Origin of the sequence: Nonomuraea sp. NPDC049421 (assembly GCF_040677005.1) — a bacterium.
Lineage (GTDB): Bacteria > Actinomycetota > Actinomycetes > Streptosporangiales > Streptosporangiaceae > Nonomuraea > Nonomuraea salmonea.
Genome location: NZ_JBFAQA010000017.1, coordinates 55,769 through 170,114, shown reverse-complemented (window position 1 = coordinate 170,114; position 114,346 = coordinate 55,769). Strand labels below are relative to the sequence as shown.

100 protein-coding genes and 1 tRNA gene (2 of these 101 cut by a window edge) are annotated in these 114,346 nt (G+C 70.8%); 40 read left to right on the top strand and 61 right to left on the bottom strand.

Annotated elements, in window-relative coordinates:
- Nucleotides 1-43 carry the end of a hypothetical protein gene (locus tag AB0K18_RS27795; RefSeq protein ID WP_364919625.1) on the top strand. 188 nt of this gene lie to the left of the window's left edge, so only the last 43 of its 231 coding nucleotides appear in the window; its start codon lies off the left edge, out of view; the stop codon is at nt 41-43.
- A 269-nt stretch (nt 44-312) separates the two neighbouring features.
- Here AB0K18_RS27795 and AB0K18_RS27790 read toward each other — a convergent pair whose 3' ends face one another.
- Nucleotides 313-1,014: a GNAT family N-acetyltransferase gene (locus AB0K18_RS27790; RefSeq protein ID WP_364919622.1), complete on the bottom strand. Its 702-nt coding sequence runs from the start codon at nt 1,012-1,014 to the stop codon at nt 313-315.
- A gap of 65 nt (nt 1,015-1,079) precedes the next feature.
- On the opposite strand from AB0K18_RS27790, the gene AB0K18_RS27785 reads away from it, so the two are divergent.
- On the top strand, nt 1,080-1,814 hold the full coding sequence (locus AB0K18_RS27785; protein WP_364919619.1) for a peroxide stress protein YaaA: 735 nt from the start codon (nt 1,080-1,082) through the stop codon (nt 1,812-1,814).
- A 120-nt stretch (nt 1,815-1,934) separates the two neighbouring features.
- Here the strand turns inward: AB0K18_RS27785 and AB0K18_RS27780 are convergent, their stop codons facing one another.
- The 3 genes from AB0K18_RS27780 to AB0K18_RS27770 form a co-directional block, all read right to left on the bottom strand.
- On the bottom strand, nt 1,935-3,581 hold the full coding sequence (locus tag AB0K18_RS27780) for an RNA polymerase sigma factor (protein ID WP_364919616.1): 1,647 nt from the start codon (nt 3,579-3,581) through the stop codon (nt 1,935-1,937).
- Nucleotides 3,582-3,823: 242 nt separating this feature from the next.
- Nucleotides 3,824-5,917 carry a SpoIIE family protein phosphatase gene (locus tag AB0K18_RS27775; protein WP_364919613.1) on the bottom strand — a complete coding sequence of 698 codons (2,094 nt, stop codon included), beginning with the start codon at nt 5,915-5,917 and terminating at the stop codon, nt 3,824-3,826.
- Nucleotides 5,918-6,171: 254 nt separating this feature from the next.
- The gene (locus AB0K18_RS27770; RefSeq protein ID WP_364919610.1) at nt 6,172-6,741 is read right to left on the bottom strand and encodes an HhH-GPD-type base excision DNA repair protein; all 570 of its coding nucleotides are present in this window, start codon (nt 6,739-6,741) and stop codon (nt 6,172-6,174) included.
- 154 nt (nt 6,742-6,895) lie between these two features.
- On the opposite strand from AB0K18_RS27770, the gene AB0K18_RS27765 reads away from it, so the two are divergent.
- From AB0K18_RS27765 to AB0K18_RS27740, 6 genes are all read left to right on the top strand, one after another.
- Entirely contained in the window at nt 6,896-7,120 is a 225-nt protein-coding gene (locus AB0K18_RS27765) for a hypothetical protein (RefSeq protein WP_106250249.1), read from the top strand.
- A gap of 226 nt (nt 7,121-7,346) precedes the next feature.
- Complete coding sequence (locus tag AB0K18_RS27760; RefSeq protein WP_364919720.1) at nt 7,347-8,837, top strand: hypothetical protein; 1,491 nt, start codon at nt 7,347-7,349, stop codon at nt 8,835-8,837.
- Nucleotides 8,838-8,848: 11 nt separating this feature from the next.
- Nucleotides 8,849-9,625, top strand: a complete 777-nt coding sequence (locus tag AB0K18_RS27755) for a thioesterase family protein (RefSeq protein ID WP_364919608.1) — start codon at nt 8,849-8,851, stop codon at nt 9,623-9,625.
- Nucleotides 9,626-9,648: 23 nt separating this feature from the next.
- A complete protein-coding gene (locus tag AB0K18_RS27750; RefSeq protein WP_364557327.1) occupies nt 9,649-10,404 on the top strand; it encodes a 5-oxoprolinase subunit PxpA in 756 nt (251 codons plus the stop codon).
- The gene (locus AB0K18_RS27745; RefSeq protein ID WP_364919605.1) at nt 10,401-11,018 is read left to right on the top strand and encodes an allophanate hydrolase subunit 1; all 618 of its coding nucleotides are present in this window, start codon (nt 10,401-10,403) and stop codon (nt 11,016-11,018) included. The genes AB0K18_RS27750 and AB0K18_RS27745 overlap by 4 nt, the downstream gene beginning before the upstream one ends.
- A complete protein-coding gene (locus AB0K18_RS27740) occupies nt 11,015-11,893 on the top strand; it encodes a biotin-dependent carboxyltransferase family protein (RefSeq protein ID WP_364919602.1) in 879 nt (292 codons plus the stop codon). The genes AB0K18_RS27745 and AB0K18_RS27740 overlap by 4 nt, the downstream gene beginning before the upstream one ends.
- 13 nt (nt 11,894-11,906) lie before the next feature.
- Here the strand turns inward: AB0K18_RS27740 and AB0K18_RS27735 are convergent, their stop codons facing one another.
- Nucleotides 11,907-12,737, bottom strand: a complete 831-nt coding sequence (locus AB0K18_RS27735) for a PhzF family phenazine biosynthesis protein (protein ID WP_364919600.1) — start codon at nt 12,735-12,737, stop codon at nt 11,907-11,909.
- A gap of 61 nt (nt 12,738-12,798) precedes the next feature.
- Between AB0K18_RS27735 and sthA the strand changes: the two genes are divergently transcribed.
- Complete coding sequence (gene sthA / locus AB0K18_RS27730; protein ID WP_364919598.1) at nt 12,799-14,208, top strand: Si-specific NAD(P)(+) transhydrogenase; 1,410 nt, start codon at nt 12,799-12,801, stop codon at nt 14,206-14,208.
- A 155-nt stretch (nt 14,209-14,363) separates the two neighbouring features.
- Here the strand turns inward: sthA and AB0K18_RS27725 are convergent, their stop codons facing one another.
- Entirely contained in the window at nt 14,364-15,035 is a 672-nt protein-coding gene (locus AB0K18_RS27725; protein WP_364919595.1) for a DoxX family protein, read from the bottom strand.
- Nucleotides 15,036-15,070: 35 nt separating this feature from the next.
- Nucleotides 15,071-16,600, bottom strand: coding sequence for an MFS transporter (locus AB0K18_RS27720; RefSeq protein ID WP_364919592.1), 1,530 nt, complete (start codon nt 16,598-16,600; stop codon nt 15,071-15,073).
- A gap of 311 nt (nt 16,601-16,911) precedes the next feature.
- Here AB0K18_RS27720 and AB0K18_RS27715 point away from each other — a divergent pair, with 311 nt between their 5' ends.
- The 7 genes from AB0K18_RS27715 (at nt 16,912) to AB0K18_RS27685 (ending at nt 27,690) form a co-directional block, all read left to right on the top strand.
- Nucleotides 16,912-18,573: a hypothetical protein gene (locus AB0K18_RS27715; RefSeq protein WP_364919589.1), complete on the top strand. Its 1,662-nt coding sequence runs from the start codon at nt 16,912-16,914 to the stop codon at nt 18,571-18,573.
- 15 nt (nt 18,574-18,588) lie between these two features.
- Nucleotides 18,589-19,485 (top strand): haloalkane dehalogenase, encoded by an 897-nt coding sequence (locus AB0K18_RS27710; RefSeq protein ID WP_364919587.1) that lies wholly within the window; start codon nt 18,589-18,591, stop codon nt 19,483-19,485.
- A 64-nt stretch (nt 19,486-19,549) separates the two neighbouring features.
- Nucleotides 19,550-21,907 carry an AAA family ATPase gene (locus tag AB0K18_RS27705; RefSeq protein WP_364919584.1) on the top strand — a complete coding sequence of 786 codons (2,358 nt, stop codon included), beginning with the start codon at nt 19,550-19,552 and terminating at the stop codon, nt 21,905-21,907.
- A 139-nt stretch (nt 21,908-22,046) separates the two neighbouring features.
- The gene (locus tag AB0K18_RS27700; protein ID WP_364919581.1) at nt 22,047-23,033 is read left to right on the top strand and encodes an ABC transporter permease; all 987 of its coding nucleotides are present in this window, start codon (nt 22,047-22,049) and stop codon (nt 23,031-23,033) included.
- Nucleotides 23,030-23,941 (top strand): ABC transporter permease, encoded by a 912-nt coding sequence (locus AB0K18_RS27695; RefSeq protein ID WP_355413087.1) that lies wholly within the window; start codon nt 23,030-23,032, stop codon nt 23,939-23,941. The genes AB0K18_RS27700 and AB0K18_RS27695 overlap by 4 nt, the downstream gene beginning before the upstream one ends.
- The gene (locus tag AB0K18_RS27690; RefSeq protein WP_364919576.1) at nt 23,938-25,962 is read left to right on the top strand and encodes an ABC transporter ATP-binding protein; all 2,025 of its coding nucleotides are present in this window, start codon (nt 23,938-23,940) and stop codon (nt 25,960-25,962) included. The genes AB0K18_RS27695 and AB0K18_RS27690 overlap by 4 nt, the downstream gene beginning before the upstream one ends.
- Nucleotides 25,963-25,992: 30 nt before the next feature.
- Entirely contained in the window at nt 25,993-27,690 is a 1,698-nt protein-coding gene (locus tag AB0K18_RS27685; protein WP_364919573.1) for an ABC transporter family substrate-binding protein, read from the top strand.
- Between the two features lie 58 nt (nt 27,691-27,748).
- Here the strand turns inward: AB0K18_RS27685 and AB0K18_RS27680 are convergent, their stop codons facing one another.
- Nucleotides 27,749-28,000 (bottom strand): hypothetical protein, encoded by a 252-nt coding sequence (locus AB0K18_RS27680; RefSeq protein ID WP_355413081.1) that lies wholly within the window; start codon nt 27,998-28,000, stop codon nt 27,749-27,751.
- Nucleotides 28,001-28,184: 184 nt separating this feature from the next.
- Between AB0K18_RS27680 and AB0K18_RS27675 the strand changes: the two genes are divergently transcribed.
- Both AB0K18_RS27675 and AB0K18_RS27670 read left to right on the top strand, forming a co-directional pair.
- Entirely contained in the window at nt 28,185-28,634 is a 450-nt protein-coding gene (locus tag AB0K18_RS27675) for a hypothetical protein (protein ID WP_364919571.1), read from the top strand.
- Between the two features lie 436 nt (nt 28,635-29,070).
- On the top strand, nt 29,071-29,241 hold the full coding sequence (locus AB0K18_RS27670) for a hypothetical protein (RefSeq protein WP_364919568.1): 171 nt from the start codon (nt 29,071-29,073) through the stop codon (nt 29,239-29,241).
- A gap of 44 nt (nt 29,242-29,285) precedes the next feature.
- Here AB0K18_RS27670 and AB0K18_RS27665 read toward each other — a convergent pair whose 3' ends face one another.
- Entirely contained in the window at nt 29,286-29,906 is a 621-nt protein-coding gene (locus AB0K18_RS27665) for a pyridoxamine 5'-phosphate oxidase family protein (RefSeq protein WP_364919565.1), read from the bottom strand.
- Nucleotides 29,875-30,462 carry a helix-turn-helix domain-containing protein gene (locus AB0K18_RS27660; protein WP_364919563.1) on the bottom strand — a complete coding sequence of 196 codons (588 nt, stop codon included), beginning with the start codon at nt 30,460-30,462 and terminating at the stop codon, nt 29,875-29,877. The genes AB0K18_RS27665 and AB0K18_RS27660 overlap by 32 nt, the downstream gene beginning before the upstream one ends.
- Before the next feature lie 45 nt (nt 30,463-30,507).
- On the opposite strand from AB0K18_RS27660, the gene AB0K18_RS27655 reads away from it, so the two are divergent.
- Nucleotides 30,508-31,854, top strand: a complete 1,347-nt coding sequence (locus tag AB0K18_RS27655) for an MFS transporter (RefSeq protein WP_364919562.1) — start codon at nt 30,508-30,510, stop codon at nt 31,852-31,854.
- 3 nt (nt 31,855-31,857) lie between these two features.
- Here the strand turns inward: AB0K18_RS27655 and AB0K18_RS27650 are convergent, their stop codons facing one another.
- Together AB0K18_RS27650 and AB0K18_RS27645 are read right to left on the bottom strand one after the other, a co-directional pair.
- Nucleotides 31,858-32,943 carry a PrsW family intramembrane metalloprotease gene (locus AB0K18_RS27650; RefSeq protein WP_364919559.1) on the bottom strand — a complete coding sequence of 362 codons (1,086 nt, stop codon included), beginning with the start codon at nt 32,941-32,943 and terminating at the stop codon, nt 31,858-31,860.
- Nucleotides 32,944-33,002: 59 nt separating this feature from the next.
- Complete coding sequence (locus tag AB0K18_RS27645) at nt 33,003-34,214, bottom strand: amidohydrolase (protein ID WP_364919557.1); 1,212 nt, start codon at nt 34,212-34,214, stop codon at nt 33,003-33,005.
- A 37-nt stretch (nt 34,215-34,251) separates the two neighbouring features.
- Between AB0K18_RS27645 and AB0K18_RS27640 the strand changes: the two genes are divergently transcribed.
- The 3 genes from AB0K18_RS27640 (at nt 34,252) to AB0K18_RS27630 (ending at nt 36,231) form a co-directional block, all read left to right on the top strand.
- Complete coding sequence (locus AB0K18_RS27640; protein WP_364919556.1) at nt 34,252-34,650, top strand: ester cyclase; 399 nt, start codon at nt 34,252-34,254, stop codon at nt 34,648-34,650.
- Nucleotides 34,651-34,682: 32 nt separating this feature from the next.
- Nucleotides 34,683-35,150 carry a TIGR03618 family F420-dependent PPOX class oxidoreductase gene (locus tag AB0K18_RS27635; protein WP_364919553.1) on the top strand — a complete coding sequence of 156 codons (468 nt, stop codon included), beginning with the start codon at nt 34,683-34,685 and terminating at the stop codon, nt 35,148-35,150.
- 244 nt (nt 35,151-35,394) lie between these two features.
- A complete protein-coding gene (locus tag AB0K18_RS27630) occupies nt 35,395-36,231 on the top strand; it encodes a glycerophosphodiester phosphodiesterase family protein (RefSeq protein WP_364919550.1) in 837 nt (278 codons plus the stop codon).
- A gap of 547 nt (nt 36,232-36,778) precedes the next feature.
- Here AB0K18_RS27630 and AB0K18_RS27625 read toward each other — a convergent pair.
- The 5 genes from AB0K18_RS27625 to AB0K18_RS27605 form a co-directional block, all read right to left on the bottom strand.
- Entirely contained in the window at nt 36,779-37,195 is a 417-nt protein-coding gene (locus AB0K18_RS27625) for a prevent-host-death protein (protein ID WP_364919548.1), read from the bottom strand.
- 305 nt (nt 37,196-37,500) lie between these two features.
- On the bottom strand, nt 37,501-40,341 hold the full coding sequence (locus AB0K18_RS27620; protein WP_364919546.1) for a vitamin B12-dependent ribonucleotide reductase: 2,841 nt from the start codon (nt 40,339-40,341) through the stop codon (nt 37,501-37,503).
- On the bottom strand, nt 40,338-40,793 hold the full coding sequence (gene nrdR / locus AB0K18_RS27615) for a transcriptional regulator NrdR (RefSeq protein WP_043614619.1): 456 nt from the start codon (nt 40,791-40,793) through the stop codon (nt 40,338-40,340). Before nrdR ends, AB0K18_RS27620 begins: the two co-directional genes overlap by 4 nt.
- A gap of 626 nt (nt 40,794-41,419) precedes the next feature.
- Entirely contained in the window at nt 41,420-41,719 is a 300-nt protein-coding gene (locus tag AB0K18_RS27610; protein ID WP_364919543.1) for a hypothetical protein, read from the bottom strand.
- A gap of 151 nt (nt 41,720-41,870) precedes the next feature.
- On the bottom strand, nt 41,871-42,176 hold the full coding sequence (locus AB0K18_RS27605) for a LysM peptidoglycan-binding domain-containing protein (RefSeq protein ID WP_364919540.1): 306 nt from the start codon (nt 42,174-42,176) through the stop codon (nt 41,871-41,873).
- Nucleotides 42,177-43,431: 1,255 nt separating this feature from the next.
- On the opposite strand from AB0K18_RS27605, the gene AB0K18_RS27600 reads away from it, so the two are divergent.
- Both AB0K18_RS27600 and lexA read left to right on the top strand, forming a co-directional pair.
- Nucleotides 43,432-43,710, top strand: coding sequence for a hypothetical protein (locus tag AB0K18_RS27600; RefSeq protein WP_364919537.1), 279 nt, complete (start codon nt 43,432-43,434; stop codon nt 43,708-43,710).
- 28 nt (nt 43,711-43,738) lie between these two features.
- Nucleotides 43,739-44,446 carry a transcriptional repressor LexA gene (lexA, locus tag AB0K18_RS27595; RefSeq protein ID WP_364919534.1) on the top strand — a complete coding sequence of 236 codons (708 nt, stop codon included), beginning with the start codon at nt 43,739-43,741 and terminating at the stop codon, nt 44,444-44,446.
- A gap of 230 nt (nt 44,447-44,676) precedes the next feature.
- Here the strand turns inward: lexA and AB0K18_RS27590 are convergent, their stop codons facing one another.
- Both AB0K18_RS27590 and AB0K18_RS27585 read right to left on the bottom strand, forming a co-directional pair.
- The gene (locus AB0K18_RS27590; RefSeq protein ID WP_364919532.1) at nt 44,677-46,116 is read right to left on the bottom strand and encodes a family 43 glycosylhydrolase; all 1,440 of its coding nucleotides are present in this window, start codon (nt 46,114-46,116) and stop codon (nt 44,677-44,679) included.
- 99 nt (nt 46,117-46,215) lie between these two features.
- Complete coding sequence (locus AB0K18_RS27585; RefSeq protein WP_364919529.1) at nt 46,216-47,064, bottom strand: aminoglycoside adenylyltransferase domain-containing protein; 849 nt, start codon at nt 47,062-47,064, stop codon at nt 46,216-46,218.
- Between the two features lie 128 nt (nt 47,065-47,192).
- Here AB0K18_RS27585 and AB0K18_RS27580 point away from each other — a divergent pair, with 128 nt between their 5' ends.
- Complete coding sequence (locus AB0K18_RS27580) at nt 47,193-48,236, top strand: aminotransferase class I/II-fold pyridoxal phosphate-dependent enzyme (protein ID WP_364919526.1); 1,044 nt, start codon at nt 47,193-47,195, stop codon at nt 48,234-48,236.
- A gap of 114 nt (nt 48,237-48,350) precedes the next feature.
- Here AB0K18_RS27580 and AB0K18_RS27575 read toward each other — a convergent pair whose 3' ends face one another.
- The gene (locus AB0K18_RS27575) at nt 48,351-51,500 is read right to left on the bottom strand and encodes a PDZ domain-containing protein (protein ID WP_364919523.1); all 3,150 of its coding nucleotides are present in this window, start codon (nt 51,498-51,500) and stop codon (nt 48,351-48,353) included.
- A gap of 148 nt (nt 51,501-51,648) precedes the next feature.
- Here AB0K18_RS27575 and AB0K18_RS27570 point away from each other — a divergent pair, with 148 nt between their 5' ends.
- Nucleotides 51,649-52,077, top strand: a complete 429-nt coding sequence (locus AB0K18_RS27570) for a hypothetical protein (RefSeq protein ID WP_364919520.1) — start codon at nt 51,649-51,651, stop codon at nt 52,075-52,077.
- A gap of 49 nt (nt 52,078-52,126) precedes the next feature.
- The gene (locus AB0K18_RS27565; protein ID WP_364919517.1) at nt 52,127-53,092 is read left to right on the top strand and encodes an LLM class F420-dependent oxidoreductase; all 966 of its coding nucleotides are present in this window, start codon (nt 52,127-52,129) and stop codon (nt 53,090-53,092) included.
- A gap of 3 nt (nt 53,093-53,095) precedes the next feature.
- Here AB0K18_RS27565 and leuS read toward each other — a convergent pair whose 3' ends face one another.
- The gene (gene leuS / locus AB0K18_RS27560; RefSeq protein ID WP_364919514.1) at nt 53,096-55,576 is read right to left on the bottom strand and encodes a leucine--tRNA ligase; all 2,481 of its coding nucleotides are present in this window, start codon (nt 55,574-55,576) and stop codon (nt 53,096-53,098) included.
- Between the two features lie 463 nt (nt 55,577-56,039).
- Here leuS and AB0K18_RS27555 point away from each other — a divergent pair, with 463 nt between their 5' ends.
- The gene (locus tag AB0K18_RS27555) at nt 56,040-57,803 is read left to right on the top strand and encodes a hypothetical protein (RefSeq protein ID WP_364919511.1); all 1,764 of its coding nucleotides are present in this window, start codon (nt 56,040-56,042) and stop codon (nt 57,801-57,803) included.
- Nucleotides 57,804-57,812: 9 nt separating this feature from the next.
- On the opposite strand, the gene AB0K18_RS27550 is transcribed toward AB0K18_RS27555, so the two are convergent.
- The 4 genes from AB0K18_RS27550 to AB0K18_RS27535 all read right to left on the bottom strand — a co-directional run bounded on the left by AB0K18_RS27550 (nt 57,813) and on the right by AB0K18_RS27535 (nt 62,889).
- Nucleotides 57,813-59,054 carry a cytochrome P450 gene (locus tag AB0K18_RS27550; protein ID WP_364919508.1) on the bottom strand — a complete coding sequence of 414 codons (1,242 nt, stop codon included), beginning with the start codon at nt 59,052-59,054 and terminating at the stop codon, nt 57,813-57,815.
- A 110-nt stretch (nt 59,055-59,164) separates the two neighbouring features.
- Nucleotides 59,165-60,004, bottom strand: coding sequence for an alpha/beta hydrolase (locus AB0K18_RS27545; RefSeq protein ID WP_364919505.1), 840 nt, complete (start codon nt 60,002-60,004; stop codon nt 59,165-59,167).
- A 52-nt stretch (nt 60,005-60,056) separates the two neighbouring features.
- The gene (locus tag AB0K18_RS27540) at nt 60,057-61,310 is read right to left on the bottom strand and encodes a cytochrome P450 (protein WP_364919502.1); all 1,254 of its coding nucleotides are present in this window, start codon (nt 61,308-61,310) and stop codon (nt 60,057-60,059) included.
- 31 nt (nt 61,311-61,341) lie between these two features.
- The gene (locus AB0K18_RS27535) at nt 61,342-62,889 is read right to left on the bottom strand and encodes a GMC family oxidoreductase N-terminal domain-containing protein (RefSeq protein ID WP_364919499.1); all 1,548 of its coding nucleotides are present in this window, start codon (nt 62,887-62,889) and stop codon (nt 61,342-61,344) included.
- 147 nt (nt 62,890-63,036) lie between these two features.
- Between AB0K18_RS27535 and AB0K18_RS27530 the strand changes: the two genes are divergently transcribed.
- The 4 genes from AB0K18_RS27530 (at nt 63,037) to AB0K18_RS27515 (ending at nt 67,352) form a co-directional block, all read left to right on the top strand.
- Nucleotides 63,037-64,575, top strand: coding sequence for a long-chain fatty acid--CoA ligase (locus AB0K18_RS27530; protein ID WP_364919496.1), 1,539 nt, complete (start codon nt 63,037-63,039; stop codon nt 64,573-64,575).
- Nucleotides 64,576-64,689: 114 nt separating this feature from the next.
- Entirely contained in the window at nt 64,690-65,625 is a 936-nt protein-coding gene (locus AB0K18_RS27525; protein ID WP_364919493.1) for a phosphotransferase, read from the top strand.
- A 151-nt stretch (nt 65,626-65,776) separates the two neighbouring features.
- Nucleotides 65,777-67,069, top strand: a complete 1,293-nt coding sequence (locus AB0K18_RS27520; protein WP_364919490.1) for a PHB depolymerase family esterase — start codon at nt 65,777-65,779, stop codon at nt 67,067-67,069.
- 118 nt (nt 67,070-67,187) lie between these two features.
- On the top strand, nt 67,188-67,352 hold the full coding sequence (locus AB0K18_RS27515; protein WP_345387796.1) for a hypothetical protein: 165 nt from the start codon (nt 67,188-67,190) through the stop codon (nt 67,350-67,352).
- Between the two features lie 63 nt (nt 67,353-67,415).
- Here the strand turns inward: AB0K18_RS27515 and AB0K18_RS27510 are convergent, their stop codons facing one another.
- The 4 genes from AB0K18_RS27510 to AB0K18_RS27495 form a co-directional block, all read right to left on the bottom strand.
- Nucleotides 67,416-68,675: a cyclopropane-fatty-acyl-phospholipid synthase family protein gene (locus AB0K18_RS27510; protein ID WP_364919487.1), complete on the bottom strand. Its 1,260-nt coding sequence runs from the start codon at nt 68,673-68,675 to the stop codon at nt 67,416-67,418.
- 4 nt (nt 68,676-68,679) lie between these two features.
- Nucleotides 68,680-70,029 (bottom strand): FAD-binding oxidoreductase, encoded by a 1,350-nt coding sequence (locus AB0K18_RS27505; protein ID WP_364557770.1) that lies wholly within the window; start codon nt 70,027-70,029, stop codon nt 68,680-68,682.
- 191 nt (nt 70,030-70,220) lie between these two features.
- The gene (locus tag AB0K18_RS27500) at nt 70,221-71,204 is read right to left on the bottom strand and encodes an NAD(P)-dependent oxidoreductase (protein ID WP_364919484.1); all 984 of its coding nucleotides are present in this window, start codon (nt 71,202-71,204) and stop codon (nt 70,221-70,223) included.
- On the bottom strand, nt 71,201-72,736 hold the full coding sequence (locus tag AB0K18_RS27495; protein ID WP_364919482.1) for a serine/threonine-protein kinase: 1,536 nt from the start codon (nt 72,734-72,736) through the stop codon (nt 71,201-71,203). Before AB0K18_RS27495 ends, AB0K18_RS27500 begins: the two co-directional genes overlap by 4 nt.
- A 189-nt stretch (nt 72,737-72,925) precedes the next feature.
- Between AB0K18_RS27495 and AB0K18_RS27490 the strand changes: the two genes are divergently transcribed.
- Nucleotides 72,926-74,056, top strand: coding sequence for a CaiB/BaiF CoA-transferase family protein (locus AB0K18_RS27490; protein WP_364919479.1), 1,131 nt, complete (start codon nt 72,926-72,928; stop codon nt 74,054-74,056).
- On the opposite strand, the gene AB0K18_RS27485 is transcribed toward AB0K18_RS27490, so the two are convergent.
- The gene (locus AB0K18_RS27485) at nt 74,038-75,261 is read right to left on the bottom strand and encodes an FAD-dependent monooxygenase (RefSeq protein ID WP_364919476.1); all 1,224 of its coding nucleotides are present in this window, start codon (nt 75,259-75,261) and stop codon (nt 74,038-74,040) included. The two genes, AB0K18_RS27490 and AB0K18_RS27485, sit on opposite strands and share 19 nt — an antisense overlap.
- A 73-nt stretch (nt 75,262-75,334) precedes the next feature.
- Between AB0K18_RS27485 and AB0K18_RS27480 the strand changes: the two genes are divergently transcribed.
- Nucleotides 75,335-75,856, top strand: coding sequence for a helix-turn-helix domain-containing protein (locus tag AB0K18_RS27480; protein WP_364919473.1), 522 nt, complete (start codon nt 75,335-75,337; stop codon nt 75,854-75,856).
- Between the two features lie 100 nt (nt 75,857-75,956).
- Here AB0K18_RS27480 and AB0K18_RS27475 read toward each other — a convergent pair whose 3' ends face one another.
- Entirely contained in the window at nt 75,957-76,409 is a 453-nt protein-coding gene (locus AB0K18_RS27475; protein WP_364919470.1) for an effector binding domain-containing protein, read from the bottom strand.
- 96 nt (nt 76,410-76,505) lie between these two features.
- Between AB0K18_RS27475 and AB0K18_RS27470 the strand changes: the two genes are divergently transcribed.
- Nucleotides 76,506-77,945: a GuaB1 family IMP dehydrogenase-related protein gene (locus AB0K18_RS27470; RefSeq protein ID WP_364919467.1), complete on the top strand. Its 1,440-nt coding sequence runs from the start codon at nt 76,506-76,508 to the stop codon at nt 77,943-77,945.
- Between the two features lie 18 nt (nt 77,946-77,963).
- Here the strand turns inward: AB0K18_RS27470 and AB0K18_RS27465 are convergent, their stop codons facing one another.
- Nucleotides 77,964-78,734 carry an SDR family oxidoreductase gene (locus tag AB0K18_RS27465; RefSeq protein ID WP_364919463.1) on the bottom strand — a complete coding sequence of 257 codons (771 nt, stop codon included), beginning with the start codon at nt 78,732-78,734 and terminating at the stop codon, nt 77,964-77,966.
- Between the two features lie 67 nt (nt 78,735-78,801).
- On the opposite strand from AB0K18_RS27465, the gene AB0K18_RS27460 reads away from it, so the two are divergent.
- The 3 genes from AB0K18_RS27460 to AB0K18_RS27450 all read left to right on the top strand — a co-directional run bounded on the left by AB0K18_RS27460 (nt 78,802) and on the right by AB0K18_RS27450 (nt 82,559).
- Nucleotides 78,802-79,176: an FKBP-type peptidyl-prolyl cis-trans isomerase gene (locus tag AB0K18_RS27460; RefSeq protein ID WP_345387806.1), complete on the top strand. Its 375-nt coding sequence runs from the start codon at nt 78,802-78,804 to the stop codon at nt 79,174-79,176.
- 616 nt (nt 79,177-79,792) lie between these two features.
- Nucleotides 79,793-81,316 (top strand): ATP-dependent DNA ligase, encoded by a 1,524-nt coding sequence (locus AB0K18_RS27455; protein WP_364919460.1) that lies wholly within the window; start codon nt 79,793-79,795, stop codon nt 81,314-81,316.
- 526 nt (nt 81,317-81,842) lie between these two features.
- Entirely contained in the window at nt 81,843-82,559 is a 717-nt protein-coding gene (locus AB0K18_RS27450; protein WP_364919457.1) for a septal ring lytic transglycosylase RlpA family protein, read from the top strand.
- Nucleotides 82,560-82,819: 260 nt separating this feature from the next.
- Here AB0K18_RS27450 and AB0K18_RS27445 read toward each other — a convergent pair whose 3' ends face one another.
- Complete coding sequence (locus AB0K18_RS27445) at nt 82,820-83,416, bottom strand: DUF1707 and DUF4870 domain-containing protein (RefSeq protein WP_364919454.1); 597 nt, start codon at nt 83,414-83,416, stop codon at nt 82,820-82,822.
- A 137-nt stretch (nt 83,417-83,553) separates the two neighbouring features.
- On the opposite strand from AB0K18_RS27445, the gene AB0K18_RS27440 reads away from it, so the two are divergent.
- Nucleotides 83,554-83,898, top strand: coding sequence for a hypothetical protein (locus tag AB0K18_RS27440; RefSeq protein ID WP_345387812.1), 345 nt, complete (start codon nt 83,554-83,556; stop codon nt 83,896-83,898).
- Nucleotides 83,899-84,330: 432 nt separating this feature from the next.
- On the opposite strand, the gene AB0K18_RS27435 is transcribed toward AB0K18_RS27440, so the two are convergent.
- The 9 genes from AB0K18_RS27435 to AB0K18_RS27395 form a co-directional block, all read right to left on the bottom strand.
- Nucleotides 84,331-85,353, bottom strand: a complete 1,023-nt coding sequence (locus AB0K18_RS27435; RefSeq protein ID WP_364919717.1) for a DUF4192 domain-containing protein — start codon at nt 85,351-85,353, stop codon at nt 84,331-84,333.
- A 1,087-nt stretch (nt 85,354-86,440) separates the two neighbouring features.
- Nucleotides 86,441-87,211: an EI24 domain-containing protein gene (locus tag AB0K18_RS27430; RefSeq protein ID WP_364919451.1), complete on the bottom strand. Its 771-nt coding sequence runs from the start codon at nt 87,209-87,211 to the stop codon at nt 86,441-86,443.
- Nucleotides 87,212-87,221: 10 nt separating this feature from the next.
- A complete protein-coding gene (locus AB0K18_RS27425; RefSeq protein WP_364919448.1) occupies nt 87,222-87,803 on the bottom strand; it encodes a nucleoside triphosphate pyrophosphatase in 582 nt (193 codons plus the stop codon).
- 74 nt (nt 87,804-87,877) lie between these two features.
- Nucleotides 87,878-88,312 (bottom strand): calmodulin-binding protein, encoded by a 435-nt coding sequence (locus AB0K18_RS27420; RefSeq protein WP_364919446.1) that lies wholly within the window; start codon nt 88,310-88,312, stop codon nt 87,878-87,880.
- 103 nt (nt 88,313-88,415) lie between these two features.
- Nucleotides 88,416-89,015 carry a DUF937 domain-containing protein gene (locus tag AB0K18_RS27415; protein ID WP_364919443.1) on the bottom strand — a complete coding sequence of 200 codons (600 nt, stop codon included), beginning with the start codon at nt 89,013-89,015 and terminating at the stop codon, nt 88,416-88,418.
- 71 nt (nt 89,016-89,086) lie between these two features.
- Nucleotides 89,087-91,075: an ATP-dependent zinc metalloprotease FtsH gene (gene ftsH / locus AB0K18_RS27410; protein ID WP_364919440.1), complete on the bottom strand. Its 1,989-nt coding sequence runs from the start codon at nt 91,073-91,075 to the stop codon at nt 89,087-89,089.
- Nucleotides 91,076-91,112: 37 nt separating this feature from the next.
- Nucleotides 91,113-91,883, bottom strand: coding sequence for a hypothetical protein (locus AB0K18_RS27405; RefSeq protein ID WP_364919438.1), 771 nt, complete (start codon nt 91,881-91,883; stop codon nt 91,113-91,115).
- A gap of 188 nt (nt 91,884-92,071) precedes the next feature.
- Nucleotides 92,072-92,731: a peptidyl-tRNA hydrolase gene (locus AB0K18_RS27400; protein ID WP_364919436.1), complete on the bottom strand. Its 660-nt coding sequence runs from the start codon at nt 92,729-92,731 to the stop codon at nt 92,072-92,074.
- Entirely contained in the window at nt 92,728-93,996 is a 1,269-nt protein-coding gene (locus AB0K18_RS27395; protein WP_364919433.1) for an MFS transporter, read from the bottom strand. Before AB0K18_RS27395 ends, AB0K18_RS27400 begins: the two co-directional genes overlap by 4 nt.
- 71 nt (nt 93,997-94,067) lie before the next feature.
- On the opposite strand from AB0K18_RS27395, the gene AB0K18_RS27390 reads away from it, so the two are divergent.
- Nucleotides 94,068-95,018 carry a helix-turn-helix domain-containing protein gene (locus AB0K18_RS27390; RefSeq protein WP_364919430.1) on the top strand — a complete coding sequence of 317 codons (951 nt, stop codon included), beginning with the start codon at nt 94,068-94,070 and terminating at the stop codon, nt 95,016-95,018.
- Between the two features lie 133 nt (nt 95,019-95,151).
- On the opposite strand, the gene AB0K18_RS27385 is transcribed toward AB0K18_RS27390, so the two are convergent.
- The 19 genes from AB0K18_RS27385 to yjfF all read right to left on the bottom strand — a co-directional run.
- A complete protein-coding gene (locus AB0K18_RS27385) occupies nt 95,152-96,615 on the bottom strand; it encodes an FAD-dependent monooxygenase (protein ID WP_364919427.1) in 1,464 nt (487 codons plus the stop codon).
- A 9-nt stretch (nt 96,616-96,624) separates the two neighbouring features.
- Complete coding sequence (locus tag AB0K18_RS27380) at nt 96,625-97,239, bottom strand: TetR family transcriptional regulator (protein WP_364919424.1); 615 nt, start codon at nt 97,237-97,239, stop codon at nt 96,625-96,627.
- A gap of 115 nt (nt 97,240-97,354) precedes the next feature.
- Nucleotides 97,355-97,427 (bottom strand) — tRNA-Ala (locus AB0K18_RS27375).
- A gap of 87 nt (nt 97,428-97,514) precedes the next feature.
- Complete coding sequence (locus AB0K18_RS27370) at nt 97,515-98,996, bottom strand: von Willebrand factor type A domain-containing protein (protein ID WP_364919421.1); 1,482 nt, start codon at nt 98,994-98,996, stop codon at nt 97,515-97,517.
- Between the two features lie 120 nt (nt 98,997-99,116).
- Nucleotides 99,117-99,662: a TIGR03086 family metal-binding protein gene (locus AB0K18_RS27365; protein ID WP_364919418.1), complete on the bottom strand. Its 546-nt coding sequence runs from the start codon at nt 99,660-99,662 to the stop codon at nt 99,117-99,119.
- Between the two features lie 5 nt (nt 99,663-99,667).
- A complete protein-coding gene (locus AB0K18_RS27360; RefSeq protein WP_364919414.1) occupies nt 99,668-100,171 on the bottom strand; it encodes an isoprenylcysteine carboxylmethyltransferase family protein in 504 nt (167 codons plus the stop codon).
- Entirely contained in the window at nt 100,168-101,187 is a 1,020-nt protein-coding gene (locus AB0K18_RS27355; RefSeq protein ID WP_364919411.1) for a 3-oxoacyl-[acyl-carrier-protein] synthase III C-terminal domain-containing protein, read from the bottom strand. Before AB0K18_RS27355 ends, AB0K18_RS27360 begins: the two co-directional genes overlap by 4 nt.
- A 67-nt stretch (nt 101,188-101,254) precedes the next feature.
- Nucleotides 101,255-102,340, bottom strand: a complete 1,086-nt coding sequence (locus AB0K18_RS27350; protein ID WP_364919408.1) for a class I SAM-dependent methyltransferase — start codon at nt 102,338-102,340, stop codon at nt 101,255-101,257.
- Between the two features lie 51 nt (nt 102,341-102,391).
- The gene (locus AB0K18_RS27345; RefSeq protein WP_364919406.1) at nt 102,392-102,784 is read right to left on the bottom strand and encodes a DUF3224 domain-containing protein; all 393 of its coding nucleotides are present in this window, start codon (nt 102,782-102,784) and stop codon (nt 102,392-102,394) included.
- Between the two features lie 35 nt (nt 102,785-102,819).
- On the bottom strand, nt 102,820-103,614 hold the full coding sequence (locus AB0K18_RS27340) for an LLM class flavin-dependent oxidoreductase (RefSeq protein WP_364919404.1): 795 nt from the start codon (nt 103,612-103,614) through the stop codon (nt 102,820-102,822).
- Nucleotides 103,615-103,704: 90 nt separating this feature from the next.
- A complete protein-coding gene (locus tag AB0K18_RS27335; RefSeq protein ID WP_364919402.1) occupies nt 103,705-104,913 on the bottom strand; it encodes an FAD-binding protein in 1,209 nt (402 codons plus the stop codon).
- 92 nt (nt 104,914-105,005) lie between these two features.
- The gene (gene araA, locus AB0K18_RS27330) at nt 105,006-106,466 is read right to left on the bottom strand and encodes an L-arabinose isomerase (protein WP_364919399.1); all 1,461 of its coding nucleotides are present in this window, start codon (nt 106,464-106,466) and stop codon (nt 105,006-105,008) included.
- Complete coding sequence (locus AB0K18_RS27325) at nt 106,463-107,134, bottom strand: L-ribulose-5-phosphate 4-epimerase (RefSeq protein ID WP_364919396.1); 672 nt, start codon at nt 107,132-107,134, stop codon at nt 106,463-106,465. The genes araA and AB0K18_RS27325 overlap by 4 nt, the downstream gene beginning before the upstream one ends.
- The gene (araB, locus tag AB0K18_RS27320) at nt 107,131-108,768 is read right to left on the bottom strand and encodes a ribulokinase (RefSeq protein ID WP_364919394.1); all 1,638 of its coding nucleotides are present in this window, start codon (nt 108,766-108,768) and stop codon (nt 107,131-107,133) included. The genes AB0K18_RS27325 and araB overlap by 4 nt, the downstream gene beginning before the upstream one ends.
- 38 nt (nt 108,769-108,806) lie before the next feature.
- Entirely contained in the window at nt 108,807-109,820 is a 1,014-nt protein-coding gene (locus AB0K18_RS27315) for a LacI family DNA-binding transcriptional regulator (RefSeq protein WP_355412953.1), read from the bottom strand.
- 80 nt (nt 109,821-109,900) lie between these two features.
- Nucleotides 109,901-111,163 (bottom strand): multiple monosaccharide ABC transporter permease, encoded by a 1,263-nt coding sequence (mmsB, locus tag AB0K18_RS27310; protein ID WP_364919392.1) that lies wholly within the window; start codon nt 111,161-111,163, stop codon nt 109,901-109,903.
- 5 nt (nt 111,164-111,168) lie between these two features.
- On the bottom strand, nt 111,169-112,698 hold the full coding sequence (mmsA, locus tag AB0K18_RS27305) for a multiple monosaccharide ABC transporter ATP-binding protein (RefSeq protein WP_364919390.1): 1,530 nt from the start codon (nt 112,696-112,698) through the stop codon (nt 111,169-111,171).
- A gap of 58 nt (nt 112,699-112,756) precedes the next feature.
- Nucleotides 112,757-113,866: a multiple monosaccharide ABC transporter substrate-binding protein gene (gene chvE / locus AB0K18_RS27300; protein WP_364919387.1), complete on the bottom strand. Its 1,110-nt coding sequence runs from the start codon at nt 113,864-113,866 to the stop codon at nt 112,757-112,759.
- Nucleotides 113,867-114,138: 272 nt separating this feature from the next.
- Nucleotides 114,139-114,346 carry the final stretch of a galactofuranose ABC transporter, permease protein YjfF gene (yjfF, locus tag AB0K18_RS27295; RefSeq protein WP_364919384.1) on the bottom strand. Its footprint extends 788 nt past the window's final position, so only the last 208 of its 996 coding nucleotides appear in the window; its start codon lies off the right edge, out of view — the gene reads right to left on this strand; the stop codon is at nt 114,139-114,141.

Sequence of the window (114,346 nt, the reverse complement as noted above, 5' to 3'; positions counted from 1 at the left end):
GCTCAGCGAAACCCCTGCATCCGCCCCCAGCGATGAGCGCTGATCACAGCATTCATCGTGTGAGATAACCACATATTGCATATTGCGAAACGTACGGCGGCGACTCCGGGTCCACCCGGAGTCGCCGTCGTGCTTTCACCCGCCCGCGATTCTCCGTCCTTCGACGCCCGCTCCGGGCTCCTCCCGCACCCCTACCGCACGCGGATCGTCATGTGACGTCCTCTTCGTGCATGGGGAGCTCAAGGGACGGTGGCCGCCGTGGCGACATGCCGGGGAGCCGGATCGCGGTGACACCGGGGCAGGGGGTGCGGGTCAGAGGGGGGCGGCGCGGTAGTGGTAGCGGCCCGTCGCCGTGAAGCCCTCGCCTCGGTAGAGGGACTGGGCGCCCGTGTTCTGAGCCGTCACCACCAGGTACGCCTCGCCGCCGCCCGCGCGGGCGACCAGTGCCCGCAGCACCGTCCTGGCCAGTCCCCTGCGCCGGGCCTCGGGCAGCGTGGCCATGCAGTAGACGCCGAGCGTGTCGCCCTGCGGGACGGCCCGGCCGACGGCCAGCGCCCGGCCGCCCTCCTCGTACGCCGCGTACAGGGCCGGCACGCCGGTGCAGATCCGCTCGGCCACGGCGAGCCCGTCGGCGTAGCGGCCGTCCACGGCCCACCAGGTCTCCAGCCAGCCCGGCCAGGGGCGCTCCTCCATCCTGACCTCGGGGGCGGGCTCGCCCTTGGGCGTCCCCGACATGACGACCGTGGGATCGACCACCTCGTATCCCCGGCGTCCGAGCTCCTCGTCCAGCCCCGGCATGGTGCCAGGACCCATGGAGAAGAAGCACCGCTGCCCCCGCTCCCGGTAGAAGTCCTCAGCCGCCGAGATCGCCCGGCCGAGGTCGGACGGCCGGGCGAGCGCCAGCACGGAATTGGCTCTCTTGGTGACTCCGCCGGCGTGTCGCAGCAGCCATCCGTCGTACGCCCGCACCTCGAAAGCGGGCCATGCCTCATGAACGAGCAGGTCGACATCCACCCGCGCAGCCTAGCGACCCGAGCCCGGGAAAGGGCCACTGGCCAGGGCCAATAGGGTAGAGGACTGTGCTGATCCTGTTGCCGCCGTCCGAAGGCAAGGCGTCGGAGGGTGACGGCCCGCCCGTGGGCGAGCTGTCCTTCCCCTCCCTCGGCAAGTCCCGCAAGCGGGTGATGACCGCGCTCGTCCGGGCCTCCAGACGCCGCGACGCCCTCGACGTGCTGGGCCTGACGCCGGGCCTCGCGGGTGAGCTGGCCAAGAACACCGCGCTGGCGACCGCGCCCACCCTGCCCGCCGCCGCCCTCTACACCGGCGTCCTGTACGACAACCTCGGCCTGGCGACCCTGGAGGCGGAGGCGCTCGCGCGGGCCGAGGAGTCCGTGCTGATCTTCTCCGGGCTCTGGGGTGTGCTGCGGATCACCGACCGCATCCCGCCCTACCGCCTGTCCATGGGCGTCAACCTGCCGCCGGTCGGGGGTCTGGCGGCCTTCTGGCGTCCGGTGGTCTCCAAGGAGCTCGACCGGCTGCCGGGGCTGGTGGTGGATCTCCGCTCGGCCACGTACGCGGGTGCCTGGCAGCCGGGGTCACGCTCGGTGACGGTACGCGTGTTCCGCGACGGCAAGGTCGTCAGCCACATGGCCAAGGCCACCCGGGGAGAGGTCGCCCGCGCCCTGCTCCACCAGCCGACCCAGCCGGCCACGCCTGAGGAGCTGGTCAAGACCCTCGACTCCCTCGGCTACGCCACTCAGCTCACCGCTCCCATGAACTCCAAGCGCCCCTGGGTCCTGGACATCCACCTCTGAGAAAGTTGGTACTCCAGGAACGTACGAGGCCGCCGAAAAAGCCGAAACGCCCCGCCGGAACTCCGGCGGGGCGTTTCGCACAACGAGGTGAGCCCCGGCGAACCAGGGCCCTGATGCGGGTCAGTCCAGGTAGTCGCGCAGGACCTGGGACCGCGACGGGTGGCGCAGCTTCGACATGGTCTTGGACTCGATCTGGCGGATGCGCTCACGGGTGACCCCGTAAACCTTGCCGATCTCGTCCAGCGTCTTGGGCTGGCCGTCCGTGAGGCCGAAGCGCATGGACACGACGCCCGCCTCCCGCTCCGACAACGTGTCGAGAACGGAGTGCAGCTGCTCCTGCAGCAGCGTGAAGCTGACGGCGTCGGCCGGCACGATGGCCTCGGAGTCCTCGATGAGGTCACCGAACTCGCTGTCGCCCTCCTCGCCCAGCGGGGTGTGGAGGGAGATGGGCTCGCGGCCGTACTTCTGGACCTCGACGACCTTCTCGGGCGTCATGTCCAGCTCGCGGGCCAGCTCTTCCGGCGTGGGCTCGCGGCCGAGGTCCTGCAGCATCTGCCGCTGAACCCGGGCCAGCTTGTTGATCACTTCGACCATGTGGACCGGGATGCGGATGGTCCGCGCCTGGTCGGCCATGGCACGCGTGATCGCCTGCCGGATCCACCACGTGGCGTAGGTGGAGAACTTGTAGCCCTTGGTGTAGTCGAACTTCTCGACGGCCCTGATGAGGCCCAGGTTGCCTTCCTGGATCAGGTCGAGGAACAGCATGCCGCGCCCGGTGTAGCGCTTGGCCAGCGAGACCACGAGCCGGAGGTTGGCCTCCAGCAGGTGGTTCTTGGCACGGCGGCCGTCTTCGGCGATCCACTCAAGCTCGGCCTTGACGTCGACGGGAAGCCCGTCGGTCTCGGCACCGCCCAGCTGCTCCTCGGCGAACAGGCCGGCCTCGATGCGCTTGGCCAGCTCGACCTCCTGCTCGGCGTTGAGCAGGGGGACCTTGCCGATCTGCTTGAGGTAGTCCTTGACCGGGTCGGCGGTGGCGCCGGCGGCGGCCACCTGGGCGACCGGGGCGTCATCGTCGTCGTCGGAGAGGATGAGGACTTCTTCCTCGCTCTTCTCCACGGCGACCTCGGCGGCCTTCGGTTCGTCGTCGGACTCGGTGTCGTCGTCGGAGTCGCCCTCGGAGTCGCCTTCGGCCACGATCTCGTCGTCGTCGACGTCGATGTCCTCGAGCTCGTCGAGCACTACGTCGCCGTCGAGCTCGATGTCCTCGTCGTCGTCGGCGTCACGCGCGGCGTCGGGCCCCTTGGGCTTGGTCTCGGCAGGCCCAGCGTTCTTCGGCTCGGCCTTCTTGGCGGCGGCGGATGCCGCGGCCTTCTTCGCCGCCGGAGCGGCCTTCTTGGCAGGGGCCGCCTTCTTGGCGGCCGGCTCGGCTTCAGCGGTGCCCACGACCGCGGTCACGGTCTCGGGCTGCTGCTCTTTGGCGGCCGCCGCCGTCTTGGTCTTGACGGGGGCGGCGGTGCGGCGCTTTGCTGGACGAGACTTCTTCGGCGCAGCCGAATCCGCGGCGGTCACCACCACGGTCACGCCCTCTTTGCTGAGGTTCCGCAAGAACGCGGCGGCGTGCGACATGGGGATGTCCGCCTCCTCGAAGGCCTGACGGACATCCTCAGACTCGAGGAAACCCTGCGAGCGCCCACGCTCGAGCAGTCGCTGAATGACGGGCTCGTTCAGCTCTTGTGGCTTCGAGCGAGTCGAACTTGCAGGCGACACGAACACCTCTCGAACGAACGCGTGGCGACAATGGACCCAGATGCCCGCTGGGGGGCTGTTGCCTCTCTCGGAGATCGGTGAGGCCGTGCGGACCGCGACGGACCTGCACAGCATTGTGGCACGACCCCGCGATCCATACGGCCACCTCCCGGCGGTTGACCTCCACCCTAGGCCGACCAAGACAGTAGTGCGTACGTAAGCGGGGCACTGATACCCGAAAGCAACCGTTATGACTGTTTCATTCAGTCACTCTTCGTGGCTGGTGGGACGTGGATTGCGAGCGCGGTAACGTCATCATCCTGTTCATATCCAGACAACATCCGGTCAACCAGGAAGTCCAGCAGCATGTGCGGACTACTCACCACCTCAGGCGGCGCTTCGGTCACAACACTGCAAAGCTCTGCGAGCCCGGCATCCAGTCCGCGCTTCCTGTTCTCGACGAGACCGTCGGAGTAGAGCACGGCGGTATGGCCGGGCGGCACCACGAACCTGAACTGCCTCCGGCTGGTCGGCCAGCCTAGCGGAGTGCCGGGCTCTGCGTCGCACAGGATCGCCGTGCCCTGCGGAGAGACCAGGACGGGTGGCGGGTGTCCCGCCATGGCCAGCGTGCCCTCGCCGGTGACGGGCTCGACCACCATGTACGCCAGCGTCGTGACCTGCTCCTCTTCCTCGGTCGCGTCGAAGACGCGGTCGAGACCGGTGAGCACGGCCGCGGGCGGCGGGTTGGTCAGCGCCAGCGCCCGCATGGCGTTGCGGATGCGGCCTATGCCGGCGGCGGCCTTGACGCCCTTGCCCATGACGTCGCCGACGACCGCCGCGACCCGCCCGTCCTGCAGCTCGAACGCGTCGTACCAGTCGCCGCCGACCTGGACGTGGCGGCTGCCCGAACGGAAGCGCTGAGCCAGTACCAGGCCCTTGATCACCGGCAGGCGGTCGGGGAGCAGGCTGCGCTGCAGCGTCTCGGCGGTGCGGTGCTCGCGCTCGAACAGGGTGGCCCGCTCGACGGCGAGCGCGCACTGACCGGCCAGCGCCTCCAGGAAGACGCCGTCCTCCTGAGAGATCTTCTGTGGCCTGGTGAAGGAGAAGCGCAGGGCGCCGAGCGCGCGGCCGGCGGCCAGCAGCGGCAGGCCCACCCAGGCCCGCTCGTCGCCGCGGGCGAGGAACTGCGCCAGCACCTCCTCGTCGCCACCGGCCTCGAGGAGCTGGGCCTTCAGCGACTCGGGCGACTCGGCGAAGACCGGGCGGCGGCTGTTGACCGCCATGGTCATCACGTTGGAGTGGGACAGCGGGATCTCGTCGCCGGTGGCCCCTGACGCCTCCAGAATGCCCTCGCCGTTGATCAGCTTGAGCGCGGCGCGGTCGGTGTCGAGCAGCGCCACGGCGGAGCGGTCGGCGGCCAGCGCGGTGCGGCCCACGTCGATGATGACCTGGACGACCTGCTCGACCGTCAGCGCCTCCGCCAGCATGGCCGTGGCGCCCTGGAGCCGCGCGGTGCGCAGGGCGGCGGCGCCGAGCTGGTCGGTCAGCCTGCCGCGCATCTCCTCTGCCTCGCGCTGCGGCGTGACGTCGGTGTTGGCGCCGACCCACTCCACCACCCTGCCGTGGCGGATGATCGGCACGGCCCGCACCTCGAAGTGGCGGTAGCCGCTCGCCCGGGTGCGCACCCGGTAGTTCCACTCGAACATGGTGCGGCCGCGCAGCGCCTCGCGCCACGCCTCCTCGGTCTGCTGCCGCTCCTCGGGGTGGACGACCTCCAGCCAGCCGTTGGCGAGGTATTCCTCCAGGCCCTGGCCGGTGATGGCGCGCCACTGCGGGGCGTCCTCGACCACGGCGCCGGTGGGCGAGGTGATCCAGACGAGCTGGGACTGCGCCTCGACCAGCGAGCGGTAGCGCTCCTCGCTGCGGCGCAGCGCCTCCTCGGTCTGGCGGCTCTCGGTGACGTCGAGCCCGACCAGGGCGATCGCGCGCAGCTCGCCGGCGTCGTCGTGGACCGGCGAGAACGACAGCGACCAGTGACGCGTGTCGCCCTCAGCGGAGCGCACGCGGACGCGGCCCTCGGTGACCGGCGCGTCACCCTCGATGACCGCCTGCACGGCGTGCGTGATGATCTGGCTGAGGTCGGCGGACAGCACCTCGACCGGCTGCCTGCCGATCATGCGGTCGGCGGGCACGTTGACGACGTCGCTGAAGACGTCGTTGACCCGCTGGATGCGGCTGTCGGCGTCGAAGAACGCGAAGGCGAACTCGGCCTCCGACAACATGCCCTTGAAGAGGGCGGAGTCTGAGATGTCCACATCCGACTCCCGGGGACGGGGAACGGAGGTCTCGGCGCTCATGGTCCGCACCTCCGTCGCGTGCCAGGGTCTCCCACGCGGCACATCTCCATAACTGTGTATCGGCGTAGCGCAGCTCCGGGCGACCGGATTCTGCAGTACATCATCGACGATGGGCATGTACGGACGGAAGCCCCCGCCGCGGCCCTGTCGCCTCTAGGGTCTACGCATCCTGTCAAAGTCGCTCCACATTGCGCAGCAAGATCAGGTTACAGCGCCAGATCGCCGGGGCGGATCCCGCCACGACCTCTGGGCCCCTACTGGCCCTTGGCCGCGCGCTTGGCCTCCTGTTTGGCCGCCCGCACGCGGGCCAGGCTGCCGGCGTCGACCACGTCGGCCACCGACCGGTACGACCCCTCCTCGCCGTAGAGTCCGGCTGCTTCACGCCAGCCTGATGGCTGGACCCCCAACTGCTTGCCCAGCAATGCCAAAAAGATCTGGGCCTTCTGCTTGCCGTATCCCGGCAGGGCCATGAGTCGTTTCACCAATTCTTGACCGTCGGCGGCGTCGGCCCAGATGTTCTCGGGCCGTCCGTCGTAGTGCTCGACGATATAGGCAGCCAGCTGCTGGATGCGGGCCGCCATGGATTTGGGGTAGCGATGCACGGCCGGCTTGTCCGCGAGCAGGGCGGTGAACGCCTCGGGGTCGTAGGAGGCGACCTCCTGCGCGGTCAGGTCGCGCCCGAGCCGCTCGGAGATCGTGTACGGCCCCGTGAACGCCCATTCCATGGGGATCTGCTGGTCGAGCAGCATGCCGACGAGCAGGGCGAACGGACTGCGGCCGAGGAGCTCATTCGCCTCGCTCCGCTGGGCGAGCTGGATGCGCATGGAGACAGCTTTGCATGAAAGCTCACCCGGTGAAGTGAACACAGGCCGTGCGGAGCCTTGACACGCGCCCGAGAAAAGGTGGAATGGGAGCGCAAGTCGCCCTGCAGACATTCCTGGGGGTTTGCCCCTACGGTTCCAGAGGAATCTCACTCCTATGCTCGCTCTGGCCACACGGTTCCTGCGGGAGCCGGTCAGTCTCAGGCTGGCCGAAGAGTTCCTGACCGTGCCCGTGGACACGATCGACCGATGCGTGGCCGACGTGTGCGCGTGCGCGCAGCACCTGGGCATCTCGGCGACACCCGAGATCGTGGAACGCATCGCCCGGGAGCACCTGCTCGCGATCGTCAACTCCGCGCCGCCGCCGCGCGGCATCCGCTGACCCCGGGGCGCCGGCGCACGGCGTCCCGAGACGGCGTGACGAGCGTGAAGTGTCCTGATCGGCGTGTCCGTCTCGTGTCCTTCTCGATCGCCGCCGCCGATAACATCGAGGTCACCGGGCCGTGTTCTCCGCACCGTCCGCGCCCGGAATACGAGAGAGTGAGGGTGTGCGCCGACACCGACGAGATCCCCGGGAGAGCACCCCTCCTGACGACGTGTTCAAGGAGATGGTGCAGGCGGCTCGTGAGTTGCTGGCCGTACGCACTCCCCTCGACGCGGAGCTGATGGTCTCCGACATGATCGGCGCCTGGTGGGGCAGGCGGGTCAGGGGCGGCGACGTCGAGCAGGTGCTCGGCGAAGGGCTGGTCGACTACGCCGCCAAGGCCGGCACCCCGGCCTCGCTCACGCTGCTCATCTGCCTGGCCTACCTCGGCACCGCCCGCCAGGGCGCCAAGGCGGAGGGCGCGGCGCTGGCGATGATGGAGTCGGGGGTGGCGCGCCCCGGCTGGGCCGACCGGGTCGGCGCGGTCAAACCGGCCGGCTGCTACGTCTCCCGCGACGCCTACGGCGACCAGGACACGGTGATCTGCACCTTCGCCTACCGCTGGAACGACAGCGAGCAGCCGATGGACCGCCACGCGCTGGTCCTGGTGGTCGACTACAACATGAGCGGCATGGCCCGCGACGCCTGGGTCTCCTCGCAGGTCGACAAGCTGCTTGAGCAGGCCAGGGCCGAGGCGGCGGACAACCCGCTGCTGCTGTTCGAGGAGATCGAGCCCGACCAGGCCAGGGCGCTGCTGGAGTCGGCGATGAAGGCCACCAGAGAGCCGAAGACGCCGCCGCCGGTGAGTGACAGCTACAGCGCCTACCACGCCTTCGCCAGGGCCAGGCTCAAGGCGCTGCCGCCGGGGCGCAAGCGTCCCGCGCCGCTGCACACCGAGGCCCCCTACAGCAGGGAGCGGCGGGCGATGCTGGCGGCGGAGTTCCTCGCCTCCGACGCGGCCGAGCACCTGTCCGACCCCTCGGCGGCCTCGCGCTGCGCCGACCACATCATCGACTACGGCTGCGACCAGGACTTCAACCGGCCGCTGCGGGTCAGCCCGACCAAGTGCGAGACGTTCCTGCTCGACTGGCTGCCGCGCAAGGTCATGCTGAGCGAGGCGGAGCAGGAGGCGATGCCGCACGTGCTGGCGGCGTGGGTGCGCTTCGCGGCGCGCCGCACGGGGCTGCCCGAGCAGGGGCTCAAGGCCACGCTCGACGCGGTGTGGGAGGCGATCGGGAAGTTCCCCGAGGCCTACCGCGACCCGACGACGTTCGGGCTCGACCGGCCGCTGCTGGAGCGGCTGCTGCCCGACGGCGACCTGTCGGCGCTGGCCAGGCGGGCCTTCGCCTTCCCCTATCTGCAGGGCACCCACAACGGCATCGACCTCGACCGGCTCGACCCGGCCGACGCAGCCGACCGCCGTACGTTACTCGAGATCGACCACGGCACCGTGATCGACCAGGAGCACCTGGCCTGGCACGAGGAGATCGCGAGCCGGCTGTGGGACGGCGACCCGCCGCAGCTGTGGGAGGCCGCGCAGCGGCTGCTCGACCTCGGCCACGACCGCCACGACGTGCTCCACGTGCTGATCGAGATCGTCGAGCGGATCGGCGGCCATCCCGACGAGCTGGCGGCGGCGCTCGACGACATCGCGGACATCCCCGACGAGTTCTAGAGTCTTCTTCCATGGCGATGTACCGGCGACTCACCCGTGCTGATCATGCGGGCCGTTACCTGGCCTCCGAGCACACCCAGGGTCCTTGGGACCCGCGCACGCAGCACATGGGGCCGGTCGCCGCGCTGATCGCGCACGAGCTGGCCCAGACCGCGCCGCGCCCGGGGCTGGAGCCGTCCCGGCTGGTGGCCGACGTGTTCGCGCCGGTGCCGGTGGCCGAGCTGGAGGTCACGACCGACGTCGTACGCGACGGCAAACGGGTGCAGTGCCTGTCGGCGAGCGTGTCGTCGGGCGGCCGCGAATACGTCAGGGCCACGGCCTGGCGCATCCGTACGGAGGAGATGGCCCCGGTGGGCGGCGCCGCCCCGCCCGCTCCCCCGCGCTCCGTCGAGCCCGACGGCTCCTGGCTGGCCACCGACTTCGGCTACGGGCGGGCGATGGAGTGGCGGTTCGTCGCGGGCGGCCCCGGTGAGCCGGGCCCCGCGACCGCGTGGGGCAGGCTGCGCGTGCCGCTGGTCGAGGACGAGGAGCCGACGCCGTTCGAGCGGGTGGCGGTGCTCGCCGACAGCGGCAACGGCATCAGCGCCGCCCTCGGCTTCGGCACGCACGTGTTCGTGAACGTCGATCTGACGATCTCGCTGTTCCGCGCGCCGGCGGGCGAATGGGTCTGCATGGACGCGCAGACCGTCGTCGGACCGTCCGGCCGCGGCCTGACCCGGAGCACCCTGTACGACGAGAGCGGCGAGATCGGCGCGGCCACACAGACGTTGTTCGTCGCGCCGAGGTAGCCCTACCCGCCATGATGGGTGCCATGGTGATCGACCTGAACGCTGACCTGGGCGAGGGTTTCGGCATCTGGCGGCTCGGCGACGACCTCGCGCTGCTCGACATCGTCACGAGCGCCAACGTGGCCTGCGGCTTTCACGCGGGCGACCCGGTGACGATCAGGCGCACGTGCGCGGCGGCCGTGGACCGCGGGGTGTCGATCGGGGCGCAGGTGTCCTATCGCGACCTGGCCCACTTCGGGCGCAGGGAGATGGAGGTCGAGCCGGAGGAGCTGTGCGCCGAGGTGCTCTACCAGCTCGCCGCCGTCGACGGCATCGCCAGGGCGATGGGCGGGCGGGTCTCCTACGTCAAGCCGCACGGCGCGCTCTACAACCGGATCTGCCGCGACGAGGAGCAGGCCACGGCGGTGATCGAGGCGGTCGCCGACTACGACCCCGCGCTGCCGGTGCTGACCCTGCCCGGCTCGGTGGTGCACCGGGTGGCGGCGGCCGAGGGGGTGCCGACGGTGAGCGAGGCGTTCGCCGACCGGGCGTACACGCCGGCGGGCATGCTGGTGCCGCGCCGCGAGCCGGGCTCGGTCATCCACGACCCCGGGGCGGTGGCCGCCCGCGCCCGCCAGATGGCCGTGGAAGGCTCTGTGACGGCCGCTGACGGCAGTTCCGTGCCTCTTTCCGCGCGTTCCATCTGCGTCCACGGAGACACGCCTGACGCGGTCAGGCTGGCGCAGGGGGTGCGCGACGCGCTGCTGGCCGCCGGAGTGGTCCTGCAGGCGTTCGCGTGATCCGCACGGCCGGGGAGCACGGGCTGCTCGTGGAGACGGGCTCGCTGGAGCTGTCGCACCGCGTCGACGCGGCGTTGCGCGCGGCGCGGCCGGCGGGCGTCGTGGAGATCGTGCCGGGGCCCGCGACGGTGCTGGTGGTGGCGCCTGGCGCGGATCAGGGGCGGTTGCGGGCGCGGCTCGAGTCGGTCGTACGCGAGGAGGGCGGCAAGACGGCGACGGACGAAGGCCGCGAACGGCCTGTCGTGACCATCCCCGTCGTCTACGACGGGGCCGACCTGGAGTCCGTGGCCGAGCTGGCCGGGATCTCCGTGGCGGAGGTGATCGACCGGCACACCGGCCGCGAGCTGGTGGTGGGGTGGCTGGGGTTCGCCCCCGGCTTCGCCTACCTGACCGGGCTCGACCCGGTGCTGGAGATGCCCCGGCTGGACACGCCGCGCACGTCGGTGCCCGCCGGGTCCGTGGCCGTCGCGGGGCCCTACTCGGCGGTCTATCCGACGGCGTCGCCGGGCGGGTGGCGGCTGCTCGGGCGGACGTCCGTGCGGGTGTGGGACGTTTCCGCCGACCCACCGTCGCTGTTCAGGCCGGGCACGCGGGTGCGGTTCGAGGTCGCATGATCGACGTCGTGGCGCCGGGTCCTTACGCGACCGTCCAGGATCTCGGGCGGCCGGGGTTCGCGCATCTGGGCGTGCCGTGCTCGGGCGCGGCGGACGCGCCCGCGTTGAAGCTGGCCAACCGGCTGGTCGGCAACGCCGAGTGGGCGGCGGGAGTCGAGCTGACGTTCGGCGGGGCGCGGCTGCGGTTCGCGGACGCGGCCTGGGTGGCGGTCACCGGGGCGCCGCTGGAGGTGCGGGCCGCGGGCGCCTCCGGGGTGCGGCCCGGCATGGGGGCGCCGTTCTGGGTGCCCGCCGGAGCCGAGCTGGTCTTCGGGATGCCCGAGACAGGGCTGCGCACGTACGTGGCGGTGCGCGGCGGCGTCGCGGTCGAGCCGGTGCTCGGCAGCAGGTCGACCGACTCGCTGTCCGGGCTCGGGCCACCGCCGCTGCGGGCCGGCGACACGCTGCCGGTCGGCGCGGCCGGCGGGCTGATCACCGTGGATCAGGCGCCGCTGCCGGGGCCGCGGCCCGCCGCGCTGCGGGTGGTGCCGGGGCCGCGCGACGACTGGTTCGCGGGCGGCGCGCTGGAGGTGCTGTGCGGGCGGCCGTACGAGGTGAGCCAGGACAGCAACCGCGTCGGCGTGCGGCTGCACGGAGCCGAGCTGGCGCGGGCCAGGGAGGGCGAGCTGCCCAGCGAGGGCATGGTGACCGGGGCGGTGCAGGTGCCGCCGAGCGGGCAGCCGATCGTCTTCCTCGCCGACCACCCGCCCACCGGCGGCTACCCGGTGATCGCGGTCGTGCTGGACGCCGACCTGCCGGTCGCCGCCCAGCTGCGACCAGGCGACCAGGTCCGCTTCACGCTCGCGCGGGGCCTCGCCCGCCCGGCCGGCTCGTGACGCGCACGGCGGCTCAGCGGTTGAGTGTGCCCGTGACGCAGGTCGTGACCGCGCCGCCGACCCAGACCCGGCTCTCGGCGTCGGTCGAGACGTGCACGCGGCCCCGCCTGCCGATCACGGTGCCCTGCGAGGCGACGTAGGGGGCGCTCGCCCGGCCGGTGCGCAGCAGCCACTGGGCGAGCGCGGCGTTCAGGCTGCCGGTCACGGGGTCCTCGACGGTGGCGCCGTTCTGCGGGAAGAACGCCCGCACCTCGAACGCGCACTCCGACCCCTCGGGGTAGGGACCCACCACGCCGATGTCCTCCGGCACCGTGCCGGGGCGCAGCGCGAGCACCTGCTCGGCGTCCGCCAGCAGCACCCCGATCCAGTGGGGGCCGTTGGCGGCCCACTCGGCGGCCACGATGTCGGCGCGCGCGATGCCGAGCGCGGCGACGACCCGGCCGAGCAGCTCCTCGTCGACCGGTCCCGAACGGATCAGCGGCGGCGCCTCGAAGGCCAGGCCGTCGCCGGTGACGCGCAGCGGCACGAGCCCGGCCCCGCACTCCTGCACCACCTCGCCCTCCTTGCGCGGCACGCCGCCCGCCTCCAGCCAGGCGTGGCAGGAGCCCAGCGTGGGATGCCCGGCGAAGGGCAGCTCGCGGTCGGGGGTGAAGATGCGCACCCGGTAGTCGGCCTCCCCGCTGGTCGGCGGCAGCAGGAAGGTGGTCTCCGACAGGTTCGTCCATCGGGCGAAGCGCTGCATCTCCTCCGTGCTCAGCCCGTCGGCGTCGATGACGACCGCGAGCGCGTTGCCGAGGTACGGAGTGGCGGCGAAGACGTCGACCTGCGTGAATCTGCGAGACATACCCCGGAGTCTCCCAGAGGGGTCTTTTCCGCCGCACGGGCGACCCCGCAGACTGGACGGCGTGGCGGACTTCGATGTGGTGGTCCTGGGCTCGGGACCGGGCGGGCAGAAGGCGGCGATCGCGGCCGCGAAACTCGGCAGGCGTGTGGCGGTGATCGAGAAACGGAACATGATCGGCGGCGTGTGCATCAACACGGGCACGATCCCGTCGAAGACGCTGCGCGAGGCCGTCCTCTATCTGACGGGGCTCAACCAGCGGGAGCTGTACGGCGCCAGCTACCGCGTCAAGGACGAGATCACGGTCACCGACCTCGGCATGCGCACCCAGCACGTGATCGGCCGCGAGATCCAGGTGATCCGCGCCCAGCTGGCCCGCAACCACGTGACGGTGCTGCAGGGCACCGGCCGCTTCCTCGACCCGTACACGATCGGCATCACCGGCGAGGACCAGGACGAGAAGAAGGTCACCGCTGACAAGATCGTGATCGCGACGGGCACCTCGCCGGCCCGGCCGGCGAGCGTCGAGTTCGACGACAAGACCGTGATCGACTCCGACGCGATCCTGCGGCTCGACCGGGTGCCCGAGACGCTGGTCGTGGTGGGTGCCGGGGTGATCGGCATCGAGTACGCCTCCATGTTCGCCGCGCTCGGCACCAAGGTGACCGTGATCGAGCGGCGCGAGCGCATGCTGGAGTTCTGCGACCTGGAGATCGTCGAGGCGCTGAAGTACCACCTGCGTGACCTCGCGGTCACCTTCCGGTTCGGCGAGAACGTGGCGGCCGTCGAGCGCCGCCCGCGCGGCGCGCTGACCCTGCTGGAGAGCGGCAAGATCATCCCGGCCGACTGCGTCATGTACTCGGCCGGCCGCCATGGCAAGACCGCCGAGCTGTGCCTGGAGGCCGCCGGACTGTCCGCCGACGACCGCGGCCGGATCAAGGTGGACGAGAACTTCGCCACCGAGGTGCCCCACATCTACGCCGTCGGCGACGTGATCGGCTTTCCCGCGCTGGCCGCCACCTCGATGGAGCAGGGCAGGCTGGCCGCGCAGCACGCCTGCGGCGAGCCGTCGGGCGACCTGGCCGAGCTGCCGCCCATCGGCATCTACACCATTCCCGAGATCAGCTTCGTCGGCCGCTCGGAGGACGAGCTGACCCGCGACAAGGTGCCGTTCGAGGTGGGCATCTCCCGCTACCGGGAGCTGGCCAGGGGGCAGATCATCGGCGACTCGTACGGCATGCTCAAGCTGCTGGTGTCCTCCGAGGACCGCCGGCTGCTCGGCGTGCACGTGTTCGGCACGGGCGCCACCGAACTGGTGCACATCGGGCAGACCGTCATGGGGTGCGGCGGCACGGTCGACTACCTGGTCAACGCGGTGTTCAACTATCCGACGCTCGCGGAGTCGTACAAGGTGGCGGCGCTGGACGCGATGAACAAGATGCGCACGGTCGCCCGGCTCACCGCTGACCTGTAGCGCGCGATCGGTACATCGGCTCTGGACGACGTCGATCCTGAACTTCTCGCTCTCGAACGTGCCCTCCCTGCTCGCCAGCACCTTGTCGGGTGGGACGGTCGAGGTGGGTGCGGGGAGTCCAACGCCGCCCGCCCGGAAACCCCAGGGGTGTTCGATCAGTCGGTGGAGGGGCGGCGGTTGCGCGGCGCCGGCTTCTTGCGGCCCGCCACCAGCGTGTCTCCCGCTGCGGTCGTGACCTCCTCGCCGTTGCCCGGCTCCTTGGCCGCGGTACGCGGCTTCGGGTGGGGCGCGGTGTCCTCGGACGAGGAGGGGGTCTCCTCCGTCTTCGGAGCCGGAGCCGGAGCCGGTTCGGCGGGTTTCTCCTCGGGCTCCTTGAGCGCGGCGATCACGCGGTCGGCCTCGGTGTCGGCGGCGAACTCGTCGGCCGCCTGCGACTCCCTGCGCCTGATGACGACCATGTGATCGACCGACACGCGGCCCGCGCCGACGACGGCGAGCAGCAGGCTGGCCGCGCCGAGGAGGATGAGCTCGTTCAGGCTGATGGGATTGAGCGGGGGCGCGACCAGGAAGACGGCCAGCGCCTCGGCGAAGAGGATCAGCCCCGTGATGGAGACCGCGAGCCCGGCGATGAGCAGCGCGCCGCCGATGAGCTCGGCGAGCATGGTGACCGTGGCCCAGGCGCCGGGAGCGGGGGCGCCCTGCTCCAGGAACTTCGCCCCGGTGATCTTCAGGCCGTCTTCGAGCTTGGCCCAGCCGTTGGCGAAGAAGATCCCGCCCACGCCTAACCGGGCGACGAGCGCGGCAAGATCACGTAGCGACTGTTTCACGGGAGTTGTCTGCCCTAATCGGGACATGGCACACCTCAATCACGGCTGAGCAGCATGGCCACCACGACGGCGGTCAGGCTGAGCAGGACGACGCTCACGACCACCGTCGTGTGCAGGGCGTTGACGAAGGCCCACCGGGCGGCGTCGAGCAGCGCGCCGCCGGTCTGGCCGCCGAGCTGGTTCGCGACGTGGGCGGCCGAGGCGAGCGACTGGCGGGCCTCGTCCATGCCGCCCGCGGGCACGCCGGGGACGGACGGGAGCCCGGGGGCGTAGACGATGGCGGTGATCGTGCCGAGCACGGCCACACCGAGTCCGGCGCCCAGCTCGTACGCGGTCTCCTCGATCGCCGCCGCGCCGCCCGCCTGCGACTCGGGGGCGGCGGCCATGATCGTGTCGGACGCGGCGAGCAGCGCCACCTGCACGCCGAAGCCGATGCCCACGAAGCAGCACGCGAGCATCACGGGATGCCCCTCGACGCCCCAGGTCAGCGTGGGGGTCAGGGAGAACGCGACGAGGCCGAGCCCGCCGCTCATCGTGGCCCGCATGCCGATCTTGGGCAGGATGTGGGCGGCGGCGAGACCGCCCGCGATGGCCGAGGCGACCAGGGGCAGCATGCGCAGCGCCGCGCGCACGGGGCTGTCGCCGAGCACGAGCTGCAGGTATTGGGCGAGCATGAGCTGCAGCCCGACCAGCGCGAACACGCCGAGCAGCACGCCGGTGACGCCGGTCGTGAACGAGCGCCGCCGGAACAGGCCGACCTCCAGGAACGGCTCGCGCAGCCGCGTCTGGCGGCGGACGAAGGCCACGAGCAGCCCCACCCCGGTGAAGAACACCAGCACCGAGGCCCACAGCGGCATGAGGCTGCCGGAGCCGGCCTCCTTCAGGCCGAAGGCCAGCGCCAGGATGCCGAGCACCGACAGGATCGCGCTGGCGACGTCCCATGGCCGGTCGGGGCGCTCGCGCGACTCGGGCAGCAGGCGTACGGCGGCGGGCAGCAGCACCAGCAGGATCGGCACGTTGATGAGGAAGACCGCGCCCCACCAGAGACCGACGAGCACGCCGCCGATGAGCGGCCCGACGGCGGCGCCGGCGGCGGCGACCGCGCTCCAGACGCCGAGCGCGATGGCCCGCTCCCGCCGGTCGGTGAAGACCTGGCGGATCAGCGACAGCGTGGCCGGCATGATCATCGCGCCGCCCACACCGAGCAGCGCCCTGGCGAGGATGAGCGTCAGCGGCGTCGGGGCGAACGCGGCCCCGGCCGAGGCCACCCCGAACAGCACGAAACCGCACAGCACCAGCCGCTTGCGGCCGTACTTGTCGCCCAGCGTGCCGAACATGATCAGCAGTGGCGCCACGACCAGCGAGTAGATGTCGATGATCCACAGGAGCTGCACCGCGGAGGGTTCGAGCGCGGCCGTGAGCGCGGGCACCGCGATGTGCAGGACGGTCGCGTCGACCGTGATGAGCAGCAGGCTCAGACAGAGCAGCACCAGGATGGACCAGCGGCGGTCACGAGGATCCCGGTCGGCGACGCGGACGAGGGGTGCGGCCTGTGTGACGGTCATGGGCCTCCTTGCAGGCCGATCCGAATCACAGGGCCCGCACGTGCTGGTGATCGACCGGGGGCGGAAGCGCGGTGGGGTGTCCTGGCTCCGGCGCTCCGGCTTGCGTGGCAGCTTAGGCCATGTCAGGCACTTGTCATAGCGGTATCGGACGATCCACGGTCGGCCCCGACCTCTCTAGAGAGATACAGCCATATGTCGGCATCTATCCATCGATCGGATCGGAGCCGATCATGGTACGTGTGGGGACCGACGGACGTGACACAACCACCCATCCCTCCGACCGGTCCTCCCGCGAATGGTGCGAAGAGGCCGTGACCAGGCTGAACGCCGGCCGCCCCGAGTCCGCACTCGAAGCCGCGAGGAACGCCGCCGACCGCGAGCCGGGCGCCGAGTGGCCGTACCGGCTCATCAGCCTCGCCCACGAGCGGCTCGGCCGCGACGCCGACGCCCTGCCCGCCGCCGAGCGGGCCGTGGAACTCTCGCGCGGCTCGTGGCCCGCCCGGCTGCGCCTGGCCGCGGTGCTGCGCCGGATTCCCGGCCGCTGGCAGGAGGCCGTGGAGCACGCGATCCTGGCCGAGAAGTTCGCGCCCGAGCAGCCGGGGCCCGCGGTGATGCTGGGGGACCTCGCGCTGCTGCGCGGCGAGCACGTACGCGCGGCGCGCTCGTACCGGGCGGCGCTCGCGCTCGACCCCGAAGACCCGCAGGCCCGCGTCAACCTGGGCCTGGCCCTGCTGCGGTGGGATCCGCCCCGCGCGCACCACGACCCGGCCTGGCCGGTCGTGCCGCGCGAGACAGGGCGGGCCAGGCGGGCGCTGGAGGTCTGGTCGCGCCAGGTCAGGCTGCTGCTCGCGGTGGCCACGCCGGCCGTTGCGGCGTGCGCGCTCCTGCTGGACTGGGGCGCGCAGGCGCGGCTCGGCGGGTTCGCAGTGCTGGTGCTGCTGGTGCCGCTCACGGTCAGGCAGGCGCGGCGGGTGGCGGTCTGGTCGTACGCGAGGGCGATGCTGCGCCGGGACCCCTGGCTCGGGGGGTCGGTGGTGTCGGCGGCCCTGGCGGTGCCGGCGTTCGCGGCCTGGCTGCTGCTGGGCGCCGTACCTGCTTTGCCGCGCGCCTTCGACCCCGTGTGGGCGGGGCTGGCCGGTTACGTGGTGCTGAGCTGGCCCGCGCTGGCGGGCGTACGGGCGCTGGCGGAGACGTGGCGGGGGCGTCCGCTGCCGGCGCTGGCCGAGACGCTGCCCGCGCGGGCGGCCGAGCGGGCGGCCAGGCGGAACACCGGCGTACTGCTGTGGATCGTGCTCGGCAGGACGTGGTCGGTGCTGGTGACGCTGGTGGCCGGGGCGCTGGTGGTGGAGCCGCGGGCGGTGGTGGCCGCCGTCGCGGTGCCGTACCCGCTGGTGCGGGGGTATCTGCGGGCGCGGGGGCACGGTGACAGGGCGCTGGCCGTCGCGTCGGCGCTGGTGGTGCTGGGCGCGGTGGCGTGCGCGGCGGGCGGGCTGCTGGGACAGGCGTGGGCGTGGCGCGCCGGGCTCGGCGCGCTGCTCGCGGTGGCGGCGGTGTTCGCGGGGCGCGCGCTGCTCGCCTGGTGGCGCGGCGGTCCCGGGCCGTGGCGCTCCTCGATGCTCATGTGCGACCTGCCGATGGGCGCGGAGCCGTCGGTCCCGCTCGACTCCGACGTCCGCCAGACCTTCTCCTACGCCCGCAGCATCGTCCTGTCGTACGGCGACGCGCTCGGGCCCCGCGTCGCCGGCGCGGTGGCGACCGTCACCTCGGCCGGCGAGCTGCGGCTGATCGCCGAGACCGAGGCGTGGCAGGCCATCGAGGACGACCCGCGGGTGGCGGTGTTCGCCGCGGACCCGTTGCAGCGGCGGTTCTGGGTGGAGGTGCGCGGCGTGGCGCAGGCCGACTCCGACGTGTTGTGGGTGACGCCCAAGCAGGTGCTCGTCGGCGAGTTCCCCGGGCGGCACCAGCGCCGCTGAGTAGAATGTTGTTCTATGCGGATTCTGCGCACCCCTGAAGAGCGCTTCGCCGGACTGCCCGGCTTCCCCTACGAGCCGCACTACGCCGAGGTCGGCGACGGGCTGCGGATGGCGTACGTCGAGGCGGGCCCCGCCGACGGCGAGCCCGTCGTCCTGCTGCACGGCGAGCCGAGCTGGTCCTTCCTCTACCGGCACGTCATTCCCGAGCTGACCGCGGCGGGACTGCGCGCCATCGCGCCCGACCTGATCGGGTTCGGCCGCTCCGACAAGCCCGCCGAGCAGGCCGATCACACCTACGCCAGGCACGTCGAGTGGACCAGGGCCCTGCTGTTCGACGCGCTCGGCCTGACGGGCGTGACGATCGCCGGCCAGGACTGGGGCGGCCTCATCGGGCTGCGCATCGCCGCCGAGCACCCCGGCCGGGTGGCGCGGATCGTCGCGGCCAACACGGGCTTGCCGACGGGTGACATTCCCATGCCCGAGGTGTGGCACCGGTTCAGGGACGCGGTGCGCAAGGCGCCGGTGCTGGACATCGCCCGGCTGATCCAGGCGGGCTGCACGACCAAGCTGGCGCCCGAGGTGCGGGCGGCCTACGACGCGCCGTTTCCCGACGAGTCCTACAAGGCGGGGCCGCGCGCCATGCCCGGTCTCGTGCCCAACACGCCCGACGACCCCGCGGCGCCCGCCAACCGCGCTGCCTGGGAGATCCTGACCACGCTCGACCGGCCGGTGCTGGTGGCCTTCTCCGACGGCGACCCGATCACCGGCGGCATGGCGCCCGTGCTCAAGAAGTCGCTGCGCGGCGCCGCGGGCCTGCGGCATCCCGAGATCGAAGGCGCGGGGCACTTCCTGCAAGAGGACGCGGGCGCCGAGCTCGGCCGCAGGATAGCCCTTTTCGTGACCTCCACCTAGCGTGTCAGGACCGCCCAACTGTCGGCCTGGTGCGGTATAACCGGGGGCGGACCGGGGAGGCGTGATGCGTGAGTCCGGCAGGACCCAGACCGCGGGGAGGGCCGCGGCGCGGGATCTGTTCGAAAAGGTTCGGCTGCGTTATTTCCAGATTCCCCCGGCCGTGCGCCGGGTCCTCTACGCGGTCGTGCTCGTGACCGTCATGGGCGTGGGCGCGGCACTCGGCTGGGACCTTCTCCAGACCTTCCCCCTGGTGCTGCTGCTGCTCGCCTTCGTGGCGCTGACCATGCGCTTTCCCAGGGCCGCCGCGACCATGCTGGTCGTCGCGGGCTGGGTGGTGCTGGCGCTGCCGCTCTTCTCCACACTGTTCGGTCCCGGTGCCGGGGCCGTGCACCTCATGGTCGCGCTGTCCCTGCCCGTCGCCGGCGCGGCCCACCTGATCCGTTGGGTGACGCCGTGGCTGACCACACTGATGGCGCTCGCCCCCGCAGGAGTGCTCGGCGCCCTGGTCGCCTTCGCCTTCTCCTCCATCGCTGCCGCGGTCTGGGTCGCTTACGCCGCCGCCGCGGCCGTGCTCGTACAGCGGTTCCTGGTGGCCCGCCGGGTCAAGGCCGAGGCCGCCGCCGCGGAAGAGCAGCAGGTACGCGTCAGGGTGCGCGAGGGCCGCCCCGAGTCGCCCCAGGACAAGCAGGGCGCCCCGCCGCAGATCTCCGTCGAGGAGGCGCTCGGCGAGCTGGAGAGCATGATCGGCCTGCAGCCGGTCAAAGAGCAGGTGCGCTCGATCGCCGCCTCCATCGAGGCCGGCCGCCTGCGCGCCGAGGCCGGTTACACCACCGGCCGCCCCACCAGGCACTTCGTCTTCGTCGGTCCGCCCGGCACCGGCAAGACCAGCGTCGCCCGCGCACTCGCCAAGATCTTCTACGCGTTCGGCCTGCTGGAGACCCCCTACGTCGTCGAGGCGCAGCGGGCCGATCTGGTGGGCGAGTTCCTGGGCGCGACCGCGATCAAGACCAACGAGCTGGTCGACCGGGCGCTCGGCGGCGTGCTGTTCATCGACGAGGCGTACGGGCTGGTCAACTCCTCCGACGGCCAGCCCGACCGGTTCGGCGCCGAGGCCGTGCAGACCCTGCTCAAGCGGGCCGAGGACGACCGCGACCGGCTGATCATCATCCTGGCCGGCTACGAGCAGGAGATGAGCGCGTTCCTGTCCAGCAACCCGGGGCTGGCCAGCAGGTTCGCCACCCGGGTGCGCTTCCCCGGCTACTCCCCCGCCGAGCTGGTCGAGGTCACCGAGCTGCTGCAGCGCCGCAGGGGCGACACGATGGCGCCCGAGACCCGGCGCGCGCTGCTCGGCCTCTACGAGGACGTCCACCGCCGCGGCCTGGTCGACGAGCTGGGCAACGCCCGCTTCGCGCGCAGCCTGGTCGAGGCCGCCGCGCAGGCCCGCGACGTGCGCGTGGTGGGCGCCGGCGGCACCCCGACCACGCACGACCTCGTCACCACCACCACGCCCGACGTCACCAAGGCGTTCGACGAGCTGACCGCCCGCTTCCGCGGCTACGTCGCCACGCCCACGCTGGAGGAGGCGCTCGCCGACCTCGACAGGATGGCCGGGCTCGCCCCGGTCAAGCGGCAGGTGCACGCCATCGCCGCCCAGCTCCAGGTGGCCAGGATGCGCCAGGAGCGCGGCCTGCCCACGCCGCAGCAGATGCGCCACTTCGTCTTCACCGGCCCGCCAGGCACCGGCAAGACCACGGTGGCCCGCGTGCTCGGCCGCGTCTTCGCCGCGCTCGGCCTGCTGCCCAGGCCCGACGTCGTCGAGGCGCACCGCGCCGACCTGGTCGGCCAGCACCTCGGCTCGACCGCGATCAAGACCAACGAGCTGGTCGACCGGGCGCTCGGCGGCGTGCTGTTCATCGACGAGGCCTACAGCCTGGTCAACCCCGGCTACCAGGGCGGCGACGCGTTCGGCGCCGAGGCCGTGCAGACCCTGCTCAAGCGGGCCGAGGACGACCGCGACCGGCTCGTCATCGTGCTGGCCGGCTACGAGCGCGAGATGGACGCCTTCCTCGCCACCAACCCCGGCCTGGCCAGCCGTTTCAACCAGCGCGTCGCCTTCCCCAGCTACTCACCCGCCGAGCTGTCGCAGATCGCGGTGCTGCTGGCCGAGAAGTCCGGCGACACCTTCGACGACGAGGCGCTGAGCAGGCTCGACGAGGTGTTCGCCTGGGTGTGCGAGGAGCGGCTGATCGACGGGCTGGGCAACGGCCGCTTCGCGCGTTCGCTGTTCGAGCGCGCGGCCATGCGCCGCGACGTGCGGCTGGCCGCCCACGCGGCGCGCGGCGGCTCGGCCAGCGCGGCCGACCTCACCACGATCACCAGTGAGGACGTCCGCACGGCGGTGGACGAGCTGGCCGGGCGCTGACGGCCGGGCGCTGACGGCCGGGCGCTGACTTTCTTTGACGCATGAGGTGCGCCGCGCCCCTAACATCGTGTAGCTATATGACTACGATGGGCCACATTCGGTGGCGTGTCGTATCTGTGGCCGCGTAGGAGGGGGAGCGATGGCGGGGTTCCTGGCCCGCAGGCTGCTCAACTACGCCGTGCTCGTCGTCGTGGCCGCCAGTCTCGCCTACCTGCTGGCGGCCATGGCGCTCGACCCGCGCTCCAACTACGCCGACCGCACGCCCAAGCCGCCGCCCGGCGTCGTGGACGCCCAGCTCACGGCGCTCAACCTCAACGACAAGACGCCGCTGCTGCAGCGCTACGCGACGTGGGCGGGCGGGGTGCTGCGCGGCGACTTCGGCAAGACCGTCGCGGGCTCGCCGGTCAACGAGGATCTCAAGCGCCGCATGGGTGTGACGTTCCGGCTGGTCATCCTGGGCCTGGTGTGCGGCAGCCTGCTCGGCGTGCTCACCGGCGCGCTGGCCGCGGTCCGCCAGTACGGCTGGTTCGACCGGCTGTCCACCGGCGTGTCGTTCCTGGTGCTGGCGATCCCCGTGGTCGTGCTGGCCAACATGCTGATCCTGGTGGCGTCGTGGGCCAACGAGGACCTGTTCGGGCGGCCGGTGCTGCTGGTCAGCGGCGAATACAGCGACGGCCTGACCACCGGCTTCTGGGGGCACGTGGTCGACCGGCTGCAACACCTGATCCTGCCGACGATCTCGCTGTCGGTCGGGCTGATCGCGGTGTTCAGCCGCTACCAGCGCAACATGATGCTCGACGTGCTCGGCGCCGACTTCGTCCGCACCGCCAGGGCCAAGGGGCTGAGCAGGCGCAAGGCGCTGACCCGCCACGCGCTGCGCACGGCGATGATCCCGGTGGTGACCTATTTCGCGTTCACCTTCGGTGCGCTCCTGACCGGGGCCACGTTCACCGAGAAGATCTTCGGCTGGCACGGGCTGGGCGAGCAGCTGATCAACTCGATCTTCAGCAACGACGTCAACACCGTGGCCGCCATCTCGCTGCTGGCCGCCATCGCCGTGCTGTGCGCCTCGCTGGCCGCCGACCTGCTGCACGCCGCGCTCGACCCGAGGGTGCGGGCCGGATGACGCTGTCGGAGGAGGAGCTGGCGGAAGAACTGTCCGACGGCACGCTGACCAGGGCGCCGTCCAGGACGCGGGTGGTCGCCGGCCGGTTCTTCCGCTCCACGCAGGGGCGCGTCGGGTTCGCGGTGCTGGCGCTGATGTTCCTGCTCGCGTTCGTGGGGCCGCTGTTCAGCCCGTGGACCTACACCGACAAGGACTTCACCGCGTTCCTGCAGCCGCCGTCGGCGCGCCACTGGTTCGGAACGCTCCAAACCGGCTCGGACGTCTTCGCCGTCACCCTGCGCGGCATGCAGAAGTCGCTGGTCGTGGGGCTGCTGGCGGCGCTGGTGTCCACGGCGCTGGCGGCGGTCGTGGGCGCGTTCGCCGGCTATTTCCTCGGCTGGACCGACCGGGCGCTGAGCTGGCTGACCGACCTGCTGCTCGTGCTGCCGGCGTTCCTCATCCTGGCGATCCTGTCGCCGCTGTTCGGCTCCGGCCAGTGGCCGCTGTTCGTGATCATGCTGGCGCTGTTCCTGTGGATGGTGACCTCGAAGATCGTGCGCGGGATGTCGATCTCGCTCAAGGAGCGCGAGTTCGTGCAGGCCGCCCGCTACATGGGCGTGCCGCCGGTGCGGATCATCTTCCGCCACATCATCCCCAACCTGTCCTCGCTGCTCATCGTGGACGCCACGCTCAACGTCAGCAGCGCCATCCTCACCGAGACCTCGCTGTCGTACTTCGGGTTCGGCATCCAGCCGCCCGACGTGTCGTTCGGCACGCTCATCGCCGACGGCTCCAAGACGGCGGTCTACGCGCCCTGGACGTTCTGGTTCGTGGCCGGGCTGCTGGTGGTCACGGTGCTGGCGGTCAACCTCGTCGGCGACGCGCTGCGCGACGCCTTCGATCCGTCCTCGTCCCGGGGGGCGCGATGAAACCGGTGCTGGAGGTCGGTGACCTCACCGTGTCGTTCGGCGGCGTGCCCGCCGTACGCGGGGTCAGCTACGCCGTACGTCCTGGCGAGGTGCTCGGCATCGTCGGCGAGTCGGGCTCCGGCAAGTCGCTGACCTGCGCCGCGGTGATGGGCCTGCTGCCGCCCCGCGCCCGGGTCACCGGCTCCGTACGCCTGCACGGCCGCGAGCTGATCGGCGCCCCCGACCGCGCTCTCAACGCCTTCCGCGGCAAGACCATGTCGATGGTCTTCCAGGACCCGTTGTCCGCGCTCACCCCGGTCTACCGGGTGGGCGACCAGATCGCCGAGGCCGTCCGCGTGCACCAGCGGGTCAGCAAGGAGACCGCGCTGGTCAAGGCCGTCGAGCTGCTCGACCTCGTCGGCATCCCGCACCCGTCGGAGCGGGCGCTGGCCTTCCCGCACGAGTTCTCCGGCGGCATGCGGCAGCGAGTGGTGATCGCGATGGCCATCGCCAACGACCCCGACGTGATCATCTGCGACGAGCCGACCACGGCGCTCGACGTCACCGTGCAGGCGCAGGTGCTGGAGGTGCTCAAGCGGGCGCAGGCCAAGACCGGCGCCGCGATCATCATGATCACCCACGACCTGGGGGTGGTGGCCGGGTTCGCCGACCGGGTGCTCGTCATGTACGCCGGCCGGCCCGTCGAGGTGGGCGGCGTGGACGACGTCTTCTATCGGACGCGGATGCCGTACACGGTGGGGCTGCTCGGCTCGATCCCGCGCGTCGACACCGGCGCCAGGCAGCCGCTGACGCCCATCGAGGGCAACCCGCCCTCGCCCGCCGAGCTGCCGCCCGGCTGCCCGTTCGCGCCGCGCTGCCCGATGCGCATCGACGAGTGCGACGCCGCCGAGCCGCCGCTGTACGACGTCGGCGAGGGCCATCGGGCGGCGTGCATCCGCTGGCAGGAGGTGCACCCCAGGCCGCCGGGCAAGCACGCCGCTCCGGAGGAGGGCGTGCGGCTGCGGGCGCGCGGCGAGCGGCCGGTGCTGGAGGTGCGCCACCTCGTCAAGGACTTCCCGCTGCTCAAGGGCGCGGTCTTCAAGCGCCGGGTGGGCACCGTGCACGCGGTGGCCGGCGTCAGCTTCGACATCCGCCAGGGCGAGACGTTCGGCCTGGTCGGCGAGTCGGGCAGCGGCAAGACCACCACGCTGACGCAGATCCTTGAGCTGGCCGCGCCCCAGGAGGGCTCCGTCGTCGTGCTCGGCCACGACACCGCGAAGCTCGGCAGGGCCGAGCGCACCGAGATCCGCCGCGACATGCAGGTCGTCTTCCAGGACCCGCTGGCCTCGCTCGACCCCCGCATGACCGTGCACGACATCCTGGCCGAGCCGCTGCGCACGCACGGCAGGCCCGAGCCGGCCCGCCGGGTCGGCGAGCTGCTCACGCTCGTCGGCCTCGACCCCTCCCACGCCGCCCGCTACCCGCAGGACTTCTCCGGCGGCCAGCGCCAGCGCATCGGCATCGCCAGGGCGCTCGCGCTGGAGCCCCGGCTGCTGGTCCTGGACGAGCCGGTCTCGGCGCTCGACGTGTCGATCCAGGCCGGGGTGATCAACCTGCTCGACTCGCTGCGCACCAGGCTCGGATTGTCCTACCTGTTCGTGGCTCACGACCTCGCCGTCGTGCGGCACATCGCCGACCGGGTGGCGGTGATGTACCTCGGCAGGATCGCCGAGATCGGGCGGGTGGAGGCGGTCTACGGCACGCCGATGCACCCGTACACGCAGGCGCTGCTGTCGGCGATCCCGCTGCCCGACCCCGTACGCGAGCGCTCGCGCGAGCGCATCCTGCTCGAAGGCGACCTGCCGAGCCCCGCCCGTCCCCCCTCCGGCTGCCGCTTCCGCACCCGATGCCCCAAGTTCCGCGCCGAGCTGACCGACGCCGAGCGCCGGCTCTGTGTCGACGCCGAGCCCGAGGTGCGCATGCTGGGCGGCGAGGACCAGGGGGCGGCCTGCCACTACGCAGACAGGCGCGAAGTCGTCTAGACCTCGCTCGATCCGGGAGGGAATCGCTCGATGAAACGATCACGTCGTGTGGTGTCGGCACTGCTGGCGGGCACGCTGCTGCTGCCGGCCGGTTGTGGCAAGGAGCAGGGCGGCGGCACCGGGGCCACCGACAGCGCCGGTGACGAGCGGACGATCAAGGCGTTCGACATCAACCCGCAGCCGCGCGAGAAGGTCAAGGACGGCGGGACGCTGCGCTGGGGCATCAACGAGTTCCCGACCCAGTGGAACAGGAACCACGTCGACGGCAACCTGGCGATGGCCGCGGTGATCAGCAACGCGCTGCTGCCCTCGCCGTTCAGGTCCGACGAGAAGGCGGAGATCTCGCCCGAGACCGACTACGTGCTCGACGCGCAGGTGACGAGCACGAAGCCGAAGCAGGTGGTGACGTACCGGCTGAACCCGAAGGCGAAGTGGTCCGACGGCAAGCCGATCACGTGGGCCGACTACCGCGCGCAGTGGCAGGCGCTCAACGGCCGCGACCCCGACTACCGCATCGTCTCCTCCACCGGTTACCAGGACATCGAGAAGGTCGCGCGGGGCAAGGACGACCATGAGGTGGTGGTGACGTTCGCGCGGCCGTTCGGCGACTGGCAGGCGCTGTTCGGGCCGCTGCTGCCGGCCGCGACCAACCGCGACGCGGAGTCGTTCAACACCGCCTGGCTCAACAAGATCCCGGTGACGGCGGGGCCGTTCAAGTTCGGCGGGTTCGACCAGACGGCCAAGACGATCACGCTGGTACGCGACGACGCGTGGTGGGGCGAGCGGTCCAAGCTCGACCGCATCATCTTCCGCGCCTCCGAGCAGGACTCCCTGATCAGCGCGTTCGGCAACGGCGAGCTCGACATCATCGACATCGGCCCGTCCGCGCCCGACTACGCGCGGGCCAGGTCCACCACCGGCGCCCAGGTGCGCCAGGCCGCCGGTCCCGACTTCCGGCACTTCACCTTCAACGGCTCCAGCCCGCTGCTCACCGACGTGAGGGTCCGCCAGGCCCTCCAGCTCGGCATCAACAGGGAGGCCATCGCGCAGTCCGACCTGCAGGGCCTCGACTGGCCGGTCACCCCGCTGAACAACCACTTCTTCATGAACACCCAGGAGGGCTACCAGGACAACGCGGGCGCGCTCGGCGCCTACAACCCCGACAAGGCCAAGCAGCTGCTCGACGCCGCCGGCTGGAAGCTCAACGGCCAGGTCAGGCAGAAGCAGGGCAGGACGCTCGACCTGCGGTTCGTGGTGCCGTCGGGGGTGCAGATCAGCAAGGCCGAGGGTGAGCTGGCGCAGAGCATGCTCGCCCAGATCGGGGTGAAGCTCTCCATCAAGGCCGTGCCGAGCGACGACTTCTTCACCAAGTACGTCATCCCCGGCAACTTCGACATCACCCCGTTCGCGTACATCGGCACGCCGTTCCCGGTCTCCAGCAGCTACGGCATCTACGCCAACGCAACGAACGGTCAGAACTGGAACGCCAACTTCGGCCGCACCGGGTCGCCCGCCATCGACCAGGCCATGAGCAGGGCCGCGCAGACGCTCGACCCGGCTCAGGCGCGGGCGGCGACGAACGAGGCCGACAAGCTGCTCTGGCCGCTGGTGAACGTGCTGCCGCTCTACCAGCGCCCGCAGCTGGTGGCCGTGCGCGCGTCGCTGGCCAACGTGGGGGCGCGCGGCTTCTTCGACCTCCAGTACGAGGACATCGGCTTCACCGGCTGAGCCCCGCAGGCCGTCCGGCCGCCGCGCCGCTCCTGGCGCGGCGGCCTCTCGCATGCGGTCAGGTGGCGCTGCCGGCCATCACCCGGTCGACGATGCCCTGGCTGCCCTCCTGGCGGGCGCAGTGCGCGCAGCAGTACCAGTGCTCGCCGGACTGCACGCCGTGCCCGATGACCTTGGTGCCGCAGTGCTCGCAGATGGGCGCCATGGCCTCGATCGCGCACTGGAAGCAGTCGAAGGTGTGCGTCACTCCCTGCGCGCGCACCTCGAAGGCCATGTCGTAGTCGTTTCCGCAGGTCTCGCAGACGGCCATGGTGATCCCCTCGTCAGTCGATCCGCCTCGTGGGATACCCCGTTCCGTGGTCCCCTTTCCCCAAGAAACCGCCATATTCCGCCTTTTCGTCACGCTTCTCGACATGACGGGTTTCGCTTGATATTTCGGTCAGAGCACAGTAAAGATCGTCCTTGCTCATGCACACCTCGCAGAAGGGCTCCACGTGCTCACCCGAACGATCGTCGCGGCCGCGCTGGCCGCCGCAGGGATCGCCGCCGTTCCCTCCACCGCGTACGCGGCAACCGCCGCGTACACCCCCGAGCGCGTCTGCGGTAAGGGCTTCCACCGCGTCGAGGACGGCCACCGGGCGATGAAGACCAAGCGCGGCGTCGTCTTCGGCCACGTCTACCTGATGTACAGCAAGCGCAGCGGCAAGAACTGCGTGGCCGCCATCAAGACCGCCTTCACCGGCACCCGTACGACCACCGGCGCCTACATCGAGGTCAAGGGCGGCGGCCGCAGCGAGGACGAGCAGCGCTACCGCTACTACGCCGAGACCGGCCACATCCAGGGGGCCTGGAAGTGCGTGCGGTACGCGGGCTGGACGCGCGACCCGGACAACCGCGTCACGGCGTTCGGCGGCCGCAAGTCGTGGGGCAACTGCAAGGGCTGATGAGGCGGCCAATGAGGTGACCGGTGGGGGGTAGGGTCCGAAAGAGGAGGCCAGGGCGACACAGCCGGCCCCGGCCCTGAGACGAATCATCACTCGCCGAGACCATCGCCCTGCCGTCTTCGTAGAAATGCGTTGAGCGGGCGGGCGGCCCCGATTAGGTTGGCGCGCATGACGGAGGTCAACCGGCCGTCATGACGTCGCCGGCGACACGCGGCGCAGCGTCGTGAAAGGAGAAAGGACGCGCTTCCGAAGGGGGAAACACCATGAAACGCGTCAGAGTCACGAAGTCGGCCAAGCGGCGCCCCCGGCCGGCGCTGGAGCTCGACCTGCGGTCACCGGCAGGTCGTCGGCTTCCCTACTGACTTGCTCCTTACACCGAACTTACGGGGGTATCTGTAGATAACATAGGTAACAGGAATATCACGGGGGGCTCACGATGAAGAGGCTTGTGGTGGTGCCGCCAGCTGTTGCCAGGCACAAGATCCGCGACATCCGGGCGGCCGACCGCCACCGCAAGCCGCCCGCCGACGCCAAGGTCGTCGACCTGCGCGCCTACACCGGCAGAAACGTCATCCGGTTTCCCGGCGGGCCCACTCCCGCCGCCTGAGCCAGAAGGTCCGGGCCGCTCTTTCGGCCCGGACCTGATCATGCTCAGCCGTACAGCCGCTGCTTGTACGACTCCCCGTAATAGCGCTCGAGCTCTTCGACCGTCTCGGTCACCGTCTGCACCTCTTTGATGATCCTCGCGTTGGACGGCAGGACGTCGGGGTTCCAGGTCTCCGGCTTCCACAGCTCCGAGCGCAGGAACGCCTTGGCGCAGTGGTGGAAGATCTGCTCGATCTCGACCACGAGCGCGAGGCGCGGGCGGTGGCCCTTGACGATCATCTCGTCGAAGAACGGGGCCTCGCGGACGAGCCGGGCGCGCCCGTTGATGCGCAGGGTCTCGTTCCGCCCGGGGATGAGAAAGATCAACCCCACATGCGGGTTTTTCAGGACATTTCGGAATCCGTCCGCTCTGCGGTTGCCGGGACGCTCCGGGATCGCGATCGTCGTGTCGTCGATGACGTGCACGAACCCGGCCGGGTCGCCCTTGGGTGAGACGTCGCAGGCACCCGTGTCGTCGGACGTCGCGATCAGGCAGAAGGGCGAGGCCGCCAGCCATTCGCGGTCGCGGGGGTGCAGGCGGGGCCGGTCCTTGGTGGCGGCCCGCGGCATGACCTCCCCCAGCAGCTCGCGCAGCTCAGCCTCCGACTCGATCTCCGTCCACGTCATGTGATCTCCCTTCGGGGGTTTCCACCATCTTGTCAGAGATGGGGGCGAGCATCCGGTGTGGTGTTCGGAGGGCGAGACTGACCGGATCATCCCGTACGACTCCATCGCGCAGACCGGGGCCCGGGCGAAGCTCCACCTCCTCAGGCGCGACGTTCCTGCCACAGGAAGGGCAGAAGGAGACCTGGTCGAGGCGGGTGCCGCAGGTCACGTGGTGGAACAGCCGGCGCGGGCCGTGCTCGGCCAGGTGCCGCTCGCCCCAGGCGGCCAGAGCCAGCACGGGCACCCACAGCTCGCGACCCCTGGGCGTCAGGACGTACTCGTCGCGCGGCGGCGAGTCCTGGTAGCGGCGGCGTTCGAGGATGCTCGCGGCGACCAGCGTGGTCAGCCGCTGCGACAGCACCGCCTTGGGGATGTCGAGATGGGCCTGGAAGTCTCCGAAGCGCCGCACGCCGTAGAGGGCGTCGCGGACGATGAGCAGCGTCCACCGCTCGCCGATCACCTCGAGGGCACTGGCCAGCGAGCAGTTCTGACCTTCGTAGTTCTTCCCGAGCGCCATGGCCCCATGTTAGTTCATTCACCGAACCGTGCTAGCGTGCCCGACATGAGTTCAGTGACCGAACCGATAGTCCTCCTGCGGCGATGGACGCTGCCCGTGGCATCGTCGGCGCCGTTCCTCGTCATGACGAACTTCTCGCTGCCGATGGCGACGCTGCCGCAGACCGCGCGGTCGCTGGGCGCCGGGCCGACCGGGCCGGTGTGGATCCTCGGCTCGATCGCGCTCGGGCTGTCGTCGCTGCTGCTGGTCGCGGGCGGATTCGCCGACGACCACGGGCGCAGGCGGGTGCTCGTGGCGGGTGGCTGGGTGCTCGCCGCCGCGAGCGTGCTGGCCGCCGTGAGCCCCAACGTGGCGGTGTTCGTCCTGGCCAGGCTCGTGCAGGGCGGGGCGAGCGCGGCCGTGCTGGCCGCCAGCCTGGGCATCGTGGGGCACGCGTACCCGGTGGGGGCGGAGCGGGTGCGCGCGACCGGCCGCTACGGCGCCATGATCGGCCTCGGGACGACGGCGGGCCCGCTGCTGTCCGGCCTGGTCGCGACGGCGACGAGCTGGCGGGCGGCCTACTGGCTGATGGCGGCCGGCGCGCTGGCCCTGACCGTGGTGTCGGCGAGGACGCTGGACGAGTCGCGGGCGGCGGTGCCGCGCCGGTTCGACGTGCCCGGGGTCGTGCTGCTCACCCTCGGCGTGGCGGCGCTGGTCGCGGGCGTCACCGAGGGCCGGGCGGGCTGGTCGCGGCCGGTCGTGGTGTGGGCGTTCGCCGCGGCCGTGGTGCTGATCGCGGCCTTCGTCGCGGTCGAGCGGCGCCGGCCTGAGCCGCTGCTGGACCTGGAGCTGTTCAGGCGGCCGCTGTTCCTGGTCGCGACGGGCGGGGCGACCGTCGTGGGGGCGGCGGTGGTCGGGCTGCTCAGCTACCTGCCGACCGTGCTGCAGGAGGCGCACGGGCTGACCGCGCTGGACACGGCGCTGCTGTTCGCGGTCTGGTCGGGGCTGTCGTTCGTGACGTCGCTGCTGTCGCGGCACGTACGCCTGAACGCCGCCGCCCGCCTGGCACTCGGCCTCGGGCTCAGCGCGGCCGGCTACACCGGGCTGCTGAGCCTGGCCGCCACGCTGTCGTTGCCGCTGGTCATCGCCGGGCTGGCGGTGAGCGGCACCGGCTCGGGCCTGATCAACTCCTCCATCACCCACCTGGCGATCGAGAGCGTGCCCGCCCACCGGGTCAGCATGGGCTCGGGGGCCAACAACACCGCCAGGTACATCGGCTCGTCCCTGGGCGCGGCCGGCATCGCGGCCACGATCGCCGCCGCCGGCCTGTCGCAGGGGACGCTGATCTCGGTGGCCGCCGCCATCGTGCTGACCGGGCTCACCGCGGCGGCCGCGCTGCTCGTCAGGGCCTGACCCTCACCAGCGGCGCGACCTCGCCATCGCCGCCAGGTACGCGTCACGCTCGGCCGCGAACCGCGCCGGATCCATGGGCTTGCGCTCGGCCCGCACGTGCAGCATGGTCAGCTCGGTCGCCGCGTGCTGGTAGTCGCTCATGGCCCGGCCCAGACCCACTCCCCTGGCCCACCTGCGGGCCGTCTTGCGCGTGGACAGCGTGGTGAGCATGCGCAGGTCGGCGTCGCTGATCAGCCCCGTCTGCCGGTACGCGGGCAGGTAGTGGGCCATCCTGGCGATGAGGTGGCGGCGCTCGTTCACGGTCACCACGATCAGCGCGATCAGCGCCACCATGATCACCAGGTAGGCGCCGCCGAGGACGTTCAGCGATCCCGTCGTGGCGGCGCCGTTCCACAGGCCGTGCAGGACGACCGCGCCGAGGTAGCCGAGCGGGATGGCGGCGTACCTGCCCGGGGTGCCGCGGGTGAGCGCGTACGCGATGCCGAGCCCGATCATCGAGGTGTAGATCGGGTGGCCGAGCGGGTCTATCAGGCCACGCATCACGAAGAGCTGGACCGCGGCGCCGGGGCCGTCCTCGCCGAAGGCCAGCAGGTAGTAGCCGACGTTCTCGACGGTGGCGAAGCCGAGGCCGGTCATGGAGGCGTACACGATGCCGTCGGTCAGCCCGTCGATCTCGGCGCGCCTGCGCAGGAGCAGCAGCAGGGCCGAGCCCTTGAGCGCCTCCTCGATCACCGGGGCCAGCACGACGGAGCCGACGTCCTTGACGGTCGAGGCGGCATAGCCGGCCCTGCTGAAAAGCTCCTGACCGGCGAGGGTCAGCGCGATGCCCGCCACGATCGCCACCCCCGCGCCCCAGACGAAGGCGAAGGCGAGGTTGAGCTTCGGCTCGGGTTCGAGCCTGTCCAGCGAGAGCACGGCGGCCAGCAGCACGGGAAGGGGGGCGAGGCCCAGCAGCGCGGACAGGCCGAACCCGACGGGGCCGCCCGCGTACAGCATCAGGGCGAGGACGATCAGCGCGATGAGGCCGGAGGCGACGAGCCCGATCAGCAGGGCCTTGCTGGGGCGTTGGGCGAGCAGCGGTGCAGTCATGGTGGTGCCCTCTCTTCCCGTCTCCACGACCGGCTATGCGCCCCGGCCGTCACGCACGCTTAACGGTCGCTCGTTTCCCGGTAATAAGGATCCGCCACCACGGCCTCACCGTCTGTGTACGAATACACGTCCCGGCCCGAGATGAAAACCCTCAGCGCGCGGCTCATCACGTCGAGCGGGTCACCGGACCAGATCACGACGTCACCGTCGAGCCCCGGCCGCAGCGCGCCCACCCGGTCGTCGAGGCCCATGATGCGGGCCGGGTTGACGGTGATCGAGCGCAGCGCGGCGTTCCTGTCGAGGCCCTCCTTGACCGCCAGCGTGGCCTGATGGACGAGGAAGTGGATCGGCACGACGGGGTGGTCGGTGGTGATCGCCACCTCGACGCCGGCCCGGTCGAGGATGCCGGGGTTGCGCAGCGAGCGCTCCCGCAGCTCCACCTTCGACCTGCTGGTGAACAGCGGGCCGATGATGACCGGCACGTCGCGCTCGGCCAGGGTGTCGGCCAGCAGGTGGCCCTCGGTGCCGTGGTTGATCACCAGGCGGTAGCCGAACTCGTCGGCCAACCGGAGGGCGGTGGCGATGTCGTCGGCGCGGTGGGTGTGCTGGCACCAGGGCAGCTCGCCGTCGAGCACGCGTACGAGGGTCTCCAGCGTGCCGTCACGGTCGAACGGCTTGCCCTCGTCCGCCGCCGCGGCCTTCCTCGCCTTGTAGTCCTGGGCCTTCATGAACGCGTCGCGGATCACCGCGGCCACGCCCTGGCGGGTGGAGGGCAGCTTCTTCTGGTCGCCGTAGACGCGCTTGGGGTTCTCGCCGAGCGCGCTCTTGACGCTCACCGGCTCCCTGACCAGCATCTCGTCCACCGACCTGCCCCAGCACTTGATCGCGACGGTCTGGCCGCCGATCGGGTTGCCGGAGCCGGGCTTGATCACGGCGGTGGTCACGCCGCCGGACAGCGCGTCGCCGAAGGCCAGGTCGGCCGGGTTGATGGCGTCGAGTGCGCGAAGGCGGGCGCCGTTGGGGTCGGTCATCTCGTTGGTGTCCTGGCCGGCCCAGCCCTCGGCCTCCTCGTACACGCCGAGGTGGCCGTGGGCCTCCACGAAGCCGGGCAGCACCCAGCTACCGGCGGCGTCCACGACCTCGGTGCCTTCAGGAATGCTGACGTCGCGGCCGACCGCGGTGATCTTGCCGTCCTGGATGAGGACGGTTCCTCCGTCGATGGGGTCGCCGTCGACGGGCACAACGTATCCACTGGTGATGGCGAGATTCATGCGTTGTAACTTACAGCTCGCCGGGTAGGTGGCCTCAATGCTGGCTGACCTTTACCGACGATGGCTGCTGGAGCTGTGGAAGGGCGACTTCGGGCTGGCCGACGAGCTGGTCACCGCCGACTTCGCCGGGCACTGGCCGGGGATGGACGTCTCGGGGCCCGCCGGGCTGGCCGAGGCGCTGCGGCAGGCGCACGAGCCGTTCGCGGACGTGGACGTCACGCTCGACGTGGGGCCGATCGTGGACGGTGATCTGGTGTCGGCGCGGTGGACGTTCGCCGGGACTTATCGGGGCGGACTGCCCGGGGCGACGGCTCCTTCGGGCGCCAGGATCGCCTTCAGCGGGCACGACATTCTGCGGGCGCGTTCCGGGAGGTTCGCCGAGTACTGGGTGATCTCCGACGTCCAGATGTTCAGCCGACAGCTCGGTATAGGGTGATATTTCCCATTATCTAGCCATCAGGTTGGTGCATGTCGGAAACCTACGGTCCCGGTGCCGGGCCCGCGCCTCGCTCCCTGCAGGACCAGCAGCTCTCCGGCCTGCTGGCCTCACAGCGCTTCGGCGCGCTGGCCACCACCAAGAGCAGCGGTCACCCCCACGTGTCCACCGTCCTCTACCACTGGGACCCGGAGCAGCGCGTCGCGCGCATCTCCACCGTCGCCGGCCGGCTCAAGGTGCGCCAGCTCAGCGACGACCCGCGCTGCGCCCTCTACGTCGCCAGCGACGACTTCATGGCCTTCGTGGTCGCCGAGGGACAGGCGGAGCTGTCGCCGGTGAGCAGCGAGCCCGGTGACGAGGTGGGCAGGGAGCTACTGGCCATGGCGCCGCAGGAGCCCGGGGACGAGGAGGCGTTCCTGAAGCAGATGGTGGCCGACCAGCGCCTGGTGATCAGGCTGCGGGCGACCCGCCTCTACGGAACGACGCTCCCCACCGACTGACCCACCTCCACGGAACGACGCTCCCCACGGACTGACCCGGCCTGCGGCCCTCCCGCAGGCCGGCCGCTTGTGCGGACATATCACCTGACGTGCGCATTTGAGGCTCGCCGATCTTCGCATGAAGTGAACCGGTGTCGCGCGTTCTGCTCATCTGCGCGGCACCGCCGAGTTACCCTGCCCTCAACTCGCCGTCACAAGGCCTTGTCACCGTCGAGTCGTCATCTCTTCCCACCAGAGGAGACTCATGTTCCATCGGCTCGCCGTCCTGACCATCACCTCCCTGTCCCTCACCCTCCTCGCGCCCGCCGCTCCCGCGAGCGCCGCCTCCACCGCGCTGGTCACCGCCGTCGCTCACCGGGGCGCGTCGGCGTACGCGCCGGAGAACACCGTCTCCGCCCTCCACCTCGCCGCCGACCAGGGCGCCGACATGTTCGAGGTGGACGTCCAGGAGACCAAGGACCACCACCTGGTCCTGATGCACGACACCACCCTGACCCGCACCACCGACGCGGAGCGCCGCTTCCCCGGCCTGTCCCCCTGGAACGTCGGCGACCTCACCCTCGCCCAGATCCGCGAGCTCGACGCCGGCTCCTGGCTGTCCGGCGAGTACACCGGCGAGCCCGTGCCCACGCTGGCCGAGGCGCTGGAGGAGATGCGCGGCGCGGGCATCGGGCTGCTGCTCGAGGTCAAGTCGCCGCACCTCTACCCCGGCGTCGAGGCCCGCATCGCCGCCGAGCTGCGCCGCCACTCCTGGTGGCTGGGTCCCGGGCGGCTGGTCGTGCAGTCGTTCGACTGGGACTCGATGCGCCGGTTCGGGCGGCTGCTGCCGCAGGTGCCGATCGGGCTGCTGGGCACGCCTTCGACGGGGGAGCTGCGGGGGCTGGCCTCGTTCGCCGACCAGATCAACCCGCCGTACGGGGAGCTCACCGCCGCATACGTGCGCCGCGTCCACCAGCTCGGCATGGACGTCCTCACCTGGACGGTGGACGACCCCGACACGATGCGGCGCATGCTGACGTACCAGGTGGACGGCATCATCAGCAACAAACCCGACGTCCTGCGCGACGTACTCGACTCCTGAGAGCCGCACGGCGACAAACAGGAGCGGGGAACCGGAATCTTCCCGGCTCCCCGCTCCGACCTGCTGGTGCAGCGCTGTGATCCTCGGGCGGTGCACTGATCTGGAGGGTGCGGCATCCCCTCGGATCAGGTGCCGTCTATCCAGTATTTCTGCAGTCTGGCGATGGCCTCGTCCTTGCTCATCGCCGCGACGGCCATCTCGTCGAGACCCACCCTTGAGATCAACATGAAGACAAGATCGGCGGGCAACGCCTCCGAAGGCAGTTCGGGCACTCCTCGATCGGGTTTCACGCCATTCTGAACGCATCCCCAGAACGTCGCCTCATCCACCTGAAGCTGATCACGGAGTATGTGGCTCCAGATACCTGGACCATAGGTGCTGCGATCGACCGGATGAGAGATCCGAGTCCTCAAGATCCTGCCATCAGGAAGATCCAGCTCATAGGTGACGTGGTCGGTGCCCGTTCCACCTCGGGCGTTCCGTACCTGACGCCAGCCCTCAATCCGACAAAAGGAATCCTGATGATCATGAGTGGGCTGTGGCCAGCTCACCGTGCAGCCCCCACCAGCCATTCGCGCAGCTGAGTGTCATCACTGAGGCTGATCAACTGCACGACCCCCCAGTTCTCACGGTGATTGGGAACGTCGAGCAGGCGGTCCTGCCAGTCCTCGGCGTACTCACGTAGCCCTTCGATCATCTCCGCAACAGCCTGATCAAAGGTCGCACCGTCCGCGGAAACAGGTAGCCCTGGGATGAAAACCGACCAACCACCCGCCTCAGAGATCACCTGCGCATGAGAAGGGATGACCTTGGCAAGGTAGTGGCGCAGCCTATCGACGTCCACGAGGGCCGTCACAGCCGACTCACGCCGCACTGTGGCCACGCGCCCCCGCTCCGCCGCGTCCAGCAGCGCCTTGAGATGCGTACGAGCTTCGGTATAGCTGTCGAAGTGAACGGCTGCCATGGCGGCCCCTTCAGAGAGACTCGCTTCATGATGCCACCTCAAGCTAAGTACATCAAGTACTTGATGTACTTGGAGAGATCACTTCTTCGGAGCTTGCAGTGCGCTCCGCTGGGGCATCCGGGGTCGCCTTCCGCTGCGGAGCATCTCAAGCAACGTTGTTGCTCCTGACTGCCAACTCCCCGGCCCGGCTGGGCCGGGGAGGTCCAGGGGCGGCGAGGCAACATACCTCGCCGCCCCTCTTGACCAGCACTATCTTGTTAGGCGCGCAACGCCGAATGTCGTAGCCGCTCCAATTTGGCCTGTTTTCAGCTGCAGCCGCTGGTCGAGCCGCAGCCCTCGCAGACGTAGCAGCTGCCCGCGGGGCGCATCTTCGTGCCGCAGGTCATGCAGAGCGGTGCGTCGGCCGTGAAGCGCTGGTGGCTCTCCAGCGTCAGCTCCTGCTTGACGACCGGCAGCTCCTCCTCCGCCTTCGGCTGAGCGGCCGCGGCCGACTCGATCGGCGCCGACTGGGCCAGCGCCTCGCGGTCGACCGTCTCCTGCAGCGCCGCCGGGTCCTCGCCGCGCTGCTGCGCCGCCCGCTCGGCCGCCGAGAAGATGCCGAGCGCCGCCCGCTCCTCGTAGGGCAGGTGGTCGAGGGCCAGCCGGCGGAAGATGTAGTCCATCACCGAGGTGGCCATGCGGATGTCGGGGTCGTCGGTCATCCCGGCCGGCTCGAACCGCATGTTGACGAACTTGCTCATGTACGTCTCCAGCGGCACGCCGTACTGGAGCCCGATGGAGATCGCCACCGAGAAGGCGTCCATGACGCCCGCCAGCGTCGAGCCCTGCTTGGACATCTTGAGGAAGACCTCGCCGAGCCCGTCGTCCGGGTAGGACGAGGCGGTCATGTAGCCCTTCGCGCCGCCCACCGTGAACCGGGTGGTCATGCTGGGCCGCTGGTTGGGCATGCGCCGCCGGGTCGGCCGGTTGACCTCGATGACCTTGACCTCGGGCTCCGCCGCCTGCTCGGCCTTCTGCTCCTGCTTCTTCGCGCCGTCGCCGGCCGACAGCGGCTGGCCGACCTTGCAGTTGTCGCGGTAGACGGCCAGGGCCTTGAGCCCGAGCCGCCAGCCCTCGAGGTAGACCTGCTCGATGTCGTCGATCGTGGCCGACTCGGGCAGGTTGACCGTCTTGGAGATGGCGCCGGACAGGAACGGCTGCGTGGCCGCCATCATGCGGACGTGGCCCATGGGCGCGATCGCCCGCTCGCCCATCGCGCAGTCGAACACCTCGTAGTGCTCCTGGCGCAGGCCGGGGGCGTCGACGACGTGGCCGTGCTCGGCGATGTACTCGACGATGGCCTCGATCTGCTCCTGCTGGTAGCCGAGCTGCTTGAGCGCCCTCGGGATCGTCTGGTTGACGATCTGCATGGAGCCGCCGCCGACGAGCTTCTTGAACTTGACCAGCGCCAGGTCGGGCTCGATGCCGGTGGTGTCGCAGTCCATCATGAGGCCGATCGTGCCGGTGGGCGCGAGGAGGCTGGCCTGGGCGTTGCGGTAGCCGTTCTTCTCGCCCAGCTTCAGGCACTCCGACCACTGGCGGGACGCCTCGGCGTGGATCTTCGCGTCCATCGTGCCGACCGTGCGCAGGTCGTCGTTGGCCGCCGCGTGCTTGCGCATGACCCGCTTGTGCGGCTCGGCGTTACGGGCGTATCCGTCGTACGGGCCCACGACCCCCGCCAGCTCCGCGCTGCGCCGGTAGGACACACCGGTCATCAGGGACGTGATCGCCCCCGCCACGGCCCGGCCGCCGTCGGAGTCGTACGCGTGGCCGGTCGCCATCAGCAGCGCGCCGAGGTTGGCGTAGCCGATGCCGAGCTGCCGGTAGGCCCGCGTCGTCTCGCCGATCTTCTCCGTCGGGAAGTCGGCGAAGACGATCGAGATGTCCATCGCGGTGATGATCAGCTCGGTCAGCTTGACGAAGTCGGCGACGTTGAAGGAGTTGTCGTCCTTCAGGAACTTCAGCAGGTTGATGCTGGCCAGGTTGCAGGAGGAGTTGTCGAGATGGACGTACTCGCTGCAGGGGTTGCTGGCGGTGATGCGGCCCGTTTCTGGGGTGGTGTGCCAGTCGTTGATCGTGTCGTCGTACTGCAGGCCGGGGTCGGCGCACTCCCAGGCGGCCTTGGCCATCTTGCGGAAGAGGTCCTTGGCGTCGACCTTCTCGATGACCTCGCCGGTCAGGCGGGCCCGCAGCCCGAAGTCGTCGCCCTTCTCCACCGCGCGCATGAACTCGTCGGAGACGCGGACGGAGTTGTTGGCGTTCTGGTATTGGACGGAGACGATGTCCTTGCCGCCCAGGTCCATGTCGAACCCGGCGTCACGCAGCGCGCGGATCTTGTCCTCCTCGCGCGCCTTCGTCTCGATGAACTCCTCGATGTCGGGGTGGTCGACGTCGAGCACGACCATCTTGGCGGCCCGGCGGGTGGCGCCGCCGGACTTGATCGTCCCCGCCGAGGCGTCGGCGCCGCGCATGAACGAGACCGGCCCGCTGGCCGTGCCGCCGCTCGACAGCAGCTCCTTGGAGGAACGGATGCGGGACAGGTTGACCCCCGACCCCGAGCCGCCCTTGAAGATCACGCCCTCTTCCTTGTACCACTCCAGGATCGACTCCATCGTGTCGTCCACGGAGAGGATGAAACAGGCGCTCACCTGCTGCGGCGACTGCGTCCCCACGTTGAACCACACCGGCGAGTTGAACGCGAACACCTGGTGCGCCAGCGCGTGCTTCAACTCGTGGTCGAAGATCTCGGCGTCCTCGTCGCTGGCGAAATAGCCGTGCTCGATGCCCGTCTTCGTGTAGACGCCGACGACCCGGTCGATGAGCTGCTTCAGGCTCCACTCACGCTGCGGCGTGCCCACGGCGCCGCGGAAGTATTTGGTCGTCACGATGTTCGCCGCGTTGACCGACCAGAAGTCGGGGAACTCGACACCCCGCTGCTCAAAGTTGATCGACCCGTCGCGCCAGTTCGTCATGACGACGTCGCGGCGCTCCCACTGAATCTCGTCATACGGGTGCACACCGGGCGTGGTGAAGATCCGCTTCATCTTCAGGCCCTTACGCGGACGCTTGCCCCCGCGCGCCACTGAACCGCTGGCCGTCTCCGTCATGACTCCCCCTTCTCCGCCTTCAACTGTTTGATCTCGGCCTCGAAGTCCGCCAGGCTCTCGAAACCGCGATATACCGATGCGAACCGCAGGTACGCCACCTCGTCCAGCTCCCGCAGCGGCCCCAGGATGGCCAGGCCCACTTCGTTGGACGGGATCTCGGCCGCGCCCTTCGCCCTGATGGCCTCTTCCACCCGCTGCCCCAGCTGCGCCAGCGAATCCTCGCTGACCGGCCTGCCCTGACAGGCCCGCCGCACGCCCGCGACGACCTTGTCACGTGAGAACGGCTCGGTCACTCCGCTGCGCTTGCTCACCATGAGCAGTACGGTCTCCTGCGTGGTGAACCTGCGCCCGCACTCGGGACAGGTCCTGCGACGCCGGATGGCCGCACCGTCGTCCGTCGAGCGACTGTCGATGACCCTGGTGTCAGGGTGGCGACAGAACGGACAGTGCACGCTTTTCGCCTCCAAGACCTGCGGCCACCACACACGGCAGAAACCGCCCTGACGGGACGCTGACGCACGCTCCACGGGAACCCATGGAGCGGTCACGGAAACACAAGGTGTGGTGAACTACATCGGTGTAACTACTAGATGTTGTGGTCCAACCGTAGAAGCGCGCGACCATGAACGCAAGTTGAGTCACCCCTTCCCGCCGAAGTCGCTGATCAGCACCCTCGCCTCATCCGCCCCGGGCGTGTCGGCCCACCGGTGGTGATCTTTACGCAGGTAGAGACGTCACATCGGTTATTCGAGCGGTCGCACGTGAACAACTCTCACACCCCTACCACCGGACAATCCCAGCACTCGCACCCACCGCCCTGACCCCCTGTAACACCCCTCGGCGAAGGCGCCCCCCGCCACCGACTCCCAACGCGAGAACCACGCCCGCACCACCGCCCACCCGGAACGGCACCTCGTACAACCCCATCCACCTGCACTTCCATCCCTTCAGAAGGAACCCAACGCACCCCATGCCCACCCGCCCGCCTGCCGCGGCTGCCTGACCGCCTGGCCGCGTCACCAGGAAAGCCGGGCAGCCCTACCCACCCATCACCCAGGCAAGCCCCCTTGTCGTGAGGTCACCAGGGGACGACGTCGCCGTGTCGGTCCAGGAACCCCAGATCGGGTGCACCCGCCTGCGCTTCGAGAACGTCCACGACGGCCGGGGCGCTCTCCTCAGGCTTGAGAGGCGCCCCCGGCCCGCCGAGCCGGGTCTGGTTGTGCCCGGGGTCGATGAGCAGCGTGGTGTGACCGTCATCGGCGTGTCGGGCGGCGTAGCTGCGCATCAGCTGGTTGAGCGCGGCCTTGCCAGCCCGGTAGAGCTCGTAGCCGCAGAACGAGACCCCTGCCGCCCGAGGCGAGCCGTGCCCAGCCGCCACGGGCAGCGGCACCGCAACGGCGGACCGGCACCCCGGACCCGAGCCACGCCAGGACAGGACCATCGCAGCCCGAAACCATCTCCGACCCGGCCGTCGTGGTCAGCGGCCCCATGACCAGCGGGCACCATGGCCGGTGGTGCCGGGTCGGTCGTCACCGTAAGGCGGCGGTGCCCCCCGGTACGTACAGGCGGCTGCCGGGCCGGATGAAGGAGTCGGGCAGGCCGTTGAGCCGCTTGATCTCCTCCACCAGGACGGCAGGGTCCTCGCCCTCCGCAAGAGCATCAGCGATCTTCCACAACGTGTCCCCCTGGTGCACCTCGACCCACGGCAGCCCGGCGTGGGCCGCCACCACGACCCGCACCTCCGCATGACCGACCGCCCGGGTGCCGAGCCAGAAGCCGCCCAGCGACAGCAGCGCCATCGCGACGACCACCACGATCCGTCCGCGTCGCGTCAACCGCACAGGAGCCGCCTGCCGCCGCGCCCCGGCCCTCCCCAGCCCAGGCACACCGACCCGCTCCCGCCGCCCAACGCTCCCCGCCGGACCCACACTTCCCCGCCCAACTCCGCTTCCGCGCCCGACCGCACCTCGCCGCCCGCCCGGATTCGGCCGCCCCGCCAAGCGTGGCCGCCCGGGCGCGCCGTCCCGTCCGGCCATGCCCGCCCGTCCAGCCATGCCCGCCCCTCCGGCCATGCCCGCCCGTCCTGCGGTGATCCCGCGCCCTAGCGCTTTCTTACGCTTGGCCGCCTTCTCCCGTCCGCTTCCTTTCCTCCGCCCGCTTGCTTCCTCCCTGCTGCTTCCTTTCTCCCGCCCGCTCACGTCCTCCCGGCCGGCGGTCTTCTTTCGCCCGGTGGCCTTCTCCACCATGGTCGTGCGCTCCCCTCGCCGTGCGCGACCTCCGGCCCGGCCCTGTGAGAACGCGCCGCCGCGTTCCGAGGCGATCCACATAGGACGTCGCCCGGCTCCAGCGCTCCTACCCGGCGCGGGCGCATTCGCCTCGCTCTGTATCAGCGTCAGCGGGCCTCGGCTGAGCATGCAGGCGTCGCCCGCGTCGGCCCGCTCCCTCCGGAAGCGCCGGAAACGCCGGAAAGGTGCGATGCCCTGGACGCCCTTCCCGCCCCGGTCGCCACGGCCCCCGTCGCCACGGACACCCCCGTCGCCACGGATACCACCGTTGCTGCGGATGCCCTCACCGCTGCTGGTGCGGGAAGCGACGACACGGCCGAGCGGGGTGTCGTCCCTGGCATCGCGCGAGATTGAGGGAGCGACGTCAGGGCGTGCGGGTGTCAGGCGAGAGCTCAGCGGTGTCACGTCGGGGGGCGGGCCGCTGACCTTGGTGCCACGTCGGCGTGCTTTGCGCGTAGGTGGGACATCGTCGCGCAGCGGGCCCGCGCCGCGTTGCTCCCGGCGAGCCCCGCCCCTGCCCGAGGCCCCGCTCCGCCCCTGTGCGTCGCGCTTCGCTCTACCCCTCCCCGGCGCCCCTTCACTGCCCAGCCCCGCACCGCCCGCCGTCGTGCCACGGCCCGACGGCCTGGCGGCGGCTGCGTTCCCGGGGGTGTCTGCGTCGGGTGGGTTGGCGGGGCGTGGGGGTGGGACGAGGTGCAAATGGGGTCTTCCGCCGTGGCGGGCGCGGGGCCCCAACCTCTTGCCGGAATTCGTGCGAACGCCACCCCCCGCCCGCGTATTGTCTCCCCGTCGATCGTTACTTCGCGTGGCTTCGGCGATCAAGGTGAGCCGGTTGACGTCTTCGCTGGTCGTGTCCGTGTTTGTGGGCCTTCGCATGGATGACCTCCTGCCGTGTGGCCTGAGGAAAAGGCCAAATAAGATCAGCAAATCGAACACGGTGTCGATCGAACTCCCGTACGATGTTGTACACCACACTGGCGACAATTTCGAGGAAGACTCGAACAATTGTTTGAAGATGATCTTCAACAGCGATACGGTCGCTGTGTGCGACATCGGGACCACAGACCGGGAGGTCCGCCGGTGAGGCGGGCAGCCAGGCGAGGAGGAAGAGCATGACCGAGCGGGATGACACCAACGGGGTCAGCGACCTCGCGGTGCGCCGACGAGACTCCCTGGGCCTGACGCCCAGGCAGCGCAAGATCCTCGAAGTGATCCGCGACTCGGTGCAGCAGCGCGGATATCCGCCCTCCATGCGTGAGATCGGCGAGGCGGTGCAGCTGACCAGCACGTCCAGCGTGTCGCACCAGCTCACCGCCCTGCAGCGGAAGGGCTACCTGCGGCGTGACCCGCATCGGCCGCGCGCGCTCGAGGTGCGCCTGCCGGGCGAGCCGGTGCTGTGGGTCGACCCCGACGCCGGTGCCGAGGAGCCCACGGTCAACCGGCCGACGGCCGCCTACGTCCCGCTCGTGGGCCGCATCGCCGCCGGTGGCCCGATCCTCGCCGAGGAGAGCGTCGAAGACGTCTTCGCGCTGCCGAAGCAGCTCGTCGGTGAGGGCACGCTGTTCCTCCTGCAGGTCACCGGTGACTCGATGATCGAGGCCGCGATCGCCGACGGCGACTGGGTGGTCGTACGCCAGCAGCCCGTCGCCGAGAGTGGTGACATCGTGGCGGCGATGATCGACGGCGAGGCCACGGTCAAGACCTTCAAGCGCAAGGACGGCCACGTCTGGCTCGTCCCGCACAACCCCAACTACGAGCCCATCCCCGGCGATGAGGCCAGTGTGCTGGGCAAGGTCGTCGCGGTCCTGCGCCGCCTCTGACCCCTGATCTTCCTCCGACTCCTCGCGGGATGGCGCTCGGGCACACGTCCGAGCGCCAGGCGGGGCGCAGGACGCGTGCGTCCCGTCCCCGGTCCCGCGGATTGATGTGCTCTCCAGGTTCCTGAATGTCGTGGTGAGGGTGGCAGGGCCGGCGGCTCCTCACGTTCTCGGTGTCGCTCACGATGTGTGCTGTGGCGACGCCGGCCCCTGCCCCGGCCGGCGGCCCCTGATCACTCCAGGATGAAGCTGGCGCTGTTGCGGAACGTGGTCGTTCCGTCGTCCCGCTCCACCCACACCGTTCCCGCGCGGTGCCGCAGGTAGTAGCCGGGGAAGTTGATCGACTCGAAGGACACGGTGCCGCTGCCGGCGAGGCCGGTACGCCGGGTGAAGGAGGCGTCGGCGTCGAAGAGGGCCGAGCCGTCCCGCTGGTGGACCCATCCCTCATGGTTGCGGTGGCGCAGGTAGTAGCCAGGGAAGTTGGTCGATTCCAGGGAGACGGTGCCGGTGCCGGACAGCCCGGTCACGAGCCTGAACTGGGAGTCCGCCAGCGGGGTGACGTTGTTCTCCAGACGGGCGCGGAAGTCCCAGTGCCGTACGGCCGAGCCGGCCACGTCGTACGACATGAGCCGCACCGGCGTGACCCCGTCGGCCACCGGGATGCCGAAGTCGGGGGTGCCGTCGGCGCGCCAGTACACCTTCTGTACGCGAGTCCGCCGGTTGGGGTCGTTGAGCGGGTCGCCGGAGATGTCCCGATAGTTGCGATCGTGGTAGACGATGAGGTCGCTCTGCCCGTCCTCGGAGACCGTGAACGAGTTGTGCCCGGGGCCGTACTGACTGGTGGCGGCGTTGCCGGCGAAGACGGGGTTCTGGCTCTTGGTCCACGACGCGGCCTGCAGCGGGTCGGCGGAGGCCGAGGCGGTGAGCAGGCCGACGCAATAGTTGGCGTCGGTGGCACTGGCCGAGTACGTCAGGAAGAGCCGCCCGTTACGCTGCAGCACGGCGGGCCCCTCGGCCACCTTGTAGCCGCGCGTCTCCCACGCCAGCGTGGGCACGGTCAGCCGGGTGACTGACCCGGTGATCGTCCAGGGGTTGGCGCCCATCCGCGCGATGTAGAGGTTGGAGTTGGTCGCGATGCCCGGCTCCTGCTGCGCCCAGAGGAGATAGCGCACGCCGCCCGCGACGAACGTGGTGGCGTCGAGCGAGAAGGTGTCCCAGGGGGTGGTGATGCGGCCGCGCTCGATCCAGGTGCCGGTCAGCGGGTTGGCGGCGGCGTTCTCCAGGACGTACATGCGGATGCGCCACACGTCGTCGGCCCGGCCGGCGGCGAAGTAGACGTACCACTTGCCGTTGATGAAGTGGATCTCGGGGGCCCAGATGTGGGCGCCCATCTCGCCGCTGGTGTGCCGGCGCCAGATGACGGTCTCGGGTGCGGTGGCGAGGCCCTGGATGGTGGTGGCGCGGCGCAGCACGATGCGGTCGTACTCGGGGACGGTGGCGGTGAAGTAGTAGTAGCCGTCGGTGTGCCGGAAGACGTGCGGGTCGGCGCGGCGGGCGGCGATCGGGTTGGTGTACTGCACGGCCGGGGAGGCGTGGGCGGCGCCCGGTGGGAGGATCACGAGCAGCATTGTGGCCATGAGGACGAAGGCCACAGTCCGGCGGAGGGCGGTCATGGGCGTCCTTTCCGGAGGGGAGCCGGTGTTAGCGCTAACATAACGCCAGCCGGCTCCGCGCCGACGGGATCGCATTCGTACCCCGGACCGGCCGCCCGGTCAATCCCCCCGCGCCTGAAACAGCCGGTGCCCGGCCACGATCACGTGGCCGGCGAACTCCAGCACGTCCCTCCGCCGCTCGAACGGCGAGCCGTAGAGCGAGCGCCGAGGCGTGCCGAAGTGCTCGCCGAAGCACGACACCAGCCCGGCGAAGGACGGCTGCGCGGAGTCGTCCTGACGCAGGCGCAGGGCCTCGTTCACCACCCGGTGCCAGCGCTCCGGGAACGTCTCCAGCGCGTGCAGCGCGGCGTCCGTCTTGGACGCGATCTCGCCGGTGGCCAGCGTGTAGTGCAGCCGGGAGACCCCGGTGACCACCCACACCGTGCCGTACGCGCCGAGCGAGGTCACGCCCCACGGGGACAGAAGGCGGGAGGCGCGGTGGACCAGCCGGCGCCAGTAACGGTCGAGGTTGCCGTCGGTCCACGCGGCCAGCGCGGCGGGATCGTTCCAGATCTTCAGCTCTTCCGGCTTCGGCCCCCGGCAGGTCAGGCCGTGGCGGGCGAGGGTGTGCCAGGTGACGGGGTCCGGCTCGCCGCGCCGGTTGAGCCTGGCGCCCTGCGCCTGGGGGCGCTCGCCCAGCTCGGCGGGGTCGTGGCCGAGGTCGTCCCAGGTGAGGTAAATGCCTTCGACGGGGTGGGCGCCGAGCCTGGTGTGGATGCGTTCGAGCACGCCGGGCGCCGGCGGCCCGGTGGTGACGGCCACGAAGTCGATGTCGCTGGTGTCGGGCCGGTAGTCGCCGAGCGCCGCCGAGCCCTCGAGGTAGAGCCCCTCCACCAGCCCTGGGGCCTCCGCGTCCGCCACGGAGAGGTACGTCTCGACGATCGCGTCGATCTTCGGGTGGGGCGTCATGGCCGCCCAGCCTGCCATAACCCGCGCCACCGCCTCATCACATTCAGAAATCCTAGAATGGCCACGTGGAGGACGCATATCCCCCAATAGACCTTAAATCAGTACACGATGGGCTTAAGTGGGCGGCGGTGGACCCAGGCGTCATCCCCGCCTGGGTCGCCGACATGGACCTGCCCACGGCCCCCGCCGTCACCGAAGCCCTGGCCAGGCGGACGGCAGGCGACCTCGGCTACCCCGCCTGGCTGCTCGACCCGAGCGCGGGCCCGCTGGCCGAGGCGTTCGCCGAGCGGATGTCGGCCCGCCACGGCTGGGACCCCGACCCCACCCACGTCCGCCCCTTCAACGACCTCAACCAGGCGCTCCAGGTGCTGCTCCAGATCGGGACGCGGCCCGGCGACGGAGTGGCCCTGCACGTCCCCGCCTACCACCCGTTCCTGACCACGCTGGAGGTCATGGACCGCCCGCTCCATCCGATCAGACTCGAACCGGACGGCGATACCTGGCGCTTCGAGGTGCCCGACCTGTCGGGCTGCCGGGTCCTGCTGCTGGTCAACCCGCACAACCCGACCGGCCGCGTCTTCACCCGCGCCGAGCTGACCGCGCTCGCCGAGTGCGCCGAGCGCCACGACCTGCTGGTCATCGCCGACGAGATCCACGCCGACCTCGTGTACGCACCCCACCACCACATCCCCTTCGCCACGATCCTCCCGGACCGCACCGTCACCCTCACCTCGGCCACGAAGGCGTTCAACCTGGGCGGCATCCGCTGCTCGGTCGCGCACCTCGGCCACGCGGGCGTCCGCGCGGCCTTGGAAGCACAACCCCCCTTCGTGTACGGCTCCCCGAGCGTCTTCGGCGTCGACGCCACGGTCGCGGCCTGGCGGCACGGGGACGCCTGGCTGGCCGAGACCCTGGCCCTGCTCGACCGGAACCGCCGCACGATCGCCGCCCGGCTGCCGGAGACGTTCGGCTACCGGCTGCCGGAGGCGACGTACCTGGCCTGGCTGGAGGCGGGGCGGCCGGGCATGGCGGAGGTGATCGAGCGCGAGGCCAGAGTTCGGCTGAACGACGGTGCCGGCTTCGGCCCCGGCGGCGAGCACTACGTACGGCTCAACTTCGCCACCACCGAGGCCATCCTGGCCGAGATCCTCACCCGGCTGACCGTTCTCTGAGACCGGCCGGGCCGCCACGAGCGGCCCAGCCGATCAGCAGGGCCTATCAGCAGGGCCGATCATCAGAGCCGATCACCAGAGCCGATCAGCAGAGCCGATCATCAGAGCCGATCATCAGGCGGGCAGCGGCGGCAGCTGGGGCGGCGTCGCCGGCGGGTGCTCGTCGAGCGCGGCGAGCGCCAGCTCGATCGCCTTGTCGAGCTGCGGATCCCGCCCGGCGACCCGGTCCTGCGGCGTGATGACGACCTCGACGTCGGGGTCGACGCCGTAGTTCTCGACGCCCCAGCCGGGCCCCTCCAGCCAGAACGAGTACCGCGGCTGGGTCACCACGGTCCCGTCCACCAGCGAGTACCGCTGGTCGATGCCGATGACGCCGCCCCACGTGCGCACGCCGACGAGCGGCCCGATGCCGCGGTTCTTGATGCCCTGGCTGACGATGTCGCCGTCGGACCCGGCGAACTCGTCGGCGACGGCCACGACAGGCCCGCGCGGCGAGTCGTCGGGGTAGCGCATCGGCCGGTAGCCACGGGAGACCGACCAGCCGGTGACCTTGCGCGACAGCTTCTCCAGGACCAGCTCCGACAGGTGCCCGCCGCCGTTCTCCCGCACGTCCACGATGAGCCCGTCGCAGGCGATCTCGGTGCGCAGGTCACGGTGGAACTGCGCCCATCCGGGCGCTCCCATGTCGGGCACGTGCAGGTAGCCGAGCCGGCCGCCGGACGCCTCCTTGACGTGGGCGCGCCGGTCGGCGACCCAGTCGTGGTAGCGCAGCGCGGTCTCGTCGGCGATCGGGCTGACCACGACCCGGCGGACGTCGCCGCCCGACGCGGGCCGCACGGTCAGCTCCACGGGCTGGTTCGCGGTGCCGGCCAGCAGCGCGAGCGGGCCGCGTACCGGATCGACGGGACGACCGCCGACGGCGAGGATGGCGTCGCCCGGACGGACCGCGACGCCGGGGGCGAGCAGCGGTGAGCGGGCGGCGTGGTCGGACGACTCGCCCGGCAGGATGCGGGTGACGCGCCACACGCCGTCGTCGTCCCTGGCCAGGTCGGCGCCGAGCAGGCCCTGGCGGCGGCGCGGGTCGGCGCCGCCGCCGTTGCCGATGGCGTAGGCGTGGGAGGTGCCGAGCTCGCCCTGCGTCTCCCAGAGCAGGTCGATCAGCTCGGAGTGGCAGCCGATGCGCTCGACGAGCGGCTCGTAGCGGTCGAGCACGCCCTGCCAGTCGACGCCGTTCATGTCAGCCCGCCAGAAGTGGTCGCGCATGAGCCGGCCGGCCTCGCGGAAGCCCTGCCGCCACTCGGCGACCGGGTCGATCCGCACGCTGATCCGGTCGAGGTCGATGGTGACGGGGTCGTCGCCCTCGGTCGCGGCGCGGGTCTGCAGGCCGTTCTTGCCGTGGGTGACGAGCCGGGAGCCGTCGCCGCTGACCTCGAACGAGCGCACCTCCCTGGTCAGCTCGGCCTTGGCACGCTTCTTGAGGTCGTAGCGTTCGAGCACGACCTCGTGGTTCTGCTCGGAGCCGTCGCCGAGCCGGCCGGTGACCGGGTGGCGCAGCCAGAGCAGCGCGTCCTTGGCGGCGCGCAGGTTGCCGTAGCGGGCGGCCTGCACGGGCAGAGGCACCGCGCGGTCGAAGAGGCCGTCGGTGTCCACCTCCGTACGCGGCGGCTCGTCGTCCTTCTTGTCGCCCTTGGCGGGCTTGTCGTCCTCGCCGTTGAAGCCGCGGCCCTGGAGGGAGGGGTCGAACGGGGAGGGCGTGGTGGCCTGAAGGGGCACGATGTACGGCTTGCACCCGTACGGGAAGGACAAGTCGAAGACGTGCGTGTCGTAGACGGGATCGAAGGTGCGTACGGACAGGAACGCCAGGTGCTTGCCGTCCTTGGTGAAGACGGGGTCGTAGTCGGCGAACCTGGCAGGGGTGACCTCGATGACCGAGGAACCGTCCACGCGGCCCATCTTGATCTGCGTCAGCCGCTCGTCGTGCGGGAACTCCCAGGCAAGCCAGCCGGAGTCGGGGGAGAACGTGAGCCCGGAGACGTCGCCCTGGTCGGTGCGGTCCAGCTCCCTGACGTGCCCGCTCTCCACGTCCACGACGAGCAGCCGCCCGTCGTGGCAGGCGACGGCCACGTGCTTGCCGTCGGGGGCGGCGGCCAGCTCCAGCACGCGGCCGAGCTGCCCGGCCGCCAGCGTGCTGATCTCACCGCCGGGGGTGCCGAGTTCCAGGGCGTCCTCGCCGGTGGCGTCGGAGACCCACACGGCTCTGCCGTCGGCGTCGAGCACGCGCGGCAGCCGGACGCGGACGCCGGGCTCGGCGCGCAGCACGCCCGCGGGGCCGTCGCGGTGGGTCACCCAGTGGGCGGTGCCGCGGATCTCGACGGTGCTCGCCCGTCCGGTGGCGTCCGGCGCGTACGAGCCCACCCGCAGCGGCGCCGGCCGCCTGGCCCGTCCAGGGCGCGGCCCGCCGAGGCGCACGTCCAGCCGGCGCGGCTCGGCGTCCAGGCTCTCCAGCAGCCACAGGTCACCGGCGTGGGAGTAGATCACCCGGCGGCCGTCACTGGTGGCGTGGCGGGCGTAGAACTCCTCGTGGGAGGTGTGCTTGCGCAGGTCGGAGCCGTCGGGCAGGGCGGAGTAGACGTTGCCGGTGCCGTCGGCGTCGGACAGGAACACCAGGCGGTCACCCACCCAGCTCACCGACCAGTACTGCGCCGTGCTGTCGGCGAACAGCCGAGTGAACTCGCCGGCCCCCTCGGCGTCCACCCAGATCTTGCCGGCGGTGCCGCCCCGGTAGCGCTTCCACTGCGACGGTTCACGCCAGATCGACGACACGGTGGCGACCCGCGGCCCGTCGACGGCCACCTCGCTGATCCACCCGTACGGCAACCGCGTGGCCTGCCCGCCGTCGAGCGGCACCGCGTACGCCCAGCGCCGTACACGCGAGCTCTGCCCCGCCTCGGTCACCGCCAGCACGTCACCGTCGGCCGTCCAGCCGCGCACGGTGGTGCCGTTGCCGCCCCAGTGGGTCAGCCGCTCGCCCTCCGCCCCGTCGAGCTCGGCGGCGAACACCTCGGCGGCGCCCTCCTTGGTGCTGGTCCACGCGATGCGGCCGCCGTCGGGGGAGAAACGCGGATTGCTCACCGGTACGCGGTCGGCGGTGAAGCGCCAGGCCCGCCCTCCCTCCAGCGGCGCGAGCCAGACGTCGTCGTCGGCGACGAAGGTGACCAGGTCACCGTGTAGATGCGGGTATCTCAGGTATGCGCCATTTGTCACCCCTGCACACTAATCGGCGACGTCAAGCCAAGCCCAAGAATTCTTCCACCGGCGGACGCGACCGGCCCTGGAAAACCCCAAGTCCGGGATGCCACAGGCCCCCACGGGCAGAAGGATGGCCGCTGTCCCGACGTTCTGTGAGGCACTGATGAGGATCTTCGCCCGCGCCCACCAGCTCCCCACCCGCCTGGCCGCCGCGGCCGTCATCCTGAACTCCGGCGTCGAGAAGACCGGCGCCGACGAGCAGGCCGCGGCGGGACTGCACGGCATGGCGTCGGGAACCTACCCGTTCCTGGCGGGCATGGAGCCGAAGGCGTTCGTCCGGCTGCTGTCCCGCTCGGAGATCGCGCTCGGCGCGGCGCTGCTCGCGCCGTTCGTGCCGTCGCTGCTGGCCGGGGCGGCACTCACCGGCTTCGCGGCGGGCCTGCTCGGCCTCTACCTGCGGACGCCGGGGATGCGCAAGGAGGGCAGCCTGCGCCCGACCCAGAACGGCACCGCTATCGCCAAGGACGTCTGGCTGCTGGGCATCGGGCTGAGCCTGCTGATCGAGGAGCTGGGCGACCGCGACCATCATTGATCTCCGTACTGCGGCCGCTAAGGTTCACAAAGCGGGGTAGCCGGGACACATGGTACAGATCGGCTACACCTTGATGTCCGAGCAGACCCCGGCCCGCGAGCTCGTCGACTACGCCGCCGCGGCCGAACGGACCGGCTTCGACTACGCCGTCATCTCCGACCACTATTTCCCTTGGCTGGAGGAGATGGGGCACTCGCCCTACTGCTGGTCGGTGCTCGGCGCCGCCGCCCAGGTGACCGAGCGGCTGCCGCTCATGACGTACGTCACCTGTCCCATCATGCGCTACCACCCGGCCGTCGTCGCGCAGAAGGCGGCCACGATGGGCGTGCTGAGCAAGGGCCGCTTCACCCTCGGCCTGGGCGCCGGCGAGAACCTCAACGAGCACGTCATCGGCGAGGGCTGGCCGCCCGTGGACACCCGGCACCGCATGTTCGCCGAGGCCGTGCAGATCATCAGGAAGCTGTTCAGCGGCGAGTACATCACCCACCAGGGCGAGTTCTACGACGTGGACTCGGCCAAGCTGTACGACCTGCCGGAGCAGCCCGTCCCCATCGGCATCGCCGCCTCCGGGGGCCAGTCGGCCGAGCTCGCCGCCCAGTACGGCGACGTGCTGGTCATCAACGAGCCGATGCCCGAGGTGGTGCAGCAGTTCAACGCGGCGGGCGGGCAGGGCAAGCCGGTCTACGGCCAGCTCGCCATCTCCTACGACACCGACCGCGAGGCCGCGCTGCAGCGGGCCCACGAGCTGTGGCGCTGGAGTGTCAGCGGCTGGAAGGTGATGGCCGAGCTGCCGGGCCCGGTGAACTTCGCCGCCGCCGCCGGCACCGTACGCCCCGAGGACGTGGCGAAGAGCGTGCCGTGCGGCGACGACGTGGACGCCGTCGTGGAGAGCGTCAGGAAGTTCGCCGACGCGGGGTTCACCCACGTGGCGCTCGTGCAGATCGGGCACGACCGGCAGCGGCAGTTCTTCGACTGGGCCGAGAAGGAGCTGCTGCCGGCCCTGCGCGAGGCGTGAACCCTAGGGGACGATGTTGACCAGCTTGGGCGCCCGGACGATCACCTTGCGCGGCACCCCCTGCAGGTAGGGGGTGATCTTGCCGGAGGCCAGGGCCAGCTCGCGCAGCTCGGCCTCGGTGATGTCGGGCGAGACCTCCAGCCGGTCGCGCACCTTGCCCGCCACCTGCACGACGCACGTGACCGACTCCTGCACCAGCAGCGCGGGGTCGGCCACCGGCCACCCGGCGAACGCCACCGACCCGGTGCGGCCCAGCCGCTCCCAGCCCTCTTCCGCGGTGTAGGGGGCGACCAGCGACAGCATGACCGCCAGCGCCTCGGCCGCCTCGCGCACCGCCGGGTCGGCGGCGCCGGGGCCGGAGTCGATGGCCTTGCGGGCCGCCGAGGTCAGCTCCATCATGCGCGCCACCGCGACGTTGAAGCGCTGGCCCTCGACCAGCTTGGTGACCTCGTCGATCGTGTGGTGGGTGACCTTGCGCAGCTCGGCGTCACCGCCGTCGAACGCGACGCCGGGCCCGCTGGTGACCTCGGACATCACGCGCAGTGCGCGGGCCAGGAACTTCTGGGAGGCCGCCGGGGAGACGTCGGCCCAGTCGATGTCGTCCTCCGGCGGACCGGCGAAGATCATCGTCAGGCGTACGGCGTCGACGCCGAAGTCGTCGATCTGCTGGCCCAGGTCGACGCCGTTGCCCAGCGACTTCGACATGGCCTTGCCGCCGTTGATCACCTGGCCCTGGTTGAGCATGCGCAGGAACGGCTCGGTGAAGTCGACCATGCCCATGTCGTGCAGGACCTTGGTGAAGAAGCGGGAGTACAGCAGGTGCAGCACCGCGTGCTCGATGCCGCCGACGTATTGGTCGATCGGCCCCCACTTGCGCACCTGCTCGGGGTCGAACGGGCCCTCGGTGTAGCCGGGCGAGCAGTAACGCAGGAAGTACCACGACGAGTCGACGAACGTGTCCATCGTGTCGGTGTCGCGCGTGGCCGGGCCCGAGCACTTGGGGCACTCGACGTTGACCCACTCGGTGGCGCTGGCCAGCGGGGAGACGCCCTTGGGCGCCAGCGCCTCGCCGCGCATGTCGGGCAGCGTGACCGGCAGCTGCTCGTCGGGGACGGGCACCTCGCCGCAGTCGGGGCAGTGGATGATCGGGATCGGCGTGCCCCAGAAGCGCTGGCGCGACAGCAGCCAGTCGCGCAGCCGGTAGTTGACCGCGCCGGTGCCCCTGCTCTCGGACTCCAGGATCTCGATGATCTTCCTGATGCCCTCGGTCTTGGTCAGGCCGTCGAGCGGGCCGGAGTTGACCAGCGTGCCCTCGCCCGGTGTGGCCTCGCCGGTCTCGCCGGGGTCGGCCAGGCCGGTGTGCACGACGACCTTGACCGGCAGGTCGAACTTGCGGGCGAAGTCGAGGTCGCGCTGGTCGTGGGCGGGCACCGCCATGATGGCGCCGTGGCCGTAGTCGGACAGCACGTAGTCGGCCGCCCAGATAGGGATGCGCTCGCCGTTGACCGGGTTGATCGCGTAGCGGCCCAGGAAGACGCCGGTCTTCTCCTTGTCGGTGGCCAGCCGCTCGATGTCGCTCAGCCGGGCGACCTCGGCGCGGTAGGCCTCGAACGCGGGGCGCTGCTCCTCGGTGACGATCTCGTCGGCCAGCGCGGCGTCGGCGGCGACCACGAAGAACGTGGCGCCGAACAGGGTGTCGGGGCGCGTGGTGTAGACCTGGACCGGCTCGTCGCGGCCCTCGATCTCGAACAGCACGTCGGCGCCCTCGGAGCGGCCGATCCAGTTGCGCTGCATGGTCAGCAGCCGCTCGGGCCAGCCGGTCAGCTGCTCCATGTCGTCCAGCAGGCGCTGGGCGTAGTCAGTGATCTTGAAGTACCACTGCGTCAGCTCGCGCCTGATGACGTCGGCGCCGCAGCGCTCGCACCTGCCGGCCACGACCTGCTCGTTGGCCAGCACGGTCTGGTCGTTGGGGCACCAGTTGACCAGGCCGCCCTTGCGGTAGGCCAGGCCGCGCTCGAAGAAGCGGATGAACAGCCACTGGTTCCAGCGGTAGTAGTCGGGGTCGCTCGTGTGCAGGCGGCGCGACCAGTCGAAGGAGATGCCGTAGCGGCGGAACGAGTTGGCCTGCGTCTCGATGTTGGCGTAGGTCCACTCCGCCGGGTGGGCGTTGCGTTTGATCGCGGCGTTCTCGGCGGGCAGCCCGAAGGAGTCCCAGCCGATGGGATGCAGGACGTTGTAGCCCTTCTGCATCCAGTAGCGGGCGACGACGTCGCCGATGGCGAACACCTCACCGTGGCCCATGTGGAGGTCGCCCGACGGGTAGGGGAACATGTCGAGCATGTAGCGGCGCTCGCGGGTGTCCGCGGGGTCCTCGCTCGCCCGATAGGTGTCCTGCTCCTCCCATCGCTGCTGCCACTTGGCCTGCAGCGCCTGCGGGTCATACTCACTCACGGCTACTGTCCTTCTGGCTTGATTCGGACCCATAAGAAAACCCCCCGTGCACACAACGAGGGGTGGAGCCGCGACGGCGAGATCTTCAGGGCCGTCGCGGCCCGCTAAGAAGCAGGGTCGCGGAACGCATGTGTCAAGCCTAGCGCACCTCTTCGGCTGAATGCAGGCACTCGAAGGGGGTCCGCGGGCACAATGGATCCTTCAGGTCCGGTGAGACCTGATGGTGATGTATCCGTTGTGACCTCATTCGTCCCAGAAGAATAGCCTTGACGCCGTGGTGTACCCAGCTGAGCCAGATCGACCGGAGGACGACCTGCCGCTGCAGGATCCGCCGACCGATCCGCATGGCTTCGCTCGTTTCGCTGCGGAACCACCTGGGTCTCCTGGAAAATCCCATGAGATCATGCGTGGAACGTCAAATCCGGATATAACGGGACATCCGGACACAACCTCGGGAGGACCGGCGGCAATGGCAACGGATAACTCCGGACCTCATATGCCCTCGTCCTGGCCCGAACCGCCACGACGCGAGACGCCGCCCGCGCCGCACTCCTGGCCAGAGGCGCCCGCCGCCGACGCTCCCACGTCCTGGCCCGAGCCACCGCGTCAGGCGCCCGAGCCGTCCTGGCCCGAGCCGCCGCGCAAGGACCCCTCGTGGCCCGAGCCACCCGGCGCCACCCGCCAGGCCCCCGCCCGCCCCGACGCCGCCGCCTACGACAGCGGCCCGCACGGCGCGGAGCCGTCGTGGCCGGAGCAGTCGCGGCCCGGGCAGCTGCGCGGCGCCGGATGGCCGGAGTCGTCCCCGCAGAACGGGCCCATCTCCTCCTGGCCCGAGTCGAACTCGCAGGACGTGCCGATGTCGTGGCCCGACGCGACGCCGCCCCCGCAGAGCGCCGCGGGCCCCGGCGCCTGGCCCGAGGTCTCCTCGAAGGGCGCCCCGCCTCCCGGCCCGCCTCCCGGCCAGGCTCCCAACCAGGCGCCCGGCCGGCAGCCCGGCCAGCCCGCCGACCCCGTGCCGGCGTGGGCGCTGCCGCCCACCCCGACGCCCGGCGCCTGGTCCAACCTGTCCAACCCCGCCCCGTGGCCGCCCGCCGACCCGCAGGCGAGCACGCCGCCGGCGGAACGCACGGTCATGTACGACAAGCAGAGCACCCCCCGGCAGGACATGCCGCCACCTCCGCAGCAGCAAAGTCCCCCTCACGACCAGCCCCCGATTCAGCCACAGAGCCGGAATCACCCGGCCGACGAGCGTACGGTCACCTACGCCCAGCACACCGAGAACCTCCTCAACGAACGCGCGGTCCCCTCCACCCCCATGGATTCCACACACACCGGCGCACCCCCCGCCGAAGACCAGTCCAACCGCCCCGGTTCCCAGCTGAGCCGCGACCCGTCGGACCCGGAGCACCGGTTCGTCACCGCGGGCCAGATCAGCGGGTCGCGCACGCCGCCGCCCGAGCGCCAGCAGGAGCTCTGGAACACCGTCTTCGGCGACAACTACCAGGCCATGGGCGAGCAGGACGACCTCGACGAGGGCTCCGGCAAGCCGGTCTGGGTCTACGCGCTCGGCGGCTCCGTCGCGGTGGCGCTGGTCGCGGCGCTGCTGTGGGCGTTCCTGTGGGGCCCGCTCGCCCCCGACGACGCGGCGAGCACCGGTGAGGCGGCGGCGACGGCCGGCGAGCCGAAGGAGCCGCCGCCCACCAAGACCGCCACCTCGATCGGCCCGCTGCCGCGCTACCCGGGCAAGGCCTCCCCCGTCACCGGCCGGCTGCCGGTCGCCAACGCCGGCGTCTCCGTGCCGCGCCTGGGCGGCGAGTGGCAGCTCGACCAGCGCCCTGCCGTCACCATCAAGGGCACGTACAACTTCATGCACCGCCAGTACGTGCAGGTCGCGCCCGAGCGGTACGCCGTGCTCATGGCCGGCCCGCTGCAGGAGAAGATGGCGTCCTACTACGAGCAGGACAACCTGGAGCCGGTGATCAAGCAGGTCGTGCTGGACGCGCGCAAGCGTTTCTTCCCCACCGGCAACAAGGTCCGCAAGGTCGCCCAGCAGGCCATCAAGGTGGGCGACCAGACCGGGCGGCTGATCGCGTACTCGCTGACCTCCGACACGGAGAAGGCGACGATCGTGACGATGGCCGTGAACACCGGCGCCGACGTGCCGGCCATCGTCTTCATGTCGATCCCGGCGGACAAGAAGCAGCTGCTGCCGGACATCCGTACGGTGATGAACCAGATCAGGCTCACCAACGCCGGCTAGCGGCGTCCGTCAGAACCGGCACTCCATGTGCTTGATGCCGTTGATGAAGCTGGAGTGCAGGCGGTCGGGCTCGCCGCCCTCGATGCCGGGCACCCGGCGCAGCAGCTCGCGGAACATCACCGTGATCTCGCGCCGGGCCAGGTGGGCCCCCAGGCAGAAGTGCGGGCCGGGGCCGCCGAAGCCGACGTGCGGGTTGGGCTGGCGGGTGATGTCGAAGCGCAGCGGGTGGTCGAAGACGGACGCGTCGCGGTTGGCCGACCAGTAGAACAGCACGACCTTGCGGCCCTTCTCGTAGAGGTGGCCGTTCATCTCGAAGTCCCTGGTGAGCGTGCGGCGCATGAAGTTCACCGGGGAGGCGAGCCGGACGATCTCCTCGACCGCGCCGGGTGCGCGGCCGTCGACGTCCTCCAGCCACAGGGCGCGCTGGGCGGGGTTGGTGGTCAGCAGGTGCAGGCCGTGGGAGATGGCGTTGCGGGTGGTCTCGTTGCCCGCCACCACCAGCAGGATGAAGAACGAGCCCAGCTCCTGCATGGTGAGCCGCTCGCCGTCGATGTTGGCGTTCACCAGTGACGAGGTGAGGTCGCCCGTCGGGTGCTCGGCGCGGTGGGCGGCGAGGTCCTGGACGAGCTGCTGCAGCTCCATGCCGGCGGTGAGCAGCCGCTCGGCGATCTGGGTGAGGTCGCCGCCGGTGTACTCGGGGTCGAAGCCGCCGAGGATGACGTTGGAGCGGTCGAAGACGTACTGGTAGTCGCGCTCGGGGATGCCCATCATGTCGCAGATGATCTTCAGCGGCAGGCGGGCGGCCACCTCGGTGACGAAGTCGCAGCCGGGGCCCTTGGCCAGCAGGTCGTCCACGATGCCCGTGGCGGCGGCCTCCACGTCGGCCTCGAACTGCTTGATCATCTTGGGGGTGAAGGCGCGCGAGACGATCCTGCGCAGGCGGGCGTGACGGGGGTCGTCCATGTTGATCATCGAGCCGAAGTACTCGGCGAACTCCGCCGGCATGTCGGGGATGTTCGTCGCGCCTCCGTCGCCCGAGCAGAACACCTCGGGGTTGCGGCTGGCCTCCAGGATGTCGGCGTGCTTGACCAGGGCGTAGTAGCCGGGGCCCTTGGGGGCGTAGGAGATCTCCATCTCCTCGAAGAAGGCGGGGCTCTCCATGTGGCGCAGCCGCTCGAACGCCTCCTCACGCTCGCTCATGGGCCGGGCCCAGAAGTCTCGGTCCGACAGGTCGAAGTCCAGGACGCTCATGTGGCAATCATGGGAAAAGCGGCCACTTACGTCAATGGTTCTTACGTACGGCGTACGTACGGCGGCCCGCCCTGAAGGCCGCCGCATACGCGCCCGGGTCAGGTGGCGGGTCAGGTCGCGGGGCCGAGCCAGTCCAGGATGAGGCGGTTGACCTCGGCCGGACGTTCGAGGTGCAGGAAGTGCCCCGCGCCGGCCACCTGCTCGGCTCGCGACCCTTCGGGCAGGCGGCTGATCGCGTCCTTGGCGAGGTGGGCGGCCAGGCAGCCGTCCTGGGCGCCGTGCAGGTAGAGGACGGGGCCGGTGACCCCGTTGTCGACCTCCGGGTAGCGGCCCGACGGCGGCACGGTGCCGAGCATGGCGCGGTAGTAGCCGATGGCGGCCGACAGGTTGGCGGGCTCACCGATGCTGCGCCGCAGGAAGGCGAGGTCCTCGCTCGCGTCGTAGCCAGGCGACCAGTCGTGCCACAGGTTCTCGAAGAAGCCGGGCGCGGCGGCGGCCGGCTCGGCCAGCGGCGTCTGGAAGAGGAAGATGTAGAAGGAGCGCTTGAGCTGCTCGTACTCCAGGAAGGCGGCGCCGAGCGCGCCGGGCGGCGGCACGGCGAGCGTGACGGCGCGGCGGAAGCGGCCGGCGGTGGCGTAGGCGGGGAAGGCGCCCCAGTCGTGGCCGATGACGACGGCGTCATCACCGCCGCCGAGCTCCTCGTGCAGCGCGCGTACGTCGGCGACCAGCGCGGCGGTCTCGTACGCGGCGTCGGCCGGGACTTCGGTGGGCGCGTAGCCGCGCATGAAGGGGGCGACCGCTCGGTAGCCGCGTTCGGCCAGCGCGGGCATCAGGTGCCGCCAGGTGTGCGCGGTGTCGGGGAAGCCGTGCAGGCACAGCGCCAGCGGCCCCTCCCCCAGTGTCAGATACGCGAACTCCACACCGTTGGCGTGGATCGTCCTGATCTCCATGACTGCGAAACCTAGCACGCCGCCGCTCGCCCGACCGGGGTTCCCGTTTCACTCAGAACGTGTAGCGCAGGTGCTTGACCCCGTTGATGAAGTTGGACAGCAGGAAGTCGGGCTCGCCCACCGCCTTGATCCCGGGCAGGCGGGTGAACAGCTCGCGGAACATCACGGTCATCTCCCGGCGCGCGAGATGCGCGCCCAGGCAGTAGTGCGGTCCTGGACCGCCGAAGCCCACGTGAGGGTTGGGGTCGCGGGTGATGTCGAAGGCGTCGGGGTCGGCGAACACGGTCTCGTCGCGGTTGGCCGAGGTGTAGAAGAGCAGCACCTTGTCGCCCTTGCGGTAGGGGGTGCCGTTCAGCTCGTGGTCACGGGTCAGCGTGCGGCGGAACTGGATCACGGGCGTCGCGTAGCGGACGATCTCGTCGCACGCGCCCGCGACGCGGCCGTCGAAGTCGGCCAGCAGCAACTCGCGCTGCTCCGGGTGGTCGGTGAAGAGCTTCAGCCCGTACGCGATGGCGTTGCGGGTGGTCTCGCTGCCCGCCACCACGAGCAGGATGAAGAACGAGCCCAGCTCCTGCGAGCTGAGCCGCTCGTCGCCGTTGACCAGCAGGCTGACCAGGTCGCCCGTGGGCCGCCTGCGCCGCTCGTCGCCCAGGCGGGCGGCCAGCCGGTTGAGCGCGTGGCCGGCGCGCAGCAGCTTGGCCAGCCCGCGGGCCACCTTGACGCGGCTGAAGCCGGGGTCGATGCCGGTGTACTCGGGGTCGGCGTTGCCGAGGATGACGTTCGTCCGGCGCAGCACCGCGTCGTGGTGGCTCGCGGGGATGCCCATCATGTCGCAGATGACGCGGACCGGAAGGCGGGCCGCCACCTGCGCGACGAAGTCGCCAGGGCCTTCCGCGACGGCCTGGTCCACGATCTCGGCGGCGGCCCGCGCGAGGTCCGCTTCCATCTTGGCCAGCACGCGCGGCGTGAACGCCCGCGAGACGATGCGGCGCAGCCTGGCGTGCCGCGGATCGTCCATGTTGATCATGGAGCCGAAGTAGACGCTCAGCCAGCGCGGCATGTCGGGGATGCTGTTGGAGCACGGCTCGCTGCTGAAGACGGCCGCGTCGCGGCTGGCCGCGGTCACGTCGGCGTGGCGGACCAGGGCGTGGTAGCCGGGCCCGCCGCCGACGAACGGCACCGCCTGCTCGGGCACGAACACCGGGCGGTCGAGCGCGCGCAGCCGCCGGAACGCCTCCATGCGCTCGGCCTGCGGGCGTGCCCAGAACGGGATCTGCGACAGGTCGAGCTCCGCGGGCAACGTCATACCGACGAGCCTACGCAAGTGACCACTTACGTCAAGCCTTGTGCCCTCTGATCAGGTCAGCGGCCTTCTCCCCGATCATGATCGCGGGGGCGTGGGTGTGGCCCCTGTTGAGCGTCGGCATGATCGACACGTCCGCCACCCGCAGGCCCTCCACGCCGCGCACGCGCAGCGCCGGGTCCACCACCGAGTCGTCGTCGGCGCCCATCCGGCAGGTGCCGACCGGGTGGTAGAGAGTCTCGCCGCGCTCGCGTACCCACTGGGCCAGCTCCTCGTCGGTCTCCGGCCCCCAGTAAGGCGCCATCGGCCCGCCCGCGTACGGCTTCATCGGCGCCGTCGCGAACACCTCCTTGGCCCGCTTCAGCCCCGCGACCAGCCGCCTGACGTCGGCCTCCGCCGACAGGTAGGCGGGGTCGATGACGACGTCGCGCCCGTTCAGCCCGATCCTGCCGCGGCTCTCCGGCTGCAGCAGCACCACGCCGACGGTCAGGCCGTGCCCGGTCGGCGGGGTGAGCCCGTGGTCCTTGAACGGCACCGGCGCGAACACCAGCTCGACGTCCGGCGCCGGCTCCGCCTCCGAGGTCCTGACGAACGCGACCGCCTCGCCCACGTTCGTGGTGAGCATGCCCGAGCGCAGCACGATGTAGCGCAGCAGATTGGGGATCGACTCGGCCTTGGTCAGCGTCACCGGCTGCAGGCACTCGACGAACACGCCGGTCGAGAGGTGGTCCTGAAGGTTCTTGCCGACCTCGGGCAGCTCGTGCACGACCGGCACCCCGGCGTCGCGCAACTCGTCGGCCGCGCCGATGCCCGAGCGCATCAGCAGGTAAGGCGACCCGATGGCCCCGGCGGCCAGCACCACCTCCAGCCGGGCCCTGATGTGGGCGCCGCCGCTGTGCTCGACGCCGGTCGCCCGCCTGCCGTCGAACGTCACCCGCGTCACCGTGGCGTCGGTGACGACGTGCAGGTTGGGGCGGTTCACGGCCGGGCGCAGGTAGGCGTCGGCCGAGCTCCACCGCCTGCCCCTGTTCTGGGTGACGGGGGTCGGGCTGTAGCCCTCGTTGGAGCGGCCGTTCAGCTCGGCGAGCCGGGTCATGCCCAGCTCCTCGCAGGCCGCGAGGAACGCCGCCGTCGTCACGTTGGGGCTGCGCAGCTCGGAGATGTAGAGGGGACCCGAGGTGCCGTAGACGCCGCCGCGGTTGCTGCCGACGCGGTGCTCGGCCCGGTGGAAGTACGGCAGCACGTCGTCGTACGCCCAGCCGGGGATGCCCCACTGGTCGTAGTCCTGCTGGCAGCCGCGCACCCACATCTGCGCGTTCATCGAGGACGAGCCGCCCAGCACCCGGCCGCGCGGCCAATAGAGCTCGCGGCCCGACATCTCACTCTGCTTGGCCGTGGTGAAGTTCCAGTCGTAGCCGGTCCTGAAGAGCTTGGGAAAGCCCGCCGGCATGCGGATCTCCAGCTTGTCGTCCTTGCCCCCCGCCTCGACCAGCGCCACGGACAATCCCGGATCCTCCGAGAGCCGGTTGGCCAGCACGCACCCCGCAGAGCCGGCCCCGACGATGACGTAGTCGTACTCCATTGGTCTCCTCCACGGGGCTGGACAACTTGTTCCTGCTTACTCCACGCCTCGGGAACGCGTCCATATCCACTTGTGACCTGCTCTACCTACCAGCCGGTATGGCGGCCCTGCGAAGATGACCGCGAAGCCGTTCTATAGGGAGGCGTCATGCTCAACCTGTCGATCGTCCTGGAGGACTCGGCCAGGAACACCCCCGACGGCACCGCGATCGTCTTCGGCGACATGCGGCTGCCGTACTCCATGATCGACACAGTGGCCAATCAGGTCGCGAACCTGCTGGTGGCGCGCGGTATCACCAAGGGCGACAAGGTCGCGCTGGCCTGCCCGAACCTGCCGTACTTCCCGTTCGTCTACTTCGGCATCCTCAAGGCCGGCGCGACCGTCGTGCCGCTCAACGTGCTGCTGCAGTCGCGCGAGATCGCCTACCACCTCGACGACAGCGACGCCAAGGCGCTGTTCTGCTTCGAGGGCACGCCGGAACTGCCGCTCGGCGAGCGCGGCAAGGCGGGGTTCGAGGCGTCCGAGGGGTGCGAGCACTTCTTCGTGCTGCCCGCGACCCCGCTCGCCACGGAGTCCCCGTACGGCGAGTCGATCTGGGCCGCGCTCGGCGGGATGGCCTCCGAGTTCCCGACCGTGCAGACCGCCCCCGACGACACGGCGGTGATCCTCTACACCTCCGGCACCACAGGCCAGCCCAAGGGCGCCGAGCTCAGCCACCAGAACATGCTGATGAACGCCATGGTCAGCGACAAGATGTTCCCCGCGCCCGAGGAGGGCAACGACACCTACCTGGCGGTGCTGCCGCTGTTCCACTCCTTCGGCCAGACGGTGGTGATGAACACCGGCTTCCTGCGTGGCGCGACCGTCGTGCTGATGCCGCGGTTCGAGCCGGGCGAGGCGCTGGCGCTGATGGCGAAGGAGAACGTGACGTTCTTCGCCGGGGTGCCCACGATGTACTGGGGCATGCTGACGAAGGTGCACGCCGAGGGGCTGGAGGTGCCGCGCTCGCTGCGGGTCGCCGTCGCGGGCGGCGCGGCTTCCCCGGTCGAGGTGCTCAACGACTTCGAGCGCACGTTCGGCGTCGGCATCCTCGAGGGGTACGGCCTGTCCGAGACCGCCCCCGTCGCCAGCTTCAACCAGCCGGGCCGGCCCACCAAGGCCGGCACGATCGGCACCCCCATCTGGGGCGTGGAGATGAAGCTGGTCGACGGCGACTGGAAGACGGTCGAGGGCGAGGGGCCGGGTGAGATCGCCATCCGCGGCCACAACATCATGAAGGGCTACTACGGCAGGCCCGAGGCGACGGCCGAGGTGATGCGGGACGGCTGGTTCCGTACGGGGGACATCGCGACCCGCGACGCCGACGGCTACTACTCGATCATCGACCGCGCCAAGGACATGATCATCCGGGGCGGCTTCAACGTCTATCCGCGCGAGCTCGAAGAGGTGCTCGTCACCCACGAGGCCGTCTCACTGGCCGCCGTGGTCGGCGTCCCGCACGAGTCGCACGGCGAGGAGATCAAGGCGTACGTCATCCGCACCCCGGACGCCACGATCACCGAGGACGAGCTGATCGCCTGGTGCAAGGAGAACATGGCGGCGTACAAGTACCCCCGCATCATCGAGTTCCGCGACTCGCTGCCGATGACCGCCACCGGCAAGATCTTGAAGCGCGAACTACGCTGACCGCGCGCGGGCGCCGCTCCTGAGGGGCGGCGCCCTCTCAGCGCGCGGGCGCTGATCGTGCGGACCCCGTTATCCAGGTGAAGCCCAGGTGGTGGGGCCGGTAGCTTGCTGGGCATGCGGGAGCGGCCGGAGGACTTCGACGAGGGGCTGTTGCGGCCCGCGCTCAAGGCGTGGGGGATCGACGCCCCTGCGCTGACCTACGCGCCGGTGGGGTTCGGGGACTTTCACTGGGTGGCGGGTGATCGGTTCGTGACCGTGGCCGACGTGCGGCGGCGCTCGTACGACGCCTTGCGGGCGGCGCTCGACACGGCGGCGGCGCTGCGCGGCGAGGCGGGGCTGGAGTTCGTGGTGGCGCCGCTGCGTGACGCGGAGGGCGCCACACTGCGCCGGCTCGGCCGTCGCTACGCGATGAGCGTGTTCCCGTACGAGGAGGGGCGTCCCGGCGAGTTCGGCGACGAGCAGGACGCGGACGAGCGGGCGGCCGTCATCGACGTGCTCGCCGCTCTGCACGCCACCCCGCCGCCGCTGCCCACGCCGGTCAGCCCCGTGCAGCCGGCGGGCCGTGCGCTGCTGGAAGGGCTGAGCCGGGGAGACGACGGGCTGCCGTGGCTCGGCGGGCCGTACTCCGAGCCGGCCAGGGACCTCGTCGCCGGGCACGCGCACACCTTGCGCAGGGCGCTGGAGGAGTTCGACCGGCTGGCGGAGCGGCCGGGCGAGCCGGTGGTGACGCACGGCGAGCCGCATCCCGGCAACCTGCTGCGGGCCGGCGGGCGGCTGCTGCTCGTCGACTGGGACACCGTGGGCATGGCCGTCCCCGAGCGCGACCTGTGGCTGGTGGCCGAGAGCGGCGACGACCTGGCCCGCTACGCCGACGCCACCGGGCACACCCCTGACCAGGGCCTGCTGCGGCTCTACCGGCTGCGCTGGGCGCTGGATGACGTGGCCGAGTTCGTCCGGTGGTTCCGCGCGCCGCACGCGCGCACGCCGGACGCCGAGGTGGCCTGGCGCGGGCTCCAGGGCACGCTGGAGCAGCTCGCCCACGACGGCTGAGCGCCGAAAGTTTCACGCCCTGCCGCGCTCGACCGGGCTCTCGCGGCAGCTCACGACCTCCTGGTCAGGACGGGCGTACGAGGCCCATTGCGATGCCGAAATTTTCTCTGGACACTCGCAATATTTCGGCTGCCGATGCGAGAGGATCTCGATGAAGCTGAAAGCTCGACTGGCCGGAGCCGTGATCGCCGCCCTGGCGCTCGTGGTCGCCGGTCTCATCACCGCGCCCCCGGCCTCCTCGGCGCAACTGACCGAGGTGACCGGATTCGGGACGAACCCCACCAACCTCCGCATGCACCTGTACGTCCCCGACGGCGTCCCCGCCCGCCCCGCGCTGCTGGTGGCCGTGCACTACTGCACCGGCTCAGGCCCCGCCTTCTACTCGGGCACGGAGTTCGCCCGGCTCGCCGACCAGCACAAGTTCGTCGTCATCTACCCGTCGGCGACCAGGAGCGGCTCCTGCTTCGACGTCTCATCGCCGCAGGCGCTGCGGCACGACGGCGGCAGCGACCCGGTCGGGATCATCTCCATGGTCAGGTACGTCCAGCAGCGCCACAACACCGACCCCGACCGCACATTCGTCACCGGCGCCTCGTCGGGCGCCATGATGACCAACGTCCTGCTCGGCGACTACCCCGACGTGTTCAAGGCCGGGGCGGCCTTCAGCGGCGTGCCGTTCGCCTGCTTCGCCACCACCGACGGGTCGAGCTGGAACAGCGCCTGCGCCAACGGCCAGATCAGCAGGACTCCGCAGCAGTGGGGCGACCTCGTACGCGCGGCGTACCCCGGCTACAGCGGCCCCCGCCCGCGCATGCAGATCTGGCACGGCACCGAGGACAGCACGCTGCGCTACCCCAACTTCCAGGAGCAGGTCAAGCAGTGGACCAACGTCCACGGCCTGAGCCAGACGCCTGGCCTGACCGACCAGCCGCGCTCCGGCTGGACCAGGACCCGCTACGGCGGCACCGGCACGCAGGCTCCCGTCGAGGCGATCAGTCTGCAGGGCGTCGGTCACAGCCTGCCCCAAGGGGGGATGGCGGCCATGGTCATCGACTTCTTCGGCCTGTCGGACGACGGCCAGGACCCGGACCCGGACCCGGACCCGACCACCACGCCCACTCCCCCGCCGCCGGGCGCCTGCCAGGTGACGTACACGATGAACACCTGGAACACCGGCTTCACCGCCGAGGTGAAGATCGTGAACACCAGCCAGTCGCCGGTGTCGTCGTGGACGCTCGGCTTCGCGCTGCCCGCCGGCCAGACGGTCACCTCCGCGTGGAACGCGACGATCACGCCGGCCGGCGGCCAGGTGAGCGCGCGCAACGTCTCCTACAACGGGACGATCGCGCCGGGCGGCTCGGCGTCGTTCGGCTTCCAGGGCACCCACAACGGCAACACCGGCAAACCACCCGCATTCACCCTGAACGGCGCGGCCTGCTCCTGAGCAACCGATCGCTTGTCGGTAACGACTTCTCCTTTACCGGGTAACCGCTTGCCCCAGCGCCGAGCGTAGCCATACGGTCACTTTAAGCAGTTGGGGGACAACGAAGGAGAACAGGCACGTGGGCAGGCACGCGAAGCCCCACAATCCGAAGGAGCAGCCGCAGGAGACGCAGGAGGACGCCCAGAACGAGCATCCTCCCAGCCGGGGGCGGCACGCGAAGCACACGAAGGACAGGCACCGCTGCACGGCGACGACGGGCGAGCAGGCCGCCGTCTCCTCCTGACGTCACGGGGTCACGCCACGGCTCCCGGGCCTTGAAGGCTCGGGAGCCGTGTCATGAACAGGATCAGGGCCAGTCGCGGGAGGGGCGCAGCGGCATGCCCGAGCGGCCGTTCTCGTCGAGCTTGACGCCGAGCACCTGGTGCAGCTGCACCTTGTTGCGCTCGAAGCCCACGATGCAGCCGGCCATGTAGAGGGCCCACACGCGAGCGGTGCCCATGCCGACCTCCTCGACCGCGGCCTCCCAGTTGTCGTCGAGGTTGTCGCACCAGTGGCGCAGCGTCTTGGCGTAGTGCTCGCGCAGGTTCTCCTGGTGGCGGATCTCGAAGCCGAGGTCCTCCATCTGCCTGATGAGCCAGCCCACCGACTCGAGCTCGCCGTCGGGGAAGACGTAGCGGTTGATGAAGCCGCCCTTGTTGAACGTCTTCTCCTTGCCCGTCGGCCGGGTGATGCAGTGGTTGAGCAGGCGGCCGCCGGTCTTGAGCTTGCTGTAGAGGAACTCGAAGTAGCCGGGCACGTTGGCCTTGCCGATGTGCTCGGTCAGGCCGATCGAGCTGACCGCGTCGAAGCCCGACTCCTTGACGTCGCGGTAGTCCATGAAGCGGACCTCCGCGAGGTCCTGCAGCCCGGCGTCGGCGATGGCCTTCTGGGCCCACTCGGCCTGCTGGCGGCTCAGCGTGACGCCGAGCCCCTTGACGCCGTAGTGCTTGGCGGCGTGCATGACCATGCCGCCCCAGCCGCAGCCGACGTCGAGCAGGCGCATGCCGGGCTCGAGCCCGAGCTTGCGCGCCACCAGGTCGAACTTCGCGAACTGCGCCTCTTCCAGCGAGGAGTCCTCGCTGGGGAAGCAGGCGCAGGTGTAGGCCATCGACGGGCCCAGCACCCACTCGTAGAAGCGGTTGGAGACGTCGTAGTGGTGGTGGATGGCCTCCGCGTCACGCTGCTTGGCGTGCCGCGAGCCGAGCTTGGCCAGCGCGCTCTGGCGCATCTCCTGCGGAGGCGGCGGCACCCGCATGAGCAGCGGCTTGACGCCCAGCGACTTGACGGCGGCGATCTTCTCGGCCGTCGTCAGGTCGTTGGTCGTGATGTTCCACATCCGGTCCAGCAGCGTGTACATGTCGCCGTGGACGTCGAGGTGTCCCGAGATGTACGCCCGGGCCAGGCCCAGCTCGCCCGGTGCGTGGGCCAGGTGCGCGACCGCGATCGGGGACTTGACCTCGAGGGCCAGGTCGGCGCCGTCGGGCCCCGCCTTGCTGCCGTCGTAGGCCATGAACGCGATGTTCGCATCGGAGCCGACGATCTTTTCAAAGATGGATGCCAGAGCCATCAACTCACCTTCCCCGTACACACTTTTCGTACAGGTCGAGCAGGCGTCCGTTGGGGTCGTATTCCTGCTTGACCGGCCAATAGGCATCGCCGTTGTAGAGCTGCCAGAACTGCTCACGCACGTAGAACGAGGTCGAGTAGAGCGACTTGTGGCCGTCGAGATCGTGTACGGAACGCTCGATGAGCCGGTTGTAGTAACCGTCGAACTGGCCGCGCGGCAGCGGCACCATTCCCCAGAATCCGAAGTTGACGTAGAGCTTGCCCGGCTCGAGCGGGTAGAGCGGCCACCGTGTCTCTGCGCGCAGCGGGCACATCCACACCGGAGTCATGCCCACCTTCTCGTGGAAGAACTCCAGGAATTCGGCCCCGCGCTCGACGGGCGTCTCGACGTCCTGGATGACCGATTCGCTCACGGGCTGGCCGCGCCACCGGTCGACGCGGGCGGTCAGGCCGTATTTACGGTCGAGCGCGACCAGACGGCGGTAGACGTCGGAGCGCATCCAGCGGCGCGGCATGAGCGAGCGGACCACCGGCTGCTGCACGCCGAACGCGCGCGAGCACCAGAACCAGTCGGTGTCCCAGCGCCACAGGTAGTCGCGGATGGTCAGCCAGTCGCGGCTGCGCTGCTGGATCGACTGGTAGTAGATCCGCATGCCGGTGTAGTCGGAGACGTAGGGGGCGCGCTCGGCGAAGCGGCCGAGCGTGATGTACATCTCGCCGGGGCCGAAGAAGACGCCGTCGACGAAGTCGACGCTCTCGCCCTCGTGCACCATGCTGTCGCAGATCTCCTGCATGGCCAGCATGCACTTGCCCGCGTCGGTGAACTTGACGTGGGTCAGGTGCACGTACGGCTGGACTTTGCGCAGCTTGATGCGGATGCGCAGCGCGTAGCCGAGCGTGCCGTAGGAGTTGGGGAAGGCGCGGAACAGCTCGTGGTGCTCGTTGTCGTCGCGGGCGACGATGACGCGGCCGTCGCCGGTGAGGATCTCGAGCTCCTCGACCGACTCGTGCGGCAGGCCGTCCCTGAAGCTGGTGGACTCGATGCCGAGCCCGGTCACGGCGCCGCCCAGCGTGATGGTCTTGAGCTGCGGCACGACGTACGGCATGAGCCCGTACGGCAGCGTGGCGTCCACGAGGTGCTCGTAGGTCGTCATGCCCTGCACCTCGGCGGTCATCGTCTCGGGATCGACGCTGATGACCTCGTCGAGATCGCGGGCCGAGAGCTTGGCCGTCTTGGCGCCGTCGCGGAACCTGAACAGGTTGGACGTGGCCTTGGCCAGCCGGGGCGCGGCGTCACCCGGGATCTCGGCGTAGGACTGCCGGATCTGCTCTACTGCCCGTCGGTGTGTCGACATCGTCGTCGTCACGGCCCCTCCTCCGTCGGTGCCGTGACCGCCCGGTGCCTCTCGGGCACGCGTCGCTCGTTCACGTAGCACCCCCTTGAGCTGGTAGAGATCGTCCGTAGCACGTTATCTCCATGCGACCGAACGGAACAGACCGGGGTCGTTAAAGACACGAAAACTGTTCATCGTGCCAGGTCGATTGCCTATTTGGTAGGTGATTGGGCAAACTTCCGGGAGATCACCGGTTCGACGCCGTTCAGCACCCCGTCCACCTCGCGGCCCTCGACGGCGGCGGCGAGGTTGCCGAGGGTGACGGTCAGCAGCCGCCCGGTCGATTCGGCGGTGACGCCGGCGACGTGCGGCGAGAGCAGCACGTTCGGCAGGTCGCGCAGCGGATCGCCGGCCGGCAGCGGCTCGACATCGAACACGTCGAGCGCGGCGCCCCCGAGCCGGCCCTCGCTCAGCGCGGCCACCAGTGCCTTCTGATCGACCACGCCGCCCCGCGCGCCGTTGACCAGCAGCGCGCCCTGCTTCATGCGGCCGGGGTCGATGAGGCCGCGGGTCTGCGCGGACAGCGCGATGACGACGACCACGACGTCGGAGGTGGACACGAGCGTGTCGAGGTCGGTGAAGCCGGGGTCGGAGCGCGGCGTGCGGGTCCAGTAGGACACCTCGCAGCCGAGCGCGCGGAACATCTCGGCGCAGCCGGCGCCGATCGGGCCGTAGCCGACCACGCCGACCCGGCGGCCGCGCAGCTCGTGGGGCTGCAGGCTCTGCTGCGGCCACTCGCCCGCGCGTACGGCGGCGTCGGCCGCGGCCAGCCTGCGCAGCAGCGCCAGCGTGGCGGCCAGGCACCACTCGGCGACCGCCACGGCGCTGACACCCGGCGTGTTGGCCAGCGGCACCCCGGCCGCCGCCAGCGCGTCGAGGTCATGGCCGTCGACGCCGACCGACGGCTGCTGCACGAACGCCAGCCGGGGCGCGGCCCTGACCGCCTCGGCGTCCATGACGAGCGCGCCCGTCCAGTCGCCGAGCACGATCTCCGCGTCGGGCAGCGCCGCGAGCAGCCCCGCGCGGTCGCGCGAGCCGGGCACCCTGACGGTCACCCGGTCGCCGAGCGGCGCCAGCAGGCCGCGGACGAACTCTTCGGGAAGGGGCGGCAGGGCCAGCAGGTTCCAGGGGGTCATGCCCCCACAGTAAAGCTGCCGATCACCTGTCGCATCAGTGCTCTGTTACGCAGCCACTGCTCCTCGGCGACCGTCCAGGACAGCACGTACGCGGCGTCGTCCGTGGCCACGGCCCGGCGGATCTCGTGGTAGCGGGCGCCCGGTCGTACCCAGGGGGCGTCGTTGTCCTGCCCCGCGATCCAGGTGAACTCCCACTCCACGGCCTTGACGCCCTTGTGGTTGACCGTGCGCTGCCCCCGGTTGACCACCGTGCGGGCGTTCTGCCGGAACGTCTCCTGCGAGTCGCGCATGAGCTGGTGGGGGTCGAGCTGCCCGTAGACGGCCTCCACGCCGAGGTGGGCGTTGCGGTCGCGGCGCGTCCACTCCGTGTACGCCTCGCCGAGCGCGCCCCGCCACCCGGTCGGCCGCAGGATCGCCCAGCCGTCACGGGACTTCCACACCCGCACCAGCGGCGCCCGCCTGGTCGCGCTGGGCGTGGGGGTCGGCGTCGCGCTCGGCGTCGCCGTGGGCGTGGCCGTCGGGGTGATGGGCTTGGTCGCGGCGGCCGGCTGCGCGGTGGCCCGGGGCGTGCCCTCGGCGGGCGAGGCCGTCCTGAAGTACGCGACCGCGCCGCCCGTCAGCACCAGCACCACCGTGGCCGCGGCGGCGAGCAGGGCCCGGCCTGAACCCTGGCCCTTGCGCTCGGGCGGGTCGAGGTCCATGGTCGCCGGCTTGGCCGCGATGATGGCGGCGAGCAGCCGGTCGGCCTCCTCGGCGCCCACCCGGTCCTGGGGCTCCTTCCGCAGCAGGCCCTTCAGGACCGGATGCATGATCGGCGGGATGCGGCGGTAGTCGGGCTCCTCGCTGAGCAGCGCGTTGAGCGTGGCCATGGGGTCGCCGCGCTCGAACGGCGAGCGGCCGACCATGCAGGCGTACAGCGTGGCGCCCAGCGACCACAGGTCGGAGGCGGGGCCCGCGTTCTCGGCGCGCACCCGCTCGGGGGCGAGGAAACTCGGCGAGCCCGTCACCATGCCGGTGCTGGTCAGCGAGACGTCGCCCTCGACGGTCGCGATGCCGAAGTCCATCAGCACCGCGCGGCCGTCGTCGGCCAGCAGGATGTTGCTGGGCTTGACGTCGCGGTGCAGGATGCCGGCCTCGTGGGCGGCCCGCAGCGCCGACAGCACCTGCCGGCCGAGATCGGCCGCCTCGCGCACCGGCAGCGCGCCCGTGGTGAGCACGACCTGCTCCACCGACGGGTGGCTGACCAGCTCCATCACGATCCAGGGCCGGCCGCCCTCCTCGACGACGTCGTAGATCGCGACGACGGAGGGGTGGTTGAGCTTGGCCGCCGTACGGGCCTCGCGGGCGGTCCGCAGGAGCTGGCGCTCTTTGTCGCCCGGCGACAGGTTGTCGGGCAGCAGCACTTCTTTGATGGCCACCTGCCGGTTGAGCAGTGTGTCGCGGCCTTCCCAGACCACGCCCATCCCGCCGCGGCCCAGTTCGCGCAGCAACTGGTAACGCCCTGCGATGAGCCGCTTGCTCTCCGAAACCATGTCTCTACCCCTGTAGCGGCGCGCGTGCGCCTGCTGCAGACGACCGCCGTACGGCCGCCTGTAGACCACCCGAACAGTGGGCAAGTTTCCCATACCTGCCCGGACTTCGCGGGAAGGTCGGCAAGGCCGCTTGCACGAGATCACCGAATGTTGTTCTACTTGGGCGGGATCCCTACCGAGGAGAGGCCGATGCCCGAGACTAGCCGAGGTCCGCTGTCCGGCGTGCGCGTGCTGGAGCTCGCCGGGCTCGCGCCCGGGCCGTTCGCCGGGATGATGCTCGCCGACCATGGCGCCGACGTGCTGCGCGTCGACCGGGTCGGCGCCGTCCGCGGCACTCCCCGCAGGGACGTCATGGACCGCGGCAAGCACACGATCGGGCTCGACCTCAAGTCGCCCGAGGGCGTGGCCGCGTTCAAGGAGCTGGTCGCGAACGCCGACGTGGTGATCGAGGTGTTCCGGCCCGGAGTGGCCGAACGGCTCGGCATCGGGCCCGACGACCTGCACGCCGTCAACGAGCGGCTGGTCTACGGCCGGATGACCGGCTGGGGGCAGGACGGGCCGCTCGCCCCGACCGCCGGGCACGACATCGGCTACATCGCGATCTCCGGCGTGCTGTCGATGCTCGGCCGCGCGGGCGACAAGCCGACCCCGCCGATCAACATCCTCGGCGACTTCGCCGGCGGCGGCCTCATGCTGGCCTACGGGGTGCTGCTGGCCCTGTACGAGCGCGAGCGCACCGGTAAAGGCCGGGTGATCGACGCGGCCATGGTGGACGGCTCCGCCGCCCTGTTCGCGATGTTCTACCAGGCCGTCCAGAGCGGCGGCTGGGGACCGCGCGGCACCAACCTGCTCGACACCGGGGCGCCGCAGTACGACACGTACGAGACCGCCGACGGCCGATATGTCGCCGTGGGGGCCTTGGAGCCGAAGTTCTGGGGCGAGCTGCTGCGTCTCATGGGCCTCGACGGCGACCCCGATCTCCCCGACAGGAACGACCCCGCCCAGTGGCCCGCGCTCCGGGCCCGGCTGGCCGGAGTGTTCCGCACGCGCACGCGCGCCGAGTGGGAGGAGATCTTCGACGGGTCCGACGCCTGCGTCTCGCCGGTGCTGTCCATGGGCGAGGCCGCCACGCATCCGCACAACGTGGCGCGCGGCTCGTTCGTCGAGGTCGGCGGCGTCACCCAGCCCGCGCCCGCCCCGCGCCTGCTCGGCACCCCGCCTCCCGACCTCTCGCCCGCCACCCGGCTGGAGGACCTGTCGGACTGGGGCCTGTCAGCCGGACAGGCGGCCAAGCTCCGCGATCAGGGGGTGCTCGCCTGACCTTCGGCGGGCGCGTACTCCTTGAGCGCGACCGACTCGTGCAGCCGCGCGCTCTTGCCGCCCAGCTTGGCCGCGGCCCTGGTGACGGCCGTGGGCAGCCGGTTGATGAGGTTCGCGGCGCGGGCGAGCGTCCACAGGTCGAAGCGGCCGGCCGGGACCAGCCGCTTGGCCGCGCCGACGGCGAACGTGCGGCTCTGGAGCACGTAGGGGGCGATCTCGGCCTCGTACGCGGGGTAGGCCCGCGTGTGGTCGCCCCCGTACGCGGCCAGTTCCCCCGCCAGCACGTACGCCCCCACGACGGCCAGGCTGGTGCTGCCCCCGACGGCCGGCCCCGGGCAGTAGCCGGCGTCGCCCACGAGCGTCACCCGCCCGCGTGACCAGGTGCCGAGCCGCAGCTGGGTGATCGAGTCGAAGTAGAAGGCGGGCGCGCGCTGCACCTCGTCCAGCAGCCGCGGCACCTCCCATCCCGCGCCGGCGAAGCGGGCCCGCAGCAGCTCCTTCTGCCGGGCGACGTCCCGGTGGTGGTAGTCGAGCGGCTCCGGCGTCCTGAACAGGAACACCGCCCGCGCGTCCGGCAGGCGCGCGGCGCCGTACACGGCGGCCATCCTGCCCACGCCCGCGAGGCCCTCCACGCGCCCGTCGAGCCCCAGGTAGTTGGGGATCGAGGCGACGGCCAGGTACGCGCCGATCCAGCTCGTGTAGCGCTCCTCAGGGCCGAAGACGAGGCGGCGCACGTTGGAGTGCAGGCCGTCGGCGCCGATCACCAGGTCGTACCTGGCCGGCCCGCCGCGCTCGAACGTCACCTCGCCGCTGTCGGAGATCGCGGTGACGGAGTCGCCGAAGACGTACTCGGTGTCGTGGCGGGTGGCGTCGTAGAAGATCTCGCTGAGGTCGTCGCGCATGATCTCGACGTGCCGGTCGGAGAAGGCGCCCATGACGCGGCCGACCTCCACGTCGACCGGGCGTCCACCGCCCTCGACGTGCATGGTGAGCCGTTCCGTGCCGGTCTTGGCCGCGACCACCCGCTCCAGCACGCCCATCCGTTCCACGATCTCCATGGCGGGCCTGAACAGGTCGACCGCGTGGCCGCCCGTCTTGCGCAGCGCGGGCGCGCGCTCGACGACCGTCACGTCGAAACCATGACGGACCAGCCAGTACGCGAGGACGGGCCCCGCGATGCTGGCCCCCGAGATGAGAACCCTCATGACGCCTCCTTACCTATCGTTAAGTAAGGAGACTAGCATCTGACTTAACGGTAGGTAAGGGTAATCTAGGTTCATGCCCAGTGACACCAAGGCGCGCATCCAGGCGGTGGCCCGCGAACTGTTCGTCGAGCAGGGCGTCCAGAACACCAGCCTGCGCCAGATCTCCGAACGCCTGGGCATCACCAAGCCCGCGCTCTACTACCACTTCTCCTCACGCGACGACCTGGTCCGCAGCATCGTGGCGCCGATGATCGAGGACATGGAGCGGTTCGTCCGCGACCGGGCGCCTGGGCTCGCGCCGCGCGAGCTGCTCGACGCCTACTTCGCGATGGTCTGGCGGCACCGCGACGTGATCGTGATGATGGTCCGGGAGCTGGCCACGCTCGGCCAGCTCGACCTGGGGACGCGCATGTTCGAATGGCGGCGCGAGCTGATCGTCATGCTGATGGGGGCGGACCTCACCCAGGCCCAGCACATCAGGGCGACGGTGGCGCTGGGCGGGCTGTCGGACTGCGTGGTCGAATACGCGCACCTGCCGCTGGATGAGGTCAAGCCGGCGGCCGTCGAAGCGGCGGCCGCCGTGCTCGGTCTCTGATCAGACGTGCCCGCCCTGATCGGGCGGTCTCTGATCACACGTGCTCGGTCTCTGATCAGACGGTCTCTGATCAGACGGTCTCTGATCAGACGGTCTCTGGTCAGACGGCGAGGTACAGATCCACGCCGTCGGGGTGATGCACCTCCAGATCCGTGGTGAAGGCGCGTGCCGGGGTGCCGCCCGACTCGGTGTGCTTCCACACCTGCTGCCAGATGTCGATCAGCGCCTGCGGCATCGGGCCGCGTACTTCGAGCTTCATCGCCGGCCCGGCCGGCACGCGCACCGCCACCATGCCCTCCGGCACGCGCGGCACCGTGCGCACGCCCGTGCCGACGATCTGCGTGAAGGCCCCGTGGTGGTCGCTCTCGTAGTCGGTGAGCACCGCGTACAGATTCTCATCGACGCGGCCGGGCACGTGGGCGAAAGCGCCCGGCGCGCCCGCCCGCTGCCACAGCCCCGGTAGTTTCGCGCGAGCCGGATCCATTTCGTCGGCATTGGTCGTGCGGACGACGAAGCCGACGACGATCAGCTCGGCCCTTTCCGTGACGTTCACAGACCCTCCCTCCCCCAAAAGTGTCCGCGCCGATCATAAGGCCCCTGGAAAGGGGGAAATCCCTAGTTGACCTGTCAGCACATAAGATGGATGAACGTGAGATTTCTCAACGACCTCGAGCCCCATTACGACCTGACCTATAGCGACGTGTTCATGGTGCCGTCGCGTTCTGCGGTCGGTTCGCGGCTCGCAGTCGACCTCTCGACGAACGACGGCACGGGCACCACCATTCCTGTCGTCGTGGCCAACATGACCGCGGTCGCCGGCCGGCGCATGGCCGAGACCGTGGCACGGCGGGGCGGCATCGTCGTCATCCCGCAGGACATTCCGCTCGACGTCGTCGCCAACGTCGTCGACTGGGTCAAGAAACGCGACCTCGTCCACGACACCCCGCTCACCCTGACCCCGCACGAGACCGTCGGCGAGGCCCTGCAACTGCTGCCCAAGCGCGCCCACAACGCGGTCATCGTGGTCGACTGGGAGAACCGTCCCGTCGGCGTCGTGACCGAGGCCGACTGTCAGGGCGTCGACATGTTCACCCAGCTGTCGCAGGTCATGTCGAGCGAGCTGCTCACGCTGCCCGCCGGGCTGGACCCGCGCACCGCCTTCGAGCGGCTGCACGAGGGCCGTCACCGCCTCGCGCCCATCGTGGACGAGGACGGGCGCCTGGTCGGCATCCTCACCCGTACGGGCGCGCTGCGCGCCACCCTCTACCAGCCGGCCGTCGACGTCCAGAACCGGCTGCGCATCGCCGCCGCCGTCGGCGTCAACGGCGACGTGGCCGCCAGGGCCAAGGAGCTCCTCGAAGCGGGCATCGACTGTCTGGTCGTCGACACCGCGCACGGCCACCAGGACAAGATGATCGCCGCCCTGCGCGCCGTCAAGGCGCTCGACCCCGGCGTGCCGGTAGCGGCGGGCAACGTGGTCACCGCGGGCGGCGTGCGCGACCTGGTAGAGGCCGGGGCCGACATCCTCAAGGTCGGCGTCGGGCCCGGCGCCATGTGCACCACCCGGATGATGACCGGCGTCGGACGTCCCCAGTTCTCCGCCGTGCTCGAATGCTCCGCCGAGGCGCGCCGGCTCGGGCGGCACGTCTGGGCCGACGGCGGTGTGCGGCATCCGCGCGACGTGGCCCTGGCCCTGGCCGCCGGGGCCTCGAACGTGATGATCGGGTCCTGGTTCGCCGGCACCTACGAGTCGCCCGGCGACACCCATACCGATGCGAACGGGCGCAAGTACAAGGAGAACTTCGGCATGGCCTCCGCCCGTGCCGTCCGGCTGCGGACCGCGGACGACTCGGCGTTCGAGCGGGCCAGGAAGGCGCTGTTCGAGGAGGGGATCTCGACGTCGCGCATGTACCTCGACCCCAAGCGGCCGAGCGTCGAGGACCAGATCGACGCGATCGTGGCCGGGCTGCGGTCGGCCTGCACCTATGCGGGCGCGTCGAACCTGGAGGAGTTCCACGAGCAGGCCGTCGTGGGGATCCAGAGCACGTCGGGCTACGCGGAAGGCATGCCCCTGCACCAGAGCTGGTGACCTTCGGGGCCGCTGCCGTCAGGGTGTGCGACGCCAGCCGCCGGCGGCGGTGATGCCTCCGTCCACGTGCACCGTCGTCCCCGTCACGAACCTCGCCAGGTCACCGGCCAGGAACACGGCCGCCCCCGCGGCGTCACCCGGCTCGCCCAGGTGGCCGAGCGGCGGGATGCGGGCGGGGTCGTACGGGAGGGGCCGGGCGAGCATGCGGTCACGCACGCCCGACTCCCCCTCGGTACGCAGCGCGTCGGGGGCGATGGCGTTCACCCTGACCCCCTTGGGGGCGAGTTCGAGCGCCAGCGACTTCGTCAGGCTTTCCAGGGCGGCCTTCATCGCCGCGTACACCGCGAACCCCGGCGCCGCCTGATGGGCCTCGCTGGAGGTCACGTTGATGATCGAGGCGCCCTCCTGCATCAGCGGCAGCATGTGCCTGATGACGCTGGTGACCTGGGTGAAGTTCTCGGCGATGAGGGTCTGCTCGCCCCGGGGTGAGGTGTCGGCGAAGGCGGCGTGGAAGGTGCCGCCGGCGTTGTTGACCAGGATGTCGACGCGGCCCCAGCGTTCGCGTACGGCCTGGGTGAAGACCGCGACGGCGGGCTGGTCGCGTACGTCGAGGGTCATCGACGGCGACCAGCCGTCACAGGCGGGCGGCTTGTCCCGATCGCAGACCGCCACATGAGCCCCGAAAGCCGCGAACGCCTCCGCGATCGCCCGCCCGATCCCCCGCGCCGCGCCCGTGACGACGGCCACGCGGCCGGTGAGCAGGAACGCGTCGGGCGAAAGGGCGGCCATGAACGACGACGATATCCCGACGGCATAGAGTCGTCGGGTCCGTTAACAACCAAACAGGAGCTCATTCGTGGCACTCGAGAAGCCCGAGATCGACTTCCCGGGGGGCAACCCGCCCGCCGACCTCGAGATCGAGGACATCACCGTCGGCGACGGCCCGGAGGCCAAGTCCGGCCAGCAGGTACAGGTCCACTACGTGGGCGTGTCGTTCTCGTCCGGGGAGGAGTTCGACGCGTCGTGGAACCGCGGCCAGCCGTTCGAGTTCCCGCTGGGCGCCGGTCGCGTCATCGGCGGCTGGGACAAGGGCGTCGTGGGCATGAAGGTGGGCGGCCGGCGCAAGCTCGTCATCCCGCCGCACCTCGGCTACGGCACCCGCGGCGCCCCGCCCCGCATCAAGCCGAACGAGACGCTCATCTTCGTCGTCGACCTGCTGGCCGTGAACTAACGGCGGTTTGAGCCGGGGCGCCGACAAAGGACGCCCCGGCCCCTCCCAGCCCCGCGCATCCGCCACGCCACACCAGCTCCCTCAAACCTTCCGCCCCCTCATCGGGCACCCGCTGGCCCCATCCGGGTTCCCGCCGACGCACGCGTTCGGCTTCGAGCTCCCGCCCCTAGCACCCGGCCCACCCCCTTTCGCCGCCCCGCCCCTAGCACCCGCCCCGGCCCACCCCCTTTCGCCGCCCCGCTCATCCCTCGCGCCGGCTCCTCACTGCTCCTCCAGACCTCCCGCATGCCCTCTCCGGGCACCCTTGCTCATCCCTCGCGCCGACTCGTCACTGCCCCTCCCGAGCACCCGCTCGGCCCCGGACACCGCCTTGCGCCGCCACTCCCCCAATGGGCCCTCGCCCCACGCGCCCATGCCTCCCGGGGACTCGCCCCGCGCCCATCCCGCCCAGACGCCCGCCCCGCGCGGCCGTCCCACCCTCCGATGACCCCCTCCCGCCCCTGAGGCGGGACGGGGAATCGCCCATCCCGCGCCGTTCGCCCGCTTTACCGACACACTCTGCAGATATGCCGATATCAGGTGGGGAAATGTCGCCCCCGTGAGGCACCATAGGCGTGTGCTTCTGATCGACGTGGTCCGGGTTTCCGAGGCGGTGACGCGCACGTCCGCCCGGCTGGGCAAGATCGGCCATCTGGCGGAGCTGCTGGGCCGGGTGGGCCCGGACGAGGCGGAGATCGCCATCTCCTACCTGTCGGGCGAGCTGCCCCAGCGCCAGGTGGGGGTGGGCTGGCGCACGCTGGAGGACGTCCCGCAGCCCAAGCTGGCCGCCACGGCCACGCTGACCTCGGTCGACGAGTTCCTGAGCCGCATCAAGGCCGTCTCGGGCCAGGGCTCGCAGGCGGCACGCAAGGCGCTGGTGGCCGAGCTGTTCGCGGGCCTGACGAGCCAGGAGCAGCAGTTCATGCGCCGGCTGCTGTTCGGCGAGCTGCGCCAGGGGGCACTCGACGGCGTCATGATCGAGGCGGTGGCCAAGGCGTCGGGTGCGCCGTCGGCCGACGTACGCCGGGCGCTGACCCTGCGCGGCTCACTGCCGGCCGTCGGGGCGGCGGCGCTGACCGGCGGGGTGGACGCGCTGCGCGCGTTCCGGCTGGAGGTGGGGCGGGCGGTCGCGCCGATGCTGGCGGGCAGCGCCCAGAACGTCGCCGCCGCGCTCGACAAGGCGGGCACCCCGGCCGCACTGGAGTGGAAGCTCGACGGCATACGCGTCCAGGCCCACCGTTCCGGCGAGGAGGTGCGGGTCTTCACCCGTACGCTCGACGACATCACACCCCAGATGCCCGAGCTGGTCGAGGCGGTGCTGGAGATGCCGTCCGGCGACCTCGTCCTCGACGGCGAGGTCATCGCCCTGCGGCCCGACGGCCGCCCGCACCCGTTCCAGGTGACCGCCGCCCGCGTCTCCACCAAGACGAACGTCGAGCGGTTGCGCGAGCAGACGCCGCTGAGCGCGTTCTTCTTCGACGCCCTGCGCGTCGACGGCGCCGACCTGCTCGACCTGCCCTATTCGCAACGCCAGGAGGCCCTGGCCCGTACGGTCCCGCCCGCCCTGCTCACCCCGCGCCTGGTGACGGGGGACGTGGCGGAGGCGGAGAAGTTCTTCACGGACGTGGTGAAGGCGGGCCACGAGGGCCTGGTGGTCAAGTCAATCACCTCGCCCTACGCGGCCGGCCGGCGTGGGGCGGGCTGGATCAAGGTGAAGCCCCGCCACACGCTCGACCTGGTGGTCCTCGCCGCCGAGTGGGGCCACGGCCGCCGCGAGGGCAAGCTCTCCAACCTTCACCTGGGAGCCCGCGACCCGGAGGGCGGGTTCGTGATGCTCGGCAAGACGTTCAAGGGCCTCACGGACGAACTGCTGGCCTGGCAGACCGAACGCTTCCTGGAGCTCGCCGACGGCCCCACCGACACGTGGACCGTCCGCCTGCGCCCCGAGCTGGTCGTGGAGATCGCCTTCGACGGCGTCCAGCGCTCACCCCGTTACCCGGGCGGCATGGCCCTCCGCTTCGCCCGTGTCCTCCGCTACCGCCCGGACAAACGAGTCGAGGACGCCGACACCGTCGACACCGTACGCTCCCTGATGCTCTAGCCCACCCACCCTCGCCGGCACCACGAACGAGGCGCGCCCTTCACCGCGGCGCGTCCGCACACCCACAGATGCCCGGCGAGCGAAGCACCCCCGCCCCACCGGCGGACCAGCCGCACCCATCGACCACCTGGGGATCGCGCCTGCCCCGCCACACTCCCCCCTCATCGACCTCACTCTGACGGTGATCCCGCCGCCACGCGGAAGATCTACTACATAGAGATCGTAGTTGGCACCCAGCCGACCCTCGTGAGATAAGTCACGGAACATCCCATTAAGTTGCCTTTACCTGCACTTTGTCGCATATCTTCGTCCAGTCCGCGCGGATCCCCAGCCCCGCCGACGGATCGGCCGCCGTATGCCGCCACCCCCTGCCGGCCCGGCCTTTTCCTGCCCTATCCCCTATCCAGGACCGTGGTTTACCTTGGGCCAGCATTCCCGCAAGCCGTCCCCGCAGACTCGAAAGCCGTCCCCGCAGACCCGCAAGCTCTCCCCGAGCCGGCACCGCTGGGCCGCCCTCGCAGCCAGTGTGGCCGTAGCGGCAGCCGCCTCGACCACCGCGTGGGCCACGATGGGCAACGACGACTCCCCCAAGCCGGCAGCGGCCCTCACCCCGCCCTCGCCCGCCGCGAAGACCACGCGTTCACCCGAGCCCACCTCCGCGCGAACCGCTGAGAAGCCACCGGCGTCCGCCACCCAGCCGAAGCCCACCACCTCGGCCGGCAGCACCCCCACCCACCGGAACTCCCCGAACCACCCGGGGACGGCAGCCTCCTCGAAGCCCACGACCACCTCGCAAACCCAGGCGGAGGGACCATCCTCAACGGACCGCCCCTCCTCGGCCGACCAGGACAGCTCCACCGGCGACCGATCCTCCTCCGCCGAGCAGCAGTCCAAGAGCCGCCCGGCGAAGTCGAAGCCCACCAAGCCGAAGCCCACCAAGCCGAAGCTCCGTGTCCTCTCCTCCGGCACCTGCGGCGCCTCCTACTACGGCGAACCCCAGATGACGGCCAGCGGCGAACGCTTCAGCCCCCACGCGATGACCGCCGCCCACAAGACCCTCCCCCTGGGCAGCCGGGTCCGCGTCACGAACCCGAGGACCGGCGAGTCGGTGACGGTCCGCATCAACGACCGGGGACCGTACATCGGAGGCCGCTGCCTGGACCTGTCCACAGCCGCCTTCGCCGCCATCGGCAACACCAGCGCCGGCGTCATGCGCGTCAGGTACGAGGTCCTCGCCCGCTGACCCGCACCGCGCCGCCACCCGAGCCCGTGTACCCGTCGCCCGGCCTCAAAAGCACCCGGCGCAACCCCACCACCAGGGCGATCGACGTCACCACAGGCGTCTGAGCAGCACATTCAGCTGAATGCACTTTTGCCCGCAAAATGGGACGCAGGCCCGCCACATCTCATGACACGCAGGCAAAGCCGCACGCCCCGCCGAGGCGTATGAACCCCGGCGGGTGTAACAATTCGAAAACGACGAGTGCGGCCAGTACGACCCGATCACTTCACCAGACGAAGCGTCAGCGGATAACGGAAATCCCCCTCCGTCAGCGCCGAGATGCCACCGACCACGGAAAGCACGACTGCCGCGACCCAGATGAACGGCACGAGCACGATCCCGACGAAGGTAAGCGGCAGCAATACGGTGGCCCCGACCACGGTGATCTGGAAATTGAGCGCTTCGAGGGCGTGTTTGCGCATGTAGGGCGATGTTTTCGCGCCGGTGAGCAGCAGGAGCAGCGGACCGACGATCGGGAACCCGATGAGCGGCACCAGATGGGCGATCGCGCCGCCGAGGCGCTCGTTGCTCTCGGCCGGAGCCTCCCGGCGCACCGGTGCCGACGGTACGGAAGCGAGCTGAGGCACCGCGTTCGCACCGTAGAGCTCGTTCATGATGGGCACGAGGTCGCCGTGCGTACGCGCGGTCATCGCACGTTCCAAACGGTCGTCGAACTCGAGCTTGTCGAATCGTCCCTCCGCGTAAGCGGCTTTGACGTGCTCGACGACGTGTTCGCGGTCCTGGTTGGTGACGCGCAGATGAGCTGGCGGCACCTGTCCCGGCCCGGGGGTTTTCGGTACCCCAGCCATAATCGCCATGCCTCTCCCTCAGAGAATCGAGCTGACACCTCACATACTGCGTCGCCCCGAACCGATCGTGCCATCGGGAGAATCCCGGATACGTCCCCGAGATCTTCCCCGACGCGCGCGGGCTCGAGACGGTATAAAAAGGATTCATGAGATGGCGAGACCGCTACGGCATTCGTCGACTGCGCGGCCGCAAGATCGCGAAGTTCGACCGAGAGGCGACCGACGCCGACATCGAGGCGCTCATCGCCTTTGCCCGTTCGCGGCGAGGCGTCGAGTTCTACGTCGAACCTGAGACTTTCGCCACCGACACGACCGCCGTGGCGGTGGCCGACGACGGCGAGTGGACCAGGCGCAGAGTCGGCTCCCCCGCCGTGATCCACAAGGTCGCCCGCGATCTCGCCTTGCCGGTGTACGACGTGCAGCTGACCGGCTACCCGCCGCGCATGCGCGCCTACAACGAACGCCGCAAGCGAGAAGAAGGCTCCCTCTAACCTCCTCTCACTCGCGCGCCGCCCCTGCCACCACCATGCCCAACGGAAACCCAAAACCCCCGCCCGAGCACAGCGACCTCAAAGCGACGGCAGGACCCACGTCGGACATACGAGGCCAAGGACGGTACGAACTCGACCCCGACGCCACAGGCCCAGACTGAGCTGCGACGTCCACGCTGAGGCGCGACCACCAGGCTGGGGTGCCGGACTCCACGCTGGGGTGCGACGTCCACACTGAGGCGCGACCACCACACTGAGGCGCCGGACTCCACGCTGGGGTGCGACGTCCACACTGAGGCGCGAATTCCACACTGAGGCGCCGGACTCCACGCTGGGTGCCAGACTGCACGCTGGGTTGGCGTTGAGGGGTTCACGCTGTGTCATGCGCATGCAGCCAGGCTGAGGACGGTCCGGGGCCGGCCGGTAGTGGACCTATTCCACGGTGGGGTGGAGGTCTTCTTCGTCGAGGAGGTTGATCAAGGGGAGGAGCCAGGCGGGGTTGGCGGGGCCCATGGTGGCGTCCAGTTCTTCGGGGGTGGGGAGGCGGCCTCGGAGGATGGACGGGGAGAGCAGGTTCTGGAGGGCGTGCATGAGAAGGTTGGCCATCGAGTAGCCGGGGTCGGTCGTCAGGGCGCGTTCGAGGGCGACCGTGGCCTGGACGCTGTCGCCCGAGCGCCAGGCGGCCATGGCCAGCAGGGACGCGACCGGGGGCACGAAGCGCGGCTCCAGGCGGCGGGTCAGGTCCTTCCAGAGCGCCGCGTGGGATTCGTGCATGAGGGTCCACGCCTCGTCGCGGACTCTCATGACCGTCAGTGCCATGCCGAGTTTCGCCGCCTCCACGTCGTCGAGGCGGCCGCCTTCGATGTGGGTCTCCAGCGCCGATCGGACTCTGGCCAGGCCGTCGGCGACGAAGTGCCGGGCGAAGGTGTCGAGGTCGGGGGCGGCCATGAGGTCCGCTCTGAAGGCGGCGACGGCCTCGGACGTGGCCTGCCGCATCGCCATCCGTACGGGACCCGTCACGGGGGCGACGGTATGTTCGAGGGCTTCGCGGTTGGGGAGGGCCACCAGACCGTGTACGGTCGCCTCGGCCGCTATCGGGCTCGTGGAGAGGTCGTAGGGAGTCCCTTCGGCGGGGCAGCAGGTGGCCACATGGCAGATGTAAGACCAGTAGCGGCCCTCATGGGCTCGCAGCGCCTCCCCTACCCGAATGCCGGTCGTCAAGGCGAGCGTCCTCGCCTCATCGACCGCCGGGGTGACCAGGTCGCCGGGGCCATAGCCGACGATCACGACCTCCGTGATGCCCTCGCGGTCGATGAGAGGGGTCATGGCGTCGAGGGTGCCGGGCGGGAAGGGCAGGCCCCACCGGGCCACCATCTTGGCTCGCCCCTCAGCCAGGCCCACGACGACGAGACTCGCGGTGGGATGAAAGCCGACCAGATAGGGGACGGCGGCCAGAACGTCGGTGGGGCTGGTGAGGGTCAGGCAGGGCTCGGACGAGAACTCGAAGGGGTCCGATACATCGGACTCTGAAGTGTCAGTGTCCGACGAGTCGGCACTCCACGCAGCAGCGTCCGGGACATCGGTACTCCGGGCGCCGACTTGTGAGCCGTCGGCATTCGAGGCGTCGCCCCACGCGACGTCGGTACGCGCGGCGGTGGCCCCCGAAGCATCGGCACGCGCGGCAGAGGTCCCCGAGGCGTCGGTACGCGCGGTGGAGGCGCCCGAGGCATCGGCCCTCAGGGGAGAGGTTGCTGCGGAGTCGACCCTTGGGGTGTTGGCGCCTGAGGGATCGGGGTTCAGGGTGCCGGATGTTGAGGCGACGTGCGGATCTGGAGTCCCCCGGCTTGAGGTCTTGAGGGTTGATGTGCCGGGGACTGAGGCGGCCGGCGCGACTGCGGGCCCGAACCTTGAGGTCTCGGGGGTAGAAGCGCCCGGGGCTGAGGCGGTCGGCGCAACTGCGGGGCCAAACCCTGAGGTCTCGGAGGTTGAAGCGCTGCGGTCTGAGCTGCCAGGACCTGACGTGCCAGGACGTGAGGCGCCGGGACCTGAGGCTCGGGGATTTGGCTCGGCGAATTGTGACGTGTCGGTGGTGGGAGCGTCGCTGATGGCGCTTGCACCGAACGGCGCCTGAGGTGCGATGAGCGAGTGCGCGGAGTCGGGGACGACGGGCTGGCGAGGTGCGGGGACGAACGGTGGGCTGGGGGTGAAGGGGGAACGGGAGGCGGGGCGGGGCGAGCGGTTGGTCGTCATGGGTCCATAGGGTGGCGGGCGCGGAGGGGCCACCGGGCAGCCGAACGCGGTTCTGTGGATGACGAGCTCAACGCGGGATTGGGCTGTGGATAACCCGCAGGGTAAGGCTCTCAGCATCTGAAGCGATTACAGCCACAGACCGCCACAGCCGCAGAAGCAGTTCAAAGCCAGGTCGCTCCGCCAGAGGCGCCCGGCCCAACGTGAGAAGGACCGCGACATGGCAAGGGGGGCGCGGCCCGAGCAAGGGCCGCGCATGGCGAGGGCCAGGATGCGGGCAGGGTCGCTGGATCAGTCAGGGGGCGGGGCTGGGTGGGTTCGGGGTGGGGGTGGGCGGGGTCGGGGCTAGGCGGGTGCGTACGAGCAATGCCGCGCCCGCCACCGCTGCAGGCATCGCGACGATGGCGACGAAGGGCACCAGGAACAGCAGGAAGACCACCACCCCGAAGCCCAGCGCGCTGGACTTGTTCGCCCGGAGCAGGGCGAAGCGGTCCTTGCGGGCCATGCCGCGGCGTTCCATGGCGAGGGTGGTGAGCTCGACGGTCAGGAAGAAGCCGGACACCAGGGCGCCCACGACCGGCACCACCGTCTGTCCGATCACGGGTACGAAGCCCAGGAAGAACAGCGGGACCGTGAAGAGCAGCACGTAGAAGAGGGTCACCAGGCTGTCGCGGATGGAGCGCGGCAGCGTACGCCACCACGGCTGGTCGTCGTCCGTCTCCAGCGGGTCCACCTCGCCCGACAGCCGCTCGTAGAACGGGTCCCCGATGGCCAGCGTCAGCGCCGTGAACGTGATCACCGCCACCGCCAGCCCTCCGAGGACCAGCGCGACGGCCACCACCGTACGGAACGCCTCGCGCCAGCTCCAGGTGTCGGCGAACGGGGTGAGGAACGCGGCCAGGTCGGAGGCGTTCGTCCCCAGGAAGATCAGGGCGACCACGTAGACCGCGAACGCGATCAGCGCGGGGATGAGCCCGAACAGCCACCACCGGCCGTTCCTGGCGACCCACCCCAGTCCTTGGAAGAAGAAGCCCACCCCGCCGGTGAAGTCACGCAGTGCTCGCATGCCCGGCAGGCTAGCGCCAGAACGACGTGATCGAGTAGCCGAGTTCGGCGAACAGGTCGCGCAGCAGGGGCAGGGAGATGCCGAGCACGTTGCCGTGGTCGCCCTCGATGCTCTCGACGAACCAGCCGCCGCGCCCCTCGATGCTGAACGCCCCGGCCAGGCTGAGCGGCTCGTCGGTGGCGACGTAGGCGGCGATCTCGTCCTCGGACGGCTGCCCGAACCGGATCACCGTGGTGCCGATCTCGGCGGCCTGGCGACCGGCGGCGACGTCGATGACGCAGTGACCGGTGACGAGCCGGCCGGTGCGGCCGCGCATGAGGCGCCAGCGCTCGGTGGCCTCCTCGCGGCTGGCCGGCTTGCCGTAAGGGCGGCCGTCGAGCTCGAGGATCGAGTCGCAGCCGATCACCAGCCCCTCTTCGAGCCCGCTCGCCACGGCCTCCGCCTTCGCCTTGGCCAGCACCAGGCTGAGCGCGGCGGGTGAGTAGGCGGAGTAGGAGTCCTCGTCGACGCCGCTGACGATCACTTTCGGGTCGAGGCCCGCGCTGCGCAGGAGTGCCAGGCGGGTGGAGGAGGCTGAGGCGAGAACGATCACCACATCAGGGTACCGGTCACCGGGCAGCCTCCTTGACACCCCCGGCCCTCGATGTCAAGGAGGCACCACCGCGGCTAAGAGGGACCGACCTCGTCGACCAGGCGGGAACTCCAAGGGCACCAGAAGGCACCGGGCAGGAAGGCGCCGCCCGCCTCGTCCAGGTGATCCTCGAGGTAGGTGATGGTGGAGTCGCAGACCTCGATCGCGACTTCGAAGAAGCCGATCGTGCCTGGGTCGAGGTGGTAACTCCAGGAGCGGTTGTAGGAGGCAGGGTATTTGTGGATCCGGCCCAGGACGTGGACCCGCGAGGTCTCCTCGCCGCTGAGGATGCGGCGGGCGTGGGCGATCTTGTCCGCGTCGCGGAGCTGGATGGTGAAGCGGTGATGACCGTAGCTGTCGGTGAAGCGGAAGTACGCCTCTTCTGCCGCGTGAGCGGGGGTGGCCGTGGTGAGGCCCAGCATCGTGATCGCCACCAGCGCGGCGACGATCTTGTTGAGGGTACGTGGCAAGGGGAACCTCCAGTGAAAAGGGTCGCACCCTGCGACCTCCATCACTGAAAGTAATTGAACAATAACAGACAGTTAAGAGACAGTTACATAGCCGCTGCGCCAGTCACCAGTCGGCGTTGGACGTGCTCCCCGGCGTCACTTCCCGTTCCGTCCGGTAAGGCGAGAACGGCCCCGGCTGCCGCGGCACGTTCCCCCCGAGGATGTCCCCCAGCAGCCCGTCGACCACGTCCCCCAGCTCGGCCGGCACGGCCGCCTGCTCCCGGTCGAGGTCGTCGGCGAGGGTGGCGGCGTCCATGCCGCGCTCGGTGGCCCGGTTCGCGAGCAGGGACATGATCATGGGGGCGATCAGGGGCATCAGTTTCATGATCGCCGAGGAGCCGAGCCCGGCGAGCCTGGCGAGGGTGGTAGCGGCCTGCTCGGTGCCCTGGGCCCCGAGCACGTGCCCGAGGATGCTGTGCCCGTCGCGGGTCAGCGAGGCCACGTCGCCGTTGAACGGATCGGCGTCCATGTGGTCGTCGAGCGCCCCCCTCAGGGCGTCGGCGCCGTCCGGGTGGGCGGCGTTGCGGGCCAGGCCGCCCACGATCGTCGCGGACACGGCTTCGATGACGTGACGTGCCGTGAGCTGGTCGGTGCCGAGCATCCCGGCGATCTGCTCCAGCCCTGGGGCTCCGAGTCCGGCGAGAAGCTCGTCATTAAGTGTCACGACGGTCCCCCGATCCACACGTGTCTCGGGAGACGTTCCCGAGCAGGACCCGAAGCAACGTCCGGAATGTCCTAATTCTTGGGAAAGGACCCGCCCTCTACGGCTGCCGAGCGGTGCACCTCGGCCGGCGGGCGCTGCGTCACGGCGGGCGGCTGGCCCTCGGCGGGCCGCGGCAGCCCGGCCGCAGTGTACGCCCCGGCCTCGTCCAGCGTCTCGTGCTCCAGCAGCGCCGCCACGATGGCGTCGAGCTTGTCGCGGTTGTCGCTGAGCACCTGGACCGCGCGCTCGTAGCACTCGTCCACGATCCGCCGCGCCTCCTCGTCCACCATGGCGAGCGTGACGGGCGAGGCCTGCGGCTGCTGGCCGTCGTTGGGCAGGATGGTCAGCGGACCGATCTTCTCCGACATGCCCCACCGGCCGACCATGCCGCGGGCGATCATGGTGACCTGCTCCAGGTCGTTCTCGGCGCCGGTGGTGATGACGCCGAACACCACCTGCTCGGCCGCCATGCCCCCGAGCGCGCCGGTGATGCGCCCGCGCAGATATTGCTCGTCGTAGGCGTAGCGGTCGGAGTCGGGGGTGGAGAGGGTGACGCCGAGCGCCCGGCCGCGCGGGATGATGGAGATCTTCCTCACCGGGTCGGCCCCGGGCTGGAGCATGCCGAGCAGCGCGTGGCCGGCCTCGTGGAAGGCGGTGCGGGTGCGCTCCTCCTCCGGCATGACGATGCTGCGGGCCGCGCCGAGCTGCAGCTTCTCCAGCGCGTCGGCGAAGTCGGCCATGGTGACCTTCTCGCGCCCTCGCTTGGCCGCGAGGAGGGCGGCCTCGTTGACCAGGTTGGCCAGGTCGGCGCCGGTCATGCCGGGCGTGGTCTTGGCGATCTGGTCGAGGCTGATCTCGCCGTCGAGCGGCACGCCGCGCGTGTGCACGGCCAGGATCGCGGTGCGGCCGGCCGCGTCGGGCAGGCCCACCTGCACCGTACGGTCGAAGCGCCCGGGACGCAGCAGCGCGGGGTCGAGGATCTCGGGACGGTTGGTGGCCCCGATGACGATCACGCCTTCCGCGCCGGAGAAGCCGTCCATCTCGGTGAGGATCTGGTTGAGCGTCTGCTCGCGCTCGTCGTGACCGCCGATGCCGCCGGCACCGCCCCTGGCGCGGCCGATAGCGTCGATCTCGTCGATGAACACGATGGACGGCGCCACCTTGCGCGCCTCCTCGAACAGGTCGCGCACCCGCGAGGCGCCCACGCCGACGATCATCTCGATGAACTCGGAGGCACTGGCGGAGAAGTAGGGCACCTTGGCCTCACCGGCGACCGCCCTGGCCAGCAGCGTCTTGCCGGTGCCGGGAGGGCCGGCGAGCAGCACGCCCTTGGGCAGCTTGGCGCCCAGCCTGCGGTATTTGCCGGGGTCCTTGAGGTAGTCGACGATCTCGACGAGCTCGTTCTCGACCTCGTCGATGCCCGCGACGTCCTCGAACGTGACCCGCACCTGCCCGGCGTCGACGGGCTTGGCCGCCTTCGACTTGCCGAGCCCGCCCAGGCCGCCGCCCATCATGCTGGCGCCGCGCCGCATGATCCAGATCCACAGGCCGGCCAGCAGCAGCACGGGCAGCAGCGACAGCAGCAGGTTGGAGAAGAAGCCGCGGGTGATGGGCTTGGAGGTGATCACGACCTGGCCGGTGGCCAGCTGCTGGTCGAGCTGGTCGGTGTTGGCGAAGGCCGGGATCTCGGTGGCGAAGCGGGTGTAGGAGGAGCCGCCGTCGGGGTTCTTCGCCGGCGACCTCAGGTCGCCCTCGACCGACAGGCCCTGGGCGTAGATGTCCTTGACGTTCTTCGCGTTCACCTGGTTGGTGAACTCGGTGTAGGAGATCGTCTCGACCGAACCGCTGTCGACGAACGACGACACGACGAAGAAGCCCGCGTAGACGACGAGCAGGGTGACGATGAACCGCCACCAGTTGATCTTGGGCCGGCCTCCGGGCGTGCCTGGCAGGCCCTCCGAGCGCCAGGGCGGCTTGCCCTTGCCCTTGTCCGGCGCCTGCGGCGGTCCAGAGCGTTCCACGGCGTCACTCCCCAACATCGCCGCTTTCATGATCTTTCTAGCCTAGAACACGCACCCCTGAGGCCACGCGGCCGATGTCACGCCACTGCTTGCGCTGTGAGTCCGGCACTGTGACGAACGCAAGTCCCGGCTTGCTCATTCCCCCGTCCAGCACGACGACGGCCGCGCGGGAGCTGCGCTTGCCGTACGTGACGCGGTAGACGAGCATCCAGCCGCGCTTGACCGGCTGGGAGGCCAGCCAGGTGATGCGGGAGCCCTCGGGGTGGTGGTTGAGCGTCCAGCGGGCGGCCAGCAGCGCCGTGTCGCGCGCGGACTTCTGCTCCATGATCGGCAGCGGGCAGGTGACGAAGATGCCGCGCGGCGCGGTGCCGCGCTGCTTGGGCAGCACCTGCTTGGTGGTGAACGGCGCCGCCCCGTACGCCTTCCACGGCCGGGGCAGCCGGGGCACCGCGAGCCCCGAGCGCCGGTCCTTGACGAAGCGGCGGCCCGGGGAGCGCAGGGTCATGCGCTTGACGGAGCGGGTGAGCTCGGGCACGCGCGGGTCGGCGTACAGGGCCTCCATGGCGGTGTAGCCGGGCGCGAGCGAGCCTTCGGGACGCGGCGTCACCCGTTGCTGCGCCGCCACGGGGGTGGGTGCGGCAGCAGGTGGGGAGGAAGGTGCGGAGCCGGACGAGGACGGTGCGGCCGGCGGCGCGGTTACCGGCCCCGCCGCGACCTCGTCCGGCTCGGACGGGAGCACCACGGCCAGCGTCGCGGCGACGGCCACGACGGCGGTGGCCACGGCCAGCCCCCGGTACACCACCCGCATCCGAATATCACCGATGCGGGAGCGTTTGGGAGGAGATGTCGGGATCCCGCGACGCGCGGACGTAACCACTTGGGAACCCTTGATCTCATCTTCCCCATGGAGCACGACGGGAGCGTACGACATATCCCGGCATGGCGTCCTTGAAGCTACCGAAGTGCAATCTTGGAGCCCCCGGAACAGCGGCCCCGTCAGGGGCGGGCGACCCGCCCGGCGAGCCAGGGCGCGTCCGCCACGAACGTGCACGATCCGGGCTCGATCTCCGTGAACCCCGCGTCGCGCACCACGGGCAGCCCCGCCGAGACCATCGACGAGAAGCCGGAGGAACCGGCCGCCGTGCGCACGGTCACCGCGAGCCCCCGCTCCCGCCAGGCCGCCCGCTCACCGGCGTCGCTGGCCCACCAGGCGAGCTGCGCGGCGTGCCCGGCCTGCGCCATGGCCTTGCCGGCGGACATCTCCAGCGCCGGGTTCTCCCACAGCGTCGGCGGCTCGGCGGGGCCGGGCGCGGCGGTGTCGGTCAGGTCGGTGCCGGAGACCTGGAGCCTGGCCAGGTCGCGCGGCCAGTCGTCGAGGGGCACGGGCGGGTGGACGCGTACTTCGGCGGTGCGGTGCTCGATCGTACGGCCGGGCAGCGCGACGGCCCGGCGCCACTCGGCGCCCCTGGCCCTGCGCACGACCTTGCGGATCTTCCCGGTGGACTGCCAGGCGTGCAGCTCGGCGGCCCACTCCCCGGGGTCGGCCAGCAGGCTCAGCACGGCCATGGCGGCGGCCTCAAGGGCGTCGGTGCGCTCGGGCGGGGTGGCCCGCTCGATGCGGACGACCAGCGGCAGGACGTACAGCTCGGCGTTCATCGCCCTCTAGCATGCCCGATGGCCAGGGACATGCCGGCGGCGAGGAGGCACAGGGCGCCTGCGGCGTACCAGGCGAGGTCGTAGGCGCCCAGGTGGTCGCGGGTCAGTCCGGCGCCGACGGCGGCGATGGCGGCGCCCACCTGGTGCGAGCCGAACACCCAGCCGAACACGACGGCGCCGTCCGCCCCGTAGACGCGCCGGCACAGGGCGACGGTCGGCGGCACGGTCGCCACCCAGTCCAGGCCGTAGAAGACGATGAAGATCAGCATGCTGGGCTCGGTCGTGGCCGCGAACAGGCCGGGCAGCACCATCAGCGACAGGCCGCGCAGCGCGTAGTAGACGCCGAGCAGCACCTTGGGGTCGATCCTGTCGCTGAGCCAGCCGGAGGCGACGGTGCCGACGATGTCGAAGATGCCGATGACGGCGAGCAGGCCCGCGGCGACGGGCTCGGCCATGCCGTGGTCGTGCGCGGCGGGGATGAAGTGGGTGCCGACCAAGCCGTTCGTACTGGCGCCGCAGATCGCGAAGCCGCCGGCGAGGAACCAGAACGGGCGCGTCCGCGCCGCGGCGGCGAGCACGGAGACGGCGCGCACGGCCGCGTTGGCGGTGGCGGGCGGCGCGGGACGCGGGGCGGCGGGGTCCGCGCCGAGCGCGGTGGTGCCGATGTCCTCGGGACGGTCGCGCAGCAGCCACCACACGAACGGCACCACGGCCAGCGCCGCCCCCGCCACGGTCAGCGAGGCGAAGCGCCAGCCAGGACCCTCCGCGAGCCACGCGAGCACGGGCAGGAAGACGAGCTGCCCGGTCGCGCCCGCGGCGGTGAGTATGCCGGTGACCAGCCCCCGGTGGCGGACGAACCAGCGGTCCACGACCGTCGCGGCGAACACCAGCGCCATCGACCCCGTGCCGAGCCCCACCAGCACGCCCCAGAACAGCAGGAGTTGCCACGTCGCCGTCATGAACACCGTCAGCCCGCTGCCCGCGGCGATCAGCACCAGAGCGGCGGCGACCACGCGGCGCATGCCGAAGCGGTCCATGAGGGCGGCGGCGAACGGGGCCATCAGCCCGTAGAGCACCAGGTTGATCGAGACGGCCAGCGAGATCGTGCCCGCCGACCAGCCGAACTCCTCCTGCAGCGGGGTGATCAGCACACCGGGCGTGGCGCGGAAGCCGGCGGCCCCGAGGATGGCCACGAACGCGACGGCCGCGACGAACCAGGCCCGGTGCAACCGCCGGCCGCTCGCGGGGGTGGTGCTCACAGTCATGCGCACATCCTGAACGATCCCGGCACATGCCTACGAGTGGCCCGAAAGCCAATATGTGCAAGAATCCGGCCATGCCCCATCGGATCGTGGTCGTCGCGCTCGACCACTTCGCCCCGCTCGACCTCGGCGTGCCCGGCCAGGTCTTCCGCGCGGCCCGCACGCCGTCGGGCGAGCGCCTGTACGAGGTGGTCACCTGCTCGGAAGGGCGCAGGCCGGTACGCTGCGAGGCCGGCTACGCCGTCCTGCCCGACCACGACCTCGACGTGCTCGACACCGCCGACACCGTCGTGGTGCCGGGCATCCACGGAGGCCCGGCGCTGCTCGACGGCACGATCTCCGGCGCGCTCCACAAGGCGCTGCAGGGCCGTCCCCGGGTCATGTCGATCTGCACGGGCGCGTTCGTGATCGCGGCGGCCGGGCTGCTCGACGGCCGTCCCGCCACCACGCACTGGCGGGACGCGTCCCGCTTCGCCCGCCTCTTCCCGCAGGTCGAGCTGGACCCCGACGTGCTGTTCGTGGACGACGGCGACGTGCTGACCTCGGCAGGCGTGGCGGCCGGGCTCGACCTGGCGCTGCACGTGATCAGGCGCGACCACGGCAGCGAGGTGGCCAACACCGCGGCCAGGAGGTGCGTGATGCCGCCGTGGCGGGACGGCGGCCAGGCGCAGTACATCGACCGGCCGCTCCCCGACGGTCCCGGCGGCGGCACGGGTGCCACCCGCGACTACATGCTCGCCCACCTCGACGCCCCGCTCGACCTGGCCGCGCTGGCCGGGCACGCCAGGATGAGCGTGCGCACGTTCACCAGGCGCTTCCGCGAGGAGACCGGGCAGAGCCCGGCCAAGTGGCTGACCGGCCAGCGGGTACGCCACGCCAGGCACCTGCTGGAGACGACCGGCCTCGGCGTGGAGGAGGTCGCCAGGCGGGCGGGGTTCGGCACGGCGGTGTCGCTGCGCCAGCACCTGCACGCGGCCGTCGGGGTCGCGCCCCTGGCCTACCGCCGCACCTTCCGCCGCACCTGATCGCCCGCTTGCCGTACGGCCCCCGGAACGTCCGGCTCGTCGCGCTCAGGCTCCGGCTCAAAGGATCACGGGAAAAGGGCGTCACCGATGGCGGAGACGGACCGCGTACCAGCCGGCGTCGATCGCTGCGCGCTCAGGCCGCCTCGAGCGACTCCCCGAACCAGGTCTGCAGCGCCTCGTCCAGCGTCCCGTCGGGGACGCCCGCCCACGCCACGTAGCCGTCGGGCCGCACGAGCACCGAGTCGGGCCCGTCGCTCGGCCGCACGTCCACCCGGCCGTGGCGGGTACGCGCCGTGCCCGTCGCGTCGAGCAGCACGGGCCGCGCGCGGCGGCCGGGATCGGCGGGCAGGTCGGGCAGGAACCGGCCGAGCAGCGGATGTGGCGGCGCCGGCATCGGGTAGGCCAGGTCGGACCCGGCCATCAGGGCGGCCACGCGGCGGCGCGCGCCGGCGTCGGCCAGCAGCTCGCCGACCACCTCGCGCAGCGCCGTCACCTCGGCGCCCGGCGCGGCCAGCGCGAGCTGGGCCTGGGTCTGCATGGCGACGCGGGCGGCGGCGGGACGGCGCTCGGCCTCGTACGTGTCGAGCAACCCGCCGGACGCCCACCCCTGGACGACGGCGGCGAGCTTCCACGCGAGGTTGGCGGCGTCCTGGAGGCCGAGGTTGAGCCCGGGAGCCCCCATGGCGGAGTGGACGTGCGCGGCGTCCCCTGCCACGAACACCCGCCCGGCCCGGTAGCGGTCGGCGACCCGGGTGTTGCGCCCGTTCAGCCGCCGCAGCACGTGCGGGCCCGGGCTGAGCGGCGCGGCCAGCGGCAGCTCGGCGCCGAGCACGCGGGCCAGCGCGGCGCGCAGCTCGGCGACGGTCATGGGCACGTCGTCGCCCGGCAGGTCGTCGCCCGGCACGGCGTCGTCCCACTCCATGGCGCTGACCAGCAGCGTGCCGGGCCCGGCCGGCAGCATCGCGTAGGCGCCGCGCTCGGTCCTGTGCCAGGTGTAGAGCACGTACGTGCCGAGCCCAGGCACCTCCATCTCGGCCCGCTCGGGCCGGATCGCCGCGCCGGGGACGCTGACGTGCCCCGTCCGGCTGACCACTTCGGCCGTGTGCACGCCGGGGAAGCCGATGCCGGCGAGCTTCCTGACCGTGCTGTGGGCGCCGTCGCAGCCGACGAGGTAGCGGGTGCGCAGCTCGTAGGAGCCGCCGGGGCCGGTGAGTGCCACCGTGACGGCGTGGTCGTCCTGGGTGAGGCCGGTCAGCTCGTGGCCGCGCCTGATCTCCGCGCCGAGCTCGACCGCCCGCTTCTCCAGCAGTTCCTCCAGCTCGGGCTGCCTGACGCCCATGCCGTGCAGGGGGTTGTCGTCGAGCCCGGACAGGTCGAGCGGCATCGCGCCGAACACGAACGCCGACAGCGGCGCCTCCTGCGGGGCCAGGCCGCGCAGCCGCAGCAGCCGGACGACCTGGCCGACGATGCCGTTGGCCTTGGGCTCGGGGCTGCGCTCCGGCCGGCGCTCGACGACGACCGGGCGTACCCCGGCCAGGGCGAGCTCGCAGGCCAGCATCAGCCCGTTGGGTCCTGCGCCGGCGATGACGACGTCCATGGGATCTCCTTACGCGGAGGGCTCGGGCAGTCCCGCGGCCAGCTCGCGCAGGCAGGTGCGCAGCAGCGGCACCAGCGGGACCGGTGGGTCGGCGCGCAGCCACTGCGCGACGCCGGCCTGCAGGGCGGCGGTCACGGTGGCGGCGACCAGGGAGGGGTAGAGGTCGCGGGCGGGGTCGGTGCCGGTGCGCTCGGCGATCGCCGCGACCAGCTCGCCGTCGGAGGCGAACGCGGCCCGCAGCGTCTCGGCCCGCAGCGCGGGCTCGCCGCCCAGCATGCGGGTGGCGGCCAGGCGCTCGGGGGACGGCGGGCGCTCGCCGCCGTCGCCGGCGTGCTGGGCCCACGGCTGGATCATGACCTCGATGAGGGCGTCCCACAGCGGCTCGCCCTCGGGGCGGGCGCGCAGCGCCTCGGCCGACGCGCGGACGCGGTCGGCGTGGCGGGCGGCGATCGCCTCGTACTTGCTGGCGAAGTAGTTGTTGTACGTCCTGGGCGAGACGCCGGCCTCGGCCGCGATGTCCTCCACCCGGACGTTGTCCAGCCCGCGTTCGAGCGCCAGGCGGAGCGCGGCCGCCATCAGCGCCTCACGCGTGGCCTGCTTCTTGCGCTCCCTGAGTCCGCTCACAGCGCCTCAGCATAGGAAGAAGTTGCGTGACCAGCAAGATTTCGGGGCACGCAACTTTTTTCCGGCATGAAAGAAGGCCGCTCCCGAACCCCGGGAGCGGCCTTGTCGCGAACTGTGGAGCTATGGGGATTCGAACCCCAGACCTCCTCCATGCCATGGAGGCGCGCTACCAACTGCGCCATAGCCCCGCGTGCCTGTACGAGTGTATCCGACTTTGGGACCCCCTCTGCACGCCTTTTCCGGGGCCCGGCCGCGAGGCGCGGGCCCCGGCAGGGTCAGGCGACCGACCTGGCCTTCTCGATGAGCGTGGCCAGCTCGGACACCATCGGGTCCTCGGTCTTGGGCGCGAGCCGTCCGGCCTGCTCGGCGAGCTCCGGCAGGTCCATGCCGAACGCCTCCTTGTCGCGCAGGTAGACCGCGAACGCCGCCACCAGCACGTCCACCTGCAGCCGCGGCGGCGCATCCGTCCACAGGCCCTCGGCCAGGTCGCCCGAGCGCAGCGTCCCGCTCGCCTCGGACGCCTCCCTGGTGTCGGGGTCCTGCCAGCGCACGGTGGCCTGGGCGAGCTGGCCGCGGGCGCCCGGCTTGAGCTCGAGCGCGTACAGGGCGGTGACGGAGTGGCCAGGGCCGATCTCGCCGCCGTCGCGGGCGTCGTCGCGGAAGTCCTCCGCCGCCAGCTCCCTGTTCTCGTAGCCGATCAGGCGGTGCCGCTCGACGACCGACGGGTTGAAGACGACCTGGGCCTTGGCGTCGCGGGCGCGCAGCTCGATGGTGGCCGGCAGCTGGGTGGTGAACAGCTTGTCGGCCTCCTCCTGGGTGCTGACGTACACGGCCATGCCGTCGCCGTTGTCGGCGAGCTGCTCCATCAGCTCGTCGCCGTACTCGCGGCCCACGCCGACCGTGAGCAGCGTGACCTGCTTGCCCGCGTAGTCCTTGACCTGGTCGAGCAGGGACTGCCAGCGCGTATCGCCCTGGTTGGCCAGGCCGTCGGAGAGCACGATGACGCGGTTGGTGGCGGCGGGGCGGAACGCCTTGGCCGCCTCCTGGTAGCCGGCGACCAGGCCCGCCTCCAGGTTGGTGCCGCCGCCGATCTCCAGCTCGTCCACGGCGGCGCGCAGCTCGTCCCTGGCGGTCAGCGGGGTCATCGTGGCCAGCACGTCGGCGCCGTCGCTGAACGACACGATGGAGACCTGGTCGCCGGGGGCGAGCTGGTCGAGCAGCTTGTGCAGGGCCGCCTTCACCAGGTCGAGCCGGCCGGGCTCGGCCATCGAGCCGGACACGTCCACGACGAACGTGAGGTTCGCGGGCCGGCGCGCGGCCGGGTCGGAGGCGCGGGTCTGCAGGCCCACCCGCATCACGGCCTCGTCGCGGCCGGGCAGCCTGGCGCCGTCGACGTGCACGGTGAAGCCGTCATCTGACGGTTGCGCGTAGTCCTGCCTGAAGGCGTTGACCCACTCCTCCGGCCGGATCTCGCCGGGCGCCGGCCAGCGGCCCTCCTGGAGGGCGCGGCGGGCGTAGCCGTACGAGGCGGTGTCCACGTCGAGGGCGAACGTGGAGATCTGCGCCGTCGTGGTCTCCTCGTCTTCATCGCCCGCGCTGGGCGCGGGCGAGGCGGAGCGCTGCGATTCCGGTACGGCGGGCTGCCGGGCCGGGGCGGGCCTGTCCGCGCTCGTGGCGTTGCCGCCGGCACCGCCACAGGCCGCCAGACCGAGGAGCGCGATCAGGCCGATGCTCGCCGCCATAGGACGAAGTTTCATCTCCAACACCTCCGAGCCGTACGACGAAATGTCGTTCGTCCCGGCCGGGTCGGTGATGCAAGCGAGCACAAACCGCGATCATCACGTGATGCGCTGTGAAGGGTGAGACCGGTGAGGCGCTCACGCCTTCCAGGCGGGGTCCCGTCCGATGAGCCCCAGGAACCGGTCGAGCGCGGGAGCGTCGCCCGGCACCGGCACCTCCGCCCCGAACACGCCGCGCTCGCGCCCGATGGGCGCCTGCCGCGCGGCGAACTCCAGCAGCACCTCAAGGGTCGCCTCCGGCGCATCGAAGTCGCGGCCGGTGGCCCTGGCGAGGTCCCAGCCGTGCGCCACGAGGTCGGTCAGCGCCATGTTGGCCAGCACCGGCTTGGGCAGCCCGCCCATGGTCTGGCTCACGCCCTCCCAGGTCTCTGGACGCTCCCAGACGGCCAGCATGCGCTCGGCCCGCGCGCGGAAGTCGCCGGTGTACTCCTTCTGCGGGGGGAACCCGCCGTCGGCGCCCGCCGACTCGAACAGGGCGGCGACCCACTCCAGGTGGTTGATCAGCCCCTTGACGTCGTAGTCGGAGCAAGGCGTGGGCAGCGCGAGCTCGTCACCGGACAGGCTCTCCACGAGGTCCGCGGTACGCCCGGCGGCCTCGCGCATCATGATCAGCAGTTCGTTCATGCCGTTCAGCTTGCCAGAGCGCGGTTCTCCACGCGGACGCGCACGGCGAGCAGCACCGCGTTCACCGCCGTGAACGCCAGGGCGGTCACCCAGGCGCTGTGCACCAGGGGCAGCGCGATCCCCTCCGCGACCACGGCCACGTAATTGGGGTGGGGAAAGATCCGGTACGGCCCCCGGTCCACGAGCGGCAGCCCGGGCACCACGACGACGCGGGTGTTCCACTGCCGCCCGAGCGTGCGGATGCACCACCAGCGCAACCCCTGGGCCAGGACGACGACGGCCAGCATGGGCCAGCCGAGCGCGGGCACGAAGGGCCGGTCCGCCAGCCACACCTCGGCGGGCGCGGCGGCCAGCAGCGCCACGTGGAGCAGCACGATGAACGGGTAGTGCCCCCTGCCGTACTCGACGCCGCCCTTCGCGCGGGCCCAGGCGAGGTTGCGCTTGGCCACGACCAGTTCGGCCAGCCGTTCGAGGACGACCAGCCCGATCAGTACGAGGTAGGCGCTCACCAGTGCAGCAGCAGCAACTCGGCGGAGAAGCCGGGGCCGAGCGCCATCAGCACGGCGGGGGTGCCGGGTCGGCCGCGGGTCTCCTGGAGGACGTGGAGCACGGAGACCGACGAGAGGTTGCCGTTCTCGCGCAGGGACCGCCAGGTGACGTCGAGCGCCTTGGGCTGCAGGCCGAGCGTCTGCACGATCTTCTCGATGACCTTGGGGCCGCCGGGATGGCAGATCCAGGTGGCGACCTGCTCGGGGGTCAGGCCGTAGTCGGCGAGGAAAGCCTTGATGTCGGCGGCGAGCACCTGCTCCACGAAGTCGGTCAGGTCGGCGTCCAGGACGATGCGGAAGCCGTGGTCGCCGACGTCCCAGCCCATGAGGTGCTCGGTGTCGGGGTAGAGGCGGCTGCGGGTGGCGACCACCTCGGGCCCCAATCCGCGCCCCGTCGCGACGACGGCGGCGGCGCCGTCGCCGAAGAGGCCGCTCGCGACCAGGTTCGCGATCGAGGTGTCGTCGCGCTGGATGGTCAGCGAGCACAGCTCCACGCAGACCAGCACGGCGACGTGGCCGGGCCAGCCGCGCAGATAGTCGTGCAGGCGCGACAGCCCGGAAGCGCCCGCCGCGCAGCCGAGCCCGAAGACCGGCACGCGTTTCACGTCGGGACGCAGCCCCATGCGCTGGGCGAGCTTGGCGTCGAGCGAGGGTGTGGACACCCCGGTGGTCGAGCAGAACAGCAGGTGATCGACCTTTTCAGGAGGGATGTCGGCCTTGCGCAGGGCGCCGGCGAGTGCCTGCTCGCCGAGGTCGAGCGCGCGCTCGACGTAGGCGTCGTTGGCGCGCGCGAAGGAGTCGAGCTTGGCGTAGTCGGCGAGGGGCAGGGCGAGGTTGCGGCCCTCGACGCCGGTGGCCGTGTGGAACCGGCGGAGCAGCTCCTCGTCGCAGTCGGTCAGCCGGGAGAACGCCTCGGTGATCTCCGCTTGCCCATAGCGATGCTCGGGCAAAACGGTCTGTACTCCCGCAATATGCATATATCTCTCCTGCCGCGGAGAGGCCCCGCCTAACATGCAGCCACGTCCTGCCAGGTCGGCACGGCCGTCAGCGGGTGAGCCGCCAGAGCGAGGTCACCTCGGCGGCGCGGGCGGCGTGCAGCGGGTCGCCGTCGTCCCGGGAGCGATGGTGGCGGGGCGTCACGTCGAGGCGGCCGGCCACCCGCAGGCCCGCCCGCTCGAACGCCTCCAGCAGCTCCGCCCTGCTGCGCAGCCCGAGGTGCTCGGCCAGGTCCGACAGCACGAGCCAGCCCTCCCCCTCGGGCTCCAGGTGCTCGGCCAGCCCGTCGAGGAACCCGCGCAGCATGCGCCCGCCCAGGTCGTAGACGGCGTGGTCGAGCGGCGAGACCGGCTTGGCGGGCAGCCACGGCGGGTTGCAGACTACCAGCGGCGCCCGCCCCGGCGGGAACAGGTCGGTCCGCACCACCTCGACCCGCTCGGCCAGCCCGAGCCTGGCGACGTTCTCGCCGGCGCAGGCGACGGCCCGCTCGTCGAGGTCGGTGGCCACCACCCGGCGCACCCCGCGCCTGGCCAGCACGGCCGCCAGCACACCCGTGCCGGTGCCGACGTCGAAGGCCAGCCGGTCGGTGGGCAGCGGCGCCTCGGCCACCAGGTCCACGTATTCGCCCCTGATCGGGGAGAAGACGCCGTGGTGGGGGTGGATGCGGGCGTCGAGTGCGGGCACGTGCACGCCCTTGATCCGCCACTCGTGCGCTCCGATCAGGCCGAGCAGCTCGCGCAGCGGGCCCACCGCGGGCGGCGCGTGCGGGCCGTGCACCGCCGCGCACGCCTCCCGTACGTCGGGCGCGCGGCGCAGCGGCACCACGTGGTCGGCGTCGTACGGGATGAGCAGCATGCCGAGCGTGCGGGCGCGCTGCGACCGGGCCTGGCGGTGGCGGTGGAAGCCGCTGCCGGGAGCGGCCGGCTTGCAGCGCCGGTCCATCGCCGACAGCAGCTGCCGCGCGTTGTGGAAGTCGCCCTGCCACAGCAGCGCGGTGCCCTCACAGGCCAGCTTGTACGCGGTGTCGGCCTTGGTACGGTCGTCGGCGACCACCACCCGGGCGGGCGGCGGCGCGCCCAGCACGGATCGCCACGGCGCCGATCGTCGGAGTCCTGCCTCGGTCCACTGGATCATCAGAACTCGACCGTTTCACGAGCGGCACCCGCACGGCCACCGTTTTACCGCTCAGAACGTGTGGTCGAAGGTGTACGAGTGGGTGCCGTCGGGGGCGATGGAGATGGCGATCTCGCCCCTGAGGCCGCGCAGCCCGCCCGTCGCCGAGTCCGGCACGACCCGGACGCTCAGCGACTGCGCGCCTTCGTCGCTCACGGCGTCGTGCTGCACCACGAAGGTGCCCGACCGGCCGTGCAGGGTGCCCTCGATGCGTTCCATCGCCACGTACGAGCGGGAATTCTCGACCGGCGTGGCGGTCGCCAGCATGGTGACGACGCTGGTGCCGGTCAGGTCGCCGTGCCAGGTCTTGTCGATGGTCACGAGCCCGATCGAGACGCCGTCGCTTTCGTGGAGGGGCGGCTGCGGCGTCACACTGACGAGGTCGAAGGTGCCTTTCGCTGTCATGTGGCCATAGTGGCAGCCATACTTGTCAGATCTTGTCAGGTACCCGCGAGGCGTTCCACGACCGGGGCGAAGGCGTCCATGAACTGGGCGTTCACCGAGATGTAGGAGACGCCGAGCGCGTCGCGGCGGCGCAGCAGCGTGTCGGCCATCTGCCGGGGTGTGCCGACGAGGACGCCCGTGCCGCCCGCGCCGAAGCGGCTCACGACCCAATCGGGGGGCCGCTCGCCGGCGTAGGCGAGGTTCATGGCCAGCTCCAGGTCGTGGAAGCGGTCGCCGGACAGTTCGTACAGCTCGTCCAGCTTGGCCGCCACCTGCTCCTCCGTGTGCTGCGCCGGCACGCCGAGCGCGATCGTGCCGGCCCTGCGCGCGGCCAGGCGCAGCAGCCTGGTGCCGGACGCGGCCACCAGGATCGGCACGTCCTCCGGCACGTCCTCCACGGCGTCGATGGTCCGCGCGAGCCGCTCGACGCGCTCGCCCGGCGTGCCGTAGGGCAGGCCGAGCGCCGCCGCGTCCCGCTCGGCGTCCGGCCGCCCCGCGCCGAGTCCCAGCTCGAACCGGCCGCCGCTGAGCGCCTGCAGGGTCTCGCTCTCCCACGCGACCGCGCGCGGGGTGCGGTTGGCGACGCTCAGCACGTACGTGCCGACGCGCAGGGTCGTCGTGGCCGCGGCCGCCGCGGCGAGGGCGGGGAACGGCGAGAACGTCCCCAGCGTGTCGGGCGCCAGCAGGGTCGCGTAGCCCAGGCTCTCGGCCCGGCGGGCGAGGCCGGTCCACGCGCCGGCGTCGGGAGCTCGTCCGGCTACCGTGCCGAACCTGAACGGGTGATCGGTCATGCCTTCACGATCGCCCGAAGGCGGGCCCCGGCACATCCTCTCCAGGACCCGCGCCCGGCTACGTCAGGGAGCGCACCTCCCGCCGCCGCGCTACTCCCCCAGCAGTACGCGGGTGAACGCGTTGCCGAACTTGCCGGCGGGGTCGAGCCGGTGCACCAGCGACCTGAACCGCTCAGGGCACTCGGGGAACCGGGTGAACAGCTTGCCCCAGTGCGGCCGCGGGTCGAACGGCGCCAGCGTCTCCTCCACCAGCTCCAGCACGGGCATGACGGTGGCGACGTCCCTGACCCAGGTGAAGTGGATGCCGACGGTGTCGCGGCCGTTGAAGGGGCTCAGCCACAGGTCGTCGGCGGCGATCGTGCGGATCTCGGAGATCTGCAGGGCCGGGCGGATGCGCTCGCCGATCGCGAACAGCTCGCGCAGCGCCTTGACCGCGTGCTCCCTGGGCAGCAGCAGCTCCGACTGCAGCTCGTCGCCCGCGCCGCTGGGCGGGGAGTCGGCGCGGAAGTGCGGCAGCCGGTCGTACCAGGGGCCGGGGACGCCGAGCTGGCCGGTGCAGGTGTCGGCCGGCATCGTGGGCAGCGGGTGGCGGGGGCCGTCGGCGGGGGTGGTGCCGTACCAGTCGGGGCCGGTCAGCTCGTCCTCGCGCTTGAGCCAGACGCGGGTGTCGCGGAAGTCGGTGAACAGGCTCACGCTGTAGCCGCTAGCCATGATGGCCTCGAAGTCGGCGAGCGCGTCCTGGGTCAGGCCCTCGCGGACGTACTGGCGCAGCTCGAAGGCGGGCACCAGGTCGAGCGTGAGCGAGGTGACGACGCCGAGCGCGCCGAGCGAGACCACGGCGCCGGCGAAGTCGGCGTCGCCCCGCGCGAGCGTCAGCGCGGAGCCGTCGGCGGTGACCAGGTCGATCGAGGAGACGGCGGCGGCCAGGCCCGGCTGGGTGACGCCGGAGCCGTGGGTGCCGGTCGCGACCGAGCCCGCGACGGAGATGTGCGGCAGCGAGGCCATGTTCGCCAGCGCGAACCCGGCCTGGTGCAGCAGCGGCGCGAGCCTGGCGTAGGTGGTGCGGGCGCCGACGCGCACCTTGGCGGCGGCGCTGTCGATCTCCACGAGCTCGGGCATGCGGTCCAGCACCACGAGGTCACCGGCGGTGTCGGCGACGTGGTTGAAGGAGTGGCCGCTGCCGAGCGCCCGTACGCTGCTGCTGCCCGCGACGAGCCGCCGCAGCTCGTCGAGGGACGTCGGATGATGGACTTCTTTAGCGTGGAATGTGGTGTTTCCCGCCCAATTGGTCAGCGTCACGCGCTTCACCTTCCCACAACCCTTCCCACCAGGTCACGGCGGGTGCCGCGAGTTCCCGCGCGGCCGCTCAAGGCGCGGGAACTCGCGGACGATCAGAGACCCTGGGCCAGCCGGTAGTACGCCTGGTTCCAGCGCAGCTCCTTGGCGAAGCGCTCGGTCGTGGTGTCGGCGTCGATGATCACCAGCTCCACGCCCAGCATCTCGGCCAGGTCCGTCAGCTCCTCGCGGCCCACCGCCTGCGACAGCACGGTGTGGTGCGGGGCGCCGGCGGTCAGCCACGACTCGGTGGAGGTGCGCAGGTTCGGCCGCGGGCGCCACACGGCGCGCGCCACCGGCAGCTTGGGCAGCGGCTGCGGCGGCGTCACCACGTCGATCTCGTTGGCCACCAGCCGGAACCTGTCACCCATGTCGGCCAGGCCCACCACGATGCCGGGGCCCGGCTCGGCGTCGAACACCAGCCGCACCGGGTCCTCGCGGTCGCCGATGCCGAGCGGGTGGATCTCGCACGACGGCGTGCCTGACGCGATCGACGGGCACACCTCCAGCATGTGGGCGCCGAGGATGAGCTCCTCGCCCGGCGTCATGTCGTAGGTGTAGTCCTCCATGAAGGACGTGCCGCCCTGGCCGCCGGTCATCGCCTTCAGCGTGCGCAGCAGCACCGAGGTCTTCCAGTCGCCCTCGCCGCCGAAGCCGTAGCCGTCGGCCATCAGCCGCTGCACGGCCAGGCCGGGGAGCTGGCGCAGGCCGCCGAGGTCCTCGAAGTTCGTGGTGAACGCCCTGAAGCCGCCCGCCTCCAGGAAGCCGCGCAGGCCCAGCTCGATCCTGGCCGCGTAACGCAGCGAGTCGTTGCGGTCGCCGAGCAGCTCGGGGGCGACGCGGTACTGCTCCTCGTACTCCTTCACCAGCGCGGTCACGTCCGCCTCGGAGGCGGCGTCCACGGCCTCGACCAGGTCGTTGACCCCGTAGGTGTTGACCGAGACGCCGAAGCGCAGCTGCGCCTCCACCTTGTCGCCCTCGGTCACCGCCACGTCGCGCATGTTGTCGCCGAAGCGGGCCAGCCTGAGCGTGCGCAGCTCGGCCAGGCCCGTCGCCGCCCGGTGCCAGGCGAGGATGCGCTGCCCCACGGCCGGGTCGCTGACGTGCCCCGCCACGGTCTTGCGCGGCACGCCCAGCCGCGTCTGGATGAACCCGAACTCCCGGTCGCCGTGCGCGGCCTGGTTGAGGTTCATGAAATCCATGTCGATGGTCGCCCACGGCAGCTCGACGTTGGCCTGCGTGTGCAGGTGCAGCAGCGGCTTGCGCAGCGCGTCCAGCCCGGCGATCCACATCTTGGCCGGGGAGAACGTGTGCATCCACGTGATCACGCCGGCGCACTCGTCGTCGGCGTTGGCCTCCAGCATCACGCGCCGGATGGCCGCGGCGTCGGTCAGGACGGGCTTCCACTCCACCGGCAGGGGCAGCTGCTCGGCGATGCGCCGCGACTGCTCGGCCACCTGGCGCAGCGTGTCCTCGCCGTACAGTCCCTGGCTGCCGGTCAGAAACCAGATCTTCAACGCGGGCTCCTCTGTCCGTAGACGTTCTGATAGCGGTCGTACAGGCGGTCGATGTCGTCCTGCGCGATGGGCAGCGGGTCGCCGAGCTGGCGGGCCACGTGCACCGTACGCGCCACGTCCTCGCACATCACGGCGGCCTTCACCGCGGCCTTGGCGTCCTTGCCGATGCTGAACACGCCGTGGTTCTGCATCAGCACGGCCTTGGAGCGGTGGCCCTTGAGCGTCTCGACGATGCCCTGGCCGATCGAGTCGTCGCCGATGAGCGCGAACGGCCCCACCGGGATCTCGCCGCCGAACTCGTCGGCCATCGCGGTCAGCACGCACGGGATCGCCTCGCCGCGGGCGGCCCACGCCGAGGCGTACGTGGAGTGGGTGTGCACGACGCCGCCCACGTCCGGCATGTTGCGGTAGACGTACGCGTGCGCGGCGGTGTCGCTGGACGGCGAGTGCTCGCCCTCGACCAGGTTGCCGTCGAGGTCGCAGACGACCATGTTCTCCGGCGTCAGCTCGTCGTAGGAGACCCCCGACGGCTTGATGACGAACAGGTCCTCGCCGGGGACGCGGCCCGACACGTTGCCGGCCGTCCACGCCACGAGGTTGTAGCGGACCAGCTCGGCGTGCAGGTCCGCGACGGTCCTGCGGAGGGTGGTCAGATCGGGGGTGGTCATGCGCTTGCCTCGTTCCTGATCGCGCGCAGCGTGTGCAGCATCCGTCCGTCGGCGAAGAAGTCGTGCAGCCTGCGGTACTCGGCGTAGAGCCGGTCGTAGGCGTCGGCGCGGGCCGGGTCGGGCTCGTACGCCCGCTCGGTGCGCTTGCCCATCGCCGCGGCGGCCTCTTCGATGGAGGCGTAGGCGCCGGCGGCGACGGCGGCGTGGATGGCCGAGCCGAGCGCGGGCCCCTGGTCGGAGCCGATGACCGACAGCGGGCGGCGCAGCACGTCGGCGTAGACCTGCATGAGGAAGGGGTTCTTGAGCAGCCCGCCGGCCACCACGAACTCCTCGACCGGCACGCCCGACCGCTCGAACGTCTCGACGATCATCCTGGCGCCGTAGGCCGTGGACTCGATGAGCGCCCGGTAGACGTCCTCGGGCCTGGTGGCCAGGGTCTGGCCGACGATCACGCCGGACAGGTTGTGGTCGACCAGCACCGAGCGGTTGCCGCCGAACCAGTCGAGCGCGACCAGCCCGTGCTGCCCGACGGCCTGCTTCTCGGCGAGCGCGGTGAGCTCGTCGTGGCCCTCGGTCCCGAAGGAGTCCACGAACCAGCCGAAGATGTCGCCGACCGCGGACTGCCCGGCCTCGTAGCCCCACAGGCCCGGCACGATGCCGTCCTGGACGACGCCGCACATGCCGGGCACCTCGGCCAGCCGGTCGCTGGGCATGATGTGGCAGGTGGAGGTGCCCATGATGGCGACCATCTGGCCGGGCCGCACGGCGTCGGCGGCGGCCGCGGTGACGTGGGCGTCCACGTTGCCGACGGCCACGGCGGCGCCCTCGGGGAGGCCGGTCCACTCGGCGGCCCGCGCGGTCAGCCGGCCGGCCAGGCCGCCCAGCGGAGCCAGCGTGACGCCGCCCACGTCGTCGCCGACCTGCCCGGTGGCGAGCTTGGCGGTGAAGTCGGCGAAGCCGGGGTTCAGCTCGGCGAGGAACTCCCGCGACGGGTAGCCGCCGTCCTGGAAGACGCCCTTGTAGCCGACGGTGCAGATGTTGCGGCTCTCGACGCCGGTCAGCTGCCAGATGATCCAGTCGGCGGCCTCGATCCAGCGCTCGGTCCTGGCGTAGACCTCGGGGGCCTCCTCCAGCAGCTGCAGCGCCTTGGCGAACTCCCACTCGGAGGAGATCTTGCCGCCGTAGCGGGGCAGCCAGCTCTCGCCGCGGCGCGCGGCCAGCTCGTTGATGCGGTCGGCGTGCGGCTGGGCGGCGTGGTGCTTCCACAGCTTGGGCCAGGCGTGCGGCTCGTCCGGCGTCTCGAAGCACAGCGGCGTGCCGCCGGCCGTGGTCGGGAGGACGGTGCAGGCGGTGAAGTCGGTGCCGATGCCGACGACGTCGGCGGCCGGCACCCCCGCCGCGGCGATGGCCTGCGGGACTGCGATCTTTATGACGTCGATCCAGTCCTGCGGCGACTGCAGCGCCCAGTCGGGGCCGAGGCGCACGTCGGTGCCGGGCAGGGTCTGCTCGATGACGCGGTGGGCGTACTCGTGGACGGCGCTGCCCAGCTCGGCGCCGTCGCTCACGCGTACGACGACGGCACGCCCTGAGAGCGTGCCGAAGTCCACTCCGACGACGTACTTGTTAGCGTTCACATTGAACTCCAGGGGTTTCCGGGGGCATGCCCCATCATCTACCGGACAGGGGCGGTGCTGGCCCGCACCACGAAGCTCGGCCGCACGACCAGGCGCTCGAACGCGGTCGGGCCCACGTCGATCTGCCGCAGCAGCACCTCGATGCAGTGCCGGCCCACCACGTCGAAGTCCTGCCTGACCGTGGTGAGCGGCGGCGAGAAGAACTCCGACTCGGGGATGTCGTCGAAGCCGACCACGCTCATCTGGTCGGGCACCCGCACTCCCTTCTCGGACAGGGCGCGCAGCACGCCGAGCGCCATCTGGTCGTTGGCCGCGAAGACGGCGGTGACGCCGTCCATCGCGGCCAGGCTCTTGCCCGCCTCGTAGCCGGCGCGCGGGCTCCAGTCGCCGGCCAGCGGCTCGGGCACCGGCCTGCCCGCCTCCTCCAGCGCCGAGCGCCAGCCCTCGAGGCGGCCCTCGGTCTCCAGCCAGTCGTGCGGGCCGCTGACGTGCCAGACCGTCTCGTGGCCCTGGTCGAGCAGATGGCGGGTGGCGAGCCTGGCCCCCTCCGCCTGGTCGATGCAGACCACCGACACGTCGGCGCTGTGGGTGCCCTCGACCGCGACGGCCGGCATGCCAGGGGGCAGGCTCTCCAGTGCGCGACCGGCCGAGCGCTGCGGCGCCACCACCACGACGCCGTCCACGCCCTGCTCGGCCAGGTAACCGATGGCGTCGCGGACACTGGCGGTGTCGAGCGACTTCAGGCTGACGATGCTGACGAAGTAGCCGGCCGTCCGTGCCGCCTGCTCGATTCCGTAGATCGTGCTGGCCGGGCCGTACAGGGTGGTGTCGAAGCTGACCACGCCGAGGGTGCGCGAGCGCTTGGTGACCAGGGCGCGGGCGACGAGGTTACGGCGGTAGCCGAGCCGGCTGATCGCCTCCTCCACCCGCGCGCGGGTGTCGGGCCTGACGTTGGGGTGGTCGTTGAGCACCCGGGAGACCGTCTGATGCGACACGCCCGCCTCCTTGGCCACGTCGGCCATGACCGGCAGGCGACGCTTCGGTGTCGTCACGGTCTCTCCTTTCGCTCTGGGGGATCTTACTCAGGGGAGCCCGGGTACCGGATCTTGGTGCCACGGGCTCCCCCGAGCCGTCAGCGGCCGGCGCCCGCCCTGCGCTTGGTCCACACGTCGAACGCGACGGCGGCCAGCAGCACCGCGCCCTTGACGAGCATGACCCGCTCGCTCGGGGAGCCGATCAGCGACATGCCGTTGTTGATGACGGCCATGATGAGGCCGCCGGTGATCGCGCCGACCACCTTGCCGACGCCGCCCTGCACGGCCGCGCCGCCGATGAACGCCGCGGCGATCGCGTCCAGCTCGAAGCTGTTGCCCGCGGTCGGGCCCGCCTGGTTGAGCCGGCCGGCGAAGATGATGCCGGCGATGGCCGACAGCACGCCCATGTTCACGAAGATCCAGAACACGACCGACTTGACCTTCACGCCGGACATGATCGCGGCCTGCAGGTTGCCGCCGATGGCGTAGATCTGCCGGCCGAAGACCGTGCGGTTGGCCATCAGCGAGTACGCCAGCACGAGGATCGCCAGCAGCACCAGCACCCACGGCAGGTTCTTGAACCTGGCCAGCTGCACGACCAGGAACAGGATCAGCGCGGTCCCCGCCGCCAGCTTCAGCACGAACAGCGCCATGGGCTCGACCGACTGGCCGTACCCCTTGCGCGCGGCGCGGGCCCGCCACTGGGCGGTGAACATGCCGGCGATCGCGATGATGCCGATGAGCAGGCTGAACAGGTCGGCGCCGCCGAGCGGGCCGAGGCCGACGTTGCCGAGGTAGCCGTCGGTGAAGCCGTTGGCCAGCGTACGGACCTGGTCGGGGAACGGGCCGATGCCCTGGTTGCCGAGCACGGTCAGCGTCAGCGCGCGGAACAGCAGCATGCCGGCCAGCGTCACGATGAACGCCGGGATGCCGAAGTACGCGATCCAGTAGCCCTGCCATGCGCCGATCAGCGCGCCCGCCACCAGCGTGGCGAGCAGGGCCAGCGGCCACGGCCAGCCCATGTTGACCATCAGCACCGCGGCCAGCGCTCCCGTGACCGCCACCACCGAGCCGACCGACAGGTCGATGTGCCCGGCGATGATGACCAGGATCATCCCGATCGCCAGGATCAGGACGTAGGAGTTCTGGACGATGATGTTGGAGATGTTCTGCGGCGTGAGCAGCGCGCCGTCGGTGAGCACCGAGAACAGCACGACGATCAGTGCGAAGGCGATGTAGATGCCGCTGGAGCGCAGGTTGAGCGATATGCCGCCGAGTGACACCCGGCCCGGCTGCTTGGGCGCTCCTCCGTCGCCCGCGGCGCCGGCCTCACGCAGGCCGGTGGGCGTGATGCTGCTCATGGGAGCTACTCCTGTCCCTTGGTCATGAGATACATGAGGCTTTCCTGGGTGGCCTCCTGGCGGGGTACCTCGCCGGTGATGCGTCCTTCGGAGAGTGCGTAGATGCGGTCGCACAGGCCGAGCAGCTCGGGGAGCTCAGAGGAGATCACGAGCACGGCCTTGCCCTCGTCGGCGAGCCGGTTGATGATCGTGTAGATCTCGTACTTGGCGCCGACGTCGATGCCCCGGGTGGGCTCGTCGAGGATGAGCACGTCCGGCTCGGTCATGATCCACTTGGACAGCACGACCTTCTGCTGGTTGCCGCCGCTGAGCTGGCCCACGACGCTGCCGACGCTCGGGGCCTTGATGTTCATGCTCTTGTGGAACTCCTCGGCGACCCGGTACTCCTCGTTCTCGTTCACCCAGCCGCGCTTGGCCAGGCCCTTGAGCCCGGCGGCGCTGATGTTGGTCTTGATGTCCTGGATGAGGTTGAGCCCGTAGCGCTTGCGGTCCTCGGAGGCGTACGCGATGCCGTGGTTGATCGCGTCCTGCACGTTGCGGATCTCGATCGGCTTGCCGTCCTTGAAGACCTTGCCGGAGATGTGCACCCCGTACGTGCGCCCGAACAGGCTCATCGCCAGCTCGGTGCGCCCGGCCCCCATGAGCCCGGCCAGCCCGACGATCTCGCCGCGCCGCAGCATCAGGGAGGCGCCGTCGACGACCTTGCGGTCCGGCTGGTTCGGGCTGAACACCGTCCAGTCCTCGATGCGCAGCGCCTCGTCGCCGATCGTCGGCTCGTGCGGCGGGAAGCGGTTGTCCAGCGCCCGGCCGACCATGCCCGCGATGATGCGGTCCTCGGTGACGGCGTCGGTGGCCATGTCCAGCGTCTCGATCGTGCGGCCGTCGCGGATGATCGTGACGGCGTCGGCGATCGCGGTCACCTCGTTGAGCTTGTGCGAGATGATCACGCAGGTGATGCCCTCGTCGCGCAGCCCGCGCAGCAGGTCGAGCAGGTGCGCGGAGTCGTCGTCGTTGAGCGCCGCGGTGGGCTCGTCGAGGATGAGCAGCTTCACCTTCTTCGACAGCGCCTTGGCGATCTCGACGAGCTGCTGCTTGCCCACGCCGATGTCGGAGATCGACGTGGTCGGGTTCTCCCGCAGGCCGACCCGCTTCATCAACTCGGCGGCCTCGTAGTTGGTGCGGTTCCAGTCGATGAAGCCGCGGCTGGCGCGCTCGTTGCCGAGGAAGATGTTCTCGGCGATCGACAGCTGCGGGCTGAGTGCCAGCTCCTGGTGGATGATGACGATGCCGGCGTGCTCGCTGTCGCGGATGCCGCCGAACTCGCAGCGCCGCCCCTCGAAGAAGATCTCGCCCTCGTAGTCCCCGTGCGGGTAGACCCCGGACAGGACCTTCATCAGCGTCGACTTCCCTGCGCCGTTCTCGCCGCAGATGGCGTGGATCTCGCCGTGCCGCACCGACAGGTTGACGTCCTGGAGCGCTTTGACGCCGGGGAACGTCTTGGTGATCCCGCTCATCCGCAAGATGTGCTCGGTCATATGCCCCTCGCGTTCAGGGAGAGCCCCCGGGAACGGTCGTCCCCAGGGGCACGGTCCCTTACTTGAGCTGGTCCTCGGTGTAGTAGTTGCCGCCGACGATGACGTCCTTGTAGTTGCTCTTGTCGACGATCACCGGGTCGAGCAGGTACGAGGGCACGACCTTGTTGCCGTTGTCGTAGTCCTTGGTGTTGTTCACCTCGGGCTGCTGGCCCTTGAGGACGGCGTCGGCCATCTTCACCGTCTGCTCTGCGAGCTTGCGGGTGTCCTTGAAGATCGTGGAGTACTGCTCGTCGGCGATGATCGACTTCACCGACTGGAGCTCGGCGTCCTGGCCGGTCACGATCGGGTACGGCTTGCCGTAGCCGGAGCTCTTCAGCGCCGACAGGATGCCGATGGACAGGCCGTCGTAGGGGGACAGCACGCCGTCGACCTTGGTGGAGCCGGTGTAGGTCTTGGTGATGATGTCCTCCATGCGCTTCTGCGCCGTGGCGGGGTCCCACCGCAGGATGGCGGCCTGCTTGAAGTCGGTCTGGCCGCTCTTGATCACCAGGGTGCCGTCGTCGATCTTCGGCTGGAGCACCGACATGGCGCCGTTCCAGAAGAACGTGGCGTTGTTGTCGTCGGGCGAGCCGCCGAACAGCTCGACGTTGAACGGGCCCTTCTTGCCGTCCTCGACGCCGAGGCCCTTGAGCAGGGAGGTCGCCTGCTGCACGCCGACCTTGAAGTTGTCGAAGGTGGCGTAGTAGTCGACGTTGGGGCTGTTGCGGATCAGCCGGTCGTAGGCGATGACCGGGATCTTCGCGTCGGCGGCCTGCTGCAGCTGGGAGGTGATCGCGGTGCCGTCGATCGAGGCGATGATCAGGAGCTTGGCGCCCTTGGTGATCTGGTTCTCGATCTGGTTGGCCTGCGTCGGGATGTCGTTCTCGGCGTACTGGAGGTCGACCTTGTAGCCGAGCTGCTCGAGCTGCTTCTTGACGTTGTCGCCGTCATGGATCCAGCGCTCGGAGGACTTGGTCGGCATCGTGACGCCGATCAGGGCGCCGGCGTTGCCTGCCGCGGCCGATGTCGAGGCTTCGGCGTCGACGGTCTTCGTGCTCGATCCGCACGCCGTCATGGTCGCGGCGAGCGCGATGGCCGACACCACGCCCCCGATTCGTCCCAACCTCATGAGTGTCCCTTTCCATAGGGGTCGCGGCAGCGCTGGAACGCGGCTGCTGCCGGGTAAAGTGAGGAGATTCAGCCACAGAACGTGACGAATCAGAACAAAGTTCACACCTGCTTCGCCCGATTGTTATCGCTAACAAAGACTATGTCAACGCCGGGGCATAACCTGATGGTAACTTTCCAGTCGGATGCTCGGGCCCTCGATCTTCGTCCTGACCAGGCATGACGCCTGCCCGGCCGGCCGATTGGGCAGGTTTCTTTCCGGTTACCCCCTCCTCACCTCCGTGTTCGTACGGAGAACAGCCGCTGCAGGAGGATGAAGACGAAGAGCAACATGCCGATGACGATCTTCGTCCACCACGACGACAGCGTCCCCTCGAAGCTGAGGATGGTCTGGATCAGGCCCAGCACGAGCACGCCGAGCACGGTCCCCAGCAGGAACCCGGTGCCGCCGGTCAGCAGCGTGCCGCCGATGACCACCGCC

Bases quoted from the DNA above. Each gene is read 5' to 3' on its own strand.
- AB0K18_RS27775 (WP_364919613.1), bottom strand. From the start codon at position 5,917: ATGAGCGCCGAGACCTCCGTTCCCCGTCCCCGGGAGTCGGATGTGGAC.
- AB0K18_RS27770 (WP_364919610.1), bottom strand. From the start codon at position 6,741: ATGCGCATCCAGCTCGCCCAGCGGAGCGAGGCGAATGAGCTCCTCGGC.
- AB0K18_RS27765 (WP_106250249.1), top strand. From the start codon at position 6,896: ATGCTCGCTCTGGCCACACGGTTCCTGCGGGAGCCGGTCAGTCTCAGG.
- AB0K18_RS27760 (WP_364919720.1), top strand. From the start codon at position 7,347: ATGGTGCAGGCGGCTCGTGAGTTGCTGGCCGTACGCACTCCCCTCGAC.
- AB0K18_RS27755 (WP_364919608.1), top strand. From the start codon at position 8,849: ATGGCGATGTACCGGCGACTCACCCGTGCTGATCATGCGGGCCGTTAC.
- AB0K18_RS27750 (WP_364557327.1), top strand. From the start codon at position 9,649: ATGGTGATCGACCTGAACGCTGACCTGGGCGAGGGTTTCGGCATCTGG.
- AB0K18_RS27740 (WP_364919602.1), top strand. From the start codon at position 11,015: ATGATCGACGTCGTGGCGCCGGGTCCTTACGCGACCGTCCAGGATCTC.
- AB0K18_RS27735 (WP_364919600.1), bottom strand. From the start codon at position 12,737: ATGTCTCGCAGATTCACGCAGGTCGACGTCTTCGCCGCCACTCCGTAC.
- AB0K18_RS27720 (WP_364919592.1), bottom strand. From the start codon at position 16,600: ATGACCGTCACACAGGCCGCACCCCTCGTCCGCGTCGCCGACCGGGAT.
- AB0K18_RS27710 (WP_364919587.1), top strand. From the start codon at position 18,589: ATGCGGATTCTGCGCACCCCTGAAGAGCGCTTCGCCGGACTGCCCGGC.
- AB0K18_RS27705 (WP_364919584.1), top strand. From the start codon at position 19,550: ATGCGTGAGTCCGGCAGGACCCAGACCGCGGGGAGGGCCGCGGCGCGG.
- AB0K18_RS27700 (WP_364919581.1), top strand. From the start codon at position 22,047: ATGGCGGGGTTCCTGGCCCGCAGGCTGCTCAACTACGCCGTGCTCGTC.
- AB0K18_RS27695 (WP_355413087.1), top strand. From the start codon at position 23,030: ATGACGCTGTCGGAGGAGGAGCTGGCGGAAGAACTGTCCGACGGCACG.
- AB0K18_RS27690 (WP_364919576.1), top strand. From the start codon at position 23,938: ATGAAACCGGTGCTGGAGGTCGGTGACCTCACCGTGTCGTTCGGCGGC.
- AB0K18_RS27685 (WP_364919573.1), top strand. From the start codon at position 25,993: ATGAAACGATCACGTCGTGTGGTGTCGGCACTGCTGGCGGGCACGCTG.
- AB0K18_RS27680 (WP_355413081.1), bottom strand. From the start codon at position 28,000: ATGGCCGTCTGCGAGACCTGCGGAAACGACTACGACATGGCCTTCGAG.
- AB0K18_RS27670 (WP_364919568.1), top strand. From the start codon at position 29,071: ATGAAGAGGCTTGTGGTGGTGCCGCCAGCTGTTGCCAGGCACAAGATC.
- AB0K18_RS27665 (WP_364919565.1), bottom strand. From the start codon at position 29,906: ATGACGTGGACGGAGATCGAGTCGGAGGCTGAGCTGCGCGAGCTGCTG.
- AB0K18_RS27660 (WP_364919563.1), bottom strand. From the start codon at position 30,462: ATGGCGCTCGGGAAGAACTACGAAGGTCAGAACTGCTCGCTGGCCAGT.
- AB0K18_RS27655 (WP_364919562.1), top strand. From the start codon at position 30,508: ATGAGTTCAGTGACCGAACCGATAGTCCTCCTGCGGCGATGGACGCTG.
- AB0K18_RS27650 (WP_364919559.1), bottom strand. From the start codon at position 32,943: ATGACTGCACCGCTGCTCGCCCAACGCCCCAGCAAGGCCCTGCTGATC.
- AB0K18_RS27645 (WP_364919557.1), bottom strand. From the start codon at position 34,214: ATGAATCTCGCCATCACCAGTGGATACGTTGTGCCCGTCGACGGCGAC.
- AB0K18_RS27640 (WP_364919556.1), top strand. From the start codon at position 34,252: ATGCTGGCTGACCTTTACCGACGATGGCTGCTGGAGCTGTGGAAGGGC.
- AB0K18_RS27635 (WP_364919553.1), top strand. From the start codon at position 34,683: ATGTCGGAAACCTACGGTCCCGGTGCCGGGCCCGCGCCTCGCTCCCTG.
- AB0K18_RS27630 (WP_364919550.1), top strand. From the start codon at position 35,395: ATGTTCCATCGGCTCGCCGTCCTGACCATCACCTCCCTGTCCCTCACC.
- AB0K18_RS27625 (WP_364919548.1), bottom strand. From the start codon at position 37,195: ATGGCAGCCGTTCACTTCGACAGCTATACCGAAGCTCGTACGCATCTC.
- AB0K18_RS27620 (WP_364919546.1), bottom strand. From the start codon at position 40,341: ATGACGGAGACGGCCAGCGGTTCAGTGGCGCGCGGGGGCAAGCGTCCG.
- lexA (WP_364919534.1), top strand. From the start codon at position 43,739: ATGACCGAGCGGGATGACACCAACGGGGTCAGCGACCTCGCGGTGCGC.
- AB0K18_RS27590 (WP_364919532.1), bottom strand. From the start codon at position 46,116: ATGACCGCCCTCCGCCGGACTGTGGCCTTCGTCCTCATGGCCACAATG.
- AB0K18_RS27585 (WP_364919529.1), bottom strand. From the start codon at position 47,064: ATGACGCCCCACCCGAAGATCGACGCGATCGTCGAGACGTACCTCTCC.
- AB0K18_RS27570 (WP_364919520.1), top strand. From the start codon at position 51,649: ATGAGGATCTTCGCCCGCGCCCACCAGCTCCCCACCCGCCTGGCCGCC.
- AB0K18_RS27565 (WP_364919517.1), top strand. From the start codon at position 52,127: ATGGTACAGATCGGCTACACCTTGATGTCCGAGCAGACCCCGGCCCGC.
- leuS (WP_364919514.1), bottom strand. From the start codon at position 55,576: ATGGGTCCGAATCAAGCCAGAAGGACAGTAGCCGTGAGTGAGTATGAC.
- AB0K18_RS27555 (WP_364919511.1), top strand. From the start codon at position 56,040: ATGCCCTCGTCCTGGCCCGAACCGCCACGACGCGAGACGCCGCCCGCG.
- AB0K18_RS27550 (WP_364919508.1), bottom strand. From the start codon at position 59,054: ATGAGCGTCCTGGACTTCGACCTGTCGGACCGAGACTTCTGGGCCCGG.
- AB0K18_RS27545 (WP_364919505.1), bottom strand. From the start codon at position 60,004: ATGGAGATCAGGACGATCCACGCCAACGGTGTGGAGTTCGCGTATCTG.
- AB0K18_RS27540 (WP_364919502.1), bottom strand. From the start codon at position 61,310: ATGACGTTGCCCGCGGAGCTCGACCTGTCGCAGATCCCGTTCTGGGCA.
- AB0K18_RS27535 (WP_364919499.1), bottom strand. From the start codon at position 62,889: ATGGAGTACGACTACGTCATCGTCGGGGCCGGCTCTGCGGGGTGCGTG.
- AB0K18_RS27530 (WP_364919496.1), top strand. From the start codon at position 63,037: ATGCTCAACCTGTCGATCGTCCTGGAGGACTCGGCCAGGAACACCCCC.
- AB0K18_RS27525 (WP_364919493.1), top strand. From the start codon at position 64,690: ATGCGGGAGCGGCCGGAGGACTTCGACGAGGGGCTGTTGCGGCCCGCG.
- AB0K18_RS27520 (WP_364919490.1), top strand. From the start codon at position 65,777: ATGAAGCTGAAAGCTCGACTGGCCGGAGCCGTGATCGCCGCCCTGGCG.
- AB0K18_RS27510 (WP_364919487.1), bottom strand. From the start codon at position 68,675: ATGGCTCTGGCATCCATCTTTGAAAAGATCGTCGGCTCCGATGCGAAC.
- AB0K18_RS27505 (WP_364557770.1), bottom strand. From the start codon at position 70,029: ATGTCGACACACCGACGGGCAGTAGAGCAGATCCGGCAGTCCTACGCC.
- AB0K18_RS27500 (WP_364919484.1), bottom strand. From the start codon at position 71,204: ATGACCCCCTGGAACCTGCTGGCCCTGCCGCCCCTTCCCGAAGAGTTC.
- AB0K18_RS27495 (WP_364919482.1), bottom strand. From the start codon at position 72,736: ATGGTTTCGGAGAGCAAGCGGCTCATCGCAGGGCGTTACCAGTTGCTG.
- AB0K18_RS27490 (WP_364919479.1), top strand. From the start codon at position 72,926: ATGCCCGAGACTAGCCGAGGTCCGCTGTCCGGCGTGCGCGTGCTGGAG.
- AB0K18_RS27485 (WP_364919476.1), bottom strand. From the start codon at position 75,261: ATGAGGGTTCTCATCTCGGGGGCCAGCATCGCGGGGCCCGTCCTCGCG.
- AB0K18_RS27480 (WP_364919473.1), top strand. From the start codon at position 75,335: ATGCCCAGTGACACCAAGGCGCGCATCCAGGCGGTGGCCCGCGAACTG.
- AB0K18_RS27465 (WP_364919463.1), bottom strand. From the start codon at position 78,734: ATGGCCGCCCTTTCGCCCGACGCGTTCCTGCTCACCGGCCGCGTGGCC.
- AB0K18_RS27445 (WP_364919454.1), bottom strand. From the start codon at position 83,416: ATGGCGATTATGGCTGGGGTACCGAAAACCCCCGGGCCGGGACAGGTG.
- AB0K18_RS27440 (WP_345387812.1), top strand. From the start codon at position 83,554: ATGAGATGGCGAGACCGCTACGGCATTCGTCGACTGCGCGGCCGCAAG.
- AB0K18_RS27430 (WP_364919451.1), bottom strand. From the start codon at position 87,211: ATGCGAGCACTGCGTGACTTCACCGGCGGGGTGGGCTTCTTCTTCCAA.
- AB0K18_RS27405 (WP_364919438.1), bottom strand. From the start codon at position 91,883: ATGCGGGTGGTGTACCGGGGGCTGGCCGTGGCCACCGCCGTCGTGGCC.
- AB0K18_RS27400 (WP_364919436.1), bottom strand. From the start codon at position 92,731: ATGAACGCCGAGCTGTACGTCCTGCCGCTGGTCGTCCGCATCGAGCGG.
- AB0K18_RS27395 (WP_364919433.1), bottom strand. From the start codon at position 93,996: ATGACTGTGAGCACCACCCCCGCGAGCGGCCGGCGGTTGCACCGGGCC.
- AB0K18_RS27390 (WP_364919430.1), top strand. From the start codon at position 94,068: ATGCCCCATCGGATCGTGGTCGTCGCGCTCGACCACTTCGCCCCGCTC.
- AB0K18_RS27385 (WP_364919427.1), bottom strand. From the start codon at position 96,615: ATGGACGTCGTCATCGCCGGCGCAGGACCCAACGGGCTGATGCTGGCC.
- AB0K18_RS27370 (WP_364919421.1), bottom strand. From the start codon at position 98,996: ATGAAACTTCGTCCTATGGCGGCGAGCATCGGCCTGATCGCGCTCCTC.
- AB0K18_RS27365 (WP_364919418.1), bottom strand. From the start codon at position 99,662: ATGAACGAACTGCTGATCATGATGCGCGAGGCCGCCGGGCGTACCGCG.
- AB0K18_RS27355 (WP_364919411.1), bottom strand. From the start codon at position 101,187: ATGCATATTGCGGGAGTACAGACCGTTTTGCCCGAGCATCGCTATGGG.
- AB0K18_RS27350 (WP_364919408.1), bottom strand. From the start codon at position 102,340: ATGATCCAGTGGACCGAGGCAGGACTCCGACGATCGGCGCCGTGGCGA.
- AB0K18_RS27345 (WP_364919406.1), bottom strand. From the start codon at position 102,784: ATGACAGCGAAAGGCACCTTCGACCTCGTCAGTGTGACGCCGCAGCCG.
- AB0K18_RS27340 (WP_364919404.1), bottom strand. From the start codon at position 103,614: ATGACCGATCACCCGTTCAGGTTCGGCACGGTAGCCGGACGAGCTCCC.
- AB0K18_RS27325 (WP_364919396.1), bottom strand. From the start codon at position 107,134: ATGACCACCCCCGATCTGACCACCCTCCGCAGGACCGTCGCGGACCTG.
- mmsB (WP_364919392.1), bottom strand. From the start codon at position 111,163: ATGAGCAGCATCACGCCCACCGGCCTGCGTGAGGCCGGCGCCGCGGGC.
- mmsA (WP_364919390.1), bottom strand. From the start codon at position 112,698: ATGACCGAGCACATCTTGCGGATGAGCGGGATCACCAAGACGTTCCCC.
- chvE (WP_364919387.1), bottom strand. From the start codon at position 113,866: ATGAGGTTGGGACGAATCGGGGGCGTGGTGTCGGCCATCGCGCTCGCC.